Genomic DNA, 106,918 nt, shown 5'->3' on the forward strand with positions numbered 1-106,918 from the left:
GGGCAGGGAGATGGCCCGCCACGAGATTCTCGCCAAGCGCGTCAAGATCGACGTCTATTTCGCCGATCCGCACAGCCCCTGGCAGCGGCCGACCAACGAGAATACCAACGGCTTGATCCGCGAGTATCTTCCCAAAGGGCTGGATTTGGCGCCGATCTCCCAAGGCTACCTCAACGCCATTGCCCGACAATTAAACAACCGCCCGCGCAAATGCCTCGACTTTGAAACACCAGCGGAGGTCTTTGCGAGGGAAATCATGAACTTTCAACCCAGTGTTGCACTTCAGACTTGAAACCGCCCTGCCAAATCGGAGCCGCCATGAACGGCGGCCTTGAGCGGTTCTGGGGAGCTGACTACGACCATAATCCCCCGCTGACCGACGAGGCTCTGCATCACGCGGAGCAGTTCCTCAGGGTTAGATTTCCCTCTGAGTTGGTTACTCTGTGGCGGATACAGAACGGAGGGTATACGCAGGGATTCGTATATCCGACCCGACAACGCACTACCTGGGCTGAAGATCATGTTCCCCTTGATGAACTGTTTGGAATTGGGGCGTCGGCCACACCATCAGGCATTCACAACGTTCTCAACAGCAAGTACATGATTGCCGAGTGGGGGCTGCCATCAAACCAAGTCTTGCTTGCTGGGGAGGGCCATTGGTGGATCGCATTGGACTATCGAAGGAGCAGCGACCCATGTGTTAGGTGGCTCGATGTTGACGCCGGGCAAGACATTGAACTGGCACCGACGTTTAGCCTTTTTTGTATGGGCTTGTCCCGGAGAATGCTGGAGCGTGGAGTTTGATCCAATCATGCGGAAGACTGCTGACCACAGGATGGTGGAGACGATGAGATATCGGATTTATAGAGTTTCAATTGTACGCAGCGTGTTGACGGTCTGGGGTGTTGGCTATTTCATTGGATTTCCTATACTTGGTATCATGCATCTGTTTGCCAGTTTTGGAGCTCGTCCCAATTATCAGCCTTTGCAGCTTGATCAGATCATCATCATCCCTTTAATTGTTTCTCTCATTTTTCTTGTGCTGGCCTTGGTTGGCTCAGTCGTTTACAACATCTTTGCAAAGTTTGGTGCGGCGATCGAGGTTCAGTTGAAAGATGTCGGTGATGTCTGACAAGTCTCGAACTCGCGCGTGTCGGTACTCTCTTCTTTCTCACTACTATTGCGTTTGTTATGCCTTGCAGCTTCGAGCGCCAGACGGTCAGCAATACCCTGCTGAAGGTGTGGATGATGATGCTTGAAGCCATGAGAGGACTTTTCTGGCGCATCCCAGCAGCCCTCAGCCTGATCCTGGCGGGCTGCATCCCATACCCGGTTTACAAGACCCTGCAGCCTGCGGCAACGCTTACCGTCCTTGATGAATCGAGTTCGCCGGTCGTGGGTGCCGAGGTGCAACTTGTTGCGAATGCCTACCCGTATGGTTGGGAGAGGAGTCGCAAGATCAAGACGACGGGGGCCGATGGGGTGGCGCGATTCGAGTCGCACCGACAATGGAGAATGGAATCCCTGATGCTTCATGGCTTCCAGGTCTTCTTCTGGAACTGGTGTGTCCGCCGGGACGGGTATGCAAGCTTCTTTACCGCGCATGGCAACGCAAGTGAGTTTAAAGATGTTCTCACTGTGCAGTTGGTCCCAGGCGTCAGCACGCCATGCCCAGAGGCGTTCCGCTAACAGCGCCTTTCCAGAGGATCAGGAAGGCCCGGCTCGCATCGATGACGCTGGGGCTGGCCTGTGTAGCCGTAGAACTGGCTGATCCTGCCCGGCTGGGAGAGGCGCGGGATAGCCGGTGCTGGCGCGCGAAGCGCATAGGGCATCAACACGGGCCGTCAAGATCGCGAACGATGGCCCATGCTGGCGTTCGCGTTGAACCGCCAGTCAGGCGACAGAGCCGTTCCGGACCTGCGGTGTTGGCAAGCGCTCGTCTGTTTTACGGAATTGGTTTTGGAGGGCTTGGCGCCCACTCCGGGTATTCCGGCAAGCCACTGGTGATGGGCCACCAGCTTGCCTTTGAACTTGTGAATGCATGGAATGCGAGTTGCGCCTTCACGGGCTCTTGAAGCAGACCGGCCCTGATTCGTACTACATCTGGCAGCGAATCACGCTTGCTGAAAACAGGTGACCCGCAAACCTTGCAGAATGCGCGGATCTTGCCTGGTGAGGACTCGTAAATTTGCAGCAGATCCTCACCGCGCTGGAAGGTCAGCGCACTGACTTCAACGGGTATGTTGGTTGCGACCGGGCCACCCTGGGCCTGTCGACACTGAGCGCAGTGGCACACCTGAATAGGCTCAAGTGCCCCGGTGATTGTGAAGCTGATGCCTCCGCAGAGGCAGGATCCCTGATGTTTGATGCTCATACTGTTTTCAAAGCCGGTGTAGGTCGGGTGAGCGCAGCGTAACCCGACATCGCATGATCTGTCCCGCTCGTGTTCCAACACGTCGGCAACGATCTGGATGCGATTAGCAATAGCACCACCGGGGTGTATGGTGTATTGGTTGCCGATAGGGAATGTCGGGTTACGCTGCGCTAACCCGACCTCCCAGGCTCAATGAACTGCTTCACTCCCCGTCCTTTCCGCCGCACTCCGGCAAGCCCCAGGCCCAACCCGGGAATGCAAAAAGGGTATGACATCAAAACATGTCATACCCTTTTCTTTTGAAGCAAGCGTCTACGAAGAGTCCAGCGTGGTCTACATGCTTCCCAGACGCGTCAACATGCTTCGCAGCGGTCGCTGGGAAGCATGTTGACGTCGCTGCATTGAATCCATCGCAGTCAACATTCAATCCAGCGGCGTCTACTTGATACAAATCGTCTTCTGCATGCCATCCAGAGGCCTCTGGATGCTTCACAGGCGCCGCTGGGAAGCGTCTGTCCGGTGATGGCAGGCAGCGGGGCAGGGCGGGGCGGCATGTGCCGCCCGCCTTGGGTCACGAATGCGCCAGCGCCCGTCCCCTGGCCTTCTCTTCGCTCCCCACGCCCAGCCACACCGCCAGGGCGGGCAGCAGGAAGATCGCGCCGAGCACGTTCACCAGGAACATGAAGGCCAGCAGGATGCCCATGTCGGCCTGGAACTTGAGGGTGGAGAAGACCCAGGTGCCGACGCCGATGGACATGGTGACGGCGGTGAACACGGCGGCGGTGCCGCGTTGGCGCATGGCTTCGTAGAAGGCTTCGCGGAGGGGCAGGCCGTTGTGGGCCATTTCGTGCTGGAGGCGTTCGTAGATGTAGATGCCGTAGTCGACGCCCACGCCGACGCCGAGGGCGATGACGGGGAGGGTGGCGACCTTGAGGCCGATGCCGAGGAGGGCCATCAGTGCATTGCACATGATGGTGACGATGACCAGGGGGACGATCACACACAGCACGGCGCGCCAGGACTGGAAGGTGAGCCAGCACAGCAGGGTGATGGCGCCGAAGATGGAGGCGAGCATCTGGATCTCGGCGTGCTCGACGGCTTCGTTGGTGGCGGCGGCGACACCGGCGTTGCCGCCGCCGAGGCGGAAGCGGGTGCCGGGGGTGTGGTCGGCGTCGATGAAGCGCTGCACTTCCTTCACCACGTGGGCGAGGGTGGGGCCTTGATGGTCCTTGAGGTACACCTGCAGGTTGATCGTCTTGCAGCCCTGGGTGTTGAGGCCGAGGCTGGGGTTGGCGGCGCGGCCGCCGGTGCGCAGGGCGGCTTCGGAGCGTTGCAGGGCGGCCCAGCGGGGGTTGGCTTCGTTGTTGCCGGCCACATACAGTTTGGCGAGGCCCGCCACGGTGGATACGGACTGCACGCCCACCACGCCGCGCATGTGCAGGTCGAAGCGTTCGACCGCGTTCATCACCTCCCAGCTCAGGCAGGCTTCTGCGTGGCCCTCGGTGTCCACATACACCGACAGCACGTCCATGCCGATGGAGTAGTCGTGGATGATCTGCCGGTTGTCCTGGTTGTAGCGGGACTCGGCGCGCAGCTCGGGCACGCCGCTGCCCACGTCGCCGGTCTGCAGCTGGCGTGATTGCCAGGTGGCGGCGGCGAGGAGGGCCAGGGTGACGGCAATGCTGAGCATGGCCGGCAGCGGGCGCGACAGGGCCGACAGGCGCCACCACAGGGCGTGACGCCGGCCGTTGTCGGCGCTGCGCCCGAGGGCGGCACGCTCCAGGTGCAGGTGCGACAGGATGATGGGCATGAACATCTTGTTGGTCATGATCATCATGGCCACCCCCAGGCAGGCCGTGATGCCCAGCTCGCGCACGATGGGGATGTCGATGAGCATGATGACCAGGAAGCCCAGGGCATTGGCCAGCAGGGCCATGGTGCCGGGGATGGCGAGCTTGCGGAAGGCGCCTTCGGCGGCGTCGAGGGCGGTCTGCCCGTCGAGCACGTCCTGCTTCCAGGCGTTGGTCATCTGCACCGCGTGGGACACGCCGATGGAGAAGATCAGGAAGGGCACCAGCACCGACATGGGGTCGATGCCGTAGCCGATGAGGGGCAGGATGCCGAGCAGCCACACCACCGGCAGCAGGGCCACGGTGATGGCCAGCAGGGTGAGCTTGATGGAGCGGGAGTACAACCACAGCAGCACGGTGGTGACGCCGAAGGCGACGACGAAGAACAGCAGCACCGTGGTGAGGCCCTCCATCACGTCGCCCATCACCTTGGCGAAGCCGACGATGTGGATGTCCACCTGCTCATTGGCGTGGGCCGCGCGGATCGCCTCCAGCTTGCCGGCCACCGAGGCGTAGTCGAGCTTCTCGCCGGTCTGCGGGTCGGTCTCGAGGAGGTCGGCCTGCACCAGGGCGGATTTGAGATCGTTGCCCACCAGGCGCCCGATCTGCCCGGACTTGGCCACGTTGGCGCGCACCTGGGCCAGGCTCTCCGGGTCGGCGTTGAACTGGGCGGGGATCACCACGTCGCCGTTGAAGCCCTCTTCGGTGACTTCGATGAAGCGCACGTTGGGCGTGAACAGGGAGCGCAGCTCGCCGCGGTTGACGCCCGGGATGAAGAAGACCTCGTCGCTCACCTTCTGCAAGGCCTTCATGAAGACGGGGTTGTAGATGTCGCCCTCGCCCTTCCAGCGCACGCTCACCATCACCCGGTTGGCGCCCGAGAAGATGTTGCCGTACTGCAGGAAGGCCTGCATGTAGGGGTGGGACATGGGGATCAGCTTGTTGAAGCCGGGGTCGAGCCGCGTGTTGAGGGCCGAATAGCCGAAGCCCAGGGTCAGCAGCAGGAAGAGGGCGCCGAGGGGCCGCCGCCAGGCGATCAGCATGCGGGCCAGGAAGGCCACCAGGGCGTCGGTACGGGTCATGGCGTGATGGGTCATCAGGAGGCTCCGGTGGGGGTGGGCACGCCGGCGCGGCCCTGGGTGGCGGCGGCGCTATGGGTGGCCGGCTTGTAGCGTTGCAGGCCGCCGTCGCTGCTGAGCAGCAGGCTGCCGTCGCCGAGGCGGTTGATGCCGGTGAGGCTGGCCCGCCCTTCCTTGCGGATCACCTGGAAGCTGCGCCCCTGGTCGTGGCTGGCGAGCAGGATGCCGCCCTGGCCAGCCAGCAACAGCAGGCGGCCGTCGTCGCCCAGGCTGTGGGCGTAGGTGGATATGGGCGCCTGCACGCTGGAGGCCTGCCAGCTGCGCCCGCCGTCGTCGCTGTAATGCACCTTGCCGCGCATGCCGTAGGCCACCCAGGTGCCGGAGGCCAGCTGCACGGCACCGTAGATCGAGCCCTTGTAGAAAGGCGGCACCACCGCCCAGCTGGCGCCGCCGTCGTCGGAGCGCAGCACGCTGCCGGCTTCGCCGGTGATCAGCCACTGCCTGCCATCGGCCGAGCCGTTGATGCTGTTGAGGTGCCAGTCGCTGAGGCCGGGGATCACATGGGGCTGCCAGCTGCGGCCATCGTCCAGCGAGTGCAGTACACGCCCGAAGGCGCCCACCGCCAGCCACTCGCCGGAGGGCAGGCGGGCGGCGCTCATCAGCGGTTCGCCGTTGCTCTTCTCGAAAGCGCTCTCTTCCCAGCTCAGGCCTCCGTCGGTGCTGCGCAGGATCCAGCCTTCGTGGCCCAGGGCCAGGCCGGTGCCGTTGGCGGCAAACACGGTGCGGGTGATGGGGGCCTGGCGGCTCTGCGGCAGATGGGCCGCCTGCCAGCTCATGCCATCGTCCCGCGATACCAGGATCTGCCCCAGCTCGCCGGCGGCCACCAGGCCGGCGCTGCTGCGGGCCAGGCTGTTGAGCTGCATCGTGTCCACCGGGATCCGGGTCTGCTCGAACTGCGGCATGCTGCGGGGCGAAAAAGCGTAGAGGCCGGCGGCCGCCACAATGGCGGTCACCGCCACGCCGACACGTGTGCGCATGGTTGTCTCCTTCTGTACGGGGGCCGCGGGGCCCGATGGCGGGTGCTGCTTCAGGTCCAGCCATTATTGGCAGGCGGTTTTCCGGGGCATCGTCCAAAAGGGTTACGGTCGGCTCACTGTCGGGCCGGGGGCCATCCGTCCAGCCTGGATTCGTTAGTCCGTTCAGACGATGAGTCCGGGCTCTCCGCTGTGGAACTCTTCTTCCATCGAAGTGTTTGACTCGCCGGGGTATTTCCGCCGCCGGCACACAGGAGGAGGAAGACCATGGATGCAGTACATAAAGAGCTGTTGATGGACGCGTTTGCCGACGACTACATGACGCCGGAGGCGATCGAGCTGGTGGCGCGTGCGCGCGCCCTGGCCCCCAAACTGGCCGAGCGCGCCCGCGAGGCCGAGCGCCAGGGCAAGGTGCCGGTGGAGACGGTGCGCGAGATGCAGGAGGCCGGCCTCTTCCGCGTGCTGCAGCCCAAGCGCTGGGGCGGCTACGAACTGGACCCGCGGGTCTTCTACCGGGTGCAGATGGCGCTGGCCGAGAGCTGCATGTCCACCGCCTGGATCTACGGCGTGATCGGGGTGCACAACTGGCAGCTGCCGCTCTTCCCCGACCAGGCCCAGCAGGACGTGTGGGGCGCCAACAGCGCCACCCGCATCGCCTCCACCTACATGCCCACCGGCAAGGCCGAGAAGGTGGAGGGCGGCTACCGCTTCTCCGGCCGCTGGGGCTTCTCCAGCGGTGTCGAGCACTGCGAATGGATCTTCCTGGGCGGCCTGCTGCCCAAACGCGACGGCAGCGAAGGCTTCGAGCACACCACCTTCCTGCTGCCCAAGGCGGATTACCGCGTCGAGCACAACTGGGACGTGCTCGGCCTGCGCGCCACCGGCAGCCACGACATTGTTGTAGACGGCGCCTTCGTGCCGGAGCACCGCACCCAGCGCACCAACGACCACAGCGATGCCGGCTGCCCCGGCCGCGAGGCCAACCCGGGCTGGCTGTACCGCATCCCCTTCACCCAGGTGTTCCAGCGCGCCGTGTCGTCGGCCTGCCTGGGCGCCCTGGACGGCGCCATCGCCGAATTCCGCAGCCGCGCCGCCGCCCACGTGGGCAAGCACGGCGCCAAGACGGCCGAGGACGTGAATGCCCAGCAGGCGGTGAGCGAAGCCATGATGACCAGCGATCAGCTCAAGCTGGTGCTGTTCCGCAACTACGCCCGCATTGTCGAGTGCGCCCGCAGCGACGACCGCATGCCGGTGGAAGAGCGCCTGATGCAGCGCGCCCAGGCCGCCCAGGTGCCCAAGCAGTGCGCCACGGCCCTCAGCGAGCTGATGCGCGCCTGCGCGGCCTCCGGCACCTACAAGAGCAACCCGATCGAACGCATCTTCCGCGACATCCACCAGGCCCGCGGCCACATCGCCAACAACACCGACACCTACGCGCGCATCCACGGCGCGGTGATGCTCGGCCTGTCCAACCCGGACCCCTTCGTCTGACTCAGCCTGGCTGACCTTCCCCAGCCGCCGGCTGCCGCGCCCATGACTTCTGCCCGCTACCACCGCCTCACGGTCCAGGCCGTGACCGAAGAGACCGCCGACGCCCGCTCGATCACCCTTGCCGTGCCCGACGCGCTGGCCGACAGCTTCCGCTACCGACCGGGGCAGTTCCTCACCCTGCGCCTGGCCGTGGGCGGGCGGCATCTGCCGCGCTGCTATTCGATGTCGAGCACGCCGGGGCTGGATGCGGCCCTGCGCGTGACGGTCAAGCGGGTGGCCGGCGGGCGCGGCTCCAGCTGGTTGTGCGAACAGCTGCGCCCCGGCGACAGCCTGGAGGTGATGGCGCCGGCCGGCGTGTTCACCCCGGCCGTGCTGGACGGCGATTTTGTGCTGGCGGCGGGCGGCAGCGGCATCACCCCGGTGTTCTCGATCCTGCGTGCCGTGCTGGCACAGGGCGGGGGGGCCGGCACGGGCCGCATCCGCCTGATCTATGCCAACCGCGACGAGGGCTCGGTGATCTTCCGCGATGCCCTCAAGGCCCTGGCCGCGGCCCACCCGGCGCGGCTGCAGGTGATCCACTGGCTGGACTCGGTGCAGGGCACGCCCGGCGTGGCGCAACTGGCCGAGTTCGGCCGCGGCTTCGAGCAGGCCCAGGCCTTCATCTGCGGCCCCGGGCCGTTCATGGACGCGATGGCCAGCGCCCTGGCCCAGGCCGGGTTGGCGGAGTCGCGCATCCATGTGGAGCGCTTCATCTCGCTGCCGGACGAAGAGGACGCGCAGCCCATCGAGGCGGCCACCCCACCAGCGGTGGACAGCGCCCAGGTGAGCCTGCTGCTCGACGGCAGCGAACACCGCTTTGCCTGCGGCGGCAGCGAAACCCTGCTGGACGCGGCCGAGCGCCACGGGCTGAGCCTGCCCCAGTCGTGCCGGGTGGGCATGTGTGCGTCCTGCATGTGTCAGGTGGAGGAGGGCGAGGTGGTGCTGCATCACAACGAGGCGTTGGACGCCCGCGATCTGGCGCGCCGGTGGACCCTGGCCTGCCAGGCCACGCCGGCCACGCCGCAACTACGCATCAAGTTTCCGGGCTGATCCAGCCCCCAGGAAGACAAGAGGAGAACCCATGAAAGTACTGGTCCCGGTGAAACGGGTAGTGGATTACAACGTCAAGGTGCGCGTGCGCAGTGACAACAGCGGCGTGGATCTGAACGGCGTGAAGATGGCGATCAACCCCTTCGACGAGATCGCCGTGGAAGAGGCCGTGCGCCTGCGCGAGAACCAGCTGGCCTCCGAGGTGATCGTGGTGAGCTGCGGCAGTGCGGCCAGCCAGGAGACCCTGCGCACCGCCCTGGCGATGGGCGCCGACCGGGCGATCCTGGTCGAGTCGGACGCCGAACTGCAACCCCTGGCCGTGGCCCGCCTGCTCAAGGCCGTGGCCGACCGGGAGCAGCCCGGGTTGGTGATCTGCGGCAAGCAGGCCATCGACGACGATGCCAACCAGACGGGCCAGATGCTGGCCGCCCTGATGGGCGTCGGCCAGGCCACCTTCGCCTCCAGGCTGGTGGTGGAGGGCAGTGCGATCCAGGTGACCCGCGAAGTGGACGGCGGCCTGGAGACCCTGGCCCTCAAGCTGCCGGCGGTGGTCACCGCCGACCTGCGCCTCAACGAACCGCGCTACGCCACCCTGCCCAACATCATGAAGGCCAAGAAGAAACCCCTGGAGGCTCTGCCGGCCGCCAGCCTGGGCGTAGACATCGCCCCGCGCCTGCGCCATGGCCGCCACGAGGAGCCGGCCCCGCGCAAGGGCGGCGTCAAGGTGGCGGATGTGGCCGAGCTGGTGGGCAAGCTGAAGAACGAAGCGAAAGTGATTTGAGGACGATGCACATGAAGACGCTAGTGATTGCCGAACACGACAACACCCGCCTGGCCGGCGCCACGCGCCATGCCGTGACGGCCGCCGCCCTGCTGGGCGGCGAGGTGGAGCTGCTGGTCGCCGGGGACAACTGTGGTGCCGTGGTCGACGAGGCTGCCCGGGTGGCCGGCGTGAGCCGCGTGATCCGCGTGGAGGCGCCGTTCTACCGGGATCTGCTGGCCGAGAATCTGGCGGCCCTGGTGCTTTCTCTGGTACAACTAAAGTTATACGGTAACGTGTTGGCGGGCAGCTCGGCCTGGGGCAAGAACCTGGCCCCGCGCATTGCCGCGCTGCTGGATGTGGCGCAGGTGTCCGACGTGGTGAAGATCAGCGGGCGGGGGTGTTACCAGCGCCCCATCTACGCGGGTAATGTGCTGGTCGGCGTGGAGTCCGACGAGGCGGTGCAGGTGCTGACGGTGCGCACCACGGCCTTCGACAGCGCGGGCGATGTCGCTGTCGATGGCGCCCCGGCGCCAGTCGAGGTGGCGGAGGCGGGGCCGGATCTGGGCCTGAGCACGCTGCTCCGGCGCGAAATCAGCCGCTCCGAGCGGCCCGAGCTCGGCGCTGCAAAGATTGTGGTGTCGGGTGGCCGCGGGCTGGGCAATGGCGACAACTACCAGCGCGTGCTCACCCCGCTGGCAGACAGGCTGGGCGCCGCGCTCGGCGCATCCCGTGCGGCGGTGGACGCGGGCTATGTGCCGAATGACTACCAGGTCGGCCAGACGGGCAAGATCGTCGCCCCCGGGCTGTATGTGGCAGTGGGTATCTCCGGTGCCATCCAGCACCTGGCCGGCATGAAGGATTCTGGCGTGATCGTGGCCATCAACAAGGACCCGGACGCGCCGATCTTCCAGGTGGCCGACTACGGGCTGGTGGCCGACCTCTTCGAGGCAGTGCCTGCCCTGACCGCGACGCTGTGACCGATGCCCGTGCTCCGCAAGGGGCACAGGCCGGGTTGGAACATATAAATATAAAAGTGGAAGGGGACGCAGCGTGGCCAGCATCAATCTCGACATGGACGTATACGACCGTATCGTCAACGCCCTCTACGAGGCGGCCCTGGACAGCCGGCGCTGGGGTACGGCCCTGGAGCACTTCCGGGAGCTGTTCAAGGCCAACTATGTGACCCTGATCCTCAAGGTGCCGGACCTCTCCGACACCGGCCTGATGATCTCGGTGGGGGAACTGCCCGGCGGCATCGGCGGCAAGGTGGTCTATCACACCTACCAGCACACCGCGACGCCCTTCGTGAACCAGCCGGCCGACAAGGTGTTCACGGTGGACGACCTGATGACCGAGGCGGAATGGCGCAAGGCGCCGTACTACATCCACTGGTGCCAGCCCTACCAGGTCTTCCATGTGATGGGGGCAGACATCTCGACGCCCGAATCCGGCAAGCTGCGCTTCCGCATCACCCGCCCCGAACATGTGGCCGGCTTCTCGCAGGAGGAGCGCCAGCTCTGCGAGGCGCTGCTGCCCCACCTGCGCCGGGCCCTGCACATGCACAACCTGCTGGACCGCAGCGAGTCCCTGGGCATGCTCTATTCCAAGGCCATCGGCCGGCTGTCGGTGGCCACCATCGTCCTTGACGAGACGGGCAGGGTGCTGGACCAGAACCTGATCGCCCAGGAGATCCTCGACAGCGGCGACGGCCTCAAGCTGGTCGGCGGGCGCCTGGAGGCCACCTACCCGAGTGACAACCGGGCCCTGCAGCAGCTCATCCGCAATGCCTTCGCCCATCAGCCGGGAGACCGGGTGATCCCGTCCGAAGCCATGTCCATCGCGCGCCCCTCGGGGCAGGTGAGCCTGGGTGTGGTGATCGAGCAGGTGCCGTCGAGCGAGTGGGCCGAGGGCAAGGGCAAGCCGTCGGTGGTGATCTACCTGCGCGACGCGGCCGGCAAGTCGCTGGCCAGCACGGCGGTGGCCAAGCAGCTCTTCAACCTGACCCCGGCAGAGACGGCGCTGGCGATGGAGCTGACCAACGGCTTGTCGCTGGAAGAGGCCGCCGAAGCCCTCAACATCCGCCGCAACACGGCCCGCGCTCACCTGCGCTCGATCTTCTCCAAGACCGGCGTGCGCCGCCAGACCGAGCTGGTGCGCATCATGCTCAACAGTGTGGCGGCGCTAAGTCACCGCTAAGTCACCGCTAAGCCACCGCTGATGCAGCGCTGAGCCTCCCCGCCAGCGCCCATTAGTCCGGCCGGACGATGCCGGCGCGGCGGGCTCCTCCGATACTTGAGCATCACGCAAGCGGGCGTTTGCTGCCCGGGATGCCGCGTGTTTGCCCCTGGTTTGCCCGCAGTTTACCCATTTCCCCGATTTGCCCTTTCAAGGAGACTCCCCATGCCCACCACCGTCGTCACCGGCTCCGCCTCCGGCATTGGCGCCGCTGTCCGCCAGCAGCTGCAGGCCGCCGGCCATCGCGTCATCGGCATCGACCGGGCCGGGGCCGACATCGTTGCCGACCTGTCCACCGCCAGCGGCCGGCAGGCCGCGCTGGCCGCCGCCATCGACGCCTGTGATGGCGTGCTGGACGGCCTGGTGTGCTGCGCCGGAGTGGGGGTGACGGCACCGTCCAGCGGCCTGATCGTGGCGGTGAACTACTTCGGCATGAGCACCCTGGTGGATGGGCTGGCCGATTGCCTGCTGCAAGGGCAGCAGCCCGCCGTGCTGCTGGTGGGCTCGGTGGCGGCAGCGCAGCCGGGCGTCGAACAGATTCCCCTTGTGGAGTCTTTGCTGGCCGGCGACGAGAGCCGGGCGGTGGCCGAGGCCGACGCCATGGCCCAGCCGGCGGCTGCCTATGCCGCATCCAAGTTTGCGATCGCCGCCTACGCGCGCAGGAAGGCGGTGGAGTGGGGCCCGCGCGGCATCCGCCTCAACGTGGTGGCGCCGGGCGCCGTCGAGACGCCGCTGCACAAGGCCTCCCTGGACGACCCGCGCTATGGCCAGGCGGTGAAGAACTTCGTGGCCCCCCTCGGCCGTGCCGGCCAGCCGGACGAGATCGCCCGGGTGGTGGCCTTCCTGCAATCCCCGGCGGCCAGCTTCGTGCATGGCACGGTGATGTTCGTGGATGGCGGCATGGACGCGATGGTCCGCCCCAAGCGCTTCTGACTGCGCACGGATTGAACGGGAACAGTGTATGAGCAGCGAACGCGAATCGATGGAGTTTGATGTGCTGATCGTCGGCGCCGGCCCGGCCGGGCTCGCCGCGGCGATCCGGCTGAAGCAGCAGGCCGCCGCGGTGGGCAGCGAGGTGTCGGTCTGCGTCATTGAGAAGGGTGCCGAGGTCGGCGCCCACATCTTGTCCGGTGCGGTGATGGACCCGCGCGCCCTGGATGAACTGCTGCCCGACTGGAAGGCCCTGGGGGCGCCGCTGGACACGCCGGTGGGCGAAGACAAGGTGCTCTTCCTCAGCGCCACCGGCGCCCGTCAGGTCCCGCACGCCCTGCTGCCGGATTGTCTGACCAACGAGGGCAACTACATCGTGCGCCTGGGCAGCCTGGTGCGCTGGCTCGGCGAGCAGGCCGAAGCCCTGGGGGTAGAGATCTACCCCGGCTTCGCCGGCGCCGAGTTGCTGCATGACGAGGCGGGTGCGGTGATCGGCGTGGCGACCGGCGACATGGGCCTGACCCGCAATGGGGAGCCCGGCCCGGCCTACCAGCCGGGCATGGCGCTGCATGCGGCCTACACCCTGTTCGCCGAAGGCTGCCGCGGCCACCTGGGCAAGCAGCTGGAGGCGCGCCACCGGCTGCGCGACAACAGCGATCCGCAGACTTTCGGCATCGGCATCAAGGAGCTGTGGGAAGTCCCCGCGGCCGTCCATCAGGCCGGCCTGGTGGTGCACACCACCGGCTGGCCGCTGCAGTCGGACACCTACGGCGGTGGCTTTGCCTACCATCTGGAGGGCGGGCTGGTGGCGGTGGGCCATGTGGTCGGCCTGGATTACACCAATCCCCACCTGTCACCCTTCGAGGAGTTCCAGCGCTTCAAGACCCATCCGGCCATCCGCTGCTACCTGGAGGGCGGCAAGCGCCTGGCCTATGGTGCCCGCGCCATTGCCGCGGGCGGGCTGCAGAGCCTGCCGACGCTGGTCTTTCCGGGGGGCGCGCTGATCGGCGACGACGCAGGCTTCCTCAACGCGGCGCGCATCAAGGGCAGCCATGGCGCCATCAAGTCCGGCATGCTCGCGGCCGAGGCCGCCTTTGCCGCCCTTGCCCAGGGGCGCCGGCAGGATGTGCTGGCAGCCTATCCCGCCGCCTTCCGCGGATCGTGGCTGCACGCCGAACTCCACGCCACCCGCAACTTCAAGCCCTACATGAAGAAGGGCCGCTGGCTGGGCTCGCTGCTCTTCGGGCTGGACCAGAAGCTGCTGCGTGGCAAGGCACCGTGGACCCTGCGCAACCGCGCCGACCACGACACACTGCGGCCCGCCGCGGAATGCCCGCGCATCGATTACCCCAGGCCCGACGGCCGCTTGAGCTTCGACCGCCTGTCGTCGGTGTTCCTGTCCAACACGAATCACGAAGAGGAACAGCCCTGCCACCTGCAGCTGGGCGACCCCGAGACGCCGATCCGCGTCAACCTGGCCCGCTTCAATGCGCCGGAGACCCGCTACTGCCCGGCCGGTGTGTATGAGATCGTGGAGGAGGGTGGGGAGGGCAATGAGGTCGCCGGGCCGCGTCTGCAGATCAACAGCCAGAACTGCATCCACTGCAAGACCTGCGACATCAAGGACCCCACCCAGAACATCACCTGGGTGACGCCCCAGGGTGGGGAAGGGCCGATCTACCAGGGCATGTAGCACCCGTTTCGGGAGAATGTCGGATCAGACGGGTGTGGAGTGAAAGTCCTCCCTCTCCTCAATAGTTTCCCATGCCCGCGACATTCTCCCTTTTTAACAAGCCTGCACACCTTGCCACGCGCCCGCCATTCATCTGGCCGACAGATTGACGGCCGTCACGAGCACCTTGCTGTGTGTGCATGCCGTATTGCTGCACACGCCGGCCAGCCAGACTTCGCCATTGCCGAACATGGCACCGCTGGCGTTCTGGAAGAGCGTCTGCGGATCCTGTGCCACGACCACCGCCCTCACGTGCGGTGTGAATACCTTGCTGTAAGAGGCAACAAACCGGGCTCTTGAAACGTAGCGCGGCTTGCGGTGCTCCTCATTGACCCGCAGCGGGAAGGACACCAGATCGGCAACCGTTGCCGGCTGCCCTGCGGCGACGGCCGCCTGAAGCTTTTGAGTAAATGCCACCAGCTGGGCCGAACTCACGCCGGCCGGGCCGGGCTCGTCCTGCGCATGGGCCAGGCCAAGGGCGCAGATAAGGCAGGCGGCAAGCGCAAGGCTACGCGTCCTGATTGGCTGTCTGACGTTTTTCATGGGCTCCCCTCGTAGCGCCTGGATGTGGCTGGCGAGCTTATCAGGCTTTCCTTCCGTGCCCTGCTCGCGCAAGCCCCCGTGGGGGCTCGGGGGCTGTGGCCGGCCTACTCGGGCAAATGGCACACCGCTTCGATGTTGTTGCCCTCGGGGTCGATGACGAAGGCGCCATAGTAGTGAGGGTGATAGTCGGGGCGGAGGCCCGGTGCGCCATTGTCCTTTCCGCCGGCGCTGAGCGCTGCGTGGTAGAAGGCATCCACTTGCGCACGGTTTTCTGCACGCCACGCCAGGTGGCAACCCGTGGTTGCGGGCGGGCCACCGTAGGGTGAGGGGCCGTCGATGAACCAGACATCGGCTTTCTTGCCATCCGGTTCGGAAGGGTCGGGGTAGGCAAACCCCAGGATGTTCATGCCGTAGTTGCCCTCGAAGGCCAGGGTATAGCCCAGCGGCGCAAGGGCCGCGCTGTAAAAGGCCTTGGCGCGGCCCATGTCGACGACGCGGAAAGTCATGTGATCAAGCACGATGAGTCACTCCTGAAGTGGGTTAGGCTTATGTGTTGTACATATATGACTGTATACATGTACAGCTACTCTGGCAAGCAGCCTGTTGCTTCATGTTCAGCGTGCAGATCATCAGCACATCACCTCAAGCCTGCCAGATCGGGCAAGAGGCAAGGCCTTCACGCGGCAGGCGATACAGGCAATGCATGCGTAGCGGACTGCCTTCGGGCACTTGAGGGTGCTCAAAGCTGCCTGATTCGCGCATGCCGAGCCTTTCCATGACAGCCCGGGAGCGTTGATTCACGACGGCGGTGAAAGACACGATCTCCTGAAGAGCGAGCGTTCCAAAGCCGAAGCGGAGGACTTCCCGCGCGGCCTCGGTGGCCAGCCCCTTGCCCCAGTGAGGACATGCAAGACGCCAGCCAATCTCCACGCAGGGAGAGAAGGGAAGTTCGGCGGACGGGATGTGGAGGCCGACGAATCCGATGAGCTCGCGCGAGTCCTTCAACTCCGCGGCCATGAAGCCCCAGCCACGCTCAGCGATCAAGGACTCGCAGCGATCGGCCAGTGCATCGCTTTCTGTACGGGCAAGCCGCGCAGGGAAGAACTCCATGACCCGCGGGTCTGCGTTCAGCGCCGCAAACGGAGCCCGATCCGCGGGCTTCCACTGGCGCAGGACGAGGCGCCCGGTTTCAAATTCGATCAGCTCAGGCATCAACGCACGCCTTCAGGGCCTCGACATCTGCCGACACGATGATGGCGAGGTGTTTGGAGATCTTTTCAATCGGCCAGTCCCACCAGGCGATTTCCTCAAGCGCCGATATGGCTTCTTGCGGGAAACGTTCCTTGATGAGCCTTGCCGGGTTGCCGCCGACGACGGTGTAGGGCGGTACATCGGCGACCACCACGGAGCGTGAGGAGATGATTGCGCCATTGCCGATCTTCACGCCGGGCATGATGAGGCAGTCATACCCTATCCAGACGTCGTTTCCAACCACCGTGTCGCCTTTGTAGGGAAGCTCGCCGGCCTGGGGCATGACCTTCTCCCATCCGTTGCCGAAAATCTGGAACGGGTAGGTGGAGATGCCGGAGATCTTGTGGTTTGCGCCGTTCATGATGAATTTGACGCCACGGGCTATGGCGCAGAACTTGCCGATGACCAGCCGGTCGCCAATGAACGGAAAGTGGTAGAGGACATTGCGTTCAAAGTTCTCCGGATCATCCGGGTCATCGTAGTAGGTGTAATCCCCGATGAGGATGTTCGGATTGGAAACAGTGTTCTTGATGAAACACACCTGCGGAAAACCCGCCATCGGGTGCTTGTCCTGGGGGCTTGGGCCGTTCAAGGGGGCTCCTGTCGGGATGTCTGATCGTTGTCGCTGGCTGTCCGTGTTGAGAGGAGTGGCGATCACTTCCTGCAATTGCACTCCTGGACGATGGTTTGCAGCTTCTTTGTGTAGGCTGCCGTTGCCTGTTCGACGATCGGGCTGTAGAGGGTCTGGAAATGCTGTGAGAACCTGGCCAGTGCCTGGCGCGAGGCGCCCACCTCTTTCTGCGCAAGGGGGGAGGTGTAATGTTCGAGAAGTCGGTCAAGCTCTTCGTCGTTGAACGACTCTCCATAGTACTGGGCCCAGGCATTCACGATCTCCTGGGCTCCCCATGGGGGCTGGACGGCAGTGGTGAACTCTTCGACTGCAAGTTGCAGCTGCGTGCGGAATTGCTCGTTCAAGTTCAGACCATTCAGCATTTGATCCTGCATTTCCCTGGCTTGCCGCTGGCTGTATTCGCGCCCGGCGCTGAGTTGCTGTTCAAACGTGACGACCAGCCCCTGGGCGTCCATCAAGGCCTTTATCTTGTCGCCGCGCTGATCGGCATGGGCAGGGTGGCAGATCACGAGCGCCGCAAGGGAGGCGAGCAGGATGCGTTTCATGGTGGTTTTCCGGATTTATGAGGAATGGATTGAACCCTACATCCTTTTTCATGACAAGTGGCATCGGCGGGGCCGTGTGTGGGCGGGAGAAGATGGAGCTGCGTAAGTGAGTTATGCCACTGCAGATGTGAGTTAACGGAGTCCGTATGTCAGTTAACGAACCTCGGATGTCAGTTAACGAACCTCGGATGTCAGTTAACGGAGTGCGGATGTCAGTTAACGGACTCAGGATGTCAGTTAACGAGATGCGTATCTCAGTTAACGGACCCAGGATGTCAGTTAACCAGTTCGTTAACTGACATCCGCGGGCGCGGATTTGAGTTCCGGGCTGCCAGATTTGAGTTCCGGCATGGCGGATGTGAGATACGGGGGGGCTTGAGTCAGTTCGGCGGGGCTGGAGGTGACATTCTTGATGCCTTGACAGGGTCTGGCGGTGGCGGGCCTGACAAAAAAGAACCCCCGCGGGCCTGGGCCGGCGGGGGTTCTTTTGCATGGTGGGGCAGATCCGGGGTTTGCGGCCCCTGGGTGGGTGCCCGTGGGGTCAGTAGATCTCCCGCGTCTCCAGGAACTTGATGTCGGGGAAGCGTTCCTGGGCCATCTGCAGGTTGACCCGGTTGGGGGCGAGGTAGACGTAGTCGCCGTTGCCGTCGAGGGCGATGTTGGCGGGGGATTTGTCTGCCAGGGTCTTGAGGTCGGCGTCGGAGCCGCGCAGCCAGCGGGCGGTGGCGTAGCTGCAGGATTCGAACATGACGTCCACGCCGTATTCGAACTCCAGCCGGTGGGCCACCACGTCAAACTGCAGGGTGCCGACGGCGCCGAGGATCAGTTCGTTGGTGGTGGTGGGGCGGAAGAGCTGGGTGGCGCCTTCCTGGGCGAGCTGCTCAAGGCCTTTCTGCAGCTGCTTCATCTTGAGCGGGTTCTTGATCTGGGCGCGGCGGAAGTACTCCGGCGCGAAGCTGGGGATGCCGGTGAATTGCAGGTCTTCGCCTTCGGTGAAGGTGTCGCCGAGGTGGATGGTGCCGTGGTTGGGGATGCCGATGATGTCGCCGGCCCAGGCTTCGTCGGTGGTGTTGCGGTCTTGCGCCATGAAGGTGATGGCGTTGTTGATGGCCAGGCTCTTGCCGGTGGACACCTGCTTGAGCTTGCCGCCGCGTTCGAAGCGGCCAGCGCAGACGCGGATGAAGGCGATGCGGTCGCGGTGCTTCGGGTCCATGTTGGCCTGGATCTTGAAGACGAAGCCGGAGAATTTGTCTTCGTCGGGCTGCACCTGGCGGGTCTTGGACGGGCGGGCGAGGGGGGCGGGGGAGAGGTCCACCACGGCATCGAGGAGGCTCTGCACGCCGAAGTTGTTCACCGCCGAGCCGAAGAACACCGGGCATTGCTTGCCGCCCAGGTAGGCGTCGCGGTCGAAGGTGTGGGAGGCGCCGCGGACCAGTTCGATGTCCAGGCGCAGCTCTTCGGCCTGTTCGCCGATCACTTCGTCGAGGCGCGGGTTGTCGAGGCCCTGGATGATCTCCGAGGTGCCTTTCTCGGCCTGCGGGTCGAAGAACTGGATGCTGTCGTTGTAGAGGTGGTACACGCCGCGGAAGCGCTTGCCCATGCCGATCGGCCAGGTCATGGGGGCGCACTGGATGCCGAGCACGGATTCGATTTCGTCGAGCAGCTCGATGGGCTCGCGGCCTTCCCGGTCGAGCTTGTTGATGAAGGTGACGATGGGCGTGTCGCGCAGGCGGCAGACGTTGAGCAGCTTGATGGTCTGGGCTTCCACGCCGTTCACCGAGTCGATGACCATGACCGCCGAGTCCACCGCAGTGAGGGTGCGGTAGGTGTCTTCGGAGAAGTCTTCGTGGCCCGGGGTGTCGAGCAGGTTGATGACGCAGTCGCGGTAGGGGAACTGCATGACCGAGGAGGTGACCGAGATGCCGCGCTGCTTTTCCAGCTCCATCCAGTCGGAGGTGGCATGGCGCGCGGCCTTGCGGGCACGGATCTCGCCGGCGACCTGGATGGCGCCACCGAACCACAGGAGCTTTTCGGTGAGCGTGGTCTTGCCCGCGTCGGGGTGGGAGATGATCGCAAAGGTGCGACGGCGGGCGATTTCCTGGGTGGCGGCCATGGTGCGATGCGTAATGCTGAAAAGCCCGCGATTATACAAGGCCTTGCGTGTTCGCCCCAGCCCGATGAGGGGTCTTGTGGAATGCCGCGGACGGGGTTCAGAACTCCAGCAGCATCAGGCGCCGGCCGCCGGCCTCGCGCTTGCCCATGAGGCGGAAGCCGAGGCGGGCGAAGCGGCGGCTGCGGGCGGTGGAGACGAGCAGCCGGCCGCTGCCGAAGGTTTCCATGACCCAGGCGATGCGGGCGCTGATGAGGGCCCGGGCCACACCCTGGCCGCGTGAGTGTTCGGCCACTGCGGAGAGGTAGAGGATGTGGCTGTCGCTGGCCCAGTCGGCGGCTTTGACGCCGCCCACGCCGACCACCTCGCCCGCCCGCAGGGCGATGAAGAAGCGGCGGTAGAAGGGCAGGCCGGCGGGCTGCAGCTGCGACAGGATGCGCGCCCGCCCGTAGCGTTCCGGGTCATTGAAGGCGGCCTCCAGGATCACTGCGGCGGCTTCCCGGGCGGCCTCGTCGAGGCTGTCCAGGGTGGTGATGGTGAATGTGTCCGTGATGCTGGTCTCCCGCTCCGGCCACCTGGCCGGTTCGGGCACCATTCAATCCGTTCTGTATTGCAGGGGTGTTGCGGGAGGATGTTGCGGCGGGCTGCCGCGGGGAGATCAGGGCACCACGAAGAAACGGTACTTGCGGGGCAGGTTGCTGCGGACCTGGATGCTGCCACCGGCCATGCGCCCGGCGGCGGCAGGGTCGCGCGTGAACACCTTGACCCGGGCCGAGGGCGTGGCCAGCAGTTTGTCGGCATCGCAGAGGATGACGCCGCCCTGCATCTGGCGGCTGACGCAGTGGGACAACCAGCCCGGGCCCTGGAGCGGTGGTTCGGGTGGGGCCTCTTCGACGATCACCTCCACATCCTTGCCGCCGGAGCGGATGGTGCTTGTGGCGGGGGGCGTGACGGGCTTGGTGTCCTTGTCGCTGCGGGGCGGGCGCGGCTTGGCCTGCTGTCCTGCCGGGGCGGGGCGGCTGCCCGCGCTTTCGTCGGACGTGGCAGGAGCGGCCACCGGACTTTCAGGGGCGGTCGACACCTTTCCGGTGGCGCAGGCGGCAAGCAGGCAGGCCGCGGCGATGGGCGTGAGGACGGTGCGCGCGCGGAGGATGTGTAAAACGGACATGGCTGCAATCGCGTTGAATCGCGGCGATCTTATCACGCCCGTCGGACCTGCCCGCCGCCGCTGGTCGGACAGCGCTTACGGCAGCCAGGCCAGGTAGTACAGGTCGGCAAAGCTGGAGATGCTGTCCACGTCCATCTTGCCGTCATTGTTGGTGTCGGTCTCCAGGCGCACGGTGCCAGGCCCCAGGTAGCTGATGTACTGGGCGCTGTTGCGGCCGCGGATCAGGAGCTTGCCGCCGAAGATGCGCCCGGTGGTGTCGGCAAGCAGGGTCTGGGAGGTGCTTAGCTCGACCTTGCCCTGCGCGGCCGGGAAGTCGAGGTTCATGCTCTGGGTGACGGTGTAGGCAAAGCCGTCGCTGCGGGTGGTGTAGCCCAGGTCGAGGTTGAGGGTGGTGAGGCTGGCGCGCTTGCCCGTGACATTGAAGTTGTGGGTCAGGCTATTGGTGCGCAGCCACCCGGTTTCGGGCTGGCCGGGGCTGCGGGACTGGAAGAAGCGTGCTTCGCCCTGAGTGGAGACCAGATTGTCGGGCAGCCCGGAGCGCAGGTCGACATAGCGCAGGGTGGCGGTGAGCGTGCCGTGGGTGGCCGGGTCGCCGGTGACTTCGCTCAGATCGAGGCTCATCACGCCGTTGAGGGGGTCGTTCCGGCTGACGCAGTTGGTGTAGCCCAGATCGAGACGGTCGCCTGCCGTGTAGGTGCCCGGATTGGCCACCGTGGCGATGATGTCGATGGAGCCGCTCACCGCACAGCTGACGCGCCCCCGGTAGGGGCCCGCGGGCTGGTCCGCGGCGGCGCTGGTGAGCGCCTGGGCGTGGGCCAGGGCCTGCTGGGTAAGGATGCCCAGCTGGGCGCCGCCCTGGGCGGGCTGGGAGAGCTGCTCGTCGATCACATCCGCCGAGACGCGTGCGTCACGCAGCATGCTGGTGGTGGAGTCCACCGATACCAGTGAGAGGATGGCTGCAGCCTTGGTGTTGCCGATGGTGAAGCCGAGCAGGCCGCTGCCGACGGAGGGGTTTGTGTCGTCGCCTTTGCTGTCACCGCCCCCGCCACCGCAGGCACTGAGGAGTACGGTGAGGACTAGCGGAGTGAGCTGGAGTGGGGAACGCATCGTCATGGGGGGCTGAGGGTGGTGTGGATGCGATGCGATTATAGGGAAGCCACTCCGGGCTGCCTGTTGGCAAGTTCATTGTCATTGTTCGCGTTTTGTGCTTGTACGCATCCGCGCAGCCATGGGATCACCAACTCAGCGCGAGGCCGAGGCCAGCCGACCAGCGCCGGGTTTCGGGCTGGCTGATGGTGCCCGCTGGCATGCCACCGTTGTTGTAGGGGCGGGAGTCGCTGCGTGGGGTGTGGAGGTATTCGAAGCGGGGGAGCCACTCCAGGCGGAGGGCATGGGTGTGGCCGGTGACGGGGAATCTGCCCTGAAGATGCAGACCAGACCCGCTGTTGGACGGGAAGGTCACGGTGTCGACGGCGCCGCGGGACGAAACTGATTGGGACCCACCGAGCCCGAGCAGCAGCTCGGCCTGGATGCTGCCCCAGGACGCGTCGCGGCGGATGCCGAGGGTTCCGTAATCGTGGCGATAGTCTTCGTCGAGGCCAAGTACGGCACCGCGGCCGGAGATCCGGCGGTTGCGCTTTTCTTCGAGCCAGCCGACCAGGACGTTCAGGCCGTCCTGTAAGGGGTAGACATAGGACACCGCGTGGCGCAGGGTTCGCAGGCGTGTGGTGCTGGTGAACCCGGCGCCGCGCTGGGTTTGTCCGTCGTAGTCGAGTTCGCCGCTGGAGGCGGACAGTGCCAGGTGCAGGGCGCCATGGGGCATGGGCAGGCTGATGCGCCCGGTGAGCGACGGCAGGTTTCCCCGTTCTTCAACGAGGGTGTGTCCGTTACGGGTTTCGCTGAGGGCCTGGTGCTCGGCGAGCAGGATGAGTTCGTAGCGTGCAGGGGGGGACTCTGCGCGAAGATGCGGGGTGATGAGCAGCCCACAACATCCGATGAGGATCATGGTGCTGCTTGTCTGCGCCTTGTGCCCGGTACGAGGTGGCTTTTTGGGGTAGCGATGGTGTGTCACGATTCAGAGGGCACCTGCCGGTTCGAGGTGAGGGCCGGTGCCCCGAACCGGATCTTGATTACCAGAGGGGGGTAATGAATGCTTCGTAAGTGGTCGTGGTTTGTACCTCGTACTTGCCGTCGTTGTCGGTGTCGGGCTGATACTGGACGAGGGGGGTGCTGTTGGAGGAGGGCTGCAGATAGCTCAGCATCAGCTTGCTGCCAGCACCCGCGAGGTTGATGGAGCCGCTCTTGATGATTCCGTTCGGATTCTGGGCAAGGGGCTGGACCGTGGTGACCGCGAACCGGCCCTTGAGCTTCGGGAAGTTGGCGGATGCTGTCTGCGTGATGCTGTAGATGGTCTCGAAGCTGTCGTCCCTGAAAGTGACCTCCAGTCCGGTGGTCTTGAGGACGCTCTTCACCTCACCGCGCAGGATGTCGTACGTGAAGCCATCGGACTTGACCCAGCCGGAGCCCCTGGAGAGGCTGGTTGCCTTGCGATAGGCCTGTACCGTCCCGTTCATGGAGGTGCTGCTGGATTCGTAGCGGTACTGCAGGTTCGAGAAGGTTGTGGTGGCCTTGATCGCCTGCTCGCTTTCGAAGAGGCCGCTGGCCTCATTGATGACGATGCTGATGCTGCCGGTGATGGTGACGCCCTGTTCAACGCAGTTGTTGTAGCGGACGTTGGACTTGTCGCCGGAGGATACGTTGATGGGCTGAGAGGATTCGGTGGTGATGACGTAATTTCCGGAGACACTGCAGTTGACAGTCTCCCCGCCGGTGAAGGCGCCCACCGGAGTGGTGGTGGATGTGCTTGATGTGCGGTCAAGTGCGTGATCGATGGCACGGAAGGTGAGGTCGACCAGGCTGGGGACGCGTACCTCCGGGCCCGATGAAAGCGCTGCGCCGACAAGCGTTTCACCGGCAACGGCGCTCAGGCTGAGTCCGTTACCCACCACCAGGTGCCCCAGGCTTGCCACCTGGCTCGTGTTGTCGCCGGTGATTGCGATCTCGGTTTCGGAGGGAGAGGGGGCAGCGGGGGTTTGCGTGCCACTACCTGCGGCGGTGCTGCTTCCACCCCCACCGCCTCCTCCACAGGCAGTGAGCATTGCGCAGGCGAGCGCACCGATGGCGAACGGGATTTTATTGGTGTACATGTCATGTCCTCCTTTGTGGAGGTCAGATAGTACATTTACATATGTCTTGTGTATTTGTGATTGATCCCGGGGGGCGTTAAATCTTGTGGCCTGCGGGGCGCGCCAGGAAGGCCTAGAAAGCCCTCCCCAGCGCCTTCGAAGCCTTCGGGTCCCGGAACACCAGCGGGTGGCAGTTGTCCTGCCGCTCTGCGCTGGCGAGGGTGGCCTCGATCAGGGCGTGGTCCGGCGACTTGGGGCAGACGGGGTCGGTGGCGCCGGCGTTGCCGGTGAGCATGAAGGCCTGGCAGCGGCAGCCGCCGTGGTCCTTGTCCTTGTCTTCGCAGCTCTGGCAGGTGTCGGGCAGCCAGGCGGTGCCGCGGAAGCGGTTGAACAGCGGTGAGTCGTGCCAGATCCAGTCGAGTGCGTGTTCGCGCACGTCGGGGAAGTCCAGGCCGGGCAGCATGCGGGCGGTGTGGCAGGGCAGGGCGAGGCCGTCGGGGGTGACCGAGAGGAAGACCTCGCCCCAGCCGTTCATGCACTTCTTGGGCTTTTTCGACTGGTAGTCCGGCGTGACGAAGAGGATGCGCATCTTCTTGCCGAGTTTCTGGCGCCAGCGTTCGGTGACGGCCTCCGCCTCAGCCAGCTGGGCGGCGCTGGGCATCAGGGCTTCGCGGTTGAGGAAGGCCCAGCCGTGGTACTGGGTGTTGGCCAGTTCGAGGTATTCGGCGCCGATCTCGGCCGCCATTTCGATGATGCGGTCCAGGTGGTCGATGTTGCTGCGATGGAGTACGCAGTTGATCACCGTGGGGTAGCCGGCGGCCTTGGTGAGGGCGGCCACCTTGCGCTTGAGGTCGAAGGTGCGCGTGTTGGTGATGAGGTCGTTGGCTTCGCGGGTGGCGTCCTGGAAGGACAGCTGGATGTGGTCCAGGCCGGCCTCCTTGAGCGCCGCAAGGCGGGCTTCGGTGAGACCCACGCCGGAGGTGATGAGGTTGGTGTAGAAGCCGAGCCGGCGGGCCTCGGCGACGAGGATCTCGATGTCGTCCCGCAACAGCGGCTCGCCGCCCGAGATGCCGAACTGGGCCGCGCCCATTGTGCGGGCCTGGCGGATCACCGACAGCCAGTCATCGGTGGACAGCTCCGGCCCGGCGGCGGCGAAGTCCACCGGGTTGTAGCAGAAGGCGCAGTGCAGGGGGCAGCGGTAGGTGACTTCCGCCAGCAGCCACAGGGGGCCGGGGCGGCGGGCTGCCGGCTGCAGGGCTTCGGGTGGGACGAGGAGGGTGTCCATCAGGCCTCCGTCCAGTCGATCCAGTTCTGTTCCTCGGCCATGGCCAGGAAGGCCTCGACGTCTGGGGTGAGGCCCGTGGCATTGAAGCTGGCTTCCAGGTCGGCCACGATGGCCGGCAGATCGCGGTTGCCGTCGCAGCGCTTGAGGATCTCGCCGGCGCTCTGGTTGAGCTTGACCATCCCCTCCGGGTAGAGCAGCACGTGGGCCTGCTGGGCCGGCTCCCACTGGAAGCGGAACAGGCGGTTGATGCGCGGGCAGGCGCCGGCGGGGATCACTTGGGGCCGCCTTCCAGGCCGTAGCGCAGGGCCATGGCGTCGTTCATGGACCACAGGATGTCGAGTTTGAACTTGAGGATGTCCAGGGCCTTCTCCTGCTGGGGGCGGGTGTCGAAGTAGGCGAGGGTGACGGCCAGGCCTTGTTCCACGTCGCGGCGGGCCTGGGTGACCCGGTTGCGGAAGTACTGCAGCCCGTCGGACTCGATCCACGGGTAGTGCTCCGGCCAGTTGGCGAGGCGCTGCTTGTGGATGATGGGGGCGAACAGCTCGGTGAGGCTGGAGCACACCGACTCCTGCCACGGGCGCTGGCGGCAGAAGTTGAGGTAGGCGTCACAGGCGAAGCGCACGGCGGGGATCACGTGGCGTTGGTCGACGATCTCCTCGCGGCTCAGGCCGACGGCCTGGCCCAGGCGCAGCCAGGCCTCGATGCCGCCCGGGTCGTCGCCGTGGCCGTCGTGGTCGAGGATGCGCTGGATCCACTCCCGGCGCACTTCCCGGTCGGGGCAGTTGGAGAGCACCGCGCCGTCCTTCTGGGGAATGATGATCTGGTAGTAGTAGCGGTTGGCCACCCAGCCCTGGATCTGCTCCCGCGTCGCCTTGCCGGTGTTGAGCATGACGTTGAAGGGATGGTGGATGTGATAGGCCGTGCCCTTGTCACGCAGTTGCGCTTCGAATTCTTCGGGGGTCCAGGGGCGCTGGGTGCTGGCGCTCATAGTGCGATCTCCATGCCATCGAAGGCCACCTCGATGCCGGCGGCGGCCAGGATGGCGCGTTGTGCCGAACTGTCGTCGAGGATGGGGTTGGTGTTGTTGATGTGGATGAGCACCCGGCGCACGTGGCGGGGCAGGCGGCTGAGCTGTTCGATCATGCCGCCGGGGCCGCTCTGGGCCAGGTGGCCGATGTCCCGGGCGCGCTTGGACGACAGGCCGAGGGCGATCATCTCGTCGTCGGTCCAGAAGGTGCCGTCCACCATCACGCAGTCGGCGCCGGCCATGGCGTCGAACACGGCGTCGTCCACCTCGGCCAGGCCGGGGGCATAGAACACGCGCTTGCCGCTGGCAGGGTCGCGGATCAGCAGGCCGACGTTGTCGCCCGGCACCGGGCTGTTGCGGTGGGGCGAATAGGGCGGCGCGGCGGACAGCAGCGGCAGGGCGCGCCAGTCGAGGCTTTCCGAACCCTCGGGGTGAAAGCTGGCGCCGTTGCCGGGCAGCTCGCGCCGGGCCACGCCGCAGTAGTGTTCGAGGAGGTGCAGGATGGGGTTGCCGCGGGTCAGGTCTTCAAACACCGGGTCGGTGCACCACACGGGCCAGGGGCTGCCTTTTTCCCGCAGCATGTAGAGGCCGGTGGTGTGGTCGATCTGGGCATCCACCAGCACGATGGATTCGATGCCGCAGCCGCGCAGGCCTTCCTTCGGCCAGGTGCCGGGAAAGAGCTGGAACTGCTGCAGGATGTCGGGGGAGGCGTTGACCAGGGTCCAGCGGACGCCGTCGCCGCTGACGGCTATGGAAGATTGGGTGCGGCGCTGGTGATGGGGGCTGCCGGCGCGGACCTGCCGGCAATTGGGGCAGTTGCAGTTCCACTGGGGAAAGCCACCGCCGGCGGCGGAGCCGAGGACGCGGATGTACATGGTCTGGGAGGCAGACGGCGGCCTGTCGGGGGACCTGGCCGCCGTCGCCGGCCTTTCTTACTTGGCGGCGATGTACATGGTGATTTCGAAGCCGAAACGCAGGTCGCAAGCTTGGGGGGTGGTCCAGGTCATGATGAGTCTCCAGATTTTTGGGTTGTTGGATCCGGCCCGCCGGTGGCAGTACCGTGGAGCGCAGTGTGGCAAAGGGCGGCATACTCCCGCCTCACGAAAATCTTGATTCGCAGCCCCGCCCATGTCCGAACCTTCCTCCTTCCTGCTACCCGTGGGCGATGGCCACCGGCTCCACGTGGAGACTTCCGGCAACCCGGCGGGCGAGCCCGTGGTGCTGCTCCATGGCGGGCCCGGCAGCGGCTGCTCGCCACGCATGAGGGACCTCTACGATCCCGTGCGGCATTTCCTGGTGGCCTTCGATCAGCGGGGGGCCGGACGCTCGGAGCCGAGCGGAGAGACTCGCGCCAACACCACGGCCCAGCTGGTGGCCGATCTGGAGCGTCTGCGTTGCCACCTTGGCATTGCCCGCTGGCGGGTGACTGGCGGCTCCTGGGGAGCGACCCTGGCCCTGGCCTACGCCATGACCCACCGGCAGGCCGTGTCGGGCCTGGTGCTGCGCAGCAGCTTCCTGCCCGGTCACGGGAATGTGGAGCACTTTTTCGCGGGCCTGGCCGGCGAGGCGCCAGTGGCCTGGCAGGCCCTGTCGGACGCGTTGCCGGAGGCCGGCGGCAGGGGGTTGCTGGCAGCCCTGGCGACCCGCCTGTCGGCGTCCGATCCGGCCATTGCCGAAGCTGCGGCCCTGGCCTGGCTGGCCTATGAGCAGGGGGTGGCCAGCCCGGGCGCGTCGGCAGCCACTGCGATGCCGGATGCCCCGCAAAGGGTTGCCCTGGCGCGCAAGTACCGGCTCCAGGCGCACTATCTGCAGGCCGGCTGCTTCCTCGATGAGGCGGATTTCCTGGCCGGCTGTGAAACCCTGGAAGGACTGCCCGTCGTGCTGATCCACGGCCGCGAGGATCGTATCTGCCCGCCCGCCAACGCGGAGCGCCTGCATGCGCACATTCCCGGCAGCCGGCTGATCTGGATAGACGGCTGCGGCCATGACCCCTTTCATCCCGCCATGGTGGAGGCCTGGCGCGCCGCCCTGGCCTCGCCCCCCGGCCCCTGAAGCCATGCCCGTTCCACTGCTTTACCTGATCGTCTTCATCGAAGGCTTCTGCTCCCTCGGCGCCGAGGTGATCGCCCTGCGCCGGCTGGTGCCCCATGTGGGCAGTGCCATCGTCGTCACTGCGCCCACCATCGGCCTGTTCCTGCTAGCGCTGGCCCTCGGCTATGCGGCCGGCGGGCGGGTGGCGGAGCGCTTCACTGCGGTGGTGGCCCGCAACTTCCTGGTGTCGGCGGCGCTGGTGGGGATAGGCCTGTCGCGGGTGGTGGTGGATGGCTTGTTCGCCCACCTGCAGCCGGCCGGGGTGGCCTACCTGCTCTTCGTGGGCGGGGTGTTGTGCCCGGTGGCCTGGCTATTGGGCCAGACCGTACCGGTGCTCACCAACCTGATGAAGCACATGCGTACCGGCGAGGCCAGCGGCCATGCCTTGTACTGGTCCACCCTGGGCTCCTTCCTGGGTTCGGTGAGCCTGGCGCTGGTGGTGATGCAGTGGCTGGGCGTGTCGGTGGCGGTGCTGGTCTGCGCACTGCTGCTGGCGGTGGGCAGCCTGCTGCTGGATGGCCGAGCCTGGCGCAAGTCGGTGCTGGCCCTGGCGGCCGGCGGCATTGCGTTGGCGATCAACCTCTTCCCGCCCACCGAGGTGGCCGACACGGCCTATGCGGACTATGCCGTGCGCCCGGTGGCCGTGCAGGATCGCGTCGATCCGCGGGCCTTCTTCGTCAACAACTCCCTGGCGTCCCTGATCGATGCCGGCGAGCCGCCGCACTACGCCCGCTACGTGCAACACCTGCGCCACATCCTGCTGGATGAGCTGGGCCTCAAGGGCAAGGACATCCTGGTGCTGGGGGCCGGCGGCTTTACCCTGTCGCACCGGGAGCCGGCCAATCGCTACACCTATGTGGACATCGATCCCGACATCCGCACCATCGCCGAAACCCGCTTCCTGCGGGAGCCGATCCGCGGTGAGTTCATCGTGGACGACGCCCGCCGCCATGTGCGTGAAACCCCGCACCGCTACGACGCGGTGGTGGTGGATGTGTTCAGCAGCCACACTTCCATCCCCGGCCACCTGGTGACTCGCGAGTTCTGGCGTGATACCCGCCGCGCCCTCAAGCCCGATGGCCTGCTGCTGGCCAACCTGATCCTCGACGGCCGCCTGGAAACCCCCTACGCCCGCAATCTGCTGGCCACCATCGAAGCGGAATACGGGCGCTGCGGGGTGGATGTGCTGCACCGGGGCAAGCCCTTGTCGAATGTCATCGTCAGCTGCCAGGCGTCCGGCCGGCCAGGCGTGGCGGAGGCTTACACGGATGAGGTGAACCGGGCCGACGTGGATCTGGCCCGGTCGAGGTAGGCCCCCGTCCCCGGCCTGCTCAGGGAGCGGTATTGCCGTCGGTCTTGTAGCGGGGTGAGCGGGGGCCGTAGAGGATGCCGTTGGGCATGCCTGCTGTCAGCAGGCGCTGGCTGGTGATCCCGGCTATCGGATGGGAGCGGTTGGTCGAGCTCTCGACGATCTGGCTGACCACGGCCGTGACCAGCAGGCCGACCAGACCGCCGCTCGAGCTCCGGCCCTCGGCGCTGGAGGCCGACGCCGCGCCCTTCCACAGGACCTGGCCCGATCTCAGGTCCACCAGCCGCGCTTCGGCCGTCACCCGGCTTTCGCTGGAGATCAGTGCATAGGAGGTGCCGTATTGCTTGATGTCGATATACAGCACGGCATCGGCACCGAAGATCTCCCGCAGTTTGGGCAAGGCCACCTGGTGCGCCTCGGCGGCATTGCTCATGCCGTTCTGGCGGAAGGTCTCGTCCACCAGGCTCACCGGGAACACGTAATAACCCGATTCGGCCAGGGGCAGGGTGACCTGGGAGAGCATGCTGTAGGTGGCGGCGACATCAGGGGAGCTGTTGAGCGGCGGCAGGACCAGGATGGAGGCCGGCCGGCTCTCCTTGAAGGCGCTGTAGTCGTAGCGGGCCGGGGTGGCGCAGCCGGCGGTCAGTGCTGCGCCCAGCAGGGCGATGGCGCCGGCCCGCAGGGCCGGGGCTGGGAGTCTGAATCGCATGGATTGCCTCTCTTATTGCGGGCGCGGGTACTTGCGCAGCAGGAAGTCGATGTAGGTCGCGCTTTCCGGGTAAAGGGCCTTCTCGGCTTCGAAGTACTTGAGCATCTGGTCGGGGTGTTCGCGCTGGGCGTGGAGGATGCCCAGGTGGGCGAGGTAGCCCGGAGGCACGTTCCGACCTTTGGCCCTGGCCTCCTCGAGCCCGCCCTCCAGCTCGGCGATCTGTTCATCGGGGCCGGAGCTCCGGGTGAGATGGCCATACACCTGGGCCTGGTAGTCGCCCCAGTGATAGAGCGGCTTGGGGCGGCTGGCACAGCCGGTGGCCAGCAGGGCTGCGGCGATCGACAGGCCGCAGGCAAGGCGGATGCGGGAGAGGGGCGGTCGTGTCACGGTGGCGTGTCCTCGTCAGCGCATCAGCGGCCAGGCTGCCAGGCGCCGGAATGGATGCCATCCACCAGGCGATTGACGGCTTCGCGCATGGCCAGGTCGAGCACCTTGCCGTTGAGGGTGGAGTCGTAGCTGGACGTCCCGCCAAAGCCGATCACCTCACGGCTGTCCAGGCTGTATTCACCCGCTCCCTGGGCCGAGAAAACCACCTCGGAAGTCTGCACATCCACCACGTTGAGGCTGACCTTGGCGTAGGCGACCTGGGACTTGCCGCGGCCGAGCAGGCCGAACAGCTGCTTGTCGCCAGTCTCCTTGCGGCCGAACTCGGTGACATCGCCGGTGATCACGTAGGTGGCCCCGCGGATCGACTGGGCGGCTTTCGAGTAAGCAGCCTCCTGCTTGATCTCGGAGATATTGTCCCGATCCAGCACGTTGAAGCGGCCGGTCTGCTGGAGATGGGTGATCAGGATGGTCTTGGCCTGGCTGCCCAGCCGGTCGACCCCATCGGTGAAAATGCCGCGCATGAAGCTGGAACGGTTGTCGAACTTGCCCACCGAGATGGGGTTGCGCACGCCGGTGTAGGCGGTGCCTGCGGAGGCGACTTTGGCGACTTCGAGGCTGCGGGACTGTTCGGTGGCGCAGCCTCCAAGGAGCAGGGCGCTGCCCATCAGGAAGTGGGCGGTGAGGAGCGTGGTGATTCTGGATCGGGGCATGGTGAGTTGTTTGCTCGGATTGGGTATGAATTTAGAGTATGCGTCAGGGCTTAGTGGTGGCGCAACGCCGATTCCACGCCCCGCATGCTCGGGGTAGTGGCCTGGATGAGAGGAGCGGTGGTGTGCGAGTAAGAGCCTGGCGGGATTCCGGGGGGCGGTGGCGGATACGATGCCTTTCGAGCCGACCATGCGCACCGTGTTGATCCGGCAGGGCATACCCAGTCGACTCTTGACGGGTCATAATTCGGTCCGTATTCTGACCTTCTGGTCTCAAGGAGCCATCATGTCCCTAGCAGAACATATCAGGCCCATCACCTACCTGAAGTCCAGTGCGGCAGAAATCGTCAAGGAATTTGCCGTCAATCCTGAACCCATCATCATTACTCAGAATGGTGAAGCGAAGATGGTTGTCATGGATATTGGTGAGTATGAAAAGCAGCAGGAAACTCTGGCGTTGTTGAAGCTGCTGGCTTTGGGAAAGAAGGAGTTCAACGCAGGCAAGTTCAGCGATGCCGAGGCCTTTCTTGATGAAATGGACGACTGACCGTGCCCCGCAGGATTGTCATCCTTGACAGTGCCAAGGAGGAGTTCAGGGACATCAAGAAGCATGTCCTGAAGGAGTTCGGTGATTCTGTCTGGAATGACGTCAGCGCGGAATACAGAGAGTCCTTCAAAGCCATAAGGATCAGCCCGGAGATTGGCAGCCACATTGACGAGTTGAAGGAACTTGGCATTGCAAACGTCAGATGCACGCTGGTCAGGCAGACACGGGTTGTGTATGAGTTTGATGAACATATGGTTTTGATCCATATGTTCATCCATACAAGAAGAGATTTCAGAACGCATCTCTTCAAGCGGCTGATCAACCAGTGATCCACAAGTATTCAACGCTCCCGCATGCTCTCGGTGGTGGTCTGGATGAGTGGACTCAGGAAGTACTCGATGACCCGGCGCTTGCCGGTCTTGATCTCGACGGTGACCGCCATGCCGGGTGAAAGACGCACTTCCGTTCCATCCACGTTCATCGCCGAGCGCTCCATCTTCACCCGCGTGGAATAGATCAGCCCGCGCTTTTCGTCCTCGATGGCGTCGTGGGATACCGAGCCGACCTGGCCGTGGATCGTGCCGTAGCGGGTGTATTGAAAGGTCTCGATCTTGATCTCGGCCTCCTGCTGCGGCTTCACGAAGCCGATGTCCTTGTTCTCGATGAAGGCTTCGACTTCCACAGGGTCGTCCTTGGGGACGATCATCATCAGCGCCTGGGCGGGTGTCACGACACCGCCACGGGTATGGATCGCCAGTTGCTGCACCGTGCCATCCACCGGCGCTGTGAGGCGCATCAAGCGGTTGCGGGTGTCGGCCTTGAGCAGTTCCTGCTCGAAGGTGGCAGCCTTCTGCTGGCCGTCGTTGAGGCTGTCGAGGTTTGCGCGTCGGGTTTCGGCAATGATCTCGGCTCTCTCGCCCCGGGTCTCCCGGAGTGCGGCTTCCAGTTCGTTGAGACGGCTGCGTTGGGCGGCGAGGTCGCCTTCCTGCTCGATCCGGGCCTGCTCCCGTTCCAGGTAGCCATGCCGTGACACAAAGTTCTCGTCCACCAAACGTTTGAAGTCGTCGGCCCGCTGTTTGGCGATGGGGGCGGTCTGTGCGAGTTTGCCGACCAGTTCGCGGGTCGAGCGGATCTCGGCGTTCCGGCGGGCGATGTCGGCCTCTACCCGGTTCAGCTTTGCGGTGTATTCGTCGTACTGCCCCATCAGTTGCCGCTCAGCCTCCCGGAGCCGGGCCGCGTCCACCCCTGGTGTGGGCTTGATGCGGGGAGGCTGGCCACTGGCGATGGCGGCCAGCATCGCGTTTGCCCGGGCCACTTGGAGACGGGCGACGGTCAGGTCGTTGCGGATGCGCGCCTGGTCGGCCTCCGTCGTCGTCGCATCGAGTTCGACCAGGACATCGCCGGCTTTGACCGCCTGGCCGTCCTTGACATGTATCGCGTGGACCGTCGCCGTTTCAAGGGGTTGGATGGTCTTGGTCTTGTCGCTGGGGATGATCTTGCCCTGGGCGCTGGCGACGACGTCGATCTGGCCAAAGATCGACCACGCGAGCGCCAGCAAGGCGAAGACGATCAAGGACCACATTGTGACCCGGGGGGCCGGAGACGGAGGCGTTTCCTGGAGTGCCAGCGCGGCCGGCAGGAACTGGGCTTCGTGGGCGAGGCGCGATGGGCTGTCCAGCTCCTGGCGTCGGGCCCAGATATGGCGGAATACCCGCCCATAGCGTTCGAAGAGGTCGGCAGCCGCCTGCAGGCGGAGGATAAGTGCGCTCATGGCTCAGCCCGCCTGAAGCCGGTGCAGCCGGGAATAGTGGCCTGCCTCCCGGCGCAGCAATTCGGCATGGGAGCCGGCTTCCACGATCTGGCCCCGGTCCATCACGATGATGCGGTTCGCATCGCGTACGGCAGACAGGCGGTGGGCGATGATGAGGACCGTGCGGCCCTGGCAGATGGCTTTCATGTTGTTCTGGATGATGCGTTCGCTTTCATAGTCGAGGGCGCTGGTGGCCTCGTCGAAGATCAGGATGCGGGGCTGGGTCATCAGGGCGCGGGCAATCGCGATGCGCTGCCGCTGGCCGCCCGAGAGGGTGGAGCCATGCTCGCCGACCAGGGTGTCGTAGGCCTCGGAGAGTTCCAGGATGAAGTCGTGGGCACCGGCAAGCTTGGCGGCCTGGATGACGGCCTCCAGGGGCGCGCCCGGGTCGGCGAGGGCGATGTTGTCGCGAATGCTGAGGTTGAAGAGGACATTCTCCTGCAGCACCACGCCGATCTGTCGGCGCAGGGAGCTGGCATCGGCCAGCGCCAGGTCTATGCCGTCCACCAGCACGCGCCCCCGCTCCGGCACATAGAGGCGTTGAACCAGCTTGGTGAGCGTGCTCTTGCCGGACCCGGAGCGGCCGACGATCCCGATGACCTCGCCCGGGTTGATATCCAATGAGATGCCCTTGAGCACCTCGGGGCCATCCGGCCGGTAGCGGAACGTCAGCTCATCGAGGGTGACCCGGCCTGCCAGGGGGGGCAGGGCACTCTTGGCCGAGGCGACTTCGGTGCGGGTGTTAAGGATGTCCCCGAGGCGCTGGACCGAGATGCCCGTCTGCTGGAAGTCGGTCCACAACTGGGCCAGACGCATCACGGGTTGCGCCACCTGTCCGGCCAGCATGTTGAAGGCGATCAGCTGTCCCACCGTGAGCTGGTTGTCGATGACCAGGCGCGCGCCCACGTAGAGCGTCGCCACCGTGACCAGCTTGCCGATCAGCGACACACCGCTGTTGGCCAGGGTACCCACCAGGGCGGTGCGGAAGCTGGAGGCGACGTAGGCGGCGAGCTGGGTATCCCACTTGCGGGTCCAGTGGGGTTCGACAGCCATCGCCTTGACGGTGTCGATGCCGCTGATGGTCTCCACCAGGAAGGCCTGGTTCTCCGCACCCCGGTTGAATTTCTCGTGCAGGCGCGCGCGCAGGAGCGGTGTGAAGGCGAGGGACACGATCATGTAGCAAGGCAGAGAGACCACCACGATCAGCGTCAGCCAACCGCTGTAGTAGGCCATGACGGCGATGAAGACCACCGAGAAGAGCAGATCCAGCACCAGGGTGATGGCATTGCCGGTCAGAAAACTCCGGATGTTCTCGAGCTCCCGCACCCGGGCCACCGAATCACCGACGCGCCGTGCCTGAAAATAGGCCAGGGGCAAGCCGAGCAGATGGCGGAACAGACGCGCGCCAAGCTCCACGTCGATCCGGCTGGTGGTGTGGGAGAACACGTAGCTGCGCAGCGCTCCGAGTCCGATCTCGAAGATCACCACCACCGTGAGTCCCACGGCGATGACGTCCAGGGTGGTGAAGCCACGATGCACCAGCACCTTGTCCATCACCACCTGGAAGAACAGGGGAGTGACCAAGGCGAAGCATTGCAGGGCCAGGCTCACGAAAAGCACCTCTCCGAGCAGGACGCGGTACTTGATGATGGCGGGGATGAACCAGGTGAAGTCGAACTTGCTCATCTCCCCCGCGAGTGAGGCACGGGAGGTGAACAGGATCAACTCGCCGGACCACTGCGCTTCAAGTTCGGCTAAGGGTAGGGTTTCGGGCTTGCCGGCCTGGGGGCATTGGATCAAAGCCTGCCCGCCTTCGACCCGGGCGAGGATGACGAAGCGTGCCGGGGCGTCGGGAGTGGACCTGAACAGGGCGATGGCCGGCAGGGGTGTCCGGCCAAGGCGGTCGAGGCGTGTCTTGACCAGCCTAGCTTGCAGGCCGAGCTGACGGGCGGCCAGCAGAATCTCCGATGTCCCCAGGTGGCGGCCTTCCGGGGCGTGCTGATGGGCGAGCTGGGCGCGGTCGGCGGCAATGCCGTGCAGGCGGGCCAGCATCACGAGGCAGACGAGGCCGCTGTCTGTATTCGATGATGAGTCGTTTGTCATGGTCGGAAGGCGCAAGTTGTCCTGCCTCATGCAAGGCAGGGCGGCGTTGGCTGGGAAGGTTTGATGAAGGGACGGCCCCTGTGTTAGCGGGCGCCGTCCCTCACGGATGTCGACTCAATGCCAGTTGGCGGCGATCACCGGATTCAAGCTGCTCTGATAATTGGCAGGCAAGGTGGATTGGCCCGCTGCTGGCGGCGCAAAGCCGGCCATCGCCGAGACCAGGGCATCCACCTGGCTGTCCAACAGGGTCTTGCCGTCCGTGACCTTGAACTGCTCGACGTGGTAAGCGCTGCCATTGAACCAGTTGTCGATGGTTGTTTTGTCAGCGCTGCCGATGATGCTCACTTCCAGATCGGAGCCGACGCGTCGGAACCACAACTGATCTGCTGTCACGCCAGCGCCAATGGAGAGGACATCGGTGTTTCCAACGGTGGCGTCGTCTTCCATGATCCTGTCGGAGCCGGTGCCGCGGCTGAACATGTAGGTATCGCTATTCGCCCCTCCATTGAGCAGATCGTTGCCGGCCCCTCCGTCGAGCGTGTCATTGCCCTGGTCGCCAAACAGCGAGTCGGCGCCCGCGCTGCCGAAGATGCTTACGGGGAGGGTGAAGCGCAATGCGCCGTTCCAGTAGAGGCCGGCCTGCCCCGGGATGACGTCCTTGTTGTCGAAAGCCGTCGCGCCGCCGCCTTTGTCGAGGGTGACGCCCGGATCGGTGGGCTTCATCTCATGGCCATTGAGCTTGACGGACGAGACGATGAGGTTCCGATCCTCGCCATTGATGACCGCATCGTTGGTGAACAGGAGGTCGAGCTTTGATGCCTCCGTGCCGATGTGGAGGTCGGTGGTGAACTGGTAGGTCTTGGTGGTCGTGGAGTCGACCACTATCGAACCGATCTTCTTGCCATCCAGCCAGACCTCCATCTGGGCACCGACGCCCGCGGCCAGGGTGGCCCTGGCCGAGACGATGATGGTGGCCTTGGTGCGGTCCCCGAAGAGTTGATCATCGCCACCGAGCCCATGGAGTTGGTCGGCACCCGCCTGGCCGTAGAGGGTGTCGGCGGCCGTGCTTCCGCTGAGCGAATCAGGACCGACAGAGCCCAGGAAGGCCATGTTCTTGATGGTGGAAAGATCCCAGGTTGGTCCCCCGGAGAACTGGATCTGTTGAACGGGATTGCGTGAATTGGCGGAAGAGTCTTCTTTGAAGAAGTCCTGGACCGTGACAGAGTCGTTGGTGCCCCTGAGTGTAATGACGAGGTCCCCGTCGCTGCGACCTAGGGACACATCGTCGGTAGTCACTCCTGATTTGAATAGAAGGGTATTGAGCTTGCCTGCCGTGGCATCGTCGAAGGCGGTGATCAGATCATTACCATCACCCTTGCCGAAGAGGTAAGTATTGTTGCCCGCTCCCCCGCAGAGCGTGTCGTTTCCACCCATGCCATCCAGGGTGTTGTTGTTGGCGTTGCCGATGAGGATGTTAGCGAGGGCATTGCCGGTGCCGTTGAGGGCGCTGCCACCGGTAAGGGTGAGGTTCTCGAGCTGGGCGCCGAGGGTGTAGGTGAGCGAGGCCTGGACCGTATCGGTGCCGCCAGCGGCCAGCTCGGTGATCACGTCTCCGGCAAGGTCGACGACGTACGTGTCGTTGCCCGCCCCGCCGGTCAGCAGGTCGCTCCCTTCACCTCCATCGAGCAGATCGTCACCGGCCCCTCCGTCGAGGGTGTCATTGCCCTGGTCGCCGAACAACGAGTCAGCGCCTGCGCTGCCGAAGACGCTGACAGGGAGGGTGAAGCGCAATGCGCCGTTCCAGTAGAGGCCGGCCTGCCCCGGGATGACGTCCTTGTTGTCGAAAGCCGTCGCGCCGCCGCCTTTGTCGAGGGTGACGCCCGGATCGGTGGGCTTCATCTCATGGCCATTGAGCTTGACGGACGAGACGATGAGGTTCCGATCCTCGCCATTGATGACCGCATCGTTGGTGAACAGGAGGTCGAGCTTTGATGCCTCCGTGCTGATGTTGAGGTCGGTGGTGAACTGGTAGGTCTTGGTAGTCGTGGAGTCGACCACTATCGAACCGATCTTCTTGCCATCCAGCCAGACCTCCATCTGCGCACCGACGCCCGCGGCCAGCGTGGCCCTGGCCGAGACGACGATGGTAGCCTTGGCACGGTCCCCGAAGAGCTGGTCATTGCCACCGTGCCCATGGAGCTGGTCGTTACCCGCCTGGCCGTAGAGCGTGTCATTGCCCGCGCTCCCGTTCAGGGTGTCTGCTGCTGCCGTGCCGGCAAGGTCCAGATTGGCCGGGAGCAATTTGGCGACGATGGTGTTCAGATCCCATGTGGTGCCATCGACGAATCTGAGCTGCTGGACGGGATTGCGGGTGCTGGTGGGGCTGTCCTGGTAGAAGAAGTCCTTGAGGGTGACCGTGTCGCCGGTGCCACTGATGCTGATGCGCAGATCAGCGCCTGAGCGGCTTACCAGGATCTCATTGGGAAGCACACCGGGCTTCAGTTGCAGGGTGTTGAGTTTGCCGGCCGTTGTATCCTCAAAGGAGGCAATGATGTCCTGCCCATCCCCTTTGCCAAAAAGGTAGGTGTTATTGCCCAAGCCTCCAGAGACGAGGTCGTTGCCGGCTCCGCCGTCGATCGAGTCATTTCCCGCTCCACCGCCGAGTGTGTCGTCTCCTATCGTTCCGAAGATATTGTTTGCTTCGTCGTTACCCTCGATCGCCAGGCCACTCGCCGTAACAGCCTTGGACTTGATCTGGGCATAGGACCATCCACTTGAGGGGGAGCCGGACTCGCCGAGCGAGATGAAATCGACAGTGCGACCGGTCGTTCCATCCGCGGAAAAATAGCCTGAAACCTCGACTCGACGAGAATTGTCATAGCGACTGGCGTTGATGATCAGATCGTCTTTGATCCGGAGGTATTCGACGGAGTCGGGTGGCGATGAATACTGCCGGAATGCAATCCTATCGATATCGTCAGGAGAGCCATCCGTTGCTGCGTTGTCGATCAATACTCGATCGAAGCCGCCGTCGAGTGTGAAACGGTAGGTGTCCGAGCCGCTTCCTCCGATCAGGGTGTCGGCGCCGGCCAGCGCAGACAGGTCGTCGTCGCCCTTGAGACCATAGAGAATGTCATCACTTCCAATCAAGCCAGACAACGTGTCATTGCCATCAGTGGCGCCCAGGAGGTCGGCCTTGATTTCGTCTGCGGTCAGCCACCTGAGTCCACCAATGCCGTCGGATATCCCGATCCTGGTCTCGTCTATGTTGTTGGACTCGACAGCAGGCGAGAAGAAACCTGCGAGTGTGACCTTGTTGCCAGTGCCGATGACCTCAATCAAGAGATCACTCATGTGCGTGTTTGTCGAGAGCTTGAGGGCATTTGGACCTTGAATGCCGGAAATAACGATGGAGTCATTCTTGCTACGGAACCACTGAACTGTGTCATTCCCGAAATCACCGGAGAGGATCAGCCGGTCGCTGCCTTGTCCCATCAGTATGCGGTCATTCCCGGCCCCTCCCTCAATCGTGGTGTTTCCGTCTCCTCCCTCAAGCGTGTCATCACCGTCGTCACCGAACAGCGTGTCCTGCCCGCTGTCTGCCGTGATGGAGTCATTGCCCTGACCGCCATGGATGAGGTCGTCTCCTTCGTTTCCGTTGAGGCTGTCATTGCCGCCGAGCCCCTGTATGACGTCATTTCCGGCGTCGCCAATGATGGAGTCCGATCCGTTGCCGCCGGAGAGCGTGTCATTCCCGACCGTGCCGGTGATTCGCTGGTCACCATTCAGATAGGCTTCGACCATGCTCGCATCCCAAAACTCATCGCCGAAACGGAGGGACGGAGATGTGCCCTGGATGGTCAGGCGACTGCCGTCCGATAGCGACAGGACGGTTTCGCCATTTTCCTTGGTCAGGGTGATGTCGGAAGGGCGGATGCCCGAGGACAGTTGGATCTCGGTCCATTCATCGGCAGCGCACTCGACTCGGTCGATGCCGCTTCCCGGCCCGAATCGGATGTAGGCTCCGCGTCCGTTAAGCTTGACCGAGTCGTTGCCGCTGCCTCCATCGACGGTGTAAATTGAATCGAAGAGGTTGATCGTGTCGTCTCCCTCTCCGCCAAGTATGAGGCCCGTCGGTAAGCCGCTGTTGCCACTGAAGGGACGGCTCTCGATATAGTCGTTGCCGTTGCCACCGTCGACCTGTCCGCCGGTTGTCGAAAGAAGGAAGAGGCTGTCGTTTCCCGCTGCTCCTTCGATGGTTCCCGTCCAAGCACTGCTTATCTCCAGTACATCGCTTCCGTCGCCGCCGATTAGGATGGGATTGTTGCCACCTGCCAGAGTGAGGCCTTCGAAGTTGGCGTAGTCGGTGATCCGGAACGTCCCATCGATGCCGTCGCCTTCCGCCAGTGAGGTGTCTCTCACTATGTTCAGAACATCGAAGCCCCCGTTGGCAGCTTCGACCACTGTGCTCGATGCCGGCGTGAAATAGGTGTCATCGCCGTCTCCCCCAACGAGAGTGCTGCCGCCTTGGCTGGTCAGAACGTTGTTGAGCGCGTTGCCTTCTCCGCGGGTATTCTCGGCTGTCAGCCTCAGGTTTTCCACGTGGTCGGGGAGGGCATAGCTGAACGATGCCTCGACCCCGTCGGTGGATTCGGCGTCTCCCGAGCCCGTTTCGATGACGACGTCAGTCGGATCGTCTACGAAATAGGTCTCGTCATTGATCCCCCCGATCAATGTATCCGACCCGCCTCCACCGTGGAGCTTTACGTTTGCAAACATGGGGGGGCGATGGGCCGCGGAACTGTCGATCACGTTATTCAGGCTGTTGCCCTGATACCAGTGGTCGCTGTATGTGAGCATCCAGGGGTCGCCGGAGTAGCGGTTGGATATCTGCTTGATATCTGAAACGACAAGGTTCTCAACGTTATCGGGAAGGGTTGCGTTGAAGGTGTCCACCACCAAGGTATCGGTGCCGGAGTCGACCTCTTCAATAACGATGTCCTCGAACTCTGGTGTTGTGGGCACATACCTTTCTGCGCCAGGATTGCTGACCCAATAGGTATCATCTCCTTTTCCGCCTATCAGGCTGTCTATGCCGGGCTCTCCGTGCAGACTGTCATTCCCGTCGTCGCCGTAAATTGAGTCGGGATTGCTGGTTCCCCATATTTCATCATCGCCGCTGTTGGCATGGACAAGCCTGAAGCCGCCTTGCAGGTAGATGACATCGTCTCCAGGCGTGCTGTACTGTACCCGTTCATTCAGTTGGCTCAGGGTCCAGGTCTGCCCATTTGAGAAGCGGAAAAGGTCCACGCAGGAAAATGATGAGAGATCCTGCCCACCTGAGAAAGCACCCTGAATGTTGAGTTGAAATCGGTATTCCCGGTCGGTCACCAGCAGGTCGTTGCCCGAACGAAGCAGCGTCAGGTCTTCCGGAACGATACCCTCCCCAAAACGCACCTCGTCATTTGCCGTGTCGGTCGGGGTCTTCTCGTAGTTGATGATCCTGTCGGAGCCATCTCCGACATTGATCAGGTAAACGTCATCTCCCTTGCCGCCCCACAGCAGGTCGTCGCCCTTGCCACCCAGCAGCGTGTCCTTGCCGCTTCCACCGTACAACTCGTCATCGCCGTCCCCGCCATCGAGATAGTCGGCTTTATATACGGCATCTGCGGCCTCGGGGGACGCATACATCGTATTGAATTCCTCGGGGTCGTCCCCGAAAATCGTGTCATTACCGTTGCCCCCGAAGACCTTGTCACGGGCGGCAAGGGTGTTCAGGAAAGTGTCGTTCCCATCGAATAACAACACTGTGGATTGGATGTTGGCGGAGCCGCGTGCGTCGATTGCGTCATCGCCCTGGGTGCCAAAGCCGATACTAACGTTCGCATCCGTGCCGCACAGGGATAGCACCGCGGCGTAGTCCATGCTGCCGCCGTCCGCAAACTCGATCCGGGCGATGGAGGGGGCTCCCGCAGGGCCGAAATACTCGGATACAGCGGCCCAGTTGTCAGGATCCTTGAACAGGACGAGCTGATTTCCGTTTCGGAAGAAGGACAAGGATGACTGGGTCACGGAGCCGGCAAACCGGATGGTGTCCTGGAATTGGCGAGTAATCTGCGTGTCCTCGGTGATCAGATCGTGCCCGAAGTCGTCCTCGAGCAGGATCACATCCTGGCCTTCGCCCCCAAGCAGCCAGTCGTTGCCTTGCCCCCCGCTCAGGGTGTCGTTGTCCCTGCCGCCATCGAGCCAGTCATTTCCCGCGTGGCCAAATAGCTGGTCATTGCCGTCGCTGCCGAGGATCGAGTCATCCTTGGTGCCGCCAAAAAAGGCATCGGCGGTATTCCCTTTACCCGTCCAGTTGAGGGTGTAGGGACTCCTGGAGAAGAGCTCCTGGAACGAAACCTCCGAGTAACCTTCATTCCAGAAAGCGGTTGCCGAGGCCTGCTCGGAGGATGCTTCGGCGGCCAATGCTGTGCGTAGAAGGGAGGGTTGCGACGACTGCTGGGCGGCGAGGCTCCCGCTATCCTGGAACAGTACTTTCTCTATGGTATTACCCCACGACTCCGATACCTGGATGGACTCGCCGCCCAAGGTGCTGAGCACAACGAAATCCTGGTCTCCGTTGGCCTGGGTGAGGTAGGCCTCGTCACGCCGATATCCCTTGATAAGGATGATGTCATTGCCGCCGCTGTCGATGATCGCGTCGCTCTTGCCCTCTGCATCGACAAGAAAGTCGCCCTTCTCGAAGATATAGACATCGTCGCCGTCCCCACCCGATAGGATGTCCAGCCCAATGCCGCCGATCAGGGTGTCATTGCCGTCGTTGCCTTCCAGTTGATCATCGCCGGCTCCGCCGTCCAGCCAGTCTGCACCCGGGGTTGCATCGGGCAAGGGGTTGGCGCCGTCGTTATCACCGACCAGGAAATCGGCCCCCTCTCCACCGAACAGCGAATCGTTGCCGCCCAAGCCCGATAGAGTGTCACTGCCGGTTCCGCCATCCAGCAGGTCGTTGCCGTGATAAGTGATGTTCAGATTGGCGTCATCGCCGACGAGCAGGTCGTTGTCGGCTTCGCCGAACAAGGTGTCGTTTCCACCGTCGCCACGCAGGGAGTCTTCTCCATCGCCGCCGAGGAGGAGGTCATTGCCGGATAGGGCATAGATCGTTGCGGGCACTTCAAAGCCGGACGCGCCAAAATCGCCATGGATATAGTCATTGCCACCTGATCCGAGGATCGTATCTGCATCAATACCGCCCCACAGCCTATCATTGCCGCTGTTGCCGTCAACCAAGTCTTTGCCCTGATTGCCGGCTATCTGATCATCACCTTTTCCTCCAAAAAGCTGCTCATTACCTTCTAGGCCAGAGATAATGTCATTTCCTTCTCCTCCGTCGATCAGATCGTCCGCTCCAGAGCCTCCTATTATATCGTTGCCTGCCCCCCCGAGTATTGTATCGGCGCCGAGAGCCATACGAGAACTTGCTGGAGTAATCGAACTGTCCCTATCGATACCACTTGTGGTTGGTGGAGCGCCGGCGCTATAGGAATACTGAAACATAAACGTGTGATAGCCGTAGGAGAATGATGGGTCATATTCAGAGTCACGGTGCCAATACTCCTGAGCGGCCGGGTCATCGATGTAAACCAATTGATCCTGACTCAAGATCTTTATCTGCCAGTAATCTGCTTCAAACGACCACCAGCCATCCCAGCTGCGGGCTCGATTGATTATTTGGTTGTCCTTGTGGTATTGATACACCGTGCCGGCGAGCACCACATCCGCACCATCTCCGCAATCGATCAAGTCCGCGCCGTTGCCGCCGATGATGAGATCGTCCCCCGTGCCTCCCAAAAGAGTGTCATCTCCAGCACGTCCGATTAAGATGTCGCGATCTGCACCTCCATCAACCCATTCATCAATCGATCCGTCCGCGCCATTAAAGAGGTCGTTGCCTGCCAAGCCCGAAGCCTGAGTTGCTCCTCCCATACTCAGAAAATCATTGCCTGCCGTGCCCGCACCGGTGGGCTTGGGGCTGTCTTCGGTGGCCAGAGTGATCCCCAATTGGCCACTTGAGAAATTCCGGACCCGCAACACCCCGCCGTCCGCCGCCACATTCAGGTCGTCGCCCCCTGCCGCATTCGCCGTCAGGGAAAAGACAAAGCGCTTGTCCTCGGATATCCATGTTCCATTGGAGAGCTTCTTGCTGCCCGCCAGGGTGTACTGGGTTCCGGAAATAGACCATTTGATGACGCCCTTTCCATCGCTGTCGACGATGATGTCCCCGCCGCCGCTGGCATTGACGATATAGGTATCGGTGCCCTGGCCCCCCTGTAGGATGTCCGCGCCACTGTTGCCGGTGAGTGTGTCGTTGCCGTCGCCGCCGAAGAGGTGGTCCGTGAGTTCGGCGCCAGAGAGGGCGTCGTCCGCAGTCGAGCCGAATTCGACCTTATGAGGAGTGATGGCCACGAATGCGCCATCAGGCCGGACGGTGATGTTTTGGCCGGATTCGAGGTCATTGAACGCCCATGCCTCCTTACCGATCTTGCTGGACTCCAAGTTTGGATTGTTATCTTTGTTGGCTTGCTGGAGCCAACTGAGCATGGCGGCGCGATCGGCGAGCCAGAGGTCGGAGTAATTGCCTTGGCCTGCGGCACGCTGGGTCGAGGTCAGTTGTGCATCCGCGGCCCAGGCCTGGGCGAGCGCCTCGTTGGCCTTCTTGAGTGCGGCCAGGGCGTCGGCGTCGGTGGTCTTGAGGGCGAAGGGGGTGAGGTTGACGAGGGCGAGGAACTGGCCGAAGTCGGTGCGGGCGGTGTTGGGGTCAGTGGTGGGGGTGACGAGGGTGACCTTGCCGGCGAGGGCTTTGAAGGCGTCGTTGTTCTTGAGGTCGGAGATCGCCGAGTGCAGTGCTTCCCGGGCGGTCATGTCGTGCCAGGTGTTGCCGGTGTCCAGTGACTCCCCGGCGCCCGTCCGCAGGAAGCGCAGGCGCCGATCGACGCCCGTTACGGTCAGGAACAAGCCATCCAGGATGGTTTCCAGGGTGTAGCCTTCGGCCTTGCCCTGGCTGAAGAGAATGGTCTCTCTTTCTGTGTGGGTAGCGGCGCTGAAAATGCCGGCTAGTTCTTCCCTGGTGACGAGGGGGGCGAGGCGGGCAAACAGATCCTGGACCGCGAGGGAGTCCACAAGGAGAACGAGGCTGTGGGTGTCGCCGAAATCGTTGGTGGTGTAGTAGTCGACAAGCAGTTTGGCATCGGCATAATTGACCGTTTCAACCAAGGCGCTGAGCAAGACGTCTCCGCGGGCAAGCGGCTGGTCCTCGATATAGATCGGGGTGCCTTTCCCGTAATGCCATTGGGAGTTGGCGACTCCGGATGGGGATTGTGCCCCATAGATATCGTAACTGGGCAGTCCGACGACTGTGCCCCTGAGGTTTCGATTGGAAATGGCATCCCAGCCGCTGAGCGCAACGTTGGTACGATAGGGTGATATGGAGGGATCGGCCATCAGTACGGCAAGCTGGTAATCGAGCTTGACGGCCTCGATTTGTACGGTGCGCCCGTCTGTCGAGAGCGCGGAGACCGCGACGGGCTTGGTGCCTTCGCTGTATTCTTTGAGAGCGGCGACACGGTCTATTTCTGCCCATATTGTTCTTATGTTCGTCAGCGCTTGGCGAATGATGCCTTTTTCTGAGACCGATCCAGCGGTGCGATCGATAAGTTCAAAATCCGCATCAGTGGGTCTGGTGCCTGCATTGAATTTGGACCGAATATCCCGGTAGAGTTTCTGGATTCGTGCGTCACTGAAGCGGATCTGTTCCCCATCCGTATTCGTCCTCCTGCGCTGGAATTCGCTGATGACAGCGTCCAGGGATGTATTGGAGTGCACGTCGCCAACGCCAGCACCGTTGAAGGTATAGACCGCGCTGACCCGCTCAGTGCCGTGAAGCAGTGAGAATGCGGTGGCCAAGTGCCCACCGAGGCTGTATCCGGTGACAGTAACCTTGGCGTCACGGGTGAGCACGCCGTTGGCCTGGAGCTTCTCCCACCAGGCTTCCATGTCGGCGATCTGCCCGAGCGCCCAGCCGTGCTCTTTGATCTCCATCTTGTTGGTGGCCTGGTTGTCGCGTACGGCGTCGTCGACGAACTCGGTGCTGCGGAAGGATATGACGAGTTCTTTTGTCTTATTGTTCTTGAATAGGGTGGCGCTAAAGCCGGTGCTGGTGTTGGGCTGGTGGGCGATGATTTCCCAGCCTTCGGCGAGGAAGCTGGAAGCGAGGGGGGAAGGAAATTTGCTGGCGTGGTTGTTGCCGTCGGTTAGGTATTTTGGTGGAAGTACGGGGATGCCAGATGTGATAATCGGTGAGCCAATATTACTCCCTTTTTCGAGAGTCGCCTCTGCGGCCATTTGTAAATTGGCATACTTCAGAAAATTTTGAATACTGTCGTTTGACATTATTTCTTTCTCCATTTACCGGTTCTTAATTTTAAGAACTTGCTCAGTGAAATCTCTGTCCCAAAAATATCTATAGGTTATGTCAATGGTATATTTAGGGCAGGACCATTGTTTAGCTTGTTCCCACGGCGTTCGCGAGCCCCCCGTCGAGCCCATTCCCTCGTCCATGAAATAGCCGATTCGTTCGGCGAGGATCTCGTTGGTTTGCAGATCCAAGACGCGGAATGCACTGCCGGCTATCCATTGGGCTCGCTCTTCCGGGGTGGTGAGATCCTCGAAGATGACGCCGTAGCGGGGCAGCGGGCCAGGGGAGGGGAATTTGTTGACGACGAAGCGGTAAAGAGGCGTGCGTACGGGATCTGGCTGGGGCTGAGCCCCCGCTGAGTCGGTGGTGTCTCCCGGGGAGATCTGAATGGCGAGGGTGTGGCGCGTGATGCTGTCGTCGTCCTGGTCGCGCAGGTCGAGGTAGGCATAGCCGGGTTGGTTCCAGACATGGCGCTCTCCGCCATACCCCCCCATCCACCCTCCAAGCAATTGCCCCTCCTTGTTCCGCGGAAGGAGGAAGGAGAGTGGGTAGTCGCTTTCCCAGGGATTGCCGACGGCCCCGAAAGGGTCTTCGACGATCTGGGGCAAGGTGCCGCCGTGGCGGCGTTTGCGCAGGATGGCGATGGCCTCGACGTCCTCCACCGTCCGGTAGATCTTCTCGCCGGCGTTCTTGCAGCGTTCCTGGAAGTGGGCGCGGGCCTGCTGGAGCCGGGCGTGGTAGTGGTCGCTGCGCTTCTGCCGCTCCCAGGCCCAGCGCCCCGGAAAGGCAATGAGCAGGCCAAGCACGGTGGCGACGGCCAGATATTTGCCGGGCCGGGTGTTGGGCAGGGCCCAGGCGCCCACCAGGATGCCGATGATGAACATCCACATCAGGATGCCGATGCCGCGCAGGATGTCTGCGCCGGGGCCGAGTTCTAGCATGGTGAAACCTCGTTTGCTGCCGTGGAGTGCGCGGCGCCTGTGGATGGAGTGGGGGGCGGATGGGCGGGGATTCCAAGCAGCCGCGCATAGCCCTCGATGCCCTTCTCCAGGGTGTAGGACTGGCGGACGGTCTGCTGGGCTTGGCGCCGGAGTTCGGTAAAGCGTTGGGGCTCGGCCAGGGCTTCGATGGTTTGTGTGGCGAGGCCCTGGATGTCGAAGAAGTCCACCAGCAGCCCGTTGTGGCCATGCTGGATGACTTCCTCGACCGGGGCGGTACGCGACCCGATGAGGAGGCAGCCGGTGGCCATGGCCTCGAGCGCAGACCAGGACAGCACGAAGGGGTAGATGAAATAGATGTGGGCCGCCGAGATCTGCAGGATGCGGCGGTAGGTGGCGTAGGGGACCTTGCCGAGGAAGTGGGTGCGGGTGGGGTCGAGCTTGACCTCGGCTAGCATCTTCCGGCGCCAGTTGGGGGCGTCCTTGGGGCGCCGGCCGTAGCTCACGCCGTCTCCGCCGACGATCAGGGCATGGCAGGTGGGGTGCAGGCGCTGGATCTGTTCAAGGGCGCGCATGAAGACGTGGAAGCCTCGATAGGGCTCCAGGTTGCGGGCCACGTAGGTGATCACCGGGGCGCCCTGGCGCAGGACGAGCCCGGAGCGGAGGCGGATCCAGGCCTTGGGGTCGGGGTTGAGGTGCTGGGTGTCGATGCCTTCGTGGATGACGTGGATGCGCGAGCGGTGTGTCTCCGGGTGGCGGCTCCATTGCCAATGAGTCGGGCTGACGCCGAGGTCGCACTGCTCAAGATTGAGGGTGTGCAGGGCCTTCCAAGTGCGGACCCGGGCGGCATCGTCGAGGGTGCTCGGAAACTCCGGGTCGAAGCCCAGGTCGGCGCCGGGTGTGCCGTAGTACCACTCGCAGAAGTGGATGAGCCGGGCGTTGGGAAAGACGTCGCGTGCGTAGAGGGTTTCGCCCCAGCCGGGGTGGGCCACGATGGCATCGGGCACGAAGCCCTTGTTCTTGAGTGTGAGCAGCACGCGCAGCATGCCTTGGCCATGGAGAACCGCGTTCTCCATCTGGCGGAGATAAGGGTGCTGATGGGAATGCGGCGCGCGGTGGGGCGAGTAGCGCAGGATGTTGAGGCCGGGAATCCCCGGGGCGCGGTCGCGTCCGATGCCGACGACCTGCAGGTCGGGACGGTAGGCCCAGGCCTGGGCAAGGTGCCGGAACTGGCCCGGGAAATTCTGGTGGATCAGCAGGATACGCATCGAAGCCTGGCGGTTTCCCGTGAGCGGATGGTGTTTGATCGAGAGCCGGGACAGGTGCGCCTGGATGCTCAAGATGGGTGGATATTTTATTTCAATATATGCTTTCGGGCTTGGTGATAAATGTCATTTAAATTCTGTGATGGATTGTTGTTTTGTTGAATTTGTAATTTTTCAGCAGCGTTGGTACGCCGTCATGCCACACGACGCTTGGGTTCTAAGGGGAGCGATAACCCCCACCCCTGAACTTCCGTAACCCACCCCCGTCCACTCTTCAGGTATTGTGCATTGCAGCAATTCTCTTGAAGGAGGTCCGCGATGTTTGCAAAACGCTGGTGGGCGAAGCCGGATGCGGGGCCGCCGGCCCTGAGCCTGGCCTTGCAGGGGGGCGGGGCGCATGGGGCGTATACCTGGGGGGTGCTCGACCGCCTGCTGGAGGAAGGCTTGCCGCTGGACGGGGTGAGCGGGACGAGTGCCGGGGCGATGAATGCGGTGGCGCTGGCCCAGGGCTGGATGACGGGCGGGCCGGAGGGGGCGCGGGAGAGCCTGGCCGGGTTCTGGGAGGCGGTGGCGGATTCGACGCCCTTCGAGCTGGATCTGCTGCACAGCTTCAACCCTTCCGGCGATGGTTCGCTGCCGGGGCCGCTGGTGGCGATGCTGGAGTGGACGCGGCATTTCTCGCCCTACCAGCTCAATCCCTTCGAGCTCAACCCGCTGCGCGACGTGGTGCGGGCGCGCTTCGATTTCGAGCGGCTGCGGCGGGACTGTCAGCTGAAGCTGTTCATTGCGGCGACGCGGGTGCGTACCGGCAAGGTGCGCCTGTTCCGCACGGCGGAGTTGAGCGAGGAGGCCTTGCTGGCCTCGGCCTGTCTGCCCACCCTGCACCATGCGGTGGAGATCGAGGGCGAGGCGTACTGGGATGGAGGCTTCACCGCCAATCCGGCGGTCTACCCGCTGATGTACGAGTGCGCCGCGCCGGACATCGTGCTGGTGCTGCTGAACCCCCTGGTGCGCGAGGAGGCGCCGCGCAGCGCGGAACAGATAGCCGCGCGCAGCATGGAGTTGGGTTTCTCCACGACCTTCCTGCGCGAGATGCGCATGATCGCCCAGGCGCGGGCCTACATCGGGGAGGGCAAGGGCTGGATGCCGCTGGGGCGCTTCGAGCGCAAGCTGATGTCGCTACGCTTCCACATGATAGAGGCCGAGGAGCTGGCCGCGGTGGGGAACGGCAGCAAGCTCAACGCGACGCGGGCCTTCCTGCACGAACTGCGTGACCTGGGCCGCGCCCGGGCGGCCCGCTGGCTGCGCCTGCACCAGGGCGCGCTGGGCCATCGCGAGACGGCGGACGTGGACGGCCTGTTCAGCTGAAGCGCTGCGCACCGCCGGCGGGCGCGTGCCTCGCGCTGGTGCGCCGGGGCGCCGGATGGATTGCCTCAGAACTCGACTTCCAGCTCCTCGATGTCGTCGGGTTCCAGCCTGGCCGCGTCGATCCAGGGCTGCATTTCCGGCATGGCCATGATGGTTGCGCAATAGGCCGCGCAGGCGGCGTCTAGGGGCACGTCGTAGGTCAGGAAGCGGGTGGCCACCGGGGCGTACATGGCGTCGGCGAGGGTGCGCCCGGTGCCGAACAGGTAGGGGCCGCCGTAGCGCTGCAGGCAGTCGCGCCAGATTTCGGTGACCCGTTCGATGTCGCCCTGGGCGCGTGACCACACGGTGAACTTGGGGAAACGGGCCTTCAGGTTCATGGGCAGGGCCGCACGCAAGGCACTGAAACCGGAGTGCATTTCGCCGCAGATCGAGCGGCAGTGGGCCCGGGCGGCGGGGTCGGCGGGCAGCAGGCCGGCCTTGGGCTTGAGCTCGTTGAGGTATTCGCCGATGGCCAGGGTGTCCCACACCGAGATGGCCCCATGGGTGAGCCGCGGCACGCGCACCGACGGGGCCAGCAACAGGAGTTCGGCGCGGGCGCCGGGGTCATCCTGCTCGACCATCTCCTCGCTGAAGTCCAGTCCGGCAAAGCGGGCCATGAGCCAGCCGCGGAGGGACCAGGACGAATAGTTCTTGCTGCTCAGGGTGAGGGCGGCGGCGGCCATGGGGTGTCTCCTCGAAGCGTGCGAAGCGGGATTGCCGGCTTGTTTCAAGCAAAGCGCATGCCGGGCTCTTGGGTGGTACGGCATGTCTATTGCTTGATCGTACTCACCAACTTGAGCACCTACAAAAACGACCATGTCCCCCAACAGCCCCGCCCTGCATTACCAGGCCTACCAAACCCTGGCCGACCTGACTACGCCGGCGCGTACGGTGGCGCGTGCGCTGGCGCCCTGGCTGCACCACAGCCTGTTCTGGTACCCGCACAGCCGCTTGTTGCGCAAGGCGGCGGCCGCCTGCGAGGTGATCGCCCTGTCAGGGCTTACCCACCATCGGCCGCCCTTCGGCATCGATGCCGTCGACACCGACCAGGGGCGCTGCCGGGTGGTGGAGGAGGCGGTGTTCGCCACGCCCTTCTGTACCCTGCAGCGCTTCCGCCGGGAGCCGGCCATCGAGGGCCAGCCCAAGGTGCTGCTGGTGGCGCCGGTGTCGGGCCACTTCGCGACCCTGCTGCGGGGCACCGTGCAGACCCTCCTGCAGGACCACGACGTGTATGTGACCGACTGGCACAACGTGCGGGACATCCCCCTGTCTGAGGGCGCCTTCGACCTGGACACCTTCATCGAGCACATCATCCGCTTCGTGGACTGGCTGGGGCCGCATACCCACCTGGTGGCGGTGTGCCAGCCCACCGTGCCGACCCTGGCCGCGGTGGCGGTGATGGCCGAGGAGGGCCACCCCCACCAGCCGCGCAGCATGACGCTGATGGCCGGCCCGATCGATTGCCGGATCAATCCGACCGAGGTGAACAACATGGCCACCAGCAAGCCGATCGAGTGGTTCGAGCGCAATCTCATCGGGGTGGTGCCGCTGCGCTACAAGGGCGCGTTCCGCCGCGTGTATCCGGGCTTTCTGCAGATCTCCGCCTTCATGAGCATGAACCTGGACCGCCACAAGGAGTCCTTCCACCGGATGTACGGGCATTTTGTCGAGGGCGATACGCTCAAGGCCCATGGCATCAAGGAGTTCTACGACGAGTACCTGGCCATGATGGATCTGCCCGCCGAGTTCTACCTGCAGACGGTGCGCTCGGTGTTCCAGGAATACCTGTTGCCGCAAGGGAAGATGACTTACCGGGGGCGTCCGGTGCGTCCGGAACTGATCCGCCGCACCGCCCTGTTTACGGTCGAAGGGGAGCGCGACGACATCTGTTCCATCGGCCAGACCCTGGCCGCCCACGACCTGTGCAGCAAGCTGGCGCCCTATCGAAAGCAGCATCACCTGCAGGCCGGTGTGGGGCATTACGGGGTGTTCAACGGCAAGCGCTGGGACCGCCAGATCTATCCGCGGATCCGCGATTTCATCCACGCCTTCGACGAGTAGCCCCCCGCCGCAAGCCCCCGGGGGATGTCCGGCTTGCCGGCGCGTGGGCCGGAGAGGCGCAGCCGCTGGAGGATCCCGCCGGGAGGGGGTGTGTAAAAACCCTGAAATAAGTAGGTGTTTCTTCTAAAGGCCAGCGGCATCGGGCCGATACGCAACGGGTTGCAGCCCATCCCCGTTTGCGAAGAAGAAAAATGATCAACAACAAGCCTATCGCCCGGCAGGTCGTCCTGCTGTGCACCCTCGGCGTCACCCTGATGGTCGCCATCCTGGTGGCCGCCGTGGCCATGCTGTCCCGCCAGAACGCCTTGTCCAAGGCCGAGGAATCCCTCGCCCTGCAGGCCGACATGACCATCTCGATGCTGGCCTATGCCCAGAACGCCCTGGAGAAGCGCTCCGTGGATGCGCTGGCCCAGTTCATCGAGAGCCTCGACGGCAAGCCGCGGCTGACCGGCGCCGACCTGCCCACCGGGGCGGCCAGCCTGCCCGGCCTGGCGGTCGGCCCCCACATCCTGAACGCCAACGCCGGCCTGCTGACGGCCTATGCCAAGCTGCACACCGATCGCGAGGCCGCCTTCCTGGTGCGCAAGGGCGACCGCTTCTACCGGGCCGCCACGCTGCTCAAGGACAAGGAAGGCAACTACCGCAATGGCGAGCTCGTCGACAACAACGGGGCCTACCCGGGCGTCCTGCTGGAGGGCAAGCCCTTCCTGGGCTCGCTGGAGCGCAACGGCAAGATGTTCGTGCTGGCCGCGGAGCCCCTCAAGGACGCCTCCGGCGCCGTCATCGGCGCGGTCACCATGCGGGTCGATGCCGAGAGCAACGTCAAGCTGATCAAAGACAAGCTGAAGGGGATCAAGGTTGGCAAGACGGGTTACCCCTACATCATTTCGGTGCCGTCGGGCGATGCCAAGGATGTGCGCTTCATCTACCACCCGAGCTTCGAGGGCAAGACCCTCAGCCAGGTGGATCCGCGGGTCCAGGACATTGTGCGCAGGCTGGTGGAGGCCAAGAACGGGACCCTCATCTACAAGTGGGGGCCGGCCGATGCCGAGGCCGACAAGATGGTGGTGGTGCGTGAGCTGCCCGACCTGCACTGGCTGGTGGTCACCGGCTCGTGGGTCGAGGAGTTCGTCGAGGACGCCAACACCCTGCGCAACCAGATCGCCCTGCTGGCCGTTGGCTGCGGGGCGCTGCTGGTGATTGCGCTGGCCTTCTTCCTGGGCCGGCGCCTGAAGCCCCTGAGCCACCTGGCGGAGCTGGTGTCGCGCTTCGGCGGCGGCGACCTGACCGTGAGGGCGGAGGCCCAGCCGGGCAGCCGCAATGAGATCGACCTGATCGGCAACAGCATCAATTCGGCCGCCGAGTCCATGCGCGCCCTGGCTGGCAGCATCCGCCAGACCAGCGACCACCTGCAGCGGGCGGCGAGCAGCATGTCGTCCTCCTCGCAGGCGCTGGGCGAGACGACCCGCCAGCAGAGCAATTCTGCGGGGGACATGGCCAGCACCACGGAGAGCCTGACCCTCAGTGTCGAGCAGGTGGCCGGCAACGCGTCGGCGGCCCTGGACCTGACCCGCGAGACGGCGCTGTCGGTGGAGGAGGGGGTGAATTCGGTCAACGACACCATCACCCAGCTCAATGGCACCGCCGGCACGGTGCAGGACGCGGCCGTCCAGGTCGAGAAGCTGGGCCAGCGTTCGGCCGAGATCCACAAGGCGCTCAACGCGATCCGCGACATTTCCGAGCAGACCAACCTGCTGGCTCTCAACGCGGCCATCGAGGCTGCGCGCGCGGGTGAGCAGGGCCGGGGTTTTGCCGTGGTGGCTGACGAGGTGCGCAAGCTGGCCGAGCAGTCCGCCAAGTCTGCGTCCCTGATCGACACCATCCTCAACAGCATCCAGGACAGCGTGACCTCGGTGGCTGGCACGGCCCGCCGGGCGGTGGACCAGGTGAGCGGCAACGTGGAGGCGTCGCGCCGGGTTGAAGCGGCCCTGCAGGCCATCCGCGAACGCGCGGAGCGCGTGTCCGGCGCCGTCGCCGAGATCGCCCGGGCGACCCGGGAGCAGAGCGAGGCCGGCCAGGCCTTGTCGCTCGGGATCGATTCGGTCGCCCGTTCCGTGGCGGACGCAACTCGCTCGGCCGACACCAACCGGACCCAGGCCGACGAGCTGCTGCAGATCGCCCGGGAGCTCGACAACGAGGTGGCGCGGCTGCGTTTGTGATGCTGTGTTCGAGCGGGTGTGCGTTTGCTGGGGGGCTTTCCGTTGTTTTGAGTTGAATTGGCCGGGAATTTCCCACGGCCGGGTGTGCAAACCCGGCCGTGGGAAATTCCCGGCCAATCCAAGGTGAAAAACAGGAAAGCCGCCCAGCAAAGGTACAGACGCAGTGCGACCACCAAGACAGCCGCCCGCAGGAGCCAGATCGGAGTCCGCGGGCAGCTGAAACCGCCCCTCCATGGCCCTACATGGCCCCTGTAAGGTCGCCGCCGCCTCCTTTTTTTGAGCGACGGCGGGTCGGCGAGCAGGCTTGCCGCCCTAAAAAGAGGCGATCGAGGCTCGCCGAAGGTCGGCGTCGCTCAAATAAGGAGGGGCGTCGGCTCTGCGAAGATCGACGTCGCTCAAAAATGAGGCGGTAGAGGGGTTCCGGAGGGCCCTCGCAGCTACCGCCGTAGCAGGCGGGGCGGGATGCGGTCCAGGGTGGTGCAGCCCGAGAGCGCCATGGCGATCTCCAGTTCGTCGCGCAGCAGGCGGATGACGTGGGCGACGCCCAGGGCGCCGGCGTTGGCGAGGCCGTAGATGTAGGGGCGGCCGATCAGCACCGCGCGGGCGCCCAGGGCCATCGCCTTGAGCACGTCGGTGCCGCGCCGGATGCCGCCGTCCACCAGCACGGGCAGGCTGTTTCCGACCGCATCGACGATGGCCGGGAGCACTTCGGCGGTGGGGGGCAGGGTGTCCAGGGTGCGCCCGCCGTGGTTGGATACGATGAGGCCGCCCACCCGCAGGCGGGCTGCTTCGAGGGCGTCGTCCTCGTCCATGATGCCCTTGAGCAGTACTGGCAGCCGGGTCTGGGCCAGCAGCCAGGCGATGTCGTCCCAGGTGGGCGCATGGCGCAGCAGGCCGTCGAAGAGGGCGCTCTGGCCGGGCTGCAGGGCGGTTTCGGGAAGCGGCGGCAGGCGCGACAGGTTCACCGCCGATATGCCCGGCGGGAGACGGAAGCCGGCCTGGCGCTCGCGGTCGCGGGCGCCGTTGCAGGGAGCGTCCACGGTGAGCACGAGGGCTTCGTAGCCGGCGGCTTCGGCACGCCGGATCAGCTCCAGGTTGAAGCCGCGGTCGTGCTGCAGGTAGAGCTGGAACCACAGCGGGCCGCGTCCGACGTCGTCGCGCACGGCATCGGCGATGGTCTCCAGGGGCAGGCTGGCCTGGGTGCTCAGCACCAGCCCGGCCTCCTGGGCGGAGGCGGCGCAGGCGGTGGCCATCTCGCCGTCAGGGTGGGCCATGCGTTGGTAGGCCACCGGGGCGAGCAGGATGGGGTGAGTGAGGGTCCGGCCGAGGAGGGGTACGCGGGTATGACCGCCGGCCACCCGGCGCAGGATGCGCGGGTGCAGCTTCAGGTCGCTCCAGGCGGCCTGGTTGGCGCGCAGGGTGATCTCGTCGGCCGCCCCGCCGGCAAAGTAGGCCCAGGCGTTGGCGTCGAGCACGCCGCGGGCGTGACCTTCATGGTCACCGAGCGACACTACGCCGTGCGGAAGTGTGTCCAGGGCGGGGGCGGCGCTCACGTGTCGGCCCACATGCGCAGGAGGTTGTGATAGGTGCCGGTGAGGGCCACCGCCTCTGCGGTCTCGCCGTGCTGGGTGCGCAGGCGCATCAGGGCCATGTCCAGGTCGAACAGCAGGCGGCGCTGCTCGTCGCTGCGGATCATGCTCTCGATCCAGAAGAAGCAGGCGATGCGGTGGCCGCGGGTGACTGGGGTCACTTCATGGACGCTGGTGCCTGGGTAGATCACCGCGTGGCCGGCGGGCAGCTTGACGCCGCGGGCGCCGTAGGTGTCCTGGACGAGCAGCTCGCCGCCGTCGTAGTCATCCGGCTCGGCCAGGAAGACGGTGCAGGACACGTCGGTGCGGACCCGCTCGCCGGTGTCGGCGCGGAAGCGGATGGCGTTGTCCACGTGGCCGCCATAGTAGGGCGTGTCGCCGCCATAGCGATTGACCCGCGGGGTGAAGATCTTCTTGGGCAGGGCAGCGCTGAGGAACAGCGGGTGGCGCTCGACCGCGCCCAGCACGATCTGGCGGATGCGCTGGGCGGCCTCGCAGTCGTGGGGGAGCTGCTGGTTGTTCTTGACGGTGGCGGCCTGGGGGCCGGCGCTGTCGCGGCCGTCGGCCCAGGGGGCGTCGACCAGGGATTCCCGGGCGAGTCGCAATTCGGCGGCGGTGAGGAGTTCGGGGATCTGGAGAAGCATGGCGGATTCCAGGCGCTGAAAAGGCCAAATGGGCAAAGGTAAAGGGGGCCTGCCTCGCGGCATGCCCCCTGGATTTCACCTCGGTGCCGTGATGTCCTGCATCAGAACTTCAGGCTGGCGGTGACGTAGTAGGTCCGGCCGAAGCCGGGGATGTAGTGGCCCGAGTAGAGGGAGTCGGCATACACCTTGTCGCTCAGATTGATCAGGTTGGCCTTGACGGTCAGGCGTTCCGGCAGCACTTCGTATTCGGCCATGGCGTCGTAGGTGACATAGCCTTCGGAGTACCAGCCCGGGTTGCGGTTCGGGGTCATCTTGGTGCGCCCGTTGGCGCCGATGCCGGCCCGCAGCTTCTCGGTGAATTGGTAGGTGGTCCACAAGGTGCCCTGATGTTTCGGGATCAGGGACGGACGGCGGCCTTCGCCTTCTGCACCTTCAGCGCCCTTGTCGATCTCGGCGTCCCAGATCCAGGTGTAGGACCCGAAGACTTCCCAGCGCGGGGTGATCTTGCCGATCACGTCGGTCTCGAAGCCGGTGGCGTGGCGCTTGCCGGACAGCACCGCAACGGGGATCAACGGGTCGGTGTTGCGCTCGTTGAGCTTGACGCCGCGGAACAGGGCAAGGCGGGTGCTCATGCGCCTGTCGGCGGAATCGAGCTTGGCACCCAGTTCGAGGTTCATGCTCTTCTCGGGCGGGGTGTTCACCGTGGCGGCGCTGTAGGAGTAGGTGTCACCCGAGGTATTGAACGAGGTGGCGTAGGACAGGTGGAAGGAGTGCAGCTCGCTGGGCTGGTACATCACGCCATAGCGCTGGCTCCACTTGTAGATGGCCTGCTCGTACTGGGAGGTGGAGGCAACATTGGTGGCGCTCAGGTTGAACGCATCGTATTTGCCCGACATGGCGTCGAAGCGGACGCCGCCGAGCAGCTTCCAGTGATCGGCCACCTTGACCAGGTCCTGGGCGTAGATACCGCCGGACAGGGCTTCAAACTCGCTAGTCTTGCGCAGCTTGCGCAGGCCTTCATCGATCCAGGCACCGTCGTTGGTGTTGCCGTAGGTGGTGGTGGGCTTGGTGAGGGTCACTCCGCCCTGGGCCACGCTGCGGGCCCCCAGGACGATCTTCTTCTCCCAGGCGAAATCCACGCCGGTCAGCACTTCGTGCTTGAAGCCGAGTGCTTCGAACTTGGACGACAAGTCACTCTGCACGAAGAGGTTCTCCATGCTCTGCACCTTGAGCTGCGTTCCCCGGTTGATCACCGAGTTAGGGCTCAGGGTGGCGAGGGTCACGGCCTGGCCGCCGGGCTGCTGGGCGGCGCCCGCGAAGCGGACGGTGCCGGCGCGCTGGTCGCGCTCGAAGTCGCCCTTGCGGACCTTGGTCACCAGTTCGGTGTCGGCAGAGAAACGGTGGGTATGGGCGAAGGTGGCGTAGGTCGCGGTGCCGTTGTTGTAGTCGCTGGCCATCCCCCAGTAGCTCTTGGCGTCGGCCGGCAGCATGGTGGTGGCGCTGACCGGCGAACTGGCGTTGGGGCGGACCCACGGCAGGCCGTAATTCATCCCGTTGTTGTTGTCGAGATAGAAGAAGCCCACCTCGAACTCGTCGCGGGTGCCGATGCCCCAGCGGTAGTCGGCGGCAAAGCCCTTCTTGTCCAGGCTGGAGCCGGCGCCGTTGTTGTCGGCGATGGTGCGCATGGCATTCAGGCGCAGGGCGGATTCGTCGCCGGTCTTGACGTTCACGTCGACCACCGCGCGGCGGTATTGGTGGCTGCCCAGGGTCAGGTCGATCTGGGACTGGTCGATCAGTTTGGCCTGCTTGTTCACCTGGTTGACCGCGCCGCCGGTGGAGCCGCGGCCGAACAGCATGGAGGCAGAGCCGCGCAGCACTTCGATGCGGTCCATGTTGAAGGTGTCCCGATCGTAGAAGGCCGGGTCGCGCATGCCATCGATGAACAGGTCACCTGTCGAGTTGAGCGGGAAGCCGCGCAGGCGGATGTCTTCCTCACCGCCTTCGGCCGCCAGGAAGGTGATGCCCGAGGTCATCTTGAGCGCCTCCTTGACGGTGTCGATCTTGCGGTCGTCGAGAAGCTTCTCGGTCACCACGGTGACGGACTGGGGAATGTCGCGGAGGTCCTGCTTGCCCTTGCCGATGCGGGTGGTGGTGGCGCGCAGGGTTTCCTTGCCGTTCTGCTCGGTTTCGGCGGTGGCCTTGACGACCACCGGCTTGAGGGTCTTGACCTCTTCGCCCTGGGCCGGAGTCTGGGCGAGGGCGCTGAAGGAGGCTGCGAACATCATCGCGCCGAGGGGCAGGATGGCCTTGTCGGCGGAGATGGCGGCGGGGGGGCGCTGCTGCTGGGTGACCGGGCGGCGGCCGTGCTTGGGCTTGTGTGCCATGAATGAGCCTCTCGATATGAAATCGTCCCGTGGGGGGACTGTGGGGTTTCACGATCCGAGGCTGGCTGGCTTGGCTAGCGATTGGCTGGCTTGCCCAAAAGATCTTGTAACAAGATTAACGCAAATGAGAATGATTGGCAATAACTTGGTGGGCGCTGCAGCATCCGGATGTCCCCCTGCCGCGCCGGATCGAGGTGTGAGCCTCCCGCCGGCGGGCACGGGGGGCGGGGATCAGCGGAAGCCGGCCCGGTCGTAGATGCGCTGGGCTTCGACGATGGTGTCGGCGAGCTTGCCGACCGGCATCGCATCGGCCTTGAAGTTGCTGCCCATGGTCTCGAGGCCGCGGTTGGAGATCTTCACGCCGGCCACCACCGGCCATTCGTTGTTGCCGTTGGCGAAGTAGTTCTGGGCATCGGGGGAGGCCAGGTACTCGAGGAACTTGACCGCTGCCTCCTTGTGCGGTGCGTGCTTCAGCATGCCCCCGCCGGAGATGTTGATATGGGTGCCGTAGCTGGCCTGGTTGGGCCAGACCACGCCGAGCCGCTCCACGGCCTTGCGGTCGTCCGGCTTGTCGGACTTGAACATGCGGGCCAGGTAGTAGGAGTTGACCAGGGCCACGCCGCATTCGCCGGCGCCCACGGCCTTGATCTGGTCGGTATCACCGCCCTTGGGGGCGCGGGCAAAGTTGGCCACCAGGCCCTTGGCCCATTCCTCTGTTTTGGCCGCGCCGATGTGCTGGATCAGGGCTGAGCCGAGCGATAGGTTGTAGGCGTGGTTGCCGGAGCGGGTGCACACCTTGCCCTTGAGCTCGGGCTTGGCCAGGTCTTCGTAATTGCGGACCTGGTCGGCCTTGACGTCGAGCTTGTTGTAGACAATGACGCGGGCGCGGGTGGAGTAGGCGAACCAGCGGTCGGTACGCAGGTTGGCCGGAATGGCCGATTTGAGCAGGGCCGAATCGACGGTGGCAAAGATCCCCGCCTGGTCGGCTGCGGCCAGGCGGGCGGCGTCGACGGTGATGAAGACGTCGGCCGGGCTGTTGGCGCCCTCGTTGCGGATGCGCTCGAGGAGCTCTTCTTCCTTGCCTTCGATGCGGTTGATCTTGATGCCGGTCTTGGCCGTGAAGTTCGTGTAGAGCGCTTCGTCGGTCTGGTAGTGGCGGGCGGTGTAGAGATTGAGTTCGGTGTCGGCCGCCACGGAGGTGCCGGCGATGCCAATGCCGGCCAGCAGGGTGGCGAGGATCTTGAAGTGGGTCATGGTCATGGTCGGGGTCGGAACACGTGGAAGTCTGATGACGTGCCGATGTTATCGAGACTTTCTATTGTTTGCAAATGAAAGTCATTCTTGTTTGGTCGATGGTGCGGGGCTGGCCTGGTCGTCCTCCTGCTGCACCGACATCAGGTAGCGGACCAGCATGCCGGTGCTGTCGAAATGTTCGTCGAGCGGAGTCAGGTGGGCGATCCGGTCGAGGCGGAAGCTACGGAAACCGCCGCGCAATTCGCACCATGCGCCGAGGGTCCAGGTTTCGCCCCAGAACACCAGGCCGAGGGGCTGGATGACCCGCTCGCTGGCCAGGCCGTCGGCCCGGGCGTAGGCGATGCGGACTTTGTGATGGGCTGCGATGCTGGCGCGCAGGGCTGTCATTGGCGCGCGCATGGCCTCCGGCACATGGAAGCCGGGGACCAGCAGCGCATCCCGCGCCGGGTCCTGGCGCAGGGCCTGGGGCAACACCGATTCGATGCGCATCAGGGCGCGCTCGGCGGCCCGTCCCAGGGCCGGGTCGGCCCAGCTGCGCACCATGCGGCTGCCCAGGGCCAGGGCCGCCAGCTCCTCGGCGTCGAACATCAGGGGCGGCAGGCGGTAGCCCGGCCGCATCAGGTAGCCCACCCCGGCCTCGCCGCTGATCGGTACGCCGGAGCGGCCGAGATCGGCCACGTCCCGGTAGATGGTGCGCTCCGACACTTGCAGGGCGTCGGCCAGCTCACGGGCGGTGACGGCGCGGCCCCGGTCGAGCAGCAGGACGATCTGGAACAGGCGGTCGGCACGGCGCATGGGGGGCTCCTGACATAAGGCTGTCAGGATACTTCGTCTTTGAAGCGCTCTGGCGGTGCCTCCTGACAGAAGGCTGTCAGGAGGGGGCGTGCAGACTGAGTGCTCCTGTCATTCTTCAAACAAGGGAGTACATCATGCAGCGACTGATCAACTGGTTCGAAATTCCGGCCTCCGACTTGGCCCGGGCCCAGGCCTTCTACGAGGAGACCTTCCAGGTGAAGCTCCGCGTCGAGAACATGGGCGACATCCAGCTGGCCGTCTTTCCGTACGCGGAGCCGGCCACCGGCGGCGCCCTGCTGGCCTGCCCGGAGGGGCGCCCGGGCGAGCACGGCGTGGTCATCTACCTGGACGGCGGCGCCGACCTGGCGCAGCCCCTGGCCCGCGCCGTGGCGGCGGGGGGCCGGGTGCTGATGCCGAAGACCCTGATCAGCCCGGAGATCGGCCACATCGCTCTGTTTGCCGACAGCGAGGGCAACCGCATCGGCCTGCACTCGCCGGGCTGAGCTATTTGCCTGAAGCCTTCATCAGGCCTGCGGAGGTGAGCAGCTCCTGCAGCCCGCGGCAGGCCTTGCGCGCCAGCAGGCGGGCAGGGTTGAGGCCGAGCAGGCTCGCGATGGCGCCGAGCAGCCAGCGCCGGATGGGCTTGCGCCCGCCCAGAAGGACGCTGACCTGATCGATTCCCCGGCTGAAGACGGCGTCCAGGCGAATGCACAGCCTCTCTTCCAGCCCGGTGAGTTGGGCCGGGTCATACGTGGCCCATTTCTCTCGCTGAAACTCCTCAATGCTGCTCAGGCCGGGCCCCAGGGCTGCGCCGAGGCTGCGCAGCTCCGGCATCAGGGGGATGACCGGTACGGGCGTGAAGCCCGGCAGCGTTCCAGGGGTGGCGGCATGCACCTCGGCGACGATGGCGGCGTGGTCTGCCCCATAGTAGGCGGAGCCCGTGTAGTGCAGCAGGTCGGGGTTTTCGCTCCAGTCATTGACGACGCTGTTCCTGAAATCCACATAGAAATGGCGGGATAGGAAGCGCTGGCAGTTGAGGCGTCCAAGGAGGTAGTCGTGGTGGCGGAAGCCCTCGTGGATGAAGCCCAGGAAGCCGCCCAGCGGGCCGCAGGCGAGATCGGGCTGGCCGGCCGCGCGATTCGGGCGGCAGGGGGAGATCAGGTACCTTGACCCGATACCGACCTTGGCCGCCAGCACGAGTTCGTCGGTCTTGAAGGAGGCCTGGTCGAGGAGGGCCGGAACCAGGGCGGCGATGACTGACAGCAGGTCGTCCTTGCCGTCGGGGTGATAGGTCTTGTCGAAGTCGGCTGTGTCCGGAAACGGGTCGATCAACAGGGTCGAGGCCCGGGCTTGGTCGAGGTCGCGGGGCAGTCTCTGGATAGTGCCGTTAGCGTGGATGGCGCTGGCCAGTACCAGGCTCATCCGCGTGTATTCAACCGGTTCGTTGTTGATGGCGCCGCCATCGACGCAGACGGAGACGAAATCCTGGACTTCGTCGGGAATGCAGGCCTTGATCTCACCCGGCGCGCTGAAGTGGCGCCCTGCTTCATCCGGGACCTCCCAGCGGCGTCCGGCAATCATCGAGCGGGGTGTCGACACCACCCGGGGGCGCAGGGCCAGGGGGAAGGCGCCGCTGGCCAGGGCCGTGTTGCGCAGGTGTCCCCAATGGGCGGGGGGGCTGTCCGTGGCCAGGGGAATGGCATCGGTGATCCCGTCCGGGTCGGTGTGCACCTGCAGGCGGTAGCGCAGGACGCCCGCATGCAGGCTCATGCCATAGGGGGCGACAGCCTGGTTGGCGTAGGCGCGGACCTCGTAGGGAATGCCGCGCAGGGAGGTGGTGCACAGGAACAGGTCGGCATCCTCGGCCAGCCAGGGATGGGCGGTGAAGGGTGAGAAGGTCCAGGGCTGCAGGGTCTCGTCGCCGATTCTGTCCAGGTCGCGGCAGTTGAGCAGGGCGCGCAGGCTGTCGTCGGCGACGAGGTCGGCGTCGTCGAGCATGGGCAGGATATCCACCTGGCGGACCCAGGCATCGTAGAGCGGGCTTCCAGCAAACGGGGCTGTGCTTCCCTGCGCCGGGCGGGAGCGGCCCAGGCTGCCGACGAACATGGCGGCGCACATGGCGCCGGCCGATGTGCCGGAGAGAGCCTGGACACGTACGGTGTGGGTCGGGACTTTGCGGCCGGCCGAATCGATGCCCTGACGCTTGGCCTCTTCCCAGGCGTCCAGGGCTTCCCGCAGGAAGTCGAGGACACCGGCGCTGTACGCGCCGGCAGACACAGCGCCGGCCAGGGTGATGCCGAGGCGGTAAGTGTTGTCGGTCTCGTTCATGGGGCACCTCATCAGTGGTAGGGGGACACCAGGACGGCCGCGCCAAGGGCCGTGACAGTCAGGCCCAGGCCTGCCGTGAGAGTGGGCTTGTGCCGGAAGGCGCTGCCGCCAAGCAGTGACAGCGCCCCGCCAGCGAGCAGCCCGCACAGGGCGAGGGAGATCGCTCCCGTCGGAGGTGTGACGCGCAGAGGGGGAAGGGCCAGCAGCAGTGACACGGCGCCGAGCAGGGCATATTCCATCCGGGCATTGCGAGTGCCGCGCAGCAGGGCCTGGGCCAGTGCTTCTTCATCGCGCGGAAGTGCGCACTCGAGATGCAGGGCGAGGCTGAAAGCGGCCTTGCTCCGCCTGCCCAGCAGTGCCGCGGCAAGGGCGAGCAGCAGGCTCGCCAGCGCTGCGGGATGGAAGGCTGTGCAGGTACAGCGCAGGGGCAGTCCCTGCAGGGCGATGATGGTGCCGCACAGGCCGGCGAGCGTCAGCGGTGTGACGAAATGGCTGCGCAGCGCCAGGCTGCGCAAGGGGCGGAGATGGCCCGTACTCCGGGTGAGCGCCCGTAAAGCCTCGGGGGAACCGCAGAGATCGAGTTCGAGGGCGGAAAGGCGCGGACGGGGACTGGGCACAGGTCCGGCGGGCAGGGTGGTCTGGGCCATCATTGCGCTCCCTTGTCCGAGGGCTTTTCATTTTCAAACGGTGGCTTGAGGCCGACGCCCCGCAGGCTGACCAGCTTGCCCACGGTGTCGAACCAGAAGGGGGCGCCGAGCGCCGCCAGCAGGGCCGTGGCAAACCAGCCAAAGAAGGCGCGGATCCAGCGGAAGGGGTCGCCGTTCCAGGCTTTGGCCACATCGCAGATCCAGCCGATTTCGGGCAGGCGTCCGAGCAGGGCATCCACTTGGTCCTTGAGGGCCCTTTGTTGCGCGTCGTGCGTCAGGAGCAGGTTGTGCAGCGTCTTCACAGGAGTGGGGTCCGTTGCGCCGGGGATGCTCCTGGCGTTCCATAGGATGCGGCCCAGAGCCGGGTCGATGATGCGCTCGGGAGCGACCCACAGGCTCATCGATTTCTGAAAGGCTTCGAGGGCGTCCTCCTGCTTGCCCGTGTCCTGCAGCCCGCAGATGTAGGCGAGCCAGGTGGCCACGGGAGCGTCGGTGGCTGGCGTCGCCGCCTGCGCGGTGCACTGGATTGCCGGCATTTCGGCCAGCAGGGCGTCGAAGGCCTTCCGGCGGGCGGCAGGGCTGGCATCGAGCAGGGCTCGGGTGTGCATGCGGGCAATCGGGTTGAAATGCAGGGCATCGAGGAGCGCGTCAGCCTGTTTGACGATGGCAGGCTTGTCAGGTGTTGCGCTGGCCGTTGCCTGGAGCAGGTCGGCAAGGGCTCCGGCCGGCAGAATGCTGCGGGCGGCGAGGCCGGACTTGAGCTGCTCGAGGGTTCGCGAGCCGTCGGGTGGCGCAATTCCCCGGGCAGTGGCGAACGACAGGTCCCGCAGTGCCGGGTCCTTCAGGAGGCGGTTGGCCACATAGAAGCTGTCCAGGTTGAAGGCCGCCGACAGCGCCAAGGCGAAGCCGAACAGAAAGAGCTGGGTGCGCCGTTTGTACCAGCCGGCAGCCCGTTCCATGCTTGCATCGAAGCCCGTCTCGAGCTCCTTGCGCAGATCGGCCAGCGAGCTGGCACCAGCCGAAAGGGCTGTCTGGATGCTGGCCCGCAGCCCGCCTGGCAGGTTCATCCCGGCCAGTTGTGACTTCAGCGCATCGAGGGTCACCGGGCTTCCCGGCGCGGTGCCCGTGATCTGGCCGGCCAGCAGGTCGATGACGACAGCGGCGTAGCGGGGCGCCGGAATGTAGCTGGGCGGCGTGCCGGGAGCGTCGAGGCTGACTGTAGGGGTGTGCAGGGACTGGATCAGGGGGTGGGCATAGAACCTGCGGCTCCACATCGCGAGGGACGGGGCCGCGGCGTGGCCTTCGAGCAGCTGGCCGATGAAGCGCTGCAACCCACGGGCGCGGAGGTTGAGGTAGCTGGCCAGCCCCTCGACGAGAAAGGAGGCGATGACGGAGGTCATCAGGTAGAGGAGGGCCAGGCCGATCAGAAGGTCGACGAAGGTGGTCATGATGGACTCCCTGGGAGTGAATCTGCGTCGGGCATGCCAGGATGGCGTGCTGTGGCTACGCTACCAAATTGCATGCGCGGGGAAATCACCCGATCGGGTGATAGCAGGTCGGCATGATCTATATTGACTTTGCGTCACGCAGTTCTTGCCGGCGGATCACCCCATTCATCAGGCTTCCCAAGGCCTCACCCGGACCCTTTCAGATGAGTGCGCCAGATATCTTCGAGCTTGATCCCGTCATCTCCCTCTTCTATGAGGCTGCCCTCGATCCGGAGCGCTGGCCTGCAGCCCTGGCCTCCATGGCCAGGCTGGGCGGGGCCCAGGCGGCAGCCCTGGTGGACATGGATTACACCTTGTCGGTGCTGTGGCGGCACGTGCTGTACAACGTGGACGAGGAGGCTCACCGCGTGTATCTCCGGCGCTATGCGCAGATCGATCCGCGTCTGCCGGTCATGATGAAATCACCAGAGCTGCGCTGGGTGTCCGACCTGGAGGCCCTGCCGGACAGCGTCCGGTTGAGCAGCCCGGTCTACCAGGAATACCTGCTCCCCTACGGATTGAAGGAATGTCTGATGGTGAAGACTGCGGTCGAGGGCATGCGCCATGGAAACGTGGTGCTGTTCAAGCTGGGCGACCGGGAGCGTTTCGATGGCGCTGCGCGTTCGGCCCTTGACCTGGTGTTGCCGCACCTTGACCGGGCGATCCGCATCTCCCGCCGGCTGGCCGCGTTCTCCCGCGCACTGGCTTTTGGGGGAGGGGGTGTCGACGCCTGCGGCGAGCCCGCGGCAGCCTTGGGCGCGAATGGGGCGATCCGCGAGGCGAACCGTGCATTCGATGAATTCCTGGAGAGCGGGGCGGCCCTCCGTGTGGGGCGTGATGCCCGTCTGGGCTGCGTGGATGCCGATGCGCATCGGCGCTTCCGCAAGGCTTTTGCCGATGCCCTGGAACTGGCCAAAGGGAACATCCGGCATGCCGCCCCGGGTTATCCGGTGGTGACCCTCGACCGTCTGAACGGGCCGCCACTCCTGCTTGTCGTCGCGCCCATCATGCAGATGCGCGGCAGCCCCTGGTTCGAGCAGCCCGGGGTGCTGGTGAAGATCTCCGACCCCCTGCGCCCGCCGAGCGAGGCGGTGTTGCAGCAGGGCTTCGGCCTGACGGCCGCCGAGGCACGGCTCGCCAGGGAGCTGCTGGGGGGCGGTACCCTGGCACTGGTGGCGGCCCGCATCGGTGTCTCGGCAAATACCGCCAAGACCCAGTTGCAGGGCATTTTCCAGAAGACCAGGACAGCCCGGCAGCACGAGCTGGTGGCGGTGCTGCGCAGCATCCAGGCCTGAACCGACCGGGTGGGCCGGTCGTCAGAGCAGCACGAAATCCTTCGGTTCCAGCGGTGCCGGCAGGCTGGCCAGGCCACGGTACTCGCCCAGGTCGATCTCGATGCGGCGGGTGATGGCGTCCAGGGGCAGGTCGTTCTGGGCGGTGCCGAAGGGCTCTTCAAGCTCGTCGCCGAGGGCGTCGAGGCCGAAGAAGGTGTAGGCCACCAGGGCGGTCAGCAGCGGGGTCGCGTGGCCGAGGGAATGGACCAGGCCGAAGGGCAGCAGGATGCAGAAGATGTGGGCGGTGCGGTGCAGCAGCAGGGTGTAGGCGAAGGGCAGCGCGGTATGGCGGATGCGCTCGCAGGCGCCCTGGATGGCGGTCAGCTGGTCCACGTGGGCTGCCATCATCACATAGGTCACCGAGTCCAGGCGGCCTGCATGGCGGGCCTCCAGCAGCAGGGTGGTGATGCGCTGCAGGAGGCCGTCCGGCACGTTGCGGCAGCGCGCCAGTGCGGCCTGCTCGGTGTTGTCGAGCAGGTCGACCAGTTCGGCCAGCACCGGGCGGTCGCGCAGGCTGGCGGTCAGGGCGCGGGTGTAGGCGGTGGCGAGGCGCAGCAGGTCCTGGCGCTGGCGCACGCCGGCCGCGTCCGCTTCGAGGATCTGGCTGTCCCGGGCGAGGGTGCGCATCACCACCAGCAGGTGGCCGTAGTGCTTGCGGGCTTCCCACCAGCGGTCGTAGCAGGCGTTGTTGCGGAAGCCGAGGAAGAGCGACAGGGACAGCCCCAGGAAGGTGAAGGGGCCGGTGGCGAAATCCGGGAAACGGGGGCCGGTCAGGTCGGCCGCCAGGGTCACCAGGGCGGCCACCGCGGTGACGAAGAGGACCTGGGGCAGGATCAGCGGAATGATGGAGCCCTTCCAGATGAAGAAGAGCTGACGCATCGTGGGGCGGGGACGGACGATCATGGGCGAACGGAATGGGTCCATGGCCGCCTCCGCGGGAGGCGGGGCGGCCGGCAGGGGGCGCAGGAAGCTGCGCGCGGTTTAGTGGCCTGGATGTGGAGAGCGGGCCTGATGAGCACGGCGGGCCAGCTCGAGAACGGGCGCGGGTGTCAGCTCTTCGACGAAAGCTTGCCAGATCTGGTGAAGGAAATCACCGATGGCGCGGTCATGTTGGCTGCGGGCGGAAGTCATCAGGTGGAGCAGGTCGGTATTGCAGGTGTCGGCGGAAGTCATGATCTTCTCCTTGTGGGAAACAGAAAGGTCCCACCCGGCCTTGTGGGCCGATGGGTGGGGGACCTGTCCAACATAACGCACCGATGTTGCGTTGCACAAACAGAAGATTCAATACGCCAATAAACCTGGTTTCTCTTCAGGCGCAAGGCGGGTTTGCTCCGCCTTTTCAGGATCGGGCCGGAAGCGCAGCAGTCGTCCGGCCTGTCCGGTGGGTCAGGATGCCGGCCGGCTTACATGAATTTTTACAATTTGTGATATTTGTCACGCTTGCGTCCTTTGGAAAGAAGGCGGCCACATTTGCGATGGGCATTATGCCGATGTCGCCCTGCCATTCCGTCGGCAAGTTGTCGGCCGGGTCTGTGGCTCCGAGTCCTCCTTTCACCCGCATTCCTGGAGATTGTTCAGATGAAGCTTTCCACCTCCGCCAAGATCCTTGCGTCCCTCGTTCTGGGGGCCTTGCCTGCATTCGCTTCTGCGGCCTGCGTGCCGGTGGTGGGCTCGGTCAAGCTGCTGCCCGATGCCTCCTGCGCGATCAATGCCTTGGGTAGCCAGGTGCCAGCCTTCCAGAACCAGTGTTTCCGCGTAGCCCTGAGCCTGCTCGGCTTTCCGTCGGCCAGTGGTTACGCCGGTGTCACGGCCGAACCCCTGGCGGGGCTGGCGGGTACTACTGCGACGCCTGCCGCGGTGATCAATGCGGCGACCCAGCTGCCCCGGCAGAGCATCCAGACGGCCCGCAGCGCGGTGTCGATCGGCTCGGGCGCCTACCGGACTACCTTGTTCACCAATGACGTGATCGTGGCACAGGTGACCTACAACGCGGACGGCTCCACGGCGGTGGGGGCGGTGACCGAGCAGATCCTGATCACCGGTACCGATGGCAAGGGGGCCTATTCCAAGGTCACCGGCAACCTGACCGTGCTGGGCAACAGCATCGGCACGTCGGCCAACGTGACAGGCAAGCTCTGTCTGCCCTGAGCGAGGGCCTTCCCTCGGCTTGCTGTGCGGCGCCCCGTGAGGGGCGTCGGTCGTTTACGGGCTGCTAGCGGCTTTCCAGGCGGCTGTAGTCCAGGATCGCAGCTTCCCGGGGGGCGCTCTGCTGCCAGTAGTCGTGCAGCGTGTCGCTCACCTCCCAGAAGCGCGGGTCGGTGCGGCGAACCGAAAAGCGTTGTGCCAGGCGCTTGAGGTCCGCGTCGCTGCCCAGCCCTTGCACGGCCCTGACGAAGCGGGGGAGTTCGCCGGCGTTCAGCTCGAAGATCATGTTGGGATAGGCACCGACGATGCCGTCCAGCACGATCAGGCTGTCTTCGTCGGGCAGACGCCGGGCGTCCTCATTGAAAAGCTCGGCCACGTTACTGTGGGCACTGTTGCGCAGCACGGACAGGACGCGTGGTCTGGCCGAGCCGTCGCGCAGCAGGACCAGGCTGTGTTCCGGCATGCGCGAGGCGGAGAGTCCGGTCAGCCCGTCGAGGCGCCGCAAGGTGGTCAGCTGACCGAGGCTGCCACCGTTGTCCACCAGGTCCAGGGTGGCGGGCCGGACCGGGCCGAGCTGGCGGGAGACCTTGGCATAGAGTTCGCCCAGCGTATCGCTGCGACGATAGCGTTCTGCCGTTTCGCCCGGGAAGTAGGCGCGGGTGTCGGCAAACTGGCGGATGCGCAGCTCGGGTTTGCCGCGGTACCACTGGTCGAGCACCTTCTGCCTGTCCTTCAGCGGGAGCAGGGTCAGGAAGTTCTCCTCGCCTTCCATGCGCAGGAAGTCCATGTAGAGGCGGGTCGCCAGCTGGTGGCCGACGTTGCCATACACATCGAAGCCCGCCACCAGCAGGTAGTGCATCCGCTCGAGCAGGGGGTAGCCCATCAGCAGCACGGTCTGCGGGCGCTCGCCGGCCAGGCCGCGGATGACCGAGGCGCTGTCGAAATGGCGGAACACCGTAAGCCCGGCGTTCGGATTGCTGCGCTCGCCATCCCACAGGTCGGCCACCCGGGGCTTCACCTGGGCGAAGCGGGCCATGTAGGTGCTCTTGGCGTCCAGGTAGCGCTTTTCGGCCCTGGCGTACTCGCGCCAGGCGAGGATGCCGGTCGGGCTGTCGTCCTCGGCGGGCATGCGCAGATTGGGGCTGGTGGCCTCGAGCAAGCCTTCGGTACGCCGCGCCACCTCACTCTCGGGCGAGTAGAAAAGCACCCAGAAGTGGTCTGTGATGACGTTCAGCGCCACCTGGCCGCGACACACCGGCCCCTTCATGAAGCCGGCCAGGGTGAAGCGGGCATCGTCGAGCATGAAGCGGTAGCGCGCATCGACGGGCAGGGCCCGGAAGGTGACAAAGGGGTTGGAGGCGGTTTTCGGATCGTAGTCGGGCAGGCTCTCCACGCGGACAGGTGCCTCGAAGAACCACTTGCGCAGGCGGGCCAGGCGGGCCGCGTCGAGGGCCAGGGGCATGTAGGTCTTGGCCACCACGGTTTCATCGGTGGGGCGCAGGCGGTAATAGACGCGGGCCACGCCCGGGTCGTCGTAGGGGCGCCGGCTGGCGATCACGTCGATGGGCTGGCCGGGGGCGCTGCGGCTGCGCACCAGCTCGAAGCGGTAGTCGGGTTGCTCGTCGAAGTACAGCTGGCCGATGAACCAGTGTTCGTAGATGTAGCGGGCTGCCAGACGGTCGAGCAGCTTGTCGCCGTTGAGCAGCTTTTCCCATTCGGCCACCCTGGCCTGGACAGCCGGTGCGGGGGCAGGGCGGGGCTGCCATGGTGCGCCGGCCTCGATCCAGCGGGTCAGGGTGTCGTGCTCTGCGGGGGATAGGGCCGGCAGGCCGAAGGGCATCCCCCATTCCGGGTGCTCCTTCTCGAAGTCACCCATGGCCTCGATCCGGGTGCAGGTCTGCTTGCGGTCGAGCGAGAAGTCGAACTTGCCGGTGGGCAGCGGACCCTCGGCGGGGCCGGGGTTGCGCTGCTTGAGGGCGAGGATGCGGTACAGCACGCTGGCCTCGAGGTTGGCCTGGGGGCTGGAGGCCCGTTCGTTCAGTACGGCATGAAAGCCCTTGTCCCGCCAGGTGGCATTGCTGTGCGCATCGAAGCCCAGACGGGCGGGGTCGGCGGCACGCAGGCGGTTCGCCGAGTAGACCGGGTCGGGGTTGGCACCCCGGGTCAGCCCGTCAAAACGGCTCAGTTTGAGCTGGCAGGGCGCGTCGTAGCAGGCATGGCAGGTGACGCAGCGGCGCTCGAGGATGGGCCGGACCCGCGTCTGGTAGTCCGGCGCCGGAGCCAGCGGTGTCAGGGCCCGGTCAAAGCGGGCGGGGTCGGGTCGGCCCAGTTCGTGGTCGAGCTGGACGCGGGTGACGGTGGCGCAGGCGGCAAGGCTCAGGCAGGCCAGAAGGGGGGGGAGGAAGCGCATCGGGGAGGTGGTTTCGGACGACGCGCGGATTGTGCAGCATTCCCGCCCGGGATGCAGGTTCGGGGCGGCTCCCGCTACAGTTCGGGGGGGCGTCCATCAGTGTGTCGGACCCGTACCGCCCGTGGCGACGCCCGCCTGGGTCCGGCGCCCTCCACTGCCCAGGAAGTGCATGTGCATGGAGTTCTCCCGGATGTTGTGTTGGGCGAACTCTGCCTGGAGAGACTTAAGCAGACCTTAAGCGAATGTTCCGGGCCGGGGCTCAGGGCGGGGCGCTTGGCATGGTCGTCCGCTGCATGTAGCAGGCGCCGTGGCCGTAGCCGCCCAGCCGCTCCGCCAGCGCGCTGTCCAGGGCCACCGGGGCAAAGCCGTGACGGGCCCACCAGGGGGCCGAGTCCTGGATGGCGATCAGGCTGGCACGGGGCAGGCGGAGCGTGTCCAGCGCGTCGAGGAAGGCCCCCAGCAGTGCGCCGGCGGCACCGCCGCCGCGGGCCTCCGGGGCGACGGCCAGGTCGTGCAGGTAGAGGGTGTCGGGGGCGGCGGGCAGGTGGCAGGCGGGGGCGTCGAGGCAGGGCGGGCTGGCAAAGTGCCAGGGCAGGGCCAGCAGGTAGGCCTGGATCGTTCCCCGGCTCTCGGCAACGAAGCAGGTGGCGGGGGAGGCGGCCAGCTTGGCGCCCATCGATACCGCCGATTCGGGAATGATGGCGCGGTAGCAGCGGGCCTGGATGCCCATGATGGCGGGCAGGTCATCGGGGGTGGCGTTGCGGACGGTCGGCATGGGGCGGGAAAGGTGAGCGAGGGAGGGCGCCAGGAGTGCCCGGACGGTGCGCTATCGAAGGCCGCGATTATCGCCCGGGCGTCGCCTCGTGTCAGGGCTTGCGGCTCTCCAGGAAGCTGCGGATCGTCCAGATGGCGGCCGGCGGCAGCACGTCCTTCCAGGCCGGCATGTGCACCACCCCGACGCGGGTCTTGCCGTCCTGCACTGACTTGAGGAAGAAGTCGTCGTTGTCGAGCACGCACATCTCGCGGATGGCCGGGTCGGCGATGCGGCTGCAGGCGCGGTCCATGCGCAGCAGATCGGGGCCGACCTGGCCCTTGTTCACCGCATCCACGCCGTGGCAGCGGGCGCAGGCCTGGTTGAAGGCGTGGCGGCCGATCTCGATGGCGCGTGCCTGGCCCCGGTAAGGATTGCCTGGCGGGGTGGCGGCGGTGATCGCAGGCAGGCTCTGGGTGTTCACCACCACGCTGGGGTCGGCGACCTCGTTGGCGAGGGCGGGGCCGGCCGCCAGGACGAGGGTGGCCAGCAGCCGGCGCAGGCGCTGTGGAGCGGTCATGGGCATGGAGGTCACCAGTCGGTGGGGCAGCCGGTGCAGCCCTCGAAGGAGGAGTCGGGGAAGATGGTGTAGCGGAGCAGGGCGCCTTCCAGGTTGGCGCCCTGGAAATTGCAGGCACCGAACTTGGTCTCCTGCAGGTTGGCGTTGCTCAGCCGGGCGCGCGGAAACCAGGCGAAGGCGGCCTTGGCAGCCTCAAGGTTGGCGGCGGTGAGGTCGGCCCCGCTGAAGTCGGCGCGCATGACCCGGGCGAATTCCAGGTCGGCGCCCACCATCCTGGCGTTGCGGAAGGAGGCGCCGGGGGCGTTGGCCTTGGAGAGCCTGGCGCCGGTGAGGTCGGCGCCGTCGAAAATGGCGCCGGCCAGGTTGGCGGCGCGCAGGTCGACGCGGGCGAGGTTGGCTCCGGTGAAGTCGGCGCCCGCCAGGTCGCGGGCGGACAGGTCCTGGTGGCGCAGGTCGGCGCCGCGGCAGCGGGCGTGGGGCCAGATGCCGCAGGTGCCGAAGACCAGGGGCTCTGTGGGCGAGCCGGCGGCCTGGGCCAGCCCGCCGAGCAGCAGCAGGGCTGCTCCGGCCAGGCGGCGGGATGCAATGATGGGCATGGGGTGTGTCCTTGAGGAGGGCGGTCGTGATCTCCGCCGGGGCCTGGGCCCGGTCGGTGGTCGGCAAAAAAAGCCCCGGGCCGGCCGGAGGTGATCCGGCCCGGGACAGCCCTGATCAGCGAACGCTCTTGGGCAGCTTGAAGGCCCAGAAGGAGGAGCCCTGGGTGACCTGCTTGGTCAGGTCGGCCATGTCGCCGCCCCACAGGGGCACGGCGCCACCGTAGCCGGAGGCCAGGCCGATGTACTGCTCGCCGTCCATCTCCCAGGTGATGGGCACGGACACCACGCCGGAGCCGGTCTGGAATTTCCACAGCTCCTTGCCGGTCTTGGCGTCAAAGGCCTTCACATAACCATCCGAGGTGCCGGTGAACAGCAGCCCGCCGGCGGTGGTGAGGGTGCCTGCCCACAGGGGGAACTTCTCCTTGTGTTCCCACACGATCTTGCCGCTCTTCGGATCGATGGCGCGCAGGGTGCCGACGTGGTCGTCGAACAGGCGCTTGATGCGGAAGCCCTGGCCCAGGTAGGCGGAGCCGGCCTTGTAGGTCAGGTGTTCGGTCCAGTAGTCCATGGCCCAGTGGTTGGCCGGAATGTAGAACAGGCCGGTGTCCGGGCTGTAGGACATGGGCATCCAGTTGGTGCCGCCGAGGAAGGGCGGTGAGACGAAGACGCTGTCACCCTTGTCGGCGCCGGCCTTGGCTTCGGGCGGACGGTTGCCGGTCTCGATCGGCTTGCCGGTGGCCACATCCCAGCCCTTGGCCCAGGTGATTCCCTCGACGAACGGCCAGGCGCCGATCAAGGAGGTGGGCTTGTTGGGGTAGCCGGCGCCGGTGGACAGCTTTTCCCGGTCGGTCACGAAGAAGAAGCCGTTGCGGTCGGCGTGGGCCGAGGCCTTGACCAGCTTGCCGGTCTTCGGGTCCTTGTACTCGAAGAGCACCACCGAGTTGTTGCCCGAGAAGTCCCAGGCGTCGTTGGGGGTGTGCTGGAAGAAGCCCTTCAGCTCGCCGGTGCTGGCATCCACATAGGCCTGACCGGAGGTGAACAGGCTGGGCCAGTTGCGCGGATCGTCCCCTTCCTGGGTGCGTTTCCAGGTGTTCCACGGGGCCGGGTTGCCGGTGCCGATAACCACCATGTTCTTCTCGAGGTCGAAGCTGGCGGTCTGCCACGGGGCGCCGCCGCCGTGGTGCCAGGCTTCGGTGGGCTTGCCATCCTTGTCCTTCGGCCAGCTGGGGGCGCTGGCGTCGCCGGTGGTCGTGCTGTCCTTGCCGTTGAGGCGGCCCATGTGGCCTTCCACCATCGGGCGCGCCCACACCTCCTCGCCGGTCTCCGGGTCGCGGGCGAACAGCCAGCCGACCACACCGAATTCGTCGCCGGAGGAGCCATGCACCAGCAGCACCTTGCCGCTCTTCTGGTCCTGGATGACGAAGGGGGCGCCGGTCATGGTGTAGCCGACCTTGTGGTCGCCCCATTTCTTGCGCCACACCACCTTGCCGGTGTCCTTGTTGAGGGCCACGATGCCGGCGTCGAGGGTGCCGAAGTAGATCTTGTCGCCGTAGATGGCGGCGCCGCGGTTCACCACGTCACAGCACGGGCGGATGTCCTCCGGCAGGCGCGCTTCGTATTCCCACAGGCGTTTGCCGCTGCGGGCGTCGATGGCGTAGATGCGGGAGTAGGATGCGGTCACGTAGATCACCCCGTCGTGCACCAGGGCCTGGCTTTCCTGGCCGCGCTGCTTCTCGCCACCGAAGGAGAAACTCCAGGCGGGCACCAGGCCGGCCACGTTCTTCGGATTCACCGTCTTCAGGGGGCTGTGGCGCTGGGCCTTGAGGCCGAGGCCGTAGGTCAGCACGTCGCCCGGGGTCTTGTCGTCGTTCCGGATGTCGTCCCAGCTGACCTTGGCGCCGGCGGCCTGGGCGGGGGCCGCGAAGGCGGCGGCGAGGGCAAAGGCCAGCAGGGCCGGCTTGAGGTGGGTGCGTCCTTGTTTCATGGTGGGTCCTTGTCTCCGGAATGTTGTCTGTCGTCGCTTCCCGCGCCAGGGCCAGCGGCCGGCGGCGGGAACGAGGGGCAGTATGGGAGGGCGGCCGCGGCCCTGTCGTGGGAAGGGCTCCCCTCGGGGGCGGGAAGTTTTCCCGGCACGCCCGGGAGCTGGCACATGCCTTGCTGCGCTACCACCAAGGGAATACAAGGAGACGCAACGTGGATTTGCGCTGGAGACTGTTCGGATATGTACTTGGCTTCGCCCTGGCCTTGCTGGCGACGGCGGCGGCGTGGGTGGGGCTGGCCCTGCGCGACGATGTGGCCGAGGAGATGGAGGCCTCGACCCGCCTGGTGAACACCATGCTGGCAGTGCAGGCGGCGCCTGGTTACCAGGCCGCCGAACTGGAGGCCTTGCTGGCGGGTGGTCAGTTACGGCACGTCTCTCTGTCGGTGGAGCGCTCCAATCTGGAGCAGGGTGTAACGACCCTGACCAGCGGCCCGATGGCGGCGCTGGTGGATTACCTGATGGATGGCCGCCAGATCCACGAGCGGCGCATCCCGCTTGCCGACGGTACCCTGGTGATCCGCGCCGACGCGCGGGCCGAGATCCACGAGGTGCTGCGCGACGGGGCCCGCATCATGACTGCCCTGCTGATCTTCTCCGTGGCCATGGCGGTGGTGGCCTGGCTGGCCGCCCACCGGGCCCTCAAGCCGGTGCGCGAGCTGGAGCAGGGGCTGGCGCAGATCGGCCGGGATGAGCAGCCGATCAGCCTGCCGCCTTTCCGGCTCAAGGAGTTCGCCTCCATTGCGGAGGCCATCGAGCGGCTCTCGGAAGAGCTCGCCGAAACCCGCGAGGCGCGCCAGCAGCTTGCCCGCCAGCTGCTGGAGTTGCAGGAGAACGAGCGCCGCGAGCTGGCCAGGGAACTCCACGACGAATTCGGCCAGGCCCTGACGGCGGTGAACATTTCCGCGGCCTATATTGAACGTCATGCAGGCCGGGCCACGCCCGAAGCGCTGGCGGAGAGCGCGCGGGACATCCGCAGCGAGTCCACCCGCATGATCGGCCAGGTGCGCAGCCTGCTGTCCCAGTTGCGCCCGCACGGGCTGGAGGGCCTGCAGATGGTGGATGCACTGAATGACCTGATCACCGGCTGGCGCGGACGGGCGCCCGGCATCGGCATCGAGACGGAGTTTCCGAGCAGCTTGCCGGCGCTGCCGCCGGCGGCCGGCCTGGCCTTGTACCGGACCCTGCAGGAGGCGCTGACCAACGTGCTGCGCCACAGTGTGGCGAGCCGGGTCAGCCTGTCCCTGCAACAAGTGGGCAAGGCGGTGGAGCTGACGGTGTGCGACAACGGTGTGGGCAAGGCGGCAGAGGTGATCCGGCGTTCCCGCGGTGGCCTGCTGGGCATGCGCGAGCGGGCCGAGATGGCGGGCGGCCGCTGCTGGTTTGACGAGGCGCCCGGCGGTGGCCTGCAGGTGCGCCTGAGCCTGCCCCTTGGGCAGGCCTGAGGAGCGGCCGATGATCAGCATTCTCCTGGTGGAAGACCACGCCGTGGTGCGCAACGGCTACCGCCGCCTGCTCGATGCCGAGGACGGCATGCGGGTGGTGGGCGAGGCCGCCTCGGCGGACGAGGCCTATGCTCGCCTGTGTGCCGGCGGCGTGGATCTGGCGGTGGTCGACCTCAATCTGCGCGGCAGCAGCGGGATCGACGCAATCCGGCGCATGATCGCGCGGGAGCCGGGCTTGCGGGTGCTGGTCATCTCCATGCATGACAATCCCAGTTTCGTGACCCAGGCGATGCGGGTTGGCGCCCTGGGCTACTTGACCAAGAACAGTGAGCCGGCAGAGATGATCGAGGCGATCCGCGAGGTGGCGGCCGGGCGGCGGGTGCTGGCCGCCGACGTGGCCCAGGCCCTGGCCGGGGCGGCGCTCGACGGCGAGGCGCTGCTGTCGCGGCTGACCCCGCGGGAGTTCGATGTGCTGCGGCTGGCCGCCAGCGGCGAGTCGCCCGGCAGCATTGCCAGCACCATGCACCTGAGCCAGAAGACGATTCACAACCATCTGTCCGCCATCCGCCAGAAACTGGATGCGGACAACGATTTCAAATTGCTGCGGCTGGCGGCACGCTACGGGCTGATCGACTGGTCGGCCCTTCCCGCGTGACTCCCGGCCCGGCGCCAACAGGTTTTTTGTCAAGGAGAAGAAAGATGAACGCCTTACGCAAGACCGTGCTGCTGGCCGGTCTCGGTCTGGTTGCCTCGACGGCTTTCGCAGCCGTGGATGACGACATGAAGGCCCTGGCCAGCAAGAGTGGCTGTCTGACCTGCCACGCCATCGAGTCCGGCACTCCGGGCCCCAATGGCATGGCTCCGATCGGGCCGGCCTGGCAGGACGTGGCCAAGATGTACCAGGGCAAGCCCGGTGCCGACACCTTCCTGACCCGGGTCGTGCTGGAGGGCTCCAACCCCTACGGCAGCCACTGGAAGAACCAGGTGAGCGGCCTCGCCATGCCGCCCAACAAGGTCGCCATCAAGGAAGCCGACGCCAAGAAACTGGTGAAGTGGATCCTGACCCTGGCACCCAAGTAAGCGCCAGGTACGCGCGGCGCAAGCCGCGAAGGATGCAGCAAGGAAAGCCCCGGTCGTTCCCCCCGACGGGGCTTTTTGCCGTGGGTGCCTGGCAGGCAGGGTCTCAGGCGCGCGCCATCCGCCGGGCCGCGGCGGGCCGGGCGTCCACCCGCGAGATGGCGATGGCGGCGACGAGGGCCGGAAGCGCGATGGCGATGAAGTTCATCTCCAGCGGCAGGGCCAGGCTCACCAGGAGGCCGATCAGGATCGGCGCGATGATGGCGCCGACCCGCCCGATACCGAGCGCCCAGCCGAGCCCGGTGGCGCGGATCGCCATCGGATAGAACTGGCCGGTGCAGGCATGGGTGACCGTCTGGGTGCCGATCGTGGTGGCGCCGGCGAGACCCACCATGACATACAGCAGGGCCGTGGGCAGGGGCTGCCCGAGCAGGGAGATGGAGGCGAAGGCCAGCAGGCACATCACGACCAGCACGTGCTTGATGCGGAAGCGGTCCGCCAGCCAGCCGCCGCCGAGGGCGCCGACGATCGACCCGAGGTTCAGCACCATCACGAAAGTCATCGCCGAGCCCAGGCTGTGCCCGGCGTTTGCCATCAGCTTGGTGAGCCAGGTGCTGAGGGCATAGACCATGAACAGGCACATGAAGTAGGTCGTCCACAGCATGAGCGTGCCCATGCCCCGGCCTTCCGAGAACAGCTGCTGCACCGGGGCCTGGCCGGACGGGCCGGCGTCCGCCAGCGCGAAGCTGGCCGACGGCGCGGGCGGGTTGGCCGGGTCGAGGCGGGCGGCGATCGAGCGCAGCGCATCCAGCCGGCCGCTGCGCAGCAGGTAGGGCATGGACTCGGGCAGGCTGCGCAGGATGAAGGGGATCAGCACGATGGGCGCGAGTCCGGCGTAGAACACCGACTGCCAGCCGTGCTCGGCGATCATCTCCTTGCCCAGCCAGGCGGCGAGGATGCCACCCACGGCATAGCCGCACATCATCAGGGTGATCAGCGTGGCCCGCATGCGGCGCGGTGCGTACTCGCTCATCTCGGCGATGACGTTGGGCATCACCCCGCCTATCCCCAGCCCGGCCAGGAAACGCATGGCGCCAAAGCTGACGGGGTCGCCGGCGAGGCCGGCGGCGGCGGTGAACACGCTGAAGAGAACCAGGCACATCACGATCACACCGCGGCGGCCGATGCGGTCGGACAGGGTGCCGAGGAAGATCGCGCCGAAGCTCATGCCGAACAGGGCCGAGCTGGCCATGAAGCCGGCCTGGGTGGGGCTCACCCCCATGTCCTTCATGATGGCCGGCATGGCCACCCCGGCGACGGCCAGGTCGTAGCCGTCGAAGACGATGATGAGTGCGCACCAGAACAGGACCAGTGCGTGGAAACGGTTGAATTTCGCCTCGTCGGCGAGCTTTTGAATATCGATCGGGGGCATCTTTGAGCTCGTGATAGTCAGGTTTGCGGGCGTGCGTCTCCCACCGCGGCGGGGTGGGGAGCGTCCTGCCCGCGCAAGGATGGAGCGCGGGCCTTGCGTGGAGCGGGGCCTCCGGGGGCCGGGTCAGGCCTCCGGGTCGTCCCGGGTCAAGAACTCCCAGACCCGTTCGGCGATGCGGCCCTGCCAGGTGGCGCGGACAGCGGCCTCCTCACCGAGGATCAGGTGGCTGCCTTCGGCCTGGCCGGCGGCGAGGACCGCCAGTTCGACCCGCGCCGCATCCTCAAGGAACCAGGCCAGCGCCAGGGCCTGCTCCGGTGAGCTGCCGGCGGTGACCGCTCCGTTCACGTTGAGCACGATGGCCGGCGCCGCGCCCATCAGTGTGGCGACCGCCACCGCGGACGGGTCGTCGCGGATCAGCGCCGAACTCGTCCAGAAGGGCACGCCGGGGGCGAAGTAGGCGCCATTGCCATGACGCGGGCGGGGCGTCCGGCCCATCGCCGCCAGGGCGGTCACGCTGGGCGAGATGAAGCGGCACACCGCCTGCACCTCGCTGCGCAGCGCATAGACCTGTTGGTGCAGGCGGACCTCGCCGAGCACGCCTTCGGGCAGCGGACCGGCCACCGGCACCACGCTGCCGGGCTCGTCCGCGGCGATCAGCGCCATTGGTCGCGGCGCGCAGACCAGGAAGTGGTCCGCGTCCAGGCGCAGGCTGCAGTGGCCGAAGGGGCCGCTGAGCCCGCTGCGCCCCAGGGCCCGGGCCATCCGGCGCAGCGTGCGCTGGGCGTCCAGGGAGGCGGTGGGGTGATGGCCGCTCATTCCTTGAACTCGGCGATGTCGGGCTTGGAGCCCCACATGCAGAAGGACGTGGGGTGCAGCGGAAACTGGCGGGGCTTGTAGGCCGACAGGTCGCCGATGATGGTCCGGTCGCTGTTGGAGTATTCGAAGATCATGCCGTCCGGGCCTTCGAAATACAGGAAGTTGCCGCCGGAGGTCGGGTGGCGCCCCGGCCCGAAGACGATGCGGATCTTCTTTTCGTTGAGGAAATACCAGGCGCGCATGATGTCGTCGATCTCGGCGACCTGGTGGTTGATGTGCTGGATGCCTTTGCGCTTGGCGGCGAAAAGGGCCATCTGGTGGTGGCGCGCGTTGACCCGCAGCAGCGGGCAGGGGCCGATCCAGTCGCTCACCAGGGTGTTGAAATTGCTCAGCCAGAAGGCCTGGTCGCGGACCGGATCGGTGGAGCACAGGCCCACGTGACCGAAACCCAGGATGCCGGCGTCGCGGGTCGGGAAGTAGCGCCGGCCGGCCTCATGCGGGCGTGCCACCAGTTCGATGCGGTTGCCGGTGGGGTCGAGAAACCACATGAAGGCTTCCACGTGGCGGTCGGCAGCCTCGGCCTCGCTGCCCATCCCGCAAGGCACGTCGGCGGCACGCAGTTGCTCGTGGGCGGCACCCAGGGTGGACCAGTCCTTGAGCTCGAAGGCGATCACCTGTTCGGCGGGGTCGCCGAGGAAATAGGCCAGGGTGTGATGGCGGCTGTCGCTCTTCAGGTACAGCCGGTCGCTGCTGCGCTCCACCTTCTGCAGGCCGATGATGTCGGTGGCGTACCTCTCCGCCGCATCCAGGTCGCGGGTGCCCAGGCGGGCGTAATGAATGTCCCGAACTTCGATCATTGCGTGTCTCCTTGTTGGTCTGGTCTGTAAATCTCGGCGCATATCGAAAATCTCGATAAGACTGGGCTGAGTTTAGGAAGCACGGAACATTCATACAAATCATGATTTATGATTGTTTGTATTTCTCATGTAAATGATGCTGCGGGGGTGGAATGAGCATGCGGCCGGATCTGCTGGACCTCAACCTGCTGCGCGTGCTGCGCACCGTGTATGCCACGCGCAATGTCACCAAGGCGGCGCAGGCGCTGTTCACGACCCAGTCGGCGGTGAGCAATGCCCTGCGCCGGCTGCGTGAGCGGCTGGACGACCCCTTGTTCATCCGTGGCGCGGACGGCATGGTGCCGACGGCCCTGGTGCAGGCGCTGATCGGTCCCATCGAAAGCGGGCTGGGCGGCATCGAGGCGGCCCTGCGCGACACCCGGGCCTTCGACCCGCGTACCTCAGACCGGCTGTTCCGGCTGCTGGGCAACGATCTGGCGCAGATGGTCTTCGTGCCGCCGCTGCTGCGGCACCTGGCGGGGGTGGCGCCAGACATCCGGCTCGAGACGGTGGACTGCCCGCTGGAAGAGGCTCGGCATGCCATGAGCGAGGGGATGATCGACCTGGCGGTGGGCAACTGGCCGGAGATCGGCAGCGACTATCGTCGCCACGATCTGTTCACCGAGACCTTCGTGGTGCTGATGAGCCAGTCCAACCCCTTGGCGGAAGGGGCGCTGACGGTCAGCGATTACCTGGCCGCCCGGCATGTGGATTACCGGCCCGGTGGTGACAGCTACCCGGTGCTGATGCGGGCGCTGGACAGCCTGCTGCTGGAGCGTAATGCCGGCCGGCACATCGTGTTCACCGCCAAGCACGGGCTCGGCCTGGCCTCGGTGATCGCCGATACGGACATGCTGCTGACCATTCCGGGGCGGCTGGCGGCGTCCATGACGGCACGCATCGATGCGTTGGTGGCCAGGCCTTTTCCCTACCCGACCCCGCCCTTCACGATCTCGGCCCAGTGGCATGTGCGCTCGGACCACGATCCGGCGGTGTGCTGGTTTCGCGAGCAGCTCGTGCTGCTTTTCTCCGACGGCTGAGGGGGTTCTGGAGGGCGCCGGGCAGGGCTCAGAAGAGCTGCCGGATTTCCTCGAAATGCGCGTCCACCAGGGTGCTGCGGCCATCGAAGACCAGCTGCAGGATCACGTCGCTGTGGCCGCCGAGCAGGCCTTCCGGCTTGCCCATGATCTTGCCGAACACGCAGGGCCCGCCACGCGGGCGCAGCTGGCTGACGTTGGGGCTGCGCTCGACCAGCGCCATGCATTCGGCGTCGGTCTTGACCGAGAAGGTGGTGCCGTGCGCCGTCAGCCGCTGGCGGGCGTCGTCGAGGGACATGCCGGGCGTGAACTCGGCGCTCATCTGCTCGGGCAGGGGGTTGGGGGGCAGGCTGCAGGCGCCCAAGAGCAGGCAGCACGCCAGAGCGGGCAGGAGGGAACGGCGGATCGAGGGGAGCGACGGGACGAGATGCATGGCAGTTGTCTGCGGGGAGGATTGCCTGACGGTGGGGCGCAAGTATCCCACGGGCAATCGATGCCCGGGGTCAGGTGTCGGGCGAGGCCTGCCTGAGCTTGCGATACAGGGTGGTGCGGGTGATGCCCAGTTCTCGCGCCGCGGCCGAGATGTTGCCATTGTGGCGGGCCACCGTGTCTTCCACCAGGCGGCTTTCGGCGGCACGCAGGCTCTGGTTGCGCGGGCGGCCCGGCGACAGGTCTGGTTCGTCGGTCAGGTCCTGGGGCAGGTGCCCGGGCGTGAGGGTGTCCTCGTCGGGGCCCAGCATGGCGGCGGCGAGGCGCAGCGCATTCTTGAGCTGGCGGATGTTGCCCGGCCAGGGATGGCGGCGGATCAGATCAAGGGCCGAGGCAGAGATGCGGATCGGCCGGCCCGGCGATTCGTCGTGGAGCAGGCGGCGGGCCAGGGACTCGATGTCGGCCCGCTCGCGCAGCGGCGGCAGGTGGAGGCTCATGGCCGACAGGCGGAAATACAGGTCGGGGCGGAATTCGCCGCTCTCGCACAGCATTTTCAGTGAGTGGTGGCTGGCGCAGATCAGCGACAGGTTGAGTTCTTCTTCCGGTCCGCCGCCCAGCGGTGTGACCCGCCGCGTTTCGAGAACCCGCAGCAGCACGGCCTGGAGCTTGAGCGGCATGTCGCCGATCTCATCGAGGAAGAGGGTGCCGCCGTGGGCTTCGCGCAACTTGCCGCGGGCGCCTTCGCCGCGCGCTCCGGTGTAGGCTCCGGCCGAGTAGCCGAACAGCTCCGCCTCGATCAGCGGGGCGGGGATGGCCGCGCAGTTGATGGCCACGAAGGGGCCGTCCCGGCGTGGGCCGCTGTTGTGACAGGCCTGGGCGAAGACTTCCTTGCCGGTGCCGGTCTCGCCCTGGATCAGCAGCGGAATGTCGAGGCCCAGGATGCGGCGGGCGCGCCGGATGGCGTGGGTGACGGCTGCGTCGCCCAGGTCCAGGTCGTCCAGGGTGGGTTGCGGCGGACGGGCGCTGGCTGCCGCTTCGCGCGTCGACACCGGGCGTACCCGTTGCAGGTCGCTGACCAGGACGTGGGCCACGAACTCGCGGCCGCGATGGCTGCGCAGCTTGGTGGGGCGTGCGCTGCTCTGCAGGGCATGGTCGAGCACGGTGTTCCAGCGGGTCTCGAAGATGTCCCAGTAGGCGGGGCGACTGAGGCGCGTGTCGCCGGTGCCCAGCAGCCGCTCGGCCCGGCGGTTGCAGGCCAGGAATCCGCCGGCTTCGTCGAACACGGCGAGGCCTTCAAGGGGCGAGGCGAGGGCTTCCGGCTGGTGGTGAAAGCGGATCACCACAGCGGCATCGGCAATGGTCTCGATGAGGCGGTTCTCGATGATCTCGACGGTGGTCTGCAGCAGGGCCTGGGCGTGCGTCTGGGTGGGGCGGGCGCTGGTGGAGACATCGAGAATGCCGAGCACGCCGCCGGTGGGGGCGTGGATGGGGGTGGCGATGCAGGTCAGGAACCGGTTGCGTTCCAGGTAGTGCTGCTCGCCGAACACCGCAACCGGGCGCTGTTCTGCAAGGGCGGTGCCGATGGCGTTGGTGCCCATCACCGCTTCGGACCACGATTGGCCTGGGTGCAGGGAGACCCGTGCGGCCTTCTCGAGGAAGTCGGAGTCACCCACCGAGCGCAGGATGGTGCCGCTGTTGTCGGTGAGCAGGATGGTGGATGAGCTGCGGGCGATCTGCTGGTGCAGATGCTCCATGATGGGCTGGGCGTAGGCGACCAGCCGGGCGTTGGCTTCGAGGCGGTCCGACAGGCAGGCGGCCGGGAGCCGCGCCTCCGGATTCTGTTCGTCGGGGCGCAGGCCGCTGGCAACACTCCGTTCCCAGGAGCGCAAGATGGCTTCCTGGGGCGGGATCGGAGTGGAAAAGTCCTTGTCTTTCACCCGCGTATCCCAGCAGGAAACATGCCCGTGGCGTGTCACCTGTCCGAGGAGGGCTGCAGGGTGGCGGTTTGGTGGTGGTTTGACAGTGGTTTGGCGGGGTGGCGCCCGTTTTCAGCGTAATTCCGGGCAGGGATGGGGCTCGCTGGCGGGGCAGGCCGGGGTGGTGGGGTGCCCGTTGTGGTGCAACCGGCGTAACGCAATGGAGCAGGTGTTCAAGGGCTGAGCAGCGCAGCTGGCCTGCTGTGGCTTTCGCAACGGCCGGGGGCTCGGTTCAAGTCGCTGTCCGGAAAGGTTTTTCCTATTGTGATGAGGGGGTGCACGGTTTTTGCTGATAGGAAGGTGCAAGGCGGTTTTCGGGCGGCCCTGTGCCGTCCGGTTTTTTTCTCCGCTGTCGCCCACAAGATCAATCTGTAAAAAGGAGGAGTCGATTCATGAAAATTACCCGGTTTGTCTGCGCAATCGCGCTGGGGATGGTTGCGATGTCGCCGGTTCAGGCGTCGGAAGAGATCATCAAGAAGGCCCGCTGCGTCGCCTGTCACACGGTGGACCAAAAGCGTGTCGGTCCGGCCTACAAGGAAGTCGCGGCCAAGTACAAGGGGCAGGCGGATGCGGTTGCGGTGCTCAGCGCCAAGGTCCGCAATGGCGGGACGGGCACCTGGGGGCAGATCCCGATGCCTCCCAACGGGACGGACAAGATCAGCGATGCTGATCTGAAGGCGGCTGTCGAGTGGATTCTGAAGCTCTGAGGTGGTGCGTGCCGGCGGGGGTGTGTTGCCGGCAGATTTGAAGCTGCTCCACACCTGCTCCATCATGGAGCAGGTGTGTCAGGGTGGTGCAGTTCAAGTGTTGCAGATGGTGCAGGTGTTCCGTGTTCAGCGGATGACGACGCCCCAGGGCAACTCGCCCACGGGGATTTCAGTCTTCACTTCAAGGCTTGTTGTATCGATCACGCTGACGCTGTTGGAGCGTCCGTTGGCGACGTAGAGCTTGCTGCCGTCCGGGGTGACGGCCATGTTCCACGGGCGCTTGCCGACCGGGATGGTGGCTTCCACCTGGTTGTCGGCGGTACGGATGACGCTCACGGTGCCGTCTTTGCCATTGGAGACATAGGCCCGGCTGCCGTCGGGCGCCATGGCGATCCCGTTCGAGAAGGTGCCGGCCTTGATCTCGGCGATCACTTTGCGGCTCGCCATGTCGATGGCGTACACGGTGCTCACCAGTTCGCAGGCCACGTAGGCGCGGCTGCCGTCGGGGGTGAAGCCGATGCCGCGCGGCCGCTTGCCCACCGGGATGCTGCCCACCTGGCGGCGGGCCTTCACGTCGATCAGGTCGACCTGTTCGGCGTTCTCGGCGCTGACCAGCAGCCAGCGGCCGTCCGGGCTGAACACGGCGTGCTCCGGGTTTTCGCCGCTGACGCGGATCTCGGCCAGCTTGCGGTGGGTCCGGGCGTTCAGGATGGCCACGCTGTTGGACTCTTCCACGGCGGCGGCGATCAGCTTGTCGTCTGCCGAGATGCTGACGCCCTCGGGCGACTCGCCGAGGGGGATCCGCTTCATTTCGCGGCCCTTGGCGATGTCGATCACGGCCAGGCCGTTGCTCGGCGCTTCGCTGATGAAGAGCTGCTTGCCATTGGTGGCGATCCCGCGGGGGCGCTGGCCGCCCGGCAGGGTTGCCGTGATGGTGTCGGTGGCCGTGTCGATGACCGTCACGGAGGCGGATTTCTCGTTGGGCACATAGGCGAAGGGCGCGGCCAGGGCGCCCGTCGAGAGTGCCGCGAGGATGGCGGCGAAGCCTGCCTTGATGGGCGTGCGGATCATGGCTTCAGAGGGTGGGTTGCAGGTAGCTGATGCCATGGCGGGCGAAGATCGCCGCCACGGTGCCGTCCTTCTGGAGCCGCTTGAGGGCGTCGGCCAGCGCGTCGGCCAGGCTGGTGTCGTCGGCCTTGACGGCCATGCCCAGGGGCCAGCTGTTGATCTTGAGTTCGGGCATCTGCACGGCTTCGATGATGAAGCGATTGTCCTTGCCCAGCGCGTCCTCGATCTCCGAGCGGGGGCCCATCACGGCGGCCAGTTCGCCGGCCTTGAGCTTCTCGACGGCCTTGTCGACACCCGGGAAATGGACCACGTTGTCGCGCAGGCGGCCATTGAGCACGCCGAGCAGGAAGGCGTCGGACAGGGTCCGGCCTTCAACGCCGATCTTCTCGCGGGTGAACACTTCCAGGGCATTGGCGGCGGAGCCGCGGAACTGGCCGATCCGCGGCAGGCGCGCCACGGCGATGGTCTCGAGGTGGTAGGGTCCGAAGATCTTGACCTTGTCGTTCTTGCCCTGCAGGTAGGAATCCACCGGCACGTGCATCATCACGTCGGAGGGCTGGGCGCCCAGGTAGTGACCCTTCCAGACCATGTTGCGGAGGTCGTCGTCCATGTCCTCGTCGGCGTTGTAACCGACCACCTGGGTGCTCAGGCCAAGGGCTTTTCCAAGCGCCTGCGCCAGCTCCACGTCGATGCCCTTGCCCTGGTTGGAGAAGGGGGAGAAGCCGTTATACACGGCAACCCGCAGGCTGCCGCGCTTGCGGATCTCTTCGAGCCCGTCGGCCCGGGCCGGCAGGCTCGCGGCCAGGGCCGCGGCCCCGGCGGCCAGCAGGAAACTGCGGCGATCAATCTTCACGGACGGTCTCCAGCCAGGCGCGGATGGTCCACATGGCTTCCTGGCTCAGGATGCCTTCGAACGGGGGCATGTACACGCGGCCGTCACGGGTGGCGCCTTTGCGGATGCGTTGCATGAAGATCTCGTCGCCTTCCTGGCCGGCCGGCAGGTAGCGCAGGTCGGGAGCGATGCCGCCGGAGACGGCGCCAAGGCCGTGGCAGCGGGCGCAGTTCTGGTTGAAGGCAGAGTCGCCGATCCGGATGGCTTCCTTGTTGCCCAGGTAGGGATTCTTTGCCAGCCATTCGGCGCCGACCTGCTTCAGGGAGGACGTGTCGACGGCCTGGGGTACCACGTCGCCGTGGGCCAGCACGGCACTGGCGACGAGCGTCAGGGCGGCGGCGGAGAAGAGGCGGAGGAGGGAAGAGTTGCGAGCAGTCACCTGGATCACCTTTGGTCTTGATTGGAGTTCATCGAATCGGCCGGCAGCGCAGGCCATTCTGTGCCCGAGGCTTTCAGCAAGGGGCGTGCCAACTGTCGGGTGTTTAAAGCCTAGCCAGATTTCGCCGGCTTGTACCGGGATTTCGCAGTTTTCTTTATGGCGCGATAAGTTGGCACTACATTTGCTGTAATGGACCCGGGGTGGAGCAGTCATGTTGTTGAAATGTGTTTCACCTGTTAGATTTTGGAGCACACACCAGAAAGCCGGTTTGCGGGCCGGCAACAATCCGTACCAGCGGAGGAGGAGATGATGCAGGTTCCATTCAGTGTCGAGGCTCGGGCGGTGAGTCTCCAGGAAGCACGGTCGCTGTACTTTGGTCGAGGGGAACTCCCCGAGGCCCTGCTCGACCAGAACGTGCTGCGGTCCTGGGAGCGTTGCCGACAGGCAGGTCTCGATCCAACCCGCCTCGCCGGGGGAGAGCCCGACGTGCGTGGCGTCACAGAGGCCCGCGAGCGCAACCGCACCCTGATTTCCCACGCCCAGCCAGTGCTGGAGCATCTCTTCGAGCAGATTCGCAACTCCCACAGCATGGTCATCCTGGCGGACGCCCGCGGGATGGTGCTGCAGAGCTATGGCGACGCCGATTTCCTGAGCCGTGCCGAACAGGTGGCCCTGCGCCCCGGCACCAGCTGGCACGAGTTCGAGCGCGGCACCAACGCCATCGGCACGGCACTGGCCGAACGGGGCGCGGTGAATGTTTTCGGCTCCGAGCATTTCTTTGAAGGCAATGCCTTCCTGACCTGTAGCGCCTCGCCGATCCAGGATGCCCAGGGACGGCTGATGGGTGTCCTCGACATCTCGAGCGACTACCGCGCTTTCCAACGGCATTCCCTGGGCCTGGTGAAAATGTCATCCCGCATCATCGAGAAGCGCCTGTTCGAATCCGAATTTGCCCACCAGGGGCTGCTCAGCTTCCATGCCCGGCCGGACCATGTGGGCAGCCTGTGCGAGGCCCTGCTGGCGATCAGCCAGGATGGTGACCTGCTGGGCGCCGACCAGACCGCCCTCGAGTTGCTGGGACTGCGCCGGGAGGACTTGTCCCGCCGCCACTACAGCATGCTCTTCGATGTGCCGCTGGGCACCCTGATCGACCGGGCGCGGCGTGATCCGTCCTCGCTGATCGCCATCTCGGGCCGCAATGGCGAGCGCTTCTACGCCCGCCTGCGCGGTAACTTCGCCCCCATGTCCGCTCCCCCGTCGGCCATCGTCGATGCGCGCGGCGAGCGTCTGGCCGCACGTTCGCGCCAGGAGGCGCCGACGGCGGCGCTGCCTACCGACAGGCTGACCCTGCAGTTCCTGTCCACCGGTGACGAGCGCCTGCAGGCCGCGATCGACAAGGGCACGCGCATCCTCGGCCGCGACATCCCCATCCTGATCCAGGGAGAGTCCGGGGCCGGCAAGGAGATGTTCGCCAAGGCCTTCCACAACAGCGGCCCGCGGGCCCAGGGGCCCTTCGTCGCCCTCAACTGTGCGGCCATTCCGGAAACCCTCATCGAGTCGGAGCTGTTCGGCTACTCGGGGGGCGCCTTCACCGGAGCCCGCAAGGAGGGTGCGGTGGGCAAGATCCAGCAGGCCCATGGCGGTACCCTGTTCCTAGACGAAATCGGCGACATGCCCTTGTCCCTGCAGGCGCGCCTGTTGCGGGTCCTGCAGGAGCGTTGCGTGACACCGCTGGGGACCAACAAGAGCATTCCGGTGGACATCACCCTGGTCTGCGCCACCCACCGCCGGCTGAAGGAGGAAGTGGCGCGGGGCGGCTTCCGCGAGGACTTGTATTACCGCCTCAACGGCCTGTGCATCAACCTGCCGTCCCTGCGCGAGCGCAGCGACATCGACCGCCTTATCGACAAGCTGCTGCGCGAGGAGGCCGGGCCCGATCGCCAGGTGGAGGTGTCGCACAAGGTCATGGAGGCCTTTCTCAAGTACCGCTGGCCGGGCAACATCCGCCAGCTCAACAATGTCATCAAGGTGGCCATCGCCCTGCTCGACGATGATGAAACCATCATCGAGACCTGGCACCTGCCGGACGACATCTTCGAGGAGATCGGCCAGATAGAGCCGTCGGTGAGCCATGCGCCTGTGGGACGCACCATGGCCGATGCCGTGCCGCAGCCGGCGACCCAGGCTGCTGCGGCCGCAGCAGCAGGCATGGGGCGCCTCGAGGAGATCGAGCGCGATATGATCAACCGGACCCTCGAGGCCGAGAACGGCAACATCTCCTCGGCAGCGCGCCGGCTGGGCATCAGCCGCAATACCCTGTACCGCAAGCTGGGACGCTTCTGAGGCTGCCGGCTGACCCCGCACCCGGCCCTCCCGGGCGGTGCGGAGCCGATCAGGGCCCGCTTCGGCGGGCCTTTCTCATGCCAGGCTGTGGATGGCCGCGGCGTCGGCGAGGATCGCCCGCAGCAACTGCCAGGCCTTGCCCACCGACTCCACCTCGACCCGCTCGCCCGGCGCATGGGCGCCGCGGATGGTCGGGCCGAAGGACACGATGTCCATGTCCGGATAGCGGCTGCCGATGATGCCGCACTCCAGGCCCGCATGGATGACCTTGACGCTGGACTCTCCGCCGCCGGACTCTCCGCCGAATTCCCGGCGGAACGCCTGCCGGCACAGGGCCAGCAGGGGCGAGTCCGGGTTGGGCGCCCAGCCGGGGTAATCCCCTGACTTGAGCGCGGTGCTGCCCGACAGGCTGAAGAGGCTGACGATCTCGTCGGCCAGGGCCTGGCTGCCGCTGTCGATCAGGGAACGGACCATGAAGTTGCAATGGCCTCCGTCCGGGCCCAGCCTCACCACCCCGAGGTTGTTCGAGGTTTCCACCACGCCGGCCACGCTCAGGCTGCGCCGGCGCACCCCGTGGGGGGCGGCGTGCAGGGTGGCCAGCCAGACGGCCTGCTCGGCGGCATCCAGCAGGCTGCGGGTGTCATCCAGAGCGGCTGCCAGGCGCAGTCCTTGGTCCACACCCTGCAGCTCGCGCCGCAGGCGGGCCTGCCAGTCGGCCAGAAGCGCTGCGAGCTGATCGCCCGATCCGGCGGGCAGGGCTACCACGGCCTGTGCTTCCCGCGGCAGGGCATTGCGGGCCGTGCCGCCGTCGAGTGAGGCGAGGCGCAGCGGCAGGCTGTCTTCCAGGGCCCGCATGACCCTCACCAGCAGCTTGATGGCATTGCCCCGCTCTTCGTGGATGTCCACGCCGGAGTGGCCGCCGCGCAGACCATCGAGGGTGATGCGCCAGGCCTGCCAGCCCGCTGGCATGTCCGCCGGGCGGCCGGGGCGGTCCACGTTCACGTCCAGGCCACCGGCGCAGCCGAGATAGAACTCGCCCCAGTCCTCGGTATCCAGATTGAGCATCAGGCTGCCATTCAGCAGGCCGGCCTGAAGCCCCTGGGCGCCTCCCATGCCGGCTTCTTCGTCCACGGTGAACAGGGCTTCCAGGGGGCCGTGGGTCAGTGCCTTGTCTTCCAGGGTGGCGAGGATCAGGGCCGCGCCGATACCGTTGTCGGCGCCCAGGGTGGTGTCCTCGGCGATCAGCCATCCATCGCTCAGGCGCGGGCGGATCGGGTCGCGGGAGAAGTCGTGAACGGTGCCGGTGTTCTTCTGGCAGACCATGTCGAGATGCGCCTGCAGCACCACGCCCGGTGCCGCTTCGCAGCCGGGGCTGGCCGGCTTGCGGATGATCAGGTTGCCGGCCGTATCCACCCGGGCCGCCAGGCCAAGGCCGTCGGCCCACTGCTGCAGGTGCTCGCGCAGCGCCGCTTCCTGCCTGGACTGGCGGGGAATGCGGCAGAAGCGTTCAAAGTGGCGCCAGACAATGGCGGGTTGCAGGTCGGAGAGCAGGTCGGCGGTGCTGGGCATGGTGCGTGGAGAGGCCGTTGTGGAATTGCCGGAGCTTACCGCGTCTGCTCCGGCGCATCAGCTACCGGGCCGGAGGCGGCCCTGGATGAGGGCGGCAGCAACTTGATTCGGGTCAAAGCCGTCCAGGGCTGCCAGCGAATAGCATCCGTTCCGCCAGCTGCCTGACCAGGCAGCCTTGTACCTACCCCGAAACGAGAGAGAATTTTCCATGTCCATGACCCGAATCCTTCCCCTTCTCCTGGTCGGCTTGCTGGCCGCCTGTGGAAAGTCCGAGACGCCGCCGGCCGCCGCCCCCGCTGCTGCCCCGGCTGCCGCCGCACCCGCCCCGGCGCCCGTCGCCACGGCCGATGGCGGGAAGGGCGCCGATATCTTCAAGAAGACCTGCGCCATGTGCCACCAGACCGGCGTGGCCGGGGCGCCCAAGCTGGGTGACAAGGCTGACTGGGGGCCGCGCATCGCGCAGGGGCAGGATGTGCTCTACAAGCATGCCATCGAGGGCTTCAACGGCAACAAGGGCGCCATGCCGGCCAAGGGCGGCAGCCCGTCCCTGTCGGATGAAGAAATGAAGCTGGCGGTGGACTTCATCGTCGCCAAGGCCCAGTGACAGGCACCCCGCGGTGGCTTGAATGACAGCGGGCGCCGAGGGCGCCCTTGAACGAGTCTCCTCTGGACGGGCGCGCACCCCCCGTGCGCCCGGGCCCGGCCGCAGCATTGCGGCCGGGCTTCTTTTTTCGTCGCTGGGCCGTCCCAAGACGAAAAAGCGCCCCCTCGGGGGGCAGCGATCCGCGCAGCGGTAAGCGTGGGGGTAATTTTTCGTCGCTGGGCCGTCCCAAGACGAAAAAGCGCCCCCTCGGGGGGCAGCGATCCGCGCAGCGGTAAGCGTGGGGGTAATTTTTCGTCGCTGGGCCGTCCCAAGACGAAAAAGCGCCCCCTCGGGGGGCAGCGATCCGCGCAGCGGTAAGCGTGGGGGTAATTTTTCGTCGCTGGGCCGTCCCAAGACGAAAAAGCGCCCCCTCGGGGGGCAGCGATCCGCGCAGCGGTAAGCGTGGGGGTAATTTTTCGTCGCCGGGCCGTCCCAAGACGAAAAAGCGCCCCCTCGGGGGGCAGCGATCCGCGCAGCGGTAAGCGTGGGGGTAATTTTTCGTCGCCGGGCCGTCCCAAGACGAAAAAGCGCCCCCTCGGGGGGCAGCGATCCGCACAGCGGTAAGCGTGGGGGTAATTTCTCTGCGGTGCCTCTGATCCGCCCGGTCGAGGCGGAAGCTGCTTCTCCGGGCTATGCTGCAGATGCGGCTCGCATTGGCGGGCCGTGCGTCCAGGGCACGGAGGGGAGCATGAACATCGGAGCGGTAGTGGGCGACTGGGGGGCCGGAGCGGTCAATGCCCGGCAGGATGTGGAGTGCGTGCAGGCCTTGCTTACCCGGCTTGCCCGGCGCCTGGGGCGGACCGCCCTGGACCCGCTTGGCGTCGATGGCAGCATTGCCCGACCGCCCGCGACATCAAGCACCGTGGCGGCGATCCGGGCCTTCCAGGCTTATGCGGGTGTCGGTGTGGATGGCTGGATCGCACCGGGCGGAGAGACCTGGCGGCGCCTCGTGGACGCGGCTTCGGCCTGTGCGGGCGGACCGGCGGCGGGCGACGCCTGCTTTCCCTTCGCCCGGCCGGCGGTGGCGGACTGGACCCACGCGCCACGTTCGTTCGGCTCGAACCGCAGCAGCGGACGGCGTGCCCACGCGGGCTGCGATCTGTACGCGCCGGTGGGGCGGCAGATCCACGCGGTTCGGGACGGGGTGGTCATGCGCGACCCCTATCCCTTCTACGCCCAGACCGATGCCCTGGAGATCGACCATGGTGACTTCGTCATCCGCTATGGCGAGATCCAGCAGGACTGCTCCTTGCGCCAGGGCGACAAGGTTACCGGCGGGCAGGTGATCGCCCGGGTCGGGTTGCTGGTGGGCATCAGCGTGCCCAGCGCGATGCTGCACCTCGAAATGTACGACGGCAGCGGGCAGGGCAGCCTGACGGTGGCGGAGAGCGCGTCGGCACGGCGCGCCGACGGTGTGCCCTATCTGCGCCGTGCCGACCTGATGGATCCGACGCCCTTCCTCAATCAGTGGAAGTTGAGGCTGGCGCCATGAGCCGGGTTCCGGCCCTTCTCCTTGCCGGGGTCTTGTGCTGTGGCGGTGGCCTGGCCCGCGCATCTGCCTGTGCCGATGCGCCGGCGGGCGCCCTGAGTGGCGACGTGGATGGTGATGGTCGGCCGGACCGCGTGTGGATGCAGCCGGTGGGCGGTGGGCTGGCGGGGCGGGCGCGTGCCTACGATCCGTGGCGGGGCCAAGTGCGCGCCGTGGAGCGGGGGCGCCCGACCCTGGTCGTCGCCTGGGGGCGGCCGGTGGTGGCGGGCGGCGCTTGCGCCCTGGTGCAGAACCGCCGCTTTTTCTCCACGCCGATCTGGGATGCCGATCCGCCACCCCTGGCGCTACTGGCCCGCGCGGCGCCGGAAGCGCAGGCTTTTGCGGGGCGGCAGACCCTGCGCTGGCGGGGCGATGGGATCCTGCTGGGCACGGAGGCGGGCGTCGACATCCTGCTCTACTGGGATGGCCGCCGTTTCCGGATTGCCTACAGCGGCGAGCAGCCCTGATCCGTGTCGTTCAATGCTGGTGGGCGTTGCCGAGGCTCTTGATCAGCTCCCGGGTGATGTCCGGGTAGGTGAGGACGCGGCCGCCCTGGGCCTTGGCGTGGGCATCGGCTGCCGCACGGGAGGCAAAGGCGGGCAGGTTGGGCTCGTTCATCGGGCCGCGGGCCTGGGAGCCGCTTACGTAGAAGGCCTTGCGCGCATCGGTCCACGCCCGGGTACCGTAGTCGGCCACCCAGATCGCGCCCACGTCGGCTGATGTGTGACGCTTGTCGAAGACGATCATGTTGTTGAGAAAGCGGAACAGGTCCACCGGGGAGTCGAAGCTGCTGGCGCTCTGGTCGTTGAAGACGATCTGGGCCATCCACTGGGGACTCAGGGCGGGGTACATGCCGCAGACGGGGCAGCGGGTGTTGCGCGCCACCTCCCTGGGAGAGAGATCGGCGGCAAGGCTGCTTCCCGCACCAAGGGCAAACAGGGTGGTGGCGAGCAGGGCGGCCCGCAGGCGCTGGGTCATGGTACGGCTCCGGAAAGACGGTTCTCGAGCAGGGGGTCGGCGAGGACTGCCTCGAGGACCGCAGCCAGATTCTCCCACGGGGCGGCGCCGCAGCGGGTGAGCGGGTCGTGGTGGAGCTGGCCGTCTTCATCGTGCAGGTGATTGGGGAAGGTGGCCAGGTTGTCGTGCAGTGGCGCCGTGTCGATGCGCAGCAGCGCCTCGCCCCAGGTCCAGGTGAAGGCGTAGGCATTGGGCGCGGCAATGCGGGCTTCGAGCGTCACGCCGTTGAAGAGATGTACGGTGAGGGCGTCCAGGTGGGGCTCGACGGGGCCGGCGAGTTGCGGGCCGTAGTGCTCTTCGAGGCGCTGGGAGAGTTCAAGGAGCAGGTTCATCGGCTTTGGGCTTCTTCGAGCCGGGTGGCGAGTTCGGCCCGGATCTGGCCCGTCAGGCCGGCCAGGATGCGGGCGGACAGGTAGTCCTCGTAGCCCGGGTGTTCGGGAATGTCGCCGGCGACAATGCAGGCGAGGGCCTGGGCGTCGTCGGCCGCACCCAGGCGGGCCAGCACTTCGTCGCGGGCGCTGCGCACCTCGTAAAGCAGGCGGGCGAGTTTTTCGATTTCGAGGGCTTCGTCCGGGGCCAGGCCGCCGTAGATGGGATCCATGGCTTACATCCTCTTGTCGTGCAGGGCGCCGCCGTCAAGGCGGGTCATGTCGGGGGTGATCTCGGCAAAGGCGAGGACCTTGCCGCCTTCTGCGTCGGCAAACTTCTGTGCGCTTTCGCGGCTGCCGAAGGACGGCAGGGTGGGGCCCATGGCGCCGCGCTTCTTGGAACCGACCACGTAGAAGGCCGACTTGGCATCGATCCAGGCGCCGCGGGGCATGTTCCAGTCCGCCCTGGCCATGTCCTGCACGAAGGCGGCGGACACCAGCCGGGCCTGTTCGGGCTTGAGCAGCAGGGCGAACATTTCCATGGTGTCGCAGTAGAACTCGGGGGCGGCCTGGCCGCTGTAGTGGATCTGCGCCTTGGGGCCGGGGTAGTCGGCGAGGAGCATGCCGTCCAGCGCGCAGAAGCTCTCCTGGGTGATGTCCTGAGCGGTGACGGGGGCCTCGGCATTCTTGCCGCAGGCGCTGAGCAACAGCGCGCAGGCGAGCAGCGCGACGGTGAGCCCGGGGAGGCGGTGGGTGTTCATCGTTCGAATCTCCAGATGGCCACGGCGAGGGGGCCGATGATCCAGGCGAGCATCACGCCGCCCAGGGTGGCCGGATGGCTGAGGGCCTCGGGGAAGACGGTGGCGAGACCGTAGAGGGTGCGGACTTCATCCAGGCTGAAGATGTTGAGCACGCGGAAGACGTCTGCCGGGTTGAGCAGCAGCAGGTAGGGGAAGATGGCGCCGCCATACTCGCCGGCGGTGAGCACGAGGGCGCCGAGGATGATCATGTCGAAGACCAGCACGAAGAAGAACCAGGTGGCAATGGCCAGCCCGGAGGCGCGGGTGCGGTCGCCGGCGAAGACCGACAGCATCAGGGCCAGGCTCAGGAAGGTGAGGCCCAGCAGCAGCGCCGAGAGCATGAAGCCGGCGTAGTGGAAGAGGGCGTCGAGGCGGATCTGCGGCGACAGGATCAGCCCGGCCGCACCAAAGCCTGCCAGGGTGGAGAAGGTCAGCGCGCCGGCCAGCCCGGCGTACTTGCCGAGGATGACTTCGCGGCGGGTGATGGGGAGGGTCAGCAGCAGTTCCAGCGAGCCCCGTTCCCGCTCGCCGACGATCGCGTCGAAGCCGAGGATCAAGGCGATCAGGGGGATCAGGTAGATCACCAGGCTGACCAGGGAGGCGATGGTCACGTCGATGGAGTGAAAGCCCACGCTGCCCTGCTGGGCGCTGCCGAAGTAGGCGATGACCAGGGCGAACACCGTGAACACCAAGGCCACGGCGAGTACCCAGCGGTTGCGGATGCGGTCCTGGAATTCCTTGCCGGCGACGATGCCGATCTGTCTGAAGTCGATGGAGAACATGGCCTCAGTTCCGGTAGCCGAAGAACACGTCTTCGAGGGAGGGTTCGTGGACCTGCAGGTCGCGCAGGGTTTCGCCCAGGGTGGCCAGGCGTGTCAGGGCCGGCATCTTGGCTTCGCGGGGCAGGCGGATGTGGATCAGGCTGCCCGTCTCGTCGATGCGCTCGACCTCCAGGCCCGCCAGGACACGGGTGACCTGCTCGCGCAGGCCCGCACCGCCGGCGATCTCGAGGGTCAGCGGCAGGTTCATCGCCTCGCGCAAGGCCTGCACGCTGCCGCAGGCGCGGATGCGGCCGTCCTCCATGATGGCCAGGCGGTCCACCCGCTCCTGGATCTCGGCCAGGATGTGGGAGGTGAGGACCATGGTCACGCCGTCGTCGCGCAGCTCCCGCAGGATCCGGTAGAAGTCGCGGATGGCCTCGGGGTCGAGGCCGGTGGTGGGCTCGTCGAGGAAGAGCAGGCGTGGCTGGCCAAGCAGGGCCTGGGCAAAGCCGAGGCGCTGGCGCATCCCCTTGGAGTATTCGCGTACCCGGCGGGTCCGGGCATGGCCCAGCCCGACCTTGTCGAGCAGCACGGTGCAACTGCTGCGTGGTACGGTCTTGAGGTCGGCAAAGAAGTGCAGGGTCTCCAGGCCGGTGAGGTTGTCGTAGAGCACCACGTTCTCGGGCAGGTAGCCGATGCGCCGCCGTACGTCACGAAAGCGCGGTCCGCCCACGGCCTCGCCGTCGAGGTGAATCTGGCCGCTGCTGGCCGGGATGAGTCCCAGCATCATCTTGAAGAGGGTGCTCTTGCCGGCGCCGTTGTGGCCGATCAGGCCGAACAGTTCGCCCGGGACGATGGACAGGTCCACCCCCTTGACGGCCTGCACGGGGCCGAAGTCCTTGGTGACGCCGCGGGCGTCAACGATGTTGCTTGCCAAGCCAGTGTCTCCAGTCGGAATGGTCGGGACGCATGCGAGGGGCCGGGTCCACGATGCTCGGTGCACGCAGCAGCGGGAACTGGCGGGCCACCAGGCGCAGGGTTTGAATGGCCGGGCTGGCCAGCAGCAGCTTGAGCAGGGGGTGCCGCCACGACAGGCGGTCCACCAGGTCGTTGGCCTCGTAGGGGACATCGCCGCGGCCATCGCCATTGCGGTCCCAGCCCAGGTAGTTGCTCCAGTGGTTGCCTTCCTTGGCACCCCAGGTTTCATCCCGGGCGGCGACATACTTCACCTGCTCACGGTTGGCGATGAAGTCGTTGCGTTCGACCACGTTGCGCACCGATCCGGCCCACAGATGCACGCCAACCTGGTTGTCCACCACCAGATTGCCCCGCAGGGTGTTGTATTCGGCGTCGTAGATGAAGAAGCCACGGGCGTTGCCGGCCACCACGTTGTTCTCCACCACGGCGTCCTGGATGGTGCGCAGCATGATGCCGTGGTCGGTGTTGCCCCAGGCCCGGTTGTTGCGCACCACTTGGTCGCGCACTTCCATCAGGGCCAGTCCGCCCCGGTTGAAGTAGGTGTCGTTGTCCTCCCACAGGTTGTGGTAGGAGTTCATGTAGTGGGTTCCGTAGCGGCTGTGGTGCATGCGGTTGCCACGGAAGATGGCCTTGTGGGAGACGTCCACATAGATCGCGTCGCGGACGAAGCTGATGTTGTTGCCTTCGATGCGGGCACCCGTGGTGTTGTAGAGCTGGATGCCGTTGCCGCGCTGGGAGGAGTCCAGGTCCCGCTTGCCGGTGATCAGGTTGTGTTCGATCACCACGTCGTCGGCCTTCTCGATCCACAGCCCGAACAGGGTGTAGCTGAAGTCGCAGCGGGTTACCCGGGCCCGGTGGCTACCGGGACGCAGGTAGATGCCGGAATTCTGCTCGCCGAGGTCGGCGCCGGAGTTGGCGACGATGAGGCCTTCTATGTGTACGTCGGGGGCGCTGACGCGGATGGTGTCGCCCTTGCCGCCGCCGTCGATGGTGGGCCGGTCCTGGCCCGTCAGGCTGAGGGGCCGGGTGATGCGCAGGCTTTCCCGGTAGATGCCGCGGGCCACGTGGACCGTATCACCGGGGGCGGCGCGATCGATGGCTGCCTGGATCGACTCACCCGGCTTGACCAGCCAGTCCGCAGCGCCAGCCGGAGACGACGCCAGTAGTGCCGCCGGCAGGGCCAGAGTGGCGAGCAGGCGGGGCAGCGGACGGAGCGGGGCAGGGAGGCGCCGGAGCGGACGGTGGAGCATCGGGGATCAGCTGTCGGAATTGGCGCCAGTGTGGCGCGCCGTCCGGGATCCCGCCTTGATTCAGGTGAAGTTGTGCCTCCGGTGGATGCACGATTGGAGGAGCAGGGGGAGGGTCTGAGGATGCAAGGGTGGAGCAGGTGAGGGTGAAGCAGGTGAGGGCCCGGCCCGGCGCCCCGATGAGCGCGCCGGGCCGGATCTTCAGGTCAGGAGCTCTGGGCGTGGGCCGCCTTGTTATGCACCAGGTCGGATTGACCGTGGTTGACCAGCAGGATGGACAGGGAAGCGATTGCCGCGGGAATGGCAATGGCCAGGAAGTTCTTCTCCAGGGGGAGTTCCATGCCGACCAGAACACCGATCAGAATCGGGGCTGTGATGGCACCGGCCCGGCCGACGCCCAGCATCATGCCCACCCCGGTGGTGCGCATGGCAACCGGGTAGAACTGGCTGGCATAGGCGCAGGTCACGATCTGGGTGCCGATGGTCGAGGCGCCAGTGATGCCGACCACCAGGAACAGGAGCTCGGTGGGCATCTTGTAGCCCAGCAGGGTGATCGAGGCCGCGGCGACCAGGTACATGCCGACCAGCACGTACTTGATATGGAAGCGGTCCGCCATCCATCCGCCGAGTCCCGCGCCCAGCATGGCGCCAAAATTGAGGACCAGCACGAAGGTCAGGGCCGAGCCCAGGCTGTAGCCGGCACTAGCCATCAGCTTGGTCAGCCATGAACTGAGGGCATAGACCATGAAGAGGCACATGAAGCAGGTGACCCAGAACATCACGGTGCTGAAGCCGCGACCATCCGTAAACAGGCTGCCGAAGGAGCCATTGGAAGCGCTCTTGCTCTTTTCAGGAATCACGAACACATCACCCGGTGCAGGCTTGTAGGAGGGCGCCATCCGGGTCAGGATGTGCTTGATCTCCTCGGTCCGGCCCTTCTTGATCAGGAAGGCCATCGACTCCGGCAGTTGCTTGAGGATGAACGGCACCAGCAGCACGGGGGCGCCGGCGGCAAGGAAGACACCCTGCCAGCCGTAGGACTCGATCAGGCCCTTGCCCAGCAGCGCCGCCAGCATGCCGCCCACGGAGTAGCCGCTGAACATCAGGGTCACCAGGGTGCTGCGCAGGCGCAGGGGCGAGTACTCGGTCATGGCGGCGATGACGTTGGGCATCACCCCGCCGATGCCGATACCAGCCAGGAAGCGCATGGCGCTGAACGAGATCGGGTCATGGGTGAAGCCCGCTGCCGCAGTGAACACACTGAACAGGATGACGCAGATCGAGACGACCAGGCGTCGTCCGATGCGGTCGGCCAGGGCACCGAAGATGATGTTGCCGAACATCATGCCGAACAGGGCCGAGCTGACCATGAAGCCGGCATTGGTCGGGCTGACGCCCATTTCCTTCATGATCGAAGGCAGGGCGATGCCGGCAACGGCCAGGTCGTAGCCATCGAATACGATGATGGCGGCGCACCAGAACAGGACCAGGCCGTGAAAGCCATTGAAGCTGGACTTGTCGGCCAGCTTGTTGACATCAATCTGTTGCATGGAATGTCTCCTCTGTTGAGTAGGGGCCTTGCGCTTTTTTTTGATTTATACGAAGCGGACGCTGACTGAGCCGAGCTGCTGGATGCGCAAGTTGATGTGATCCCCGGGTGCGACGGAGATGGCCTCGGTGACGCCGCCGGAGAGGATGGTGGTGCCGGCGGGGATCTCCTCGCCGCGGGCACCCAGGTGGTTGGCCAGCTCTGCGATGGCGGCTGCAGGGTGGCCGAGGACTGCGGCGCCGGCACCGATGGCGACGGGTTCGCCGTTCTTTTCCATCACGACTCCGAGGGTGCGGAGGTCGAGACCCGTCACGGGCACTGCGTTTCCGCCGAGCACGAAGCGGGTGGATGAGCAGTTGTCGGCGATCACGCTCTTCAGGTCGAACTTGAAGTCCTTGTAGCGGGAGTCGATCACCTCGATGCCGGGCATCACGAAGTCGGTGGCGGCCAGCACGGCTCCGATATGGCAACCAGGGCCGCTCAGGGCCTTCTTGGTGACGAACACGATCTCCGGCTCGACCTTGGGGTGGATCAGGTCGGCGTGGCGGATTTCGCCGCCATCAGAAACGCTGAAGTAGTCCACGAGCCAGCCGAAGACGGGGGTGGTGACACCCATCTGCTTCATTTTGCCGTGGGAGGTGAGGCCGGCCTTGAGGCCGACGACGCGGTTGCCGCGGGCGAGCTTGCGGCGCAGGATCTCCGCCTGGATCGCATAGGCGTCATCCCAGTCCATGTCGGGATGGGCTTCGGTGATCTTGGTGACTTCGTAGGCCTTCAGTTCGGCGGTCTCGAGGAGCTCGGCCAGTTCGGCGATGGTCTTTTCGTTGAGGTTCATGTCGTTGGATCCTTGTTTAGACAAAGCGGACGGAACAGCCGCCGATTTCGCCGATGGCAATGCGCAGGTTGTCGCCGGCTGCAACCGGCACCATGGCGCCGAGGGCGCCGGAGAGCACGATGTCGCCGGCCTTCAGGGAGATGCCCAGGCTGCCAAGGGTGTTGGCGAGCCAGACCACGGCGTTGATGGGAGAGGCCATGGTGGCGGCGCCGGCGCCGGTCACCACGACATCGCCGTTCTTCTCCATGGCCATGCCGCACAGGCTCAGGTCCAGGTCGCGGATGTCGACGAGCTGGTCGCCCAGCACGAAGACACCGCAGGAGGCGTTGTCTGCCACCGTGTCCTGGATCTTGATCTGCCAGTTCTCGATGCGGGAGTCGACGATCTCGAAGCAGGCCATCACGCCCTCTGTGGCCGCCAGCACATCGGCGGCGGTAACCCCCGGACCCTGCAGATCGTGTTTCAGCAGGAACGCGATCTCGCCCTCGGCCTTGGGCTGGATGAGGGTGTCGATGGCGATCGACTCGCCTTCGTTGTAAACCATGCCGTCGAGCAGGTAGCCGAAGTCGGGCTGCCCCACGCCCAGCATGTTCATCACCGCCTTGCTGGTCACCCCGATCTTGCTGCCGATGACCCGCTCGCCCTTCTCGATCCGGCGGGCGATCATGCGCTGCTGGACGTGGTAGGCGTCGGCAAGGCTCATTCCGGGATGGCGGCTGGTCAGCGGGGGGATGGGCCGGCGCGCGCGCAAGGCCTCGTAGAGTTCGTCGCCCAGGGCGTCGAGGGTTGCGGTATCCATGGGTTCGCTCCGCCCGCTCACAGCTTGATGCAGATGTTCTTGAGCTCGGTGTAGAACTCAAGGGAGTGAACGCCGCCTTCACGGCCGATGCCGGACTGCTTGGCGCCGCCGAAGGCGGTGCGCAGGTCGCGCAGGAACCAGCTGTTGACCCAGGCGATGCCTACTTCCATCTGCTGGGCGACGCGGTTGGCACGGGACACGTTGGTGGTCCAGATGGCGGTGGCCAGGCCATATACGTTGTCGTTGGCCTTCTCGAGCACTTCCTCCTCGGTGTCGAAGGGGGCGATGTGGCAGCAGGGGCCGAAGATCTCTTCCTTGATGACGCGGGCGGTCTCGGGCAGGCCGGTCCAGATGGTGGGCTGGACCCAGCAGCCATCCTTGAGGTGGTCCGGCATGTCCGGGATGCCGCCGCCGGTGACCACGGTGGCGCCGTCCTCGACGGCGATCCGCATGTAGGACAGCACCTTGTTCTGGTGCTCCTTGCTGACCAGGGGGCCCATGTTGGTGGCGGGGTCCTCGGGGACGCCGATCTTGAGGTTCTCGGCACCGGCCTTCATGGCGGCGACGAACTTGTCGAAGATGGGACGTTCCACGTAGACCCGCTCGGTGCCCAGGCAGACCTGGCCGCAGTTGGCGAAGCAGGAGCGCAGGGTGCCTTCGATGGCCGCGTCGAAATCGGCATCGGCGAACACGATGGCGGCGTTCTTGCCGCCCATCTCCAGGGAGATCGGGCGGGAGCCGTTGGCGGCGGCCTTCATGATGATCTCGCCGGTGCGGGTCTCGCCCGTGAAGGTGAGGGCGTTGACGTCCGGGTGGGTGGTGAGGAATTCACCCGCGGAGTTCGGGCCGAAACCATGGACGACGTTGTAAACCCCCTTCGGGATCCCGACCTTGTTCATGACTTCGCCGAGCAGCGTGGCGGTGCGGGGGGTCTCTTCGGACGGCTTGACCACCACGGTGTTGCCACAGGCGAGCGCAGGGCCGACCTTCCAGGTCATCAGCAGCAGGGGCAGGTTCCACGGGCAGATCACGCCGACCACGCCGACCGGGGAACGGTAGGTGTAGTTGATGGCGGTGCTGCCGTCGGGGGTGGCCGTTTCGAAGAACTCACCGGAGACGTTCTTCACCATGTCGGCGAAGGCCTTGAAGTTGGAGGCGCCGCGGGGAATGTCGATGTGGGAGGCGAGGCTGCGGGGCTTGCCCGTATCGGCGCATTCCGCTTCCAGGAATTCGTCGAAGCGGTTGTTGATCTCGGCGACCAGGGCTTCGAGCAGATCAACGCGCTGGTTCAGGGTCATCTTGCCCCAGGGGCCCTTGAGGGCGGCCTGGGCAGCGGCGACCGCCGCATCCACTTCGGCCTTGCCGGCTTCCGCGACCTGGCCGATCACGGCGTTGTTGATCGGATTGCGGTTTTCGAACCAGCGGTCGGTGGAGACGTACTCGCCGTTGATGAAGTTGAGGATTTCTTTTTGCATTGTCGTGGTGTCCTGTTTCTTGGGGAGGGAGGGAGCGTCTGCGGGGACTGCGGTGGGGTCAGCTCACGACGGACAGGAAGCGCTCGTTGAGCTTCCGGTCGTGGTAGAAGATGCCGGTCCCGACTTCCTCGAAGGTCCAGGTCAGCGGCTTGTGGTCCGGGTAGGTGTCATATCCGCCTGAGAAGGTCTCGAAGCGGTTGCCCGAGGGATCGAAGGCATAGATGGTGGTGCCGCGGGTGATGCCGTGGCGGGTGGGGCCGATGTCGATGGACACTTTGTTCATCGACATCATGTCTGCCGCGCGCAGGACCTGCTCCCAGCTTTGCAGCAGGAAGGACAGGTGGTGCAGCTTGGCCGGCTCGGGGTGAAGGACGAAGGCCAGGTCGTGGGCCTTGTGGGAGCACGAGACGAAGATGGCAAGCAGCGCCACGCCATCTTCCATCAGGACCTGTTCGACGAGATGGAAGCCAAGGACTTCCGTCAGGAGCTTGAGGGCGCCTTCGATGTCCGGGCCGTAGAGCAGGCAGTGATCGAAGCGGACGGGCGCAATGCCTTGTTCCGCCTGGGGTGTCCACGGGTCGGGGTTGACGTAGGGCTGGCCGTTGCCGATATCGGTCTTGTCGGCATACAGCTCCATGATGTGCCCGGTGGGCAGGGTGAAGCGGACGCGTTCACCGGTTTCCAGAAGATCGCCGGCCTGCAGGCGCTCCGTGCTTATGCCGTAGGCCTTGAGGTCGGCATCGAGCTTTTCCAGGGTTGCGCGGTCGCGGACCTTGAATCCGATGAAGTCCATGCCGGCCGAGTCTGCTTCGCGCAGGATCACGCTGTGGTGGTCGCGCTCGTCCCAGGCCTTGAGATAGACGCGCCCCGAGCTGTCCCGACCGGTTTCGATGAGGCCGAGAACGCGGGTATAGAAGTCGACGCTCTCATCCAGGTCAAGTGCACGCACCTGGACGTGGCCAGGGCGCATGACGCCTGTGGTAGTCATTTTGTCTCCTCACTGTTGTGATGGTGTTTTGTTTGTTATGTGCAGCTTCTGATGAAGACGGTCTGCGCCGTATCCGGACCCGGATGGGAGGAGGCCCGGACTAGGGAGGGCGGCCGACCGTCTTCCCGGACAAGATTAGATTTACTGCCGTAACGGCAATATCCGGTTTGTTGGGGATCGATATCCGCTTATCAATGAAGCCGTGCGCTCTGCAGAATGGATATAAATCGCGAAGAAAGCGGATATATCCCCGCTGTGTGGGGCTTCTATCATCTTCATGTCGGATACCGGGCACAGGCTGTGCACCAGTATTTCAAGGTCTCGGGAAGTGACTAATAAGGATCAGGCGGGCAGCCGACACGCTACGCCCAATGGAGACAAGACTATGAGTTATACGATTGCCCTGAATTTCGAGGACGGGGTGTCCCGCTTCATTACCTGCAGCCCTTCGGAGACTGTTGCCGATGCCGCCTACAGACAGGGCATCAACGTGCCGATCGACTGTCGTGACGGCGCATGTGGGACCTGCAAGTGCTTTGCCGAGGTGGGTGAGTTCGTCATGGGGGACTACATCGAGGATGCCCTCAGCGAAGCCGAGGCCAAGGAGGGCTATGTGCTGACGTGCCAGATGCGTCCGAAGAGCGACTGTGTCGTGCTGGTGCCGGCTTCGTCGGCGGTCTGCAATACCAAGCAGGGTGGCTATGCGACAAAGGTCCGGGAAGTGCGCCGTCTTTCAGACAGCACCTTCTCCCTGATCCTGGAGGGGAGCGAGCTGAACAAGCTGAGCTTCCTGCCCGGCCAGTACGCCAATGTCCAGGTGCCCGGCCATGGTGTCCACCGCGCCTATTCGTTCAGTTCCACGGTGAGGGAGGGGGTGGTGTCCTTCCTGATCCGCAATGTGCCTGGTGGCCTGATGAGCGGCTTCCTCAGCGGCCAGGCCGCGCCGGGCATGGACATGCAGCTGGTGGGGCCGCTCGGCAGCTTCTATCTCAGGGAGATCCGCCGGCCCGTGTTGATGCTCGCGGGGGGGACCGGCCTGGCTCCCTTCCTGGCAATGCTCGACAGGATCGTTGCCAGCGGTGGCAGCGCTCATCCCATCCACCTCATCTATGGCGTCAATACCGACCGTGACGTGGTCGAGATTGATCGTCTCGAAGCCTTCGCTTCCATCCTGCCCAACTTCACCTACGCGGTTTGTGTAGTCGATGCGGGCAGTGTCCAGCCCCGCAAGGGCTATGTGACCCAGCACATCGAACCGGCCCAGCTCAATGACGGCGATGTGGACATCTACCTCTGCGGCCCCCCGCCGATGGTCGAAGCCGTTTCCGGCTTTCTCAAGGAGCGCAACGTCCAGTCTGCCTCCTTCCATTACGAGAAGTTTGCTGCCAGCACCTGAACGCTGAGGATACCCATCTCTATCACATGGGTATCCGATTGTTCTTTCCGCTACGCGTCCCTTCCCCAGGCCACTGGCCTGTGGACCGCGTGCGTGCGGGGTTCCTGTTCCTGTCATGCCGATTGATGGGCGCCTGTTTGCGCGCCTGCTCGGCACGCTAATCGATGCGCCGGGAGCGTGCGGCCAGATTGCCGGGCTCCCGGGCAAATAAACAGTTGAGGGGTCACCGATGTCATCAACCACAAAGACCAACCCATTCACCCAGGAGACCGGCATCATCAACCTGGGTGGGATAGACGCGATCGTGCGGCTGACGCTGGACCAGGTGCGCACGGACGCGCGTCGGGGTCTCAAGACCGGGATGTTCGTCTCGGGCTACCGGGGCTCCCCGGTAGGCATGCTGGACGCAGCGCTGATCAAGCAGCAGAAACACCTGCTCGAACAGAACATCCACTTCGTGGACGGCATCAACGAAGACCTGGCCGCCACCGCCGTGTGGGGCACCCAGATGCTGCACACCGTGGGCGGCCAGAAGTTCGACGGGGTCACCGGCCTGTGGTACGGCAAGGCCCCGGGCGTGGACCGCTCCGGTGATGCCCTCAAACACGCCAACTACACCGGCATCGGCAAGAACGGTGGCGTGCTCGCCATCGTCGGCGACGACCCCAGCTGCAAGAGCTCGTCCCTCGCCAGCCAGAGCGAACCCATGCTCTTTCACGTCGGCATCCCCTCCCTCTACCCGGGCAACGTCCAGGAGATCCTCGACCTGGGCCTGCACGGCTACAACCTGTCGCGCATGGCCGGTGTGTGGATGGGCATGAAGATCGTCACCAACGTCGCCGACGGCACCGGCAGCGCCCTGGTCTCCCCCGAGCGGCTCAACTTCGTCACCCCCGACCTGGAATTCGACGGCCAGCTGTTCACCCCGCGCATGAACCTCGGCATGAACGTGCGCGCCGACGCCCTCGAGATGGAGCAATCCCTCTACACCCGGCGCCTCGAAGTGGTGAAGCGCTACGCCCGCGCCAACAAGCTCAACAACATCGTCTTCGAGAACCGCGACGCCTGGCTCGGCATCCTCACCGCCGGCAAGACCTACAACGACCTCAAGCAGGCCTTCCTCGAGATGGGCCTGGA

The 106,918-nt window shown here is 65.6% G+C and carries 95 protein-coding genes and 1 pseudogene; 32 read left to right on the forward strand and 64 right to left on the reverse strand.

Going from position 1 to position 106,918, the window contains the following annotated elements; genetic code table 11:
• The 4 genes from HHL15_RS18880 to HHL15_RS18895 all read left to right on the forward strand — a co-directional run.
• Positions 1-292, forward strand: a 292-nt coding sequence (locus HHL15_RS18880) for an IS30 family transposase (RefSeq protein WP_169147364.1), incomplete at its 5' end; no start/stop codon positions are given.
• 26 nt (positions 293-318) lie between these two features.
• Positions 319-804: an SMI1/KNR4 family protein gene (locus HHL15_RS27025; RefSeq protein WP_169147365.1), complete on the forward strand. Its 486-nt coding sequence runs from the start codon at positions 319-321 to the stop codon at positions 802-804.
• A complete protein-coding gene (locus tag HHL15_RS18890) occupies positions 713-1,132 on the forward strand; it encodes a hypothetical protein (protein ID WP_169147363.1) in 420 nt (139 codons plus the stop codon). The genes HHL15_RS27025 and HHL15_RS18890 overlap by 92 nt, the downstream gene beginning before the upstream one ends.
• Before the next feature lie 113 nt (positions 1,133-1,245).
• On the forward strand, positions 1,246-1,689 hold the full coding sequence (locus HHL15_RS18895; protein WP_169147366.1) for a YajG family lipoprotein: 444 nt from the start codon (positions 1,246-1,248) through the stop codon (positions 1,687-1,689).
• A gap of 256 nt (positions 1,690-1,945) precedes the next feature.
• Here HHL15_RS18895 and HHL15_RS27030 read toward each other — a convergent pair whose 3' ends face one another.
• From HHL15_RS27030 to HHL15_RS18910, 3 genes are all read right to left on the reverse strand, one after another.
• Positions 1,946-2,374, reverse strand: a complete 429-nt coding sequence (locus HHL15_RS27030; RefSeq protein ID WP_169147367.1) for a GFA family protein — start codon at positions 2,372-2,374, stop codon at positions 1,946-1,948.
• 571 nt (positions 2,375-2,945) lie between these two features.
• A complete protein-coding gene (locus HHL15_RS18905; protein WP_169147368.1) occupies positions 2,946-5,321 on the reverse strand; it encodes an efflux RND transporter permease subunit in 2,376 nt (791 codons plus the stop codon).
• Positions 5,321-6,340, reverse strand: coding sequence for a WD40/YVTN/BNR-like repeat-containing protein (locus HHL15_RS18910; RefSeq protein WP_235943512.1), 1,020 nt, complete (start codon positions 6,338-6,340; stop codon positions 5,321-5,323). The genes HHL15_RS18905 and HHL15_RS18910 overlap by 1 nt, the downstream gene beginning before the upstream one ends.
• Positions 6,341-6,604: 264 nt before the next feature.
• On the opposite strand from HHL15_RS18910, the gene HHL15_RS18915 reads away from it, so the two are divergent.
• The 7 genes from HHL15_RS18915 (at position 6,605) to HHL15_RS18945 (ending at position 14,538) form a co-directional block, all read left to right on the forward strand.
• The gene (locus HHL15_RS18915; protein WP_169147369.1) at positions 6,605-7,828 is read left to right on the forward strand and encodes an acyl-CoA dehydrogenase family protein; all 1,224 of its coding nucleotides are present in this window, start codon (positions 6,605-6,607) and stop codon (positions 7,826-7,828) included.
• A 42-nt stretch (positions 7,829-7,870) separates the two neighbouring features.
• The gene (locus HHL15_RS18920) at positions 7,871-8,917 is read left to right on the forward strand and encodes a ferredoxin--NADP reductase (RefSeq protein ID WP_169147370.1); all 1,047 of its coding nucleotides are present in this window, start codon (positions 7,871-7,873) and stop codon (positions 8,915-8,917) included.
• Positions 8,918-8,948: 31 nt separating this feature from the next.
• A complete protein-coding gene (locus HHL15_RS18925) occupies positions 8,949-9,698 on the forward strand; it encodes an electron transfer flavoprotein subunit beta/FixA family protein (protein WP_169147371.1) in 750 nt (249 codons plus the stop codon).
• A gap of 11 nt (positions 9,699-9,709) precedes the next feature.
• Positions 9,710-10,657: an electron transfer flavoprotein subunit alpha/FixB family protein gene (locus HHL15_RS18930; RefSeq protein ID WP_169147372.1), complete on the forward strand. Its 948-nt coding sequence runs from the start codon at positions 9,710-9,712 to the stop codon at positions 10,655-10,657.
• Between the two features lie 73 nt (positions 10,658-10,730).
• On the forward strand, positions 10,731-11,876 hold the full coding sequence (locus HHL15_RS18935) for a helix-turn-helix transcriptional regulator (protein ID WP_169147373.1): 1,146 nt from the start codon (positions 10,731-10,733) through the stop codon (positions 11,874-11,876).
• A 204-nt stretch (positions 11,877-12,080) separates the two neighbouring features.
• A complete protein-coding gene (locus tag HHL15_RS18940) occupies positions 12,081-12,848 on the forward strand; it encodes an SDR family oxidoreductase (protein ID WP_169147374.1) in 768 nt (255 codons plus the stop codon).
• Between the two features lie 28 nt (positions 12,849-12,876).
• Positions 12,877-14,538, forward strand: a complete 1,662-nt coding sequence (locus tag HHL15_RS18945; protein ID WP_235943514.1) for an electron transfer flavoprotein-ubiquinone oxidoreductase — start codon at positions 12,877-12,879, stop codon at positions 14,536-14,538.
• 129 nt (positions 14,539-14,667) lie between these two features.
• Here HHL15_RS18945 and HHL15_RS18950 read toward each other — a convergent pair whose 3' ends face one another.
• From HHL15_RS18950 to pqqA, 16 genes are all read right to left on the reverse strand, one after another.
• Positions 14,668-15,120 carry a hypothetical protein gene (locus HHL15_RS18950; protein ID WP_169147375.1) on the reverse strand — a complete coding sequence of 151 codons (453 nt, stop codon included), beginning with the start codon at positions 15,118-15,120 and terminating at the stop codon, positions 14,668-14,670.
• Between the two features lie 104 nt (positions 15,121-15,224).
• Positions 15,225-15,638, reverse strand: coding sequence for a VOC family protein (locus tag HHL15_RS18955; RefSeq protein WP_169147376.1), 414 nt, complete (start codon positions 15,636-15,638; stop codon positions 15,225-15,227).
• Between the two features lie 124 nt (positions 15,639-15,762).
• A complete protein-coding gene (locus HHL15_RS18960; protein WP_169147377.1) occupies positions 15,763-16,332 on the reverse strand; it encodes a GNAT family N-acetyltransferase in 570 nt (189 codons plus the stop codon).
• Complete coding sequence (locus tag HHL15_RS18965; RefSeq protein WP_169147447.1) at positions 16,325-16,963, reverse strand: Vat family streptogramin A O-acetyltransferase; 639 nt, start codon at positions 16,961-16,963, stop codon at positions 16,325-16,327. Before HHL15_RS18965 ends, HHL15_RS18960 begins: the two co-directional genes overlap by 8 nt.
• Positions 16,964-17,025: 62 nt before the next feature.
• The gene (locus HHL15_RS18970; RefSeq protein WP_169147378.1) at positions 17,026-17,547 is read right to left on the reverse strand and encodes a DUF2059 domain-containing protein; all 522 of its coding nucleotides are present in this window, start codon (positions 17,545-17,547) and stop codon (positions 17,026-17,028) included.
• Positions 17,548-18,088: 541 nt separating this feature from the next.
• Entirely contained in the window at positions 18,089-19,660 is a 1,572-nt protein-coding gene (locus HHL15_RS18975) for a peptide chain release factor 3 (protein WP_169147379.1), read from the reverse strand.
• 97 nt (positions 19,661-19,757) lie between these two features.
• On the reverse strand, positions 19,758-20,252 hold the full coding sequence (locus tag HHL15_RS18980) for a GNAT family N-acetyltransferase (protein WP_169147380.1): 495 nt from the start codon (positions 20,250-20,252) through the stop codon (positions 19,758-19,760).
• Between the two features lie 63 nt (positions 20,253-20,315).
• Entirely contained in the window at positions 20,316-20,825 is a 510-nt protein-coding gene (locus HHL15_RS18985; RefSeq protein ID WP_169147381.1) for a hypothetical protein, read from the reverse strand.
• Positions 20,826-20,900: 75 nt separating this feature from the next.
• Positions 20,901-21,938 carry a hypothetical protein gene (locus HHL15_RS18990; protein ID WP_169147382.1) on the reverse strand — a complete coding sequence of 346 codons (1,038 nt, stop codon included), beginning with the start codon at positions 21,936-21,938 and terminating at the stop codon, positions 20,901-20,903.
• Positions 21,939-22,059: 121 nt separating this feature from the next.
• Positions 22,060-22,830 (reverse strand): hypothetical protein, encoded by a 771-nt coding sequence (locus tag HHL15_RS18995; protein WP_169147383.1) that lies wholly within the window; start codon positions 22,828-22,830, stop codon positions 22,060-22,062.
• 124 nt (positions 22,831-22,954) lie between these two features.
• The gene (locus HHL15_RS19000; protein ID WP_169147384.1) at positions 22,955-24,031 is read right to left on the reverse strand and encodes a hypothetical protein; all 1,077 of its coding nucleotides are present in this window, start codon (positions 24,029-24,031) and stop codon (positions 22,955-22,957) included.
• Between the two features lie 112 nt (positions 24,032-24,143).
• Positions 24,144-25,295 carry a pyrroloquinoline quinone biosynthesis protein PqqE gene (pqqE, locus tag HHL15_RS19005; RefSeq protein WP_169147385.1) on the reverse strand — a complete coding sequence of 384 codons (1,152 nt, stop codon included), beginning with the start codon at positions 25,293-25,295 and terminating at the stop codon, positions 24,144-24,146.
• On the reverse strand, positions 25,295-25,570 hold the full coding sequence (gene pqqD / locus HHL15_RS19010; RefSeq protein ID WP_169147386.1) for a pyrroloquinoline quinone biosynthesis peptide chaperone PqqD: 276 nt from the start codon (positions 25,568-25,570) through the stop codon (positions 25,295-25,297). Before pqqD ends, pqqE begins: the two co-directional genes overlap by 1 nt.
• Entirely contained in the window at positions 25,567-26,283 is a 717-nt protein-coding gene (gene pqqC, locus HHL15_RS19015) for a pyrroloquinoline-quinone synthase PqqC (RefSeq protein ID WP_169147387.1), read from the reverse strand. The genes pqqD and pqqC overlap by 4 nt, the downstream gene beginning before the upstream one ends.
• Positions 26,280-27,197 carry a pyrroloquinoline quinone biosynthesis protein PqqB gene (gene pqqB / locus HHL15_RS19020; protein ID WP_169147388.1) on the reverse strand — a complete coding sequence of 306 codons (918 nt, stop codon included), beginning with the start codon at positions 27,195-27,197 and terminating at the stop codon, positions 26,280-26,282. The genes pqqC and pqqB overlap by 4 nt, the downstream gene beginning before the upstream one ends.
• 57 nt (positions 27,198-27,254) lie before the next feature.
• On the reverse strand, positions 27,255-27,329 hold the full coding sequence (pqqA, locus tag HHL15_RS27035; protein WP_139379539.1) for a pyrroloquinoline quinone precursor peptide PqqA: 75 nt from the start codon (positions 27,327-27,329) through the stop codon (positions 27,255-27,257).
• Between the two features lie 121 nt (positions 27,330-27,450).
• Between pqqA and HHL15_RS19030 the strand changes: the two genes are divergently transcribed.
• Together HHL15_RS19030 and HHL15_RS19035 are read left to right on the forward strand one after the other, a co-directional pair.
• Positions 27,451-28,374: an alpha/beta fold hydrolase gene (locus HHL15_RS19030; RefSeq protein ID WP_169147389.1), complete on the forward strand. Its 924-nt coding sequence runs from the start codon at positions 27,451-27,453 to the stop codon at positions 28,372-28,374.
• A 4-nt stretch (positions 28,375-28,378) separates the two neighbouring features.
• The gene (locus HHL15_RS19035; RefSeq protein ID WP_169147390.1) at positions 28,379-29,725 is read left to right on the forward strand and encodes a fused MFS/spermidine synthase; all 1,347 of its coding nucleotides are present in this window, start codon (positions 28,379-28,381) and stop codon (positions 29,723-29,725) included.
• A 19-nt stretch (positions 29,726-29,744) separates the two neighbouring features.
• Here the strand turns inward: HHL15_RS19035 and HHL15_RS19040 are convergent, their stop codons facing one another.
• The 3 genes from HHL15_RS19040 to HHL15_RS19050 are packed head-to-tail and all read right to left on the reverse strand — an operon-like array spanning position 29,745 to position 31,528.
• Positions 29,745-30,431: a DUF799 domain-containing protein gene (locus HHL15_RS19040; protein WP_169147391.1), complete on the reverse strand. Its 687-nt coding sequence runs from the start codon at positions 30,429-30,431 to the stop codon at positions 29,745-29,747.
• Between the two features lie 12 nt (positions 30,432-30,443).
• Positions 30,444-30,818, reverse strand: a complete 375-nt coding sequence (locus HHL15_RS19045) for a DUF4810 domain-containing protein (RefSeq protein ID WP_328825066.1) — start codon at positions 30,816-30,818, stop codon at positions 30,444-30,446.
• Positions 30,819-30,841: 23 nt separating this feature from the next.
• On the reverse strand, positions 30,842-31,528 hold the full coding sequence (locus HHL15_RS19050; protein ID WP_169147392.1) for a CsgG/HfaB family protein: 687 nt from the start codon (positions 31,526-31,528) through the stop codon (positions 30,842-30,844).
• Positions 31,529-31,715: 187 nt separating this feature from the next.
• On the opposite strand from HHL15_RS19050, the gene HHL15_RS19055 reads away from it, so the two are divergent.
• Both HHL15_RS19055 and HHL15_RS19060 read left to right on the forward strand, forming a co-directional pair.
• On the forward strand, positions 31,716-32,072 hold the full coding sequence (locus tag HHL15_RS19055; RefSeq protein ID WP_235943516.1) for a type II toxin-antitoxin system Phd/YefM family antitoxin: 357 nt from the start codon (positions 31,716-31,718) through the stop codon (positions 32,070-32,072).
• Positions 32,073-32,074: 2 nt separating this feature from the next.
• Complete coding sequence (locus HHL15_RS19060; RefSeq protein WP_169147393.1) at positions 32,075-32,401, forward strand: type II toxin-antitoxin system RelE/ParE family toxin; 327 nt, start codon at positions 32,075-32,077, stop codon at positions 32,399-32,401.
• An 11-nt stretch (positions 32,402-32,412) separates the two neighbouring features.
• Here HHL15_RS19060 and HHL15_RS19065 read toward each other — a convergent pair whose 3' ends face one another.
• From HHL15_RS19065 to HHL15_RS19085, 5 genes are all read right to left on the reverse strand, one after another.
• Complete coding sequence (locus tag HHL15_RS19065; protein ID WP_169147394.1) at positions 32,413-33,843, reverse strand: HlyD family type I secretion periplasmic adaptor subunit; 1,431 nt, start codon at positions 33,841-33,843, stop codon at positions 32,413-32,415.
• A gap of 3 nt (positions 33,844-33,846) precedes the next feature.
• Positions 33,847-35,985, reverse strand: coding sequence for a type I secretion system permease/ATPase (locus tag HHL15_RS19070; RefSeq protein ID WP_169147395.1), 2,139 nt, complete (start codon positions 35,983-35,985; stop codon positions 33,847-33,849).
• A gap of 114 nt (positions 35,986-36,099) precedes the next feature.
• Positions 36,100-46,434: a calcium-binding protein gene (locus tag HHL15_RS19075; protein WP_169147396.1), complete on the reverse strand. Its 10,335-nt coding sequence runs from the start codon at positions 46,432-46,434 to the stop codon at positions 36,100-36,102.
• Positions 46,435-46,449: 15 nt separating this feature from the next.
• Positions 46,450-47,400, reverse strand: coding sequence for a hypothetical protein (locus tag HHL15_RS19080; protein WP_169147397.1), 951 nt, complete (start codon positions 47,398-47,400; stop codon positions 46,450-46,452).
• Positions 47,394-48,665, reverse strand: coding sequence for a glycosyltransferase family 4 protein (locus HHL15_RS19085; RefSeq protein ID WP_169147398.1), 1,272 nt, complete (start codon positions 48,663-48,665; stop codon positions 47,394-47,396). The genes HHL15_RS19080 and HHL15_RS19085 overlap by 7 nt, the downstream gene beginning before the upstream one ends.
• A 315-nt stretch (positions 48,666-48,980) precedes the next feature.
• Between HHL15_RS19085 and HHL15_RS19090 the strand changes: the two genes are divergently transcribed.
• Positions 48,981-50,030, forward strand: a complete 1,050-nt coding sequence (locus HHL15_RS19090; RefSeq protein WP_169147399.1) for a patatin-like phospholipase family protein — start codon at positions 48,981-48,983, stop codon at positions 50,028-50,030.
• A gap of 65 nt (positions 50,031-50,095) precedes the next feature.
• Here HHL15_RS19090 and HHL15_RS19095 read toward each other — a convergent pair whose 3' ends face one another.
• Entirely contained in the window at positions 50,096-50,752 is a 657-nt protein-coding gene (locus HHL15_RS19095) for a glutathione S-transferase family protein (protein WP_169147400.1), read from the reverse strand.
• Between the two features lie 133 nt (positions 50,753-50,885).
• Here HHL15_RS19095 and HHL15_RS19100 point away from each other — a divergent pair, with 133 nt between their 5' ends.
• Both HHL15_RS19100 and HHL15_RS19105 read left to right on the forward strand, forming a co-directional pair.
• Positions 50,886-52,130: a polyhydroxyalkanoate depolymerase gene (locus HHL15_RS19100; protein WP_169147401.1), complete on the forward strand. Its 1,245-nt coding sequence runs from the start codon at positions 50,886-50,888 to the stop codon at positions 52,128-52,130.
• A gap of 191 nt (positions 52,131-52,321) precedes the next feature.
• Positions 52,322-54,349, forward strand: coding sequence for a methyl-accepting chemotaxis protein (locus HHL15_RS19105; RefSeq protein ID WP_169147402.1), 2,028 nt, complete (start codon positions 52,322-52,324; stop codon positions 54,347-54,349).
• Between the two features lie 437 nt (positions 54,350-54,786).
• Here the strand turns inward: HHL15_RS19105 and HHL15_RS19110 are convergent, their stop codons facing one another.
• The 5 genes from HHL15_RS19110 to HHL15_RS19130 form a co-directional block, all read right to left on the reverse strand.
• Positions 54,787-55,902, reverse strand: a complete 1,116-nt coding sequence (locus tag HHL15_RS19110; protein ID WP_169147403.1) for an alpha-hydroxy acid oxidase — start codon at positions 55,900-55,902, stop codon at positions 54,787-54,789.
• A complete protein-coding gene (locus HHL15_RS19115) occupies positions 55,899-56,582 on the reverse strand; it encodes a Fe2+-dependent dioxygenase (RefSeq protein WP_169147404.1) in 684 nt (227 codons plus the stop codon). Before HHL15_RS19115 ends, HHL15_RS19110 begins: the two co-directional genes overlap by 4 nt.
• Positions 56,583-56,683: 101 nt before the next feature.
• Complete coding sequence (locus HHL15_RS19120) at positions 56,684-58,966, reverse strand: TonB-dependent receptor (protein WP_206198857.1); 2,283 nt, start codon at positions 58,964-58,966, stop codon at positions 56,684-56,686.
• Between the two features lie 231 nt (positions 58,967-59,197).
• The gene (locus HHL15_RS19125; RefSeq protein ID WP_169147451.1) at positions 59,198-60,220 is read right to left on the reverse strand and encodes an extracellular solute-binding protein; all 1,023 of its coding nucleotides are present in this window, start codon (positions 60,218-60,220) and stop codon (positions 59,198-59,200) included.
• Positions 60,221-60,301: 81 nt separating this feature from the next.
• On the reverse strand, positions 60,302-61,015 hold the full coding sequence (locus HHL15_RS19130) for a helix-turn-helix transcriptional regulator (RefSeq protein ID WP_169147405.1): 714 nt from the start codon (positions 61,013-61,015) through the stop codon (positions 60,302-60,304).
• Between the two features lie 134 nt (positions 61,016-61,149).
• Here HHL15_RS19130 and HHL15_RS19135 point away from each other — a divergent pair, with 134 nt between their 5' ends.
• Positions 61,150-61,518, forward strand: a complete 369-nt coding sequence (locus tag HHL15_RS19135) for a VOC family protein (RefSeq protein ID WP_169147406.1) — start codon at positions 61,150-61,152, stop codon at positions 61,516-61,518.
• 1 nt (position 61,519) lies between these two features.
• Here the strand turns inward: HHL15_RS19135 and HHL15_RS19140 are convergent, their stop codons facing one another.
• The 3 genes from HHL15_RS19140 to HHL15_RS19150 are packed head-to-tail and all read right to left on the reverse strand — an operon-like array spanning position 61,520 to position 65,438.
• The gene (locus tag HHL15_RS19140; protein WP_169147407.1) at positions 61,520-63,343 is read right to left on the reverse strand and encodes a patatin-like phospholipase family protein; all 1,824 of its coding nucleotides are present in this window, start codon (positions 63,341-63,343) and stop codon (positions 61,520-61,522) included.
• 11 nt (positions 63,344-63,354) lie between these two features.
• Positions 63,355-63,993, reverse strand: a complete 639-nt coding sequence (locus HHL15_RS19145; protein ID WP_169147408.1) for a hypothetical protein — start codon at positions 63,991-63,993, stop codon at positions 63,355-63,357.
• Complete coding sequence (locus HHL15_RS19150; protein ID WP_169147409.1) at positions 63,990-65,438, reverse strand: hypothetical protein; 1,449 nt, start codon at positions 65,436-65,438, stop codon at positions 63,990-63,992. The genes HHL15_RS19145 and HHL15_RS19150 overlap by 4 nt, the downstream gene beginning before the upstream one ends.
• A gap of 203 nt (positions 65,439-65,641) precedes the next feature.
• Here HHL15_RS19150 and HHL15_RS19155 point away from each other — a divergent pair, with 203 nt between their 5' ends.
• Positions 65,642-66,772: a helix-turn-helix transcriptional regulator gene (locus HHL15_RS19155; RefSeq protein WP_169147410.1), complete on the forward strand. Its 1,131-nt coding sequence runs from the start codon at positions 65,642-65,644 to the stop codon at positions 66,770-66,772.
• Between the two features lie 21 nt (positions 66,773-66,793).
• Here the strand turns inward: HHL15_RS19155 and HHL15_RS19160 are convergent, their stop codons facing one another.
• Together HHL15_RS19160 and HHL15_RS19165 are read right to left on the reverse strand one after the other, a co-directional pair.
• Complete coding sequence (locus HHL15_RS19160; RefSeq protein WP_235943518.1) at positions 66,794-67,735, reverse strand: bestrophin family protein; 942 nt, start codon at positions 67,733-67,735, stop codon at positions 66,794-66,796.
• 57 nt (positions 67,736-67,792) lie between these two features.
• Positions 67,793-67,984: a hypothetical protein gene (locus HHL15_RS19165; RefSeq protein ID WP_169147411.1), complete on the reverse strand. Its 192-nt coding sequence runs from the start codon at positions 67,982-67,984 to the stop codon at positions 67,793-67,795.
• 405 nt (positions 67,985-68,389) lie between these two features.
• On the opposite strand from HHL15_RS19165, the gene HHL15_RS19170 reads away from it, so the two are divergent.
• Entirely contained in the window at positions 68,390-68,959 is a 570-nt protein-coding gene (locus HHL15_RS19170) for a hypothetical protein (protein ID WP_169147412.1), read from the forward strand.
• 64 nt (positions 68,960-69,023) lie between these two features.
• On the opposite strand, the gene HHL15_RS19175 is transcribed toward HHL15_RS19170, so the two are convergent.
• From HHL15_RS19175 to HHL15_RS19195, 5 genes are all read right to left on the reverse strand, one after another.
• A complete protein-coding gene (locus HHL15_RS19175) occupies positions 69,024-71,366 on the reverse strand; it encodes a fatty acid cis/trans isomerase (protein WP_169147413.1) in 2,343 nt (780 codons plus the stop codon).
• A gap of 259 nt (positions 71,367-71,625) precedes the next feature.
• Complete coding sequence (locus HHL15_RS19180) at positions 71,626-72,141, reverse strand: GNAT family N-acetyltransferase (RefSeq protein WP_169147414.1); 516 nt, start codon at positions 72,139-72,141, stop codon at positions 71,626-71,628.
• A 91-nt stretch (positions 72,142-72,232) separates the two neighbouring features.
• Positions 72,233-72,703, reverse strand: a complete 471-nt coding sequence (locus HHL15_RS19185) for a c-type cytochrome (RefSeq protein WP_206198858.1) — start codon at positions 72,701-72,703, stop codon at positions 72,233-72,235.
• 5 nt (positions 72,704-72,708) lie between these two features.
• Positions 72,709-73,293: a pentapeptide repeat-containing protein gene (locus HHL15_RS19190; protein WP_169147415.1), complete on the reverse strand. Its 585-nt coding sequence runs from the start codon at positions 73,291-73,293 to the stop codon at positions 72,709-72,711.
• 115 nt (positions 73,294-73,408) lie between these two features.
• A complete protein-coding gene (locus HHL15_RS19195) occupies positions 73,409-75,277 on the reverse strand; it encodes a methanol/ethanol family PQQ-dependent dehydrogenase (protein ID WP_169147416.1) in 1,869 nt (622 codons plus the stop codon).
• A 209-nt stretch (positions 75,278-75,486) separates the two neighbouring features.
• Here HHL15_RS19195 and HHL15_RS19200 point away from each other — a divergent pair, with 209 nt between their 5' ends.
• The 3 genes from HHL15_RS19200 to HHL15_RS19210 are packed head-to-tail and all read left to right on the forward strand — an operon-like array spanning position 75,487 to position 77,856.
• On the forward strand, positions 75,487-76,776 hold the full coding sequence (locus tag HHL15_RS19200) for a histidine kinase (RefSeq protein WP_169147417.1): 1,290 nt from the start codon (positions 75,487-75,489) through the stop codon (positions 76,774-76,776).
• A 10-nt stretch (positions 76,777-76,786) separates the two neighbouring features.
• A complete protein-coding gene (locus HHL15_RS19205; protein ID WP_169147418.1) occupies positions 76,787-77,431 on the forward strand; it encodes a response regulator in 645 nt (214 codons plus the stop codon).
• Between the two features lie 44 nt (positions 77,432-77,475).
• Positions 77,476-77,856, forward strand: a complete 381-nt coding sequence (locus HHL15_RS19210; protein ID WP_169147419.1) for a c-type cytochrome — start codon at positions 77,476-77,478, stop codon at positions 77,854-77,856.
• Between the two features lie 103 nt (positions 77,857-77,959).
• On the opposite strand, the gene HHL15_RS19215 is transcribed toward HHL15_RS19210, so the two are convergent.
• The 3 genes from HHL15_RS19215 to HHL15_RS19225 all read right to left on the reverse strand — a co-directional run bounded on the left by HHL15_RS19215 (position 77,960) and on the right by HHL15_RS19225 (position 80,958).
• A complete protein-coding gene (locus HHL15_RS19215) occupies positions 77,960-79,285 on the reverse strand; it encodes an MFS transporter (protein WP_169147420.1) in 1,326 nt (441 codons plus the stop codon).
• Positions 79,286-79,408: 123 nt separating this feature from the next.
• On the reverse strand, positions 79,409-80,101 hold the full coding sequence (locus HHL15_RS19220) for a class II aldolase/adducin family protein (protein ID WP_169147421.1): 693 nt from the start codon (positions 80,099-80,101) through the stop codon (positions 79,409-79,411).
• Positions 80,098-80,958 carry a VOC family protein gene (locus tag HHL15_RS19225; RefSeq protein WP_169147422.1) on the reverse strand — a complete coding sequence of 287 codons (861 nt, stop codon included), beginning with the start codon at positions 80,956-80,958 and terminating at the stop codon, positions 80,098-80,100. The genes HHL15_RS19220 and HHL15_RS19225 overlap by 4 nt, the downstream gene beginning before the upstream one ends.
• 152 nt (positions 80,959-81,110) lie before the next feature.
• Between HHL15_RS19225 and HHL15_RS19230 the strand changes: the two genes are divergently transcribed.
• Positions 81,111-82,037, forward strand: coding sequence for a LysR family transcriptional regulator (locus HHL15_RS19230; protein WP_169147423.1), 927 nt, complete (start codon positions 81,111-81,113; stop codon positions 82,035-82,037).
• Positions 82,038-82,065: 28 nt separating this feature from the next.
• Here HHL15_RS19230 and HHL15_RS19235 read toward each other — a convergent pair whose 3' ends face one another.
• On the reverse strand, positions 82,066-82,467 hold the full coding sequence (locus HHL15_RS19235; protein ID WP_169147424.1) for a hypothetical protein: 402 nt from the start codon (positions 82,465-82,467) through the stop codon (positions 82,066-82,068).
• A gap of 70 nt (positions 82,468-82,537) precedes the next feature.
• Complete coding sequence (locus HHL15_RS19240; protein ID WP_169147425.1) at positions 82,538-84,400, reverse strand: sigma-54-dependent Fis family transcriptional regulator; 1,863 nt, start codon at positions 84,398-84,400, stop codon at positions 82,538-82,540.
• Positions 84,401-84,831: 431 nt separating this feature from the next.
• On the opposite strand from HHL15_RS19240, the gene HHL15_RS19245 reads away from it, so the two are divergent.
• Positions 84,832-85,146 (forward strand): c-type cytochrome, encoded by a 315-nt coding sequence (locus HHL15_RS19245; protein WP_169147426.1) that lies wholly within the window; start codon positions 84,832-84,834, stop codon positions 85,144-85,146.
• 126 nt (positions 85,147-85,272) lie between these two features.
• Here the strand turns inward: HHL15_RS19245 and HHL15_RS19250 are convergent, their stop codons facing one another.
• Genes HHL15_RS19250 through pedF form a run of 3 tightly spaced genes read right to left on the reverse strand, consistent with a single transcriptional unit; the run spans position 85,273 to position 87,485 of the window.
• Positions 85,273-86,253 (reverse strand): beta-propeller fold lactonase family protein, encoded by a 981-nt coding sequence (locus tag HHL15_RS19250; RefSeq protein WP_235943520.1) that lies wholly within the window; start codon positions 86,251-86,253, stop codon positions 85,273-85,275.
• Positions 86,222-87,067: a substrate-binding periplasmic protein gene (locus HHL15_RS19255; protein WP_169147427.1), complete on the reverse strand. Its 846-nt coding sequence runs from the start codon at positions 87,065-87,067 to the stop codon at positions 86,222-86,224. The genes HHL15_RS19250 and HHL15_RS19255 overlap by 32 nt, the downstream gene beginning before the upstream one ends.
• Positions 87,057-87,485, reverse strand: a complete 429-nt coding sequence (gene pedF, locus HHL15_RS19260; protein WP_408065732.1) for a cytochrome c-550 PedF — start codon at positions 87,483-87,485, stop codon at positions 87,057-87,059. The genes HHL15_RS19255 and pedF overlap by 11 nt, the downstream gene beginning before the upstream one ends.
• Before the next feature lie 306 nt (positions 87,486-87,791).
• On the opposite strand from pedF, the gene HHL15_RS19265 reads away from it, so the two are divergent.
• A complete protein-coding gene (locus HHL15_RS19265; RefSeq protein ID WP_169147429.1) occupies positions 87,792-89,828 on the forward strand; it encodes a sigma-54-dependent Fis family transcriptional regulator in 2,037 nt (678 codons plus the stop codon).
• Between the two features lie 75 nt (positions 89,829-89,903).
• On the opposite strand, the gene HHL15_RS19270 is transcribed toward HHL15_RS19265, so the two are convergent.
• Positions 89,904-91,397 (reverse strand): aminoacyl-histidine dipeptidase, encoded by a 1,494-nt coding sequence (locus HHL15_RS19270; protein ID WP_169147430.1) that lies wholly within the window; start codon positions 91,395-91,397, stop codon positions 89,904-89,906.
• Between the two features lie 208 nt (positions 91,398-91,605).
• Here HHL15_RS19270 and HHL15_RS19275 point away from each other — a divergent pair, with 208 nt between their 5' ends.
• The 3 genes from HHL15_RS19275 (at position 91,606) to HHL15_RS19285 (ending at position 94,035) form a co-directional block, all read left to right on the forward strand.
• Positions 91,606-92,001, forward strand: coding sequence for a c-type cytochrome (locus tag HHL15_RS19275; RefSeq protein WP_169147431.1), 396 nt, complete (start codon positions 91,606-91,608; stop codon positions 91,999-92,001).
• A gap of 727 nt (positions 92,002-92,728) precedes the next feature.
• Positions 92,729-93,532 (forward strand): M23 family metallopeptidase, encoded by an 804-nt coding sequence (locus tag HHL15_RS19280; protein WP_169147432.1) that lies wholly within the window; start codon positions 92,729-92,731, stop codon positions 93,530-93,532.
• Complete coding sequence (locus HHL15_RS19285; protein WP_169147433.1) at positions 93,529-94,035, forward strand: hypothetical protein; 507 nt, start codon at positions 93,529-93,531, stop codon at positions 94,033-94,035. The genes HHL15_RS19280 and HHL15_RS19285 overlap by 4 nt, the downstream gene beginning before the upstream one ends.
• 10 nt (positions 94,036-94,045) lie before the next feature.
• On the opposite strand, the gene HHL15_RS19290 is transcribed toward HHL15_RS19285, so the two are convergent.
• From HHL15_RS19290 to HHL15_RS19345, 12 genes are all read right to left on the reverse strand, one after another.
• Complete coding sequence (locus tag HHL15_RS19290; RefSeq protein WP_169147434.1) at positions 94,046-94,546, reverse strand: nitrous oxide reductase accessory protein NosL; 501 nt, start codon at positions 94,544-94,546, stop codon at positions 94,046-94,048.
• A complete protein-coding gene (locus tag HHL15_RS19295; RefSeq protein ID WP_169147435.1) occupies positions 94,543-94,917 on the reverse strand; it encodes a toxin-antitoxin system TumE family protein in 375 nt (124 codons plus the stop codon). Before HHL15_RS19295 ends, HHL15_RS19290 begins: the two co-directional genes overlap by 4 nt.
• Positions 94,914-95,186: a hypothetical protein gene (locus HHL15_RS19300; RefSeq protein WP_169147436.1), complete on the reverse strand. Its 273-nt coding sequence runs from the start codon at positions 95,184-95,186 to the stop codon at positions 94,914-94,916. The genes HHL15_RS19295 and HHL15_RS19300 overlap by 4 nt, the downstream gene beginning before the upstream one ends.
• Positions 95,187-95,189: 3 nt before the next feature.
• Positions 95,190-95,714, reverse strand: a complete 525-nt coding sequence (locus tag HHL15_RS19305) for a nitrous oxide reductase accessory protein NosL (RefSeq protein ID WP_169147437.1) — start codon at positions 95,712-95,714, stop codon at positions 95,190-95,192.
• A complete protein-coding gene (locus HHL15_RS19310) occupies positions 95,711-96,526 on the reverse strand; it encodes an ABC transporter permease subunit (protein WP_169147455.1) in 816 nt (271 codons plus the stop codon). Before HHL15_RS19310 ends, HHL15_RS19305 begins: the two co-directional genes overlap by 4 nt.
• Positions 96,527-96,539: 13 nt before the next feature.
• The gene (locus tag HHL15_RS19315; RefSeq protein ID WP_206198860.1) at positions 96,540-97,451 is read right to left on the reverse strand and encodes an ABC transporter ATP-binding protein; all 912 of its coding nucleotides are present in this window, start codon (positions 97,449-97,451) and stop codon (positions 96,540-96,542) included.
• Positions 97,432-98,742, reverse strand: a complete 1,311-nt coding sequence (locus HHL15_RS19320) for a nitrous oxide reductase family maturation protein NosD (RefSeq protein ID WP_169147438.1) — start codon at positions 98,740-98,742, stop codon at positions 97,432-97,434. Before HHL15_RS19320 ends, HHL15_RS19315 begins: the two co-directional genes overlap by 20 nt.
• A 203-nt stretch (positions 98,743-98,945) precedes the next feature.
• Positions 98,946-100,289, reverse strand: coding sequence for an MFS transporter (locus HHL15_RS19325; RefSeq protein WP_169147439.1), 1,344 nt, complete (start codon positions 100,287-100,289; stop codon positions 98,946-98,948).
• A 45-nt stretch (positions 100,290-100,334) separates the two neighbouring features.
• Complete coding sequence (gene dmpH / locus HHL15_RS19330) at positions 100,335-101,123, reverse strand: 2-oxo-3-hexenedioate decarboxylase (protein ID WP_169147440.1); 789 nt, start codon at positions 101,121-101,123, stop codon at positions 100,335-100,337.
• A gap of 16 nt (positions 101,124-101,139) precedes the next feature.
• Positions 101,140-101,922: a 2-oxopent-4-enoate hydratase gene (gene dmpE, locus HHL15_RS19335; RefSeq protein WP_169147441.1), complete on the reverse strand. Its 783-nt coding sequence runs from the start codon at positions 101,920-101,922 to the stop codon at positions 101,140-101,142.
• Between the two features lie 17 nt (positions 101,923-101,939).
• Positions 101,940-103,397, reverse strand: coding sequence for a 2-hydroxymuconic semialdehyde dehydrogenase (locus HHL15_RS19340; RefSeq protein ID WP_169147442.1), 1,458 nt, complete (start codon positions 103,395-103,397; stop codon positions 101,940-101,942).
• A 58-nt stretch (positions 103,398-103,455) separates the two neighbouring features.
• A complete protein-coding gene (locus tag HHL15_RS19345; protein WP_169147443.1) occupies positions 103,456-104,385 on the reverse strand; it encodes a catechol 2,3-dioxygenase in 930 nt (309 codons plus the stop codon).
• A 385-nt stretch (positions 104,386-104,770) separates the two neighbouring features.
• On the opposite strand from HHL15_RS19345, the gene benC reads away from it, so the two are divergent.
• Both benC and HHL15_RS19355 read left to right on the forward strand, forming a co-directional pair.
• A complete protein-coding gene (gene benC / locus HHL15_RS19350; RefSeq protein ID WP_169147444.1) occupies positions 104,771-105,781 on the forward strand; it encodes a benzoate 1,2-dioxygenase electron transfer component BenC in 1,011 nt (336 codons plus the stop codon).
• Between the two features lie 229 nt (positions 105,782-106,010).
• Positions 106,011-106,918, forward strand: a pseudogene (locus HHL15_RS19355) (indolepyruvate ferredoxin oxidoreductase family protein); the annotation flags it as partial.

The organism is Zoogloea dura (assembly GCF_012927165.1).
In the GTDB taxonomy this organism is placed as follows: Bacteria; Pseudomonadota; Gammaproteobacteria; order Burkholderiales; family Rhodocyclaceae; genus Zoogloea; species Zoogloea dura.

What these genes read in the sequence shown, in the direction of transcription:
- HHL15_RS27025 (WP_169147365.1), top strand. Translation starts at nt 319, where the DNA reads ATGAACGGCGGCCTTGAGCGGTTCTGGGGAGCTGACTACGACCATAAT.
- HHL15_RS18890 (WP_169147363.1), top strand. Translation starts at nt 713, where the DNA reads ATGTTGACGCCGGGCAAGACATTGAACTGGCACCGACGTTTAGCCTTT.
- HHL15_RS18895 (WP_169147366.1), top strand. Translation starts at nt 1,246, where the DNA reads ATGATGATGCTTGAAGCCATGAGAGGACTTTTCTGGCGCATCCCAGCA.
- HHL15_RS27030 (WP_169147367.1), bottom strand. Translation starts at nt 2,374, where the DNA reads ATGAGCATCAAACATCAGGGATCCTGCCTCTGCGGAGGCATCAGCTTC.
- HHL15_RS18905 (WP_169147368.1), bottom strand. Translation starts at nt 5,321, where the DNA reads ATGACCCATCACGCCATGACCCGTACCGACGCCCTGGTGGCCTTCCTG.
- HHL15_RS18910 (WP_235943512.1), bottom strand. Translation starts at nt 6,340, where the DNA reads ATGCGCACACGTGTCGGCGTGGCGGTGACCGCCATTGTGGCGGCCGCC.
- HHL15_RS18915 (WP_169147369.1), top strand. Translation starts at nt 6,605, where the DNA reads ATGGATGCAGTACATAAAGAGCTGTTGATGGACGCGTTTGCCGACGAC.
- HHL15_RS18920 (WP_169147370.1), top strand. Translation starts at nt 7,871, where the DNA reads ATGACTTCTGCCCGCTACCACCGCCTCACGGTCCAGGCCGTGACCGAA.
- HHL15_RS18925 (WP_169147371.1), top strand. Translation starts at nt 8,949, where the DNA reads ATGAAAGTACTGGTCCCGGTGAAACGGGTAGTGGATTACAACGTCAAG.
- HHL15_RS18930 (WP_169147372.1), top strand. Translation starts at nt 9,710, where the DNA reads ATGAAGACGCTAGTGATTGCCGAACACGACAACACCCGCCTGGCCGGC.
- HHL15_RS18940 (WP_169147374.1), top strand. Translation starts at nt 12,081, where the DNA reads ATGCCCACCACCGTCGTCACCGGCTCCGCCTCCGGCATTGGCGCCGCT.
- HHL15_RS18945 (WP_235943514.1), top strand. Translation starts at nt 12,877, where the DNA reads ATGAGCAGCGAACGCGAATCGATGGAGTTTGATGTGCTGATCGTCGGC.
- HHL15_RS18950 (WP_169147375.1), bottom strand. Translation starts at nt 15,120, where the DNA reads ATGAAAAACGTCAGACAGCCAATCAGGACGCGTAGCCTTGCGCTTGCC.
- HHL15_RS18960 (WP_169147377.1), bottom strand. Translation starts at nt 16,332, where the DNA reads ATGCCTGAGCTGATCGAATTTGAAACCGGGCGCCTCGTCCTGCGCCAG.
- HHL15_RS18970 (WP_169147378.1), bottom strand. Translation starts at nt 17,547, where the DNA reads ATGAAACGCATCCTGCTCGCCTCCCTTGCGGCGCTCGTGATCTGCCAC.
- HHL15_RS18975 (WP_169147379.1), bottom strand. Translation starts at nt 19,660, where the DNA reads ATGGCCGCCACCCAGGAAATCGCCCGCCGTCGCACCTTTGCGATCATC.
- HHL15_RS18980 (WP_169147380.1), bottom strand. Translation starts at nt 20,252, where the DNA reads ATGGTGCCCGAACCGGCCAGGTGGCCGGAGCGGGAGACCAGCATCACG.
- HHL15_RS18985 (WP_169147381.1), bottom strand. Translation starts at nt 20,825, where the DNA reads ATGTCCGTTTTACACATCCTCCGCGCGCGCACCGTCCTCACGCCCATC.
- HHL15_RS18990 (WP_169147382.1), bottom strand. Translation starts at nt 21,938, where the DNA reads ATGACGATGCGTTCCCCACTCCAGCTCACTCCGCTAGTCCTCACCGTA.
- HHL15_RS18995 (WP_169147383.1), bottom strand. Translation starts at nt 22,830, where the DNA reads ATGATCCTCATCGGATGTTGTGGGCTGCTCATCACCCCGCATCTTCGC.
- HHL15_RS19000 (WP_169147384.1), bottom strand. Translation starts at nt 24,031, where the DNA reads ATGTACACCAATAAAATCCCGTTCGCCATCGGTGCGCTCGCCTGCGCA.
- pqqE (WP_169147385.1), bottom strand. Translation starts at nt 25,295, where the DNA reads ATGGACACCCTCCTCGTCCCACCCGAAGCCCTGCAGCCGGCAGCCCGC.
- pqqC (WP_169147387.1), bottom strand. Translation starts at nt 26,283, where the DNA reads ATGAGCGCCAGCACCCAGCGCCCCTGGACCCCCGAAGAATTCGAAGCG.
- pqqB (WP_169147388.1), bottom strand. Translation starts at nt 27,197, where the DNA reads ATGTACATCCGCGTCCTCGGCTCCGCCGCCGGCGGTGGCTTTCCCCAG.
- HHL15_RS19030 (WP_169147389.1), top strand. Translation starts at nt 27,451, where the DNA reads ATGTCCGAACCTTCCTCCTTCCTGCTACCCGTGGGCGATGGCCACCGG.
- HHL15_RS19035 (WP_169147390.1), top strand. Translation starts at nt 28,379, where the DNA reads ATGCCCGTTCCACTGCTTTACCTGATCGTCTTCATCGAAGGCTTCTGC.
- HHL15_RS19040 (WP_169147391.1), bottom strand. Translation starts at nt 30,431, where the DNA reads ATGCGATTCAGACTCCCAGCCCCGGCCCTGCGGGCCGGCGCCATCGCC.
- HHL15_RS19050 (WP_169147392.1), bottom strand. Translation starts at nt 31,528, where the DNA reads ATGCCCCGATCCAGAATCACCACGCTCCTCACCGCCCACTTCCTGATG.
- HHL15_RS19055 (WP_235943516.1), top strand. Translation starts at nt 31,716, where the DNA reads ATGCGCACCGTGTTGATCCGGCAGGGCATACCCAGTCGACTCTTGACG.
- HHL15_RS19065 (WP_169147394.1), bottom strand. Translation starts at nt 33,843, where the DNA reads ATGAGCGCACTTATCCTCCGCCTGCAGGCGGCTGCCGACCTCTTCGAA.
- HHL15_RS19070 (WP_169147395.1), bottom strand. Translation starts at nt 35,985, where the DNA reads ATGACAAACGACTCATCATCGAATACAGACAGCGGCCTCGTCTGCCTC.
- HHL15_RS19075 (WP_169147396.1), bottom strand. Translation starts at nt 46,434, where the DNA reads ATGTCAAACGACAGTATTCAAAATTTTCTGAAGTATGCCAATTTACAA.
- HHL15_RS19080 (WP_169147397.1), bottom strand. Translation starts at nt 47,400, where the DNA reads ATGCTAGAACTCGGCCCCGGCGCAGACATCCTGCGCGGCATCGGCATC.
- HHL15_RS19085 (WP_169147398.1), bottom strand. Translation starts at nt 48,665, where the DNA reads ATGCGTATCCTGCTGATCCACCAGAATTTCCCGGGCCAGTTCCGGCAC.
- HHL15_RS19090 (WP_169147399.1), top strand. Translation starts at nt 48,981, where the DNA reads ATGTTTGCAAAACGCTGGTGGGCGAAGCCGGATGCGGGGCCGCCGGCC.
- HHL15_RS19095 (WP_169147400.1), bottom strand. Translation starts at nt 50,752, where the DNA reads ATGGCCGCCGCCGCCCTCACCCTGAGCAGCAAGAACTATTCGTCCTGG.
- HHL15_RS19100 (WP_169147401.1), top strand. Translation starts at nt 50,886, where the DNA reads ATGTCCCCCAACAGCCCCGCCCTGCATTACCAGGCCTACCAAACCCTG.
- HHL15_RS19105 (WP_169147402.1), top strand. Translation starts at nt 52,322, where the DNA reads ATGATCAACAACAAGCCTATCGCCCGGCAGGTCGTCCTGCTGTGCACC.
- HHL15_RS19115 (WP_169147404.1), bottom strand. Translation starts at nt 56,582, where the DNA reads ATGCTTCTCCAGATCCCCGAACTCCTCACCGCCGCCGAATTGCGACTC.
- HHL15_RS19120 (WP_206198857.1), bottom strand. Translation starts at nt 58,966, where the DNA reads ATGGCACACAAGCCCAAGCACGGCCGCCGCCCGGTCACCCAGCAGCAG.
- HHL15_RS19125 (WP_169147451.1), bottom strand. Translation starts at nt 60,220, where the DNA reads ATGACCCACTTCAAGATCCTCGCCACCCTGCTGGCCGGCATTGGCATC.
- HHL15_RS19130 (WP_169147405.1), bottom strand. Translation starts at nt 61,015, where the DNA reads ATGCGCCGTGCCGACCGCCTGTTCCAGATCGTCCTGCTGCTCGACCGG.
- HHL15_RS19135 (WP_169147406.1), top strand. Translation starts at nt 61,150, where the DNA reads ATGCAGCGACTGATCAACTGGTTCGAAATTCCGGCCTCCGACTTGGCC.
- HHL15_RS19140 (WP_169147407.1), bottom strand. Translation starts at nt 63,343, where the DNA reads ATGAACGAGACCGACAACACTTACCGCCTCGGCATCACCCTGGCCGGC.
- HHL15_RS19145 (WP_169147408.1), bottom strand. Translation starts at nt 63,993, where the DNA reads ATGATGGCCCAGACCACCCTGCCCGCCGGACCTGTGCCCAGTCCCCGT.
- HHL15_RS19150 (WP_169147409.1), bottom strand. Translation starts at nt 65,438, where the DNA reads ATGACCACCTTCGTCGACCTTCTGATCGGCCTGGCCCTCCTCTACCTG.
- HHL15_RS19155 (WP_169147410.1), top strand. Translation starts at nt 65,642, where the DNA reads ATGAGTGCGCCAGATATCTTCGAGCTTGATCCCGTCATCTCCCTCTTC.
- HHL15_RS19160 (WP_235943518.1), bottom strand. Translation starts at nt 67,735, where the DNA reads ATGGACCCATTCCGTTCGCCCATGATCGTCCGTCCCCGCCCCACGATG.
- HHL15_RS19165 (WP_169147411.1), bottom strand. Translation starts at nt 67,984, where the DNA reads ATGACTTCCGCCGACACCTGCAATACCGACCTGCTCCACCTGATGACT.
- HHL15_RS19170 (WP_169147412.1), top strand. Translation starts at nt 68,390, where the DNA reads ATGAAGCTTTCCACCTCCGCCAAGATCCTTGCGTCCCTCGTTCTGGGG.
- HHL15_RS19175 (WP_169147413.1), bottom strand. Translation starts at nt 71,366, where the DNA reads ATGCGCTTCCTCCCCCCCCTTCTGGCCTGCCTGAGCCTTGCCGCCTGC.
- HHL15_RS19180 (WP_169147414.1), bottom strand. Translation starts at nt 72,141, where the DNA reads ATGCCGACCGTCCGCAACGCCACCCCCGATGACCTGCCCGCCATCATG.
- HHL15_RS19185 (WP_206198858.1), bottom strand. Translation starts at nt 72,703, where the DNA reads ATGCCCATGACCGCTCCACAGCGCCTGCGCCGGCTGCTGGCCACCCTC.
- HHL15_RS19190 (WP_169147415.1), bottom strand. Translation starts at nt 73,293, where the DNA reads ATGCCCATCATTGCATCCCGCCGCCTGGCCGGAGCAGCCCTGCTGCTG.
- HHL15_RS19195 (WP_169147416.1), bottom strand. Translation starts at nt 75,277, where the DNA reads ATGAAACAAGGACGCACCCACCTCAAGCCGGCCCTGCTGGCCTTTGCC.
- HHL15_RS19205 (WP_169147418.1), top strand. Translation starts at nt 76,787, where the DNA reads ATGATCAGCATTCTCCTGGTGGAAGACCACGCCGTGGTGCGCAACGGC.
- HHL15_RS19210 (WP_169147419.1), top strand. Translation starts at nt 77,476, where the DNA reads ATGAACGCCTTACGCAAGACCGTGCTGCTGGCCGGTCTCGGTCTGGTT.
- HHL15_RS19215 (WP_169147420.1), bottom strand. Translation starts at nt 79,285, where the DNA reads ATGCCCCCGATCGATATTCAAAAGCTCGCCGACGAGGCGAAATTCAAC.
- HHL15_RS19220 (WP_169147421.1), bottom strand. Translation starts at nt 80,101, where the DNA reads ATGAGCGGCCATCACCCCACCGCCTCCCTGGACGCCCAGCGCACGCTG.
- HHL15_RS19225 (WP_169147422.1), bottom strand. Translation starts at nt 80,958, where the DNA reads ATGATCGAAGTTCGGGACATTCATTACGCCCGCCTGGGCACCCGCGAC.
- HHL15_RS19230 (WP_169147423.1), top strand. Translation starts at nt 81,111, where the DNA reads ATGAGCATGCGGCCGGATCTGCTGGACCTCAACCTGCTGCGCGTGCTG.
- HHL15_RS19235 (WP_169147424.1), bottom strand. Translation starts at nt 82,467, where the DNA reads ATGCATCTCGTCCCGTCGCTCCCCTCGATCCGCCGTTCCCTCCTGCCC.
- HHL15_RS19245 (WP_169147426.1), top strand. Translation starts at nt 84,832, where the DNA reads ATGAAAATTACCCGGTTTGTCTGCGCAATCGCGCTGGGGATGGTTGCG.
- HHL15_RS19250 (WP_235943520.1), bottom strand. Translation starts at nt 86,253, where the DNA reads ATGGCATCAGCTACCTGCAACCCACCCTCTGAAGCCATGATCCGCACG.
- HHL15_RS19265 (WP_169147429.1), top strand. Translation starts at nt 87,792, where the DNA reads ATGATGCAGGTTCCATTCAGTGTCGAGGCTCGGGCGGTGAGTCTCCAG.
- HHL15_RS19270 (WP_169147430.1), bottom strand. Translation starts at nt 91,397, where the DNA reads ATGCCCAGCACCGCCGACCTGCTCTCCGACCTGCAACCCGCCATTGTC.
- HHL15_RS19275 (WP_169147431.1), top strand. Translation starts at nt 91,606, where the DNA reads ATGTCCATGACCCGAATCCTTCCCCTTCTCCTGGTCGGCTTGCTGGCC.
- HHL15_RS19280 (WP_169147432.1), top strand. Translation starts at nt 92,729, where the DNA reads ATGAACATCGGAGCGGTAGTGGGCGACTGGGGGGCCGGAGCGGTCAAT.
- HHL15_RS19285 (WP_169147433.1), top strand. Translation starts at nt 93,529, where the DNA reads ATGAGCCGGGTTCCGGCCCTTCTCCTTGCCGGGGTCTTGTGCTGTGGC.
- HHL15_RS19290 (WP_169147434.1), bottom strand. Translation starts at nt 94,546, where the DNA reads ATGACCCAGCGCCTGCGGGCCGCCCTGCTCGCCACCACCCTGTTTGCC.
- HHL15_RS19295 (WP_169147435.1), bottom strand. Translation starts at nt 94,917, where the DNA reads ATGAACCTGCTCCTTGAACTCTCCCAGCGCCTCGAAGAGCACTACGGC.
- HHL15_RS19300 (WP_169147436.1), bottom strand. Translation starts at nt 95,186, where the DNA reads ATGGATCCCATCTACGGCGGCCTGGCCCCGGACGAAGCCCTCGAAATC.
- HHL15_RS19305 (WP_169147437.1), bottom strand. Translation starts at nt 95,714, where the DNA reads ATGAACACCCACCGCCTCCCCGGGCTCACCGTCGCGCTGCTCGCCTGC.
- HHL15_RS19320 (WP_169147438.1), bottom strand. Translation starts at nt 98,742, where the DNA reads ATGCTCCACCGTCCGCTCCGGCGCCTCCCTGCCCCGCTCCGTCCGCTG.
- HHL15_RS19325 (WP_169147439.1), bottom strand. Translation starts at nt 100,289, where the DNA reads ATGCAACAGATTGATGTCAACAAGCTGGCCGACAAGTCCAGCTTCAAT.
- dmpH (WP_169147440.1), bottom strand. Translation starts at nt 101,123, where the DNA reads ATGAACCTCAACGAAAAGACCATCGCCGAACTGGCCGAGCTCCTCGAG.
- dmpE (WP_169147441.1), bottom strand. Translation starts at nt 101,922, where the DNA reads ATGGATACCGCAACCCTCGACGCCCTGGGCGACGAACTCTACGAGGCC.
- HHL15_RS19340 (WP_169147442.1), bottom strand. Translation starts at nt 103,397, where the DNA reads ATGCAAAAAGAAATCCTCAACTTCATCAACGGCGAGTACGTCTCCACC.
- HHL15_RS19345 (WP_169147443.1), bottom strand. Translation starts at nt 104,385, where the DNA reads ATGACTACCACAGGCGTCATGCGCCCTGGCCACGTCCAGGTGCGTGCA.
- benC (WP_169147444.1), top strand. Translation starts at nt 104,771, where the DNA reads ATGAGTTATACGATTGCCCTGAATTTCGAGGACGGGGTGTCCCGCTTC.